This window comes from Providencia sp. PROV210, from assembly GCF_028479445.1.
GTDB lineage: Bacteria > Pseudomonadota > Gammaproteobacteria > Enterobacterales > Enterobacteriaceae > Providencia > Providencia rustigianii.
Genome location: NZ_JAMPNQ010000006.1, coordinates 230,686 through 320,062, shown reverse-complemented (window position 1 = coordinate 320,062; position 89,377 = coordinate 230,686). Strand labels below are relative to the sequence as shown.

The window sequence follows — 89,377 nt, the reverse complement described above, 5'->3', positions numbered from 1 at the left end:
GGCGAAAAGTAGGACGGGAAATCAGTAGCCGCGGGACGTATTGACAATCCCCTCTGGACTATCTCCTGCTTCAATCCGCTGAATATTGCTCGCAATCATATCCATGGCTTCATTCGGTAATGTAAATGCTGCCACATGTGGTGTAATCGCTATTCGTGGATGCGTCCAGAATGGATGCATTTGCGGCAATGGTTCAGTCGCGAAGACATCGAGCGATGCCCCTGCCACTTGCCCTTTATCTAATGCACTGAGCAAGTCTTGCTCAATTAAATGTGCGCCACGAGCGAGGTTGATAATATAAGCATTGGGTTGTAATTGACTAAAGAGTTGTTGATTAAGGATCCCAATAGTTTCTGGTGTACTTGGTAGCAAATTCACGATTACACGAGTTCCCGATAAAAAATCGGCTAACTGTTCTTGTCCATAATAACTTTTCACTTTAGGAATTTGTTTTTCTGAACGGCTCCACGTTCGGACTTGAAGACCAAAACTTGCCAAACGTTTAGCAACAGCTTGCCCTAATGCCCCGGCGCCCATCACTCCAACCACAAATTCTTCATGCTTGTAGGCAGGAAGTTGTTTCCATTGACGTTGAGATTGCAGTTGACGATATTCGTCCATACGACGGAAGTAATACAACACTTTTGCAGTCGCATACTCTTCCATCTGAATTGCCATACCCGTATCTTCTAAACGCATCAATGGTACACCCGCGGGTAACGTTCCTGGATTGTCGTGCTCTTGTTTTAAAATCGCATCCACCCCAGCGCCTAATGCAAAAATACCTTTCAGCTCTTTACGTCCCGCTAAGCACTCATAAGGCGGTAGCCATACCATGGCATAATCTGCCTGCTGGTTATCTCCCGGCTTCCATTGACGAATATTGGCTTGTGGTAATCTAGCACGCATGCCCTCAATCCACTGATTGGCATCAAAGAATGGATGGTAAAATAAAATATTCATGGCAACTCCTTATAGGTTTCTACCAGAGTGTGCGTAATGGTGTTTATTTTCAAGTCACTGCGAGCAAATTACGCCGATAATATGGGGATTTTGTTAAGGAGTTAACGAAAGCTAGATTAATTGCTTGCAGTTTAAATAAACAATTAAGTGTGAATTTTTATCCAAGATAATTCACTAAAGATTAGATAGTAATCAAATTGCTTTTTATTTAACTCATCAACAGAAAAAAGGTGAAAATAACTTAATAGGGAGTTGACGGAAGGCGCTCTTTTCCCTATAGTAGCGCCCCGTTGTAGGACAAGTTTTGTATCGCAAATTCTACGACAGATTTAGATAGAAAAAACGGTGAGGTGTCCGAGAGGCTGAAGGAGCACGCCTGGAAAGTGTGTATACGTGCGAACGTATCGAGGGTTCGAACCCCTCTCTCACCGCCATTTCTACTTTAGTTATTCTTTTTCAGCTAATTTCTTAGCACCTTTTTCATTATCAATCTTATCGATACCAATACCTTTTGCATGGTACTCTCGGCTAATTTCTTCCCATAACTCTGCGTTTTCTATTCCCGCAACCTTCGGGTCAAACACCGGATCGACACCCAATTTAGTTTGTCTTTCATAATCTCGTAGCGCCCTAAATGCAGGTTTAGACAAGAATACGATCGCAATTAAGTTTAAGTAACTCATACTTCCAAAACCAATATCCCCTAATCCCCACATGATACTGACCGACTGTACGCTGCCCATAAAAACGATTCCGAGGAACACGAATTTCAATATGAGCTTAAGCACTGGATATTTAAGCTTGCGATCAAGGTAAACAATGGTGGTCTCCGCAATATAGTAGTAAGCCATTAGTGTCGTGAACGCGAATAAGAACACAGCGATGGAAACAAAACCTGATCCTGCAGATGTAAAGACCGTGGATACCGCCATTTGTGTCCAGGCAGTTCCTGCTGCAACCCCCGGAATATACTCCACTAATGCCGTTGCCGAGCCATCAGGGAAAACGTTGTACATGTTGGTGACAAGGATCATCAATCCCGAAGCCGTACAAACAACAACTGTATCAATATAGATAGAGAATGCTTGGATTAGACCTTGTTTAACAGGATGGCTTACTTCTGCCGCTGCGGAGCTAAATGTGGCTTCCCCAGCACCTGCAACGTTAGAGAATACCGCACGGCGAACACCCCATGAAACTGCCGTACCTACGATCCCCCCAAATACCGCATCCATTCCCAACGCACTACGGAATATTAGGCTAAACATACCTGGGACGCTTTCCCAATGGCTACTCAGGATGATGACCATCATTACCAGATATGCCAATGCCATAATAGGTACAATTTTATCTGCTGCACTCGCAATACGTTTTACACCACCAAAAATCAGCCATGCCATTAATACTGTCACCAACGCACCCGTCGCCATTGGTGGAATATTAAATGCCGTTTGGAAAGAGTCAGCGATGGTATTTGCTTGGATCCCAGGAACTAATACGCCATAAGAAAGACAAATTACGGCAGCAACGAAAATTGCAAACGGTTTTAATTTCAAACCTTTCTCGATGTAGTACGGAGAGCCACCTCGATATTGACCATCAGATCGCTGCTTGTAGATTTGTGCCAGTGTGGATTCAACAAAGGCGCTCGCTCCCCCTAATAAGCCCATCACCACCATCCAGAATATCGCCCCTGGGCCACCTGCGGCAATCGCCGTCGCCACCCCAGCAATATTACCGACCCCAACACGGCCAGAAAGGGCTAGACAGAAGGCTTGGAATGACGAGATCCCCTCTTTTGAGGCTTTGTTTTCTTTCAGTAAACAGACCATTTTAACGATGTAACGGAACTGAACACCACGGGTTGCTAATGTGAAATAGAGACCAACACCCAGAGATAAAAATACGAGAGCATTACCCCAGATGTAACCAACGAGCGTGTTTACGATGGCTTCCATATGTACTCCTCGACGATTGTAATTGTATTTGTGTGTATGCAAGGTGTGAAACCTGAGAGACGATAACTCTCAGGTTTATGTTGTTTTAATGATTAATAAGCCAAATAACTTTAGTTTGGGTGTATTGCTCAAAAGCTTCTAAGCCATTGTCTTTTCCACCAAAACCTGATTGACGGAAACCACCAAATGGCGTCGTGATATTGCCTTCGCTAAATCCGTTCACAGAAACTGTTCCCGCATTAATACGACGAGCAATATTCATGACACGATGGATGTTTTGACTGTAAAACGAGGCAGCCAATCCATAGTGGGTATCATTCGCTAAAGTCACCGCTTCATCATCTGTTTTAAATGAAGTGACAGCTAAAATGGGACCAAAAACTTCATGTCGAAATAGAGACATTTCTGGCGTAACAGCATCAAAGATAGTGGGTTCGATATACCATCCTGAGCCAAGGTCACTGCGTACTTTTCCTCCTACAACCAGTTTTCCGCCCTCTTTAATTGTGGAATCTAAAAACGATTTCACTTTTTCAAAATGAGCCTGTTCAATCATCGGGCCGATAGACACCGCAGCATCCATCGGATTACCGACTTGCCATGAAGCAACCGCCTTGGTCAGTTTTTCTAACAACGGTTTCTTAATATTTTCATGAACAATTAAGCGAGAGCCGCAACTACAGTTTTCGCTCATGTTCCAGAACGCTGCGGCCATAATATGAGGAATGGCCGCATCAATATCCGCATCCTCAAAAACCACTTGAGGGCTTTTTCCTCCACATTCCAAAACAATCTCTTTTAAATTACTTTCCGCAGAGTATTTCAAAAATAGGCGCCCAACCTCGGTTGAACCGGTAAATGACACCATGTCTACGTCAGGATGACGACCAAGGGCTTCTCCCACTTTTTCCCCTAATCCACAAACCAAGCTAAGTGCCCCTTTGGGAATTCCGGCTTCATATGCCAACTCAACCAAGCGATAAGCACTCAGTGACGTTAATTCAGCAGGTTTAACAATGACCGAGTTACCCACCGCTAATGCAGGTGCCACTTTCCATGCAAACATTTGGGCAGGAAAATTCCATGGTAATACTGCGCCCACAACGCCAATCGGCTCATGGACAATCAATCCCATTTCTTGGTTACCTGTTGGGGCGATTTTACCGAACAGTTTGTCGATGGCTTCCGCATACCAATAAAAGGTTTCTATCGTGGCGGGTAAATCGGTATTGAGGCATTCTGTGATCGGTTTTCCTGCATCAACACAATCTAGCGCAGCCAACTCTTCACTATGTTTTTCAATTAACTGTGCCCAACGTAACATGACTTGCTTGCGTTCTTGGGGAGATAACCCACTCCAGCTTCCCTCTTGAAAGGTTGAGCGAGCTACATTGACAGCTGCATGCACATCTTGAGCACTACCATCTGCAATGTAGCCAATCAAACTATTATCAATCGGCGTATAATTCTTTAGTTTTGCAGTGTGATTTTGGTAATCTGCGATTAAGTTTCCTGCCCACAATTGGCTCTGTTTGGCACGTTCAAAAATTTGTTCTTTGGTGATTAGCATGGGAAATTCCTCTTCTATGGCTTAATCAGCGCAAGAAACTCATCACGCTCTTGCTGGCTGATATTTGACAGTGGAAGACGAACCGGTCCCACTTTGAAGGTTCCTTTTAGGCAACCTGCTTTTGCTTTTTGGTTGTAGTTTCCTGACTCCATTGAGTAAATTGCCGGATAAATTTCTTGCATAATCTGTTTAGCTTTTGCCCAATCACCTTTTTGAGAAGCATTGAAGATAGCGACTTGCTCCGCAGGAAAGACGTTCCCCGCGCCAGCGATCCAACTTTTGGAACCCCAGAAGAAGAAATCCACCGGTTGATCATCACAACCACAAATCACCTCAAAGTTTTTAAATGGCATTTGCAGTAGATGCAGCGCTCGGCTAAAACTGCCGCTACTCTCTTTAATGGCCACAATATTGTCGATTTCTGCCAGTTTTATCACGGTGTCAATTTCAATTTCGATACCTATGCGCGCAGGGAAGTTATACATAATGATGGGCAAAGAGGTTGATTTAGCGACTTTTTCATAGTGCGCATAAACCCCTTGCTGGTCAGGTAAGCTGTATGGAGGTGGAGATAACATCAATCCTTCATAGCCCAGCTCTTTCGCCTGAGCTGCACGTTTGATTGCTCCGTCGGTAGACAGGTCGTTGATCCCTGCAATGAGTGTTACACGCCCTTTGGCAATCTTACTTACCGTGGTTAACACAGTTTTACGCTCATCTTCATTCAGTGCGTAATATTCTCCCGTTGTGCCACACACCACTAATCCGGTCACACCACTGTCAATGAGCTTTTCGGTCAGTTCAGCTAACGCAGTCATATTTAATGATAAATCATCATGAAATGGGGTAACTAACGGAACGAGGATGCCATGAAAATTCATTGTAATTCTCCTAAAATTAAAGAAAGCGCTTAATCGAAAAAGGTGAGCAATCGATCGGGGTCGGTTGCCCATGGATCATGTTATTAACGATGTCTGCGGTGATCGCCGCGTGTGTGAGTCCTAAATGTTGATGCCCAAAAGCAAACACATAAGGACCCTTTTGGTCGATGACGGGTAAAGAATCAGAAATTGTAGGGCGAAAGCCCATCCACTCACTATTATGCTGGCTATCTAAAGACCGCTTCAGCATCGGGTTCGCAAGAGGTAAAAAATGTTGTGCTCGTTGCATATTTGGAGGACGCTTAAGCCCTGCATATTCAACTGTTCCTGCAAGACGTAATCCCCCATTCATTGGGGTCATAATAAACCGACGATCCATGCTTGAAACTGGAACAGATAAGCGCCCTTTTTCTTTCGGGAGCATTAAGTGATAACCACGTTCAGTCTCCAATGGCACATTGATGCGGCTGACCATTTTCACTAAAGATTTTGAGAATGCTCCCCCTGCAATCACCACTTTATCTGCAACGAATATTCCTTGTGAGGTAGTGACATACGCTTGGCTTGCTGATGAGGAATTAATCGCAGTAACTTCACACTCCGTTAATACTTTACCGCCGAGCTGAACAAATGTTCGCTCTAAGCGTTGATGAAGTTCAGCTAACTCAACAACATGTCCGGTATCGGGATAAAACAATCCTCCAAGTTGGTTTTCTGCCAGCTCTGGCTCTCGGGATAATAATTGAGATTGGTCAAGTAACTGGTTTTTCACGCCAAGGCGGTTTAGGTAATCACCATGCTGACGCAATTTTTCTAACGTTTTCGGTTTTTCTGCCACCAGCAAAGAGCCTTGAATCTTGATTAAATCCTGCAATTGCCACTGTTGGGAAAATTCTTGCCATGCCCCTAAAGATGCACCATTTAGCATGCTGAGTGCGCGATGAATATGCATAAACGGCTTATGCCGCATGTTCCCCAATAATTTCAGTAGCCATGGTGTTAATGGCAATATGTAGCGCCAATCAATGCGTAATGCGCCTAAAGGGTCAAGTAACATGCTGGGGATTGATTTTAAAACTGAAGGGTCTGCCACAGGAAAAACCTGTTCCGTCGCAATATGCCCCGCATTACCAAATGAAGCTCCCGAGCCAATTTGGTTTTTATCAAGCAATAAAACGTCGGTGCCACGCTGTTGTATGGATAACGCGATGGTTAATCCAACAATGCCACCGCCAACGACAATCACTGAATATTGGTTATTCATGTGCTCACCTCACTTCACAGTGATCCCAAAACGGAAAGGATCTTTATCGTCGATAAGTAAGGTATTTTCACCGCTGATATACGCGTTACCTCGGATAGTCGGAATGATGCCATTAGCATCTGCGACTTGGTAACTGGCTTGGAATTGGCTACCAATCACACTTGCTTGATGCCAGATTTTGCCTTCGGCTAATTTATTGTCAGCCGCCAGACACGCCAGTTTTGCACTGGTTCCCGTTCCACAAGGAGAGCGGTCGTAAGCCCCACCAGGGCATAAGACAAAACTTTGGCTATCCGCATCATCACACTGACCAAACAGCTCAATATGGTCAATTTCCTGATTTTCTTTACCAAAAATAGCTTGGTCAACAAGGGCTTGTTTGATTTTCAAACAGATCTCAGTCAACGCCTTGGCATTGCCATAATTAATAGCTAGCGGTGATTTTTCGATTAAGAAAAACCAGTTACCTCCCCAAGCAATATCTCCCGTCACTGTGCCCACATCAGGAACGTTAACTTGTACTGATTTTCGGTAGCGGTAAGAATAAACGTTCTGAATACTCACGCTGCCATCTTCATGTAACTTCGCGGTCACATCACCAACGGGAGTTTCAATTAAATGCTCTCCGTAGCTAATGCGTCCCATATGGTGTAAAGAGGCAACTAAGCCAATCGTGCCATGACCACACATTCCCAAATAACCTTCGTTATTGAAAAAAATAACGCCTGCCGCCGCTTTAGGATTCACCGGTTGACAGAGTAATGCGCCCACTAAAATATCGTTTCCTCTCGGTTCCAAAATGGTGGTGCAGCGCCATTGATCATACTTTGAGCGCAATATTTCAAGGCGTGAAGCCATGTCGGCATTCCCTAAATCTGGAAAACCAGCGGTCACTAAACGCGTGGGTTCACCCGCGGTATGAGAGTCTATTACATCGATTTTTTTATATTTACTCTGCATGGCGTCATCCTTATTAATATTATTTGTTAATAGAATGCTTGATTAATGTAAACAACTCTTGATATCTTTCGAATCAACCCATGCGTATTTCTGCACAATTTAAAAATATTTAAGATAACTATTAAAATTAGTTGAATGCACTGGAGCGCAACATGATTGATTTAAATAAACTGTTGTCGATTAGTCAGGAAAACATGCTTTTCCCTGTTGATAATATTAACAACTTGTTAAATTATCTTGGATTGGTTATGCCTTTAATTAATACGCTTCCAAATGTGACGTTCTTTGTTAAAGACCGAAACGCAAAATATCTTCTCGCCAATGAAAATTTGGCAAAACGTTGCAAGATAGCCACGGTAAATGGGGTCATTGGAAAAAGTGCAGAAGATATCTTTCATACCGATTTAGGACAGAGTTATAGTTCTCAAGACTATTTGGTCATGCAAAAAAAAATCAGTGTCATTAATAAATTAGAATTACATCTATATAAGGCTGGATTGCTAGGTTGGTGTCTGACCACTAAAGTACCTATCTTTAATACTCATAACCAAGTGATCGGTGTGGCTGGAATTTCGGTTGATTTGCAAGATGAAAAATCCGTTAGCCCAAAATTAAATAGCCAATTAAGTCGCGTTGAGCACTATATTAGTCAACATTTTGACACGGCTATAAAAATAACAACTCTGGCAGAGATTGCGGGGCTTTCTTTATCACAATTAAATCGTCAATTTAAAACAGTATTTCATATTACACCTCAGCAATATATTCAGAAAAAGCGTCTCGAACATGCCATCGAATTATTAGAAGAGGATTATTCCATTACGGATATTTCTATCAAATGTGCTTATGCAGATCACAGTGCGTTCTGCCGTAAATTTAAAGAACTGACCACGATGACCCCGAGCCAATTTAAACGAATGCGCTCAAATATAGATAAAAAAACGACCGAAATATTTGATACTGTCGACTGTATTTAAAGCCAAAAAACACTTTTCATTCTAAGCCACGAAAAGTGTTTCTTAGTTCTTATCGATGCGTTATTTTCATTGATACGAACTTTTAGTCTCCTCATCGCTCTAATAATCATTCTATTTCCTAAGTTTCTCAATATGATCATTGAGTAACTTAGGACAGGTCTTATTGTGGCAATATCACAATCGCGTATTGATATAGCATTAAACTGCACATTAATTGCAGTACATTTAAGGATGAGTTAATGACCATTTATGATCTGAAACCGAAATTTCAGGATCTGCTGCGCCCGATAGTTCGTAAGCTGTTTGATGCCGGAATCACTGCAAACCAAGTCACGTTAGCCGCATTAGGGCTCTCCATCATTGTGGGTGGGCTATTAACCCTCTTCCCTAATCCCTATCTGTTTATTTTATTACCGTTTGTGTTGTTTATTCGCATGGCGCTTAATGCCATTGATGGGATGCTTGCTCGTGAACACAATCAAAAAAGCCATCTCGGCGCAATGCTCAACGAACTTGGGGATGTTATCTCGGATGTCGCACTGTATTTACCCTTTGTGCTGATTTTCCCTCACGCATTCTGGTGGATTTTACTGATCCTCTTTTTATCTGTCCTGACCGAGTTTATTGGTGTTATTGCACAAGCTATCGGCGCTTCTCGCCGCTACGATGGTCCTATCGGTAAAAGTGACCGCGCTTTCATATTTGGTGCACTCGGATTATTTGTTACGATTTTCCCTCAGTTAATGGCTGCTAATTGGGTAAATTATCTTTTTGCCACTATTTCCCTCTTGTTGCTATATACCTGTTATAACCGTATTCGCCGTGCGCTTGCTGAGCTCAGCCCTGCATTGAAAAATAATTAAGGAACAATGATGAACGCTCAAACAGATTATTTGACACAACGTCCCGTCGTCGAATCGCAATTTACCACCAGTGACCATACTCCTCTGTTTTACCGTTACTGGCCTACAGAGCACACCACAGATAAAGCTGTGATCTTATTTCACCGTGGTCACGAACATTCAGGGCGAGTGGCACATTTAGTGGATGAGTTAAATCTTCCTGATTTTGCTATGTTTGCATGGGATGCCAGAGGTCATGGGCGAAATGAAGGGGCTCGAGGTTATAGTCCATCGATAGGCACATCAGTTCGTGATGTCGATGAATTTGTTCGTTATGTTTCCGATCAATATCACATCCCACTCGAAAATATTATTGTGATCGGACAAAGTGTAGGGGCGGTTTTAGTTTCTACTTGGGTTCATGATTACGCGCCTAAAATTCGCGGCATGGTACTTGCTTCTCCTGCTTTTAAAGTGAAACTGTATGTCCCATTTGCCCGTACTGGTCTGGGATTAATGCAAAAAATTCGCGGGCTGTTTTATGTCAACTCCTATGTAAAAGCCAAATTTTTGACTCACGATGAAAAGCGCATCGCCTCTTTCGATAATGACCCGCTAATCACGCGTCCAATTGCCGTTAATATCTTGCTTGAATTGTATACTACAGCGGAACGCGTGGTTGCTGATGCCGCTGCGATTACAGTCCCGACCCAGCTATTTATTTCAGGTAGTGACCATGTGGTGCATCACAAACCACAGCACCAATTCTATGAGCGGTTGAATACTCCTATTAAAGAAAAGCATATTTTACCGGGCTTTTATCACGATACTTTAGGGGAAAAAGATCGCCATATTCCCATTGAAAAAATTCACCAATTTATTGAAAAATTATTCGAGTTACCGCTCTACCAGCACGATTATCAATTTGAAGATACTTGGAGCACCAGTGCGGATGTTTTCCGGACACTCAATACACCGCTACCTGAATATTGCCCAAAAAATATCGTCTATAAAATTATGAGTAAATCAATGAGTACCCTTGGTAAAGCATCTGAAGGGGTACGAATTGGCTATGATAAAGGCTTCGATTCAGGCTCAACTCTCGATTATGTTTATCGCAATCAAGCTCAAGGTACCGGGCTATTTGGGCGAATTATTGATCGTCAATATCTCAATAGTATTGGCTGGCAAGGTATCCGCCAGCGCAAAGTGAATATTGAGAATATTATTCGCCAAGCTATCCGAGATTTGACGAATGATGGCAAACCCGTAAGGATCATGGACATTGCCGCAGGGCAAGGTCGCTATGTGTTTGATGCTATCAATGACTATGGCAAAGTAGACTCTGTTCTATTACGCGACTATAGCCCGGTCAACGTGGAACAAGGTCGTTTGCATATCAAAGAACGTTATTTAGAAAATAAAATACGCTTTGAGGAAGGTAATGCTTTTGATGCTGATGATTTAGCGGCTGTTTCCCCTGCGCCAACATTAGGTATTGTCAGTGGGCTGTATGAACTGTTTCCAAGTAACGAGCTGATTCGCGCATCGTTAAACGGCCTATCTCGTGCAATTCCATCCGGTGGATTACTAATTTATACCTGCCAGCCATGGCACCCTCAAGTCGAGATGATCGCTCGTGTATTACCAAGCCATCAAGGTGGACAAGCTTGGGTAATGCGTTGTCGTAGCCAAGGTGAAATGGATGCCTTAGTTGAAGAAGCTGGATTCGAAAAGCTTAACCAATCTATCGATAACTGGGGTATTTTTAGTGTTTCTATAGCTAGACGGCGCTAATCTATTTTTATTAATTAACTAGCAGGTTATGGGAATAACAACCAATAACCTGCGGTTTTTATTATCCCCATAGTCGATAATGCCATAACAATATTCCAAGGAAATAATCAAGATTATGACCGCCGTCCCCTCAAATATCGCCACGACTTCACGGCGCCAAATCTGGATTTATGGACTGCTATGGCTAGTATTTTTAGCCCCTTTTTTCTTTTTAACTTACGGGCAAGTTAATCACTACACAGCGACGTTACCAAACGTCCCCTCCTATGTTTTTAGCTGGGAGCAGCATATTCCCTTTATACCTTGGACGATCATCCCCTATTGGAGCATCGACCTATTCTATGGCATTTCTCTATTTATCTGTGTCACCCGCCAAGAACAGTGTATTCATGGACTACGGTTAGTTATGGCATCAGTCATTGCCTGTGTCGGTTTTTTACTGTTCCCATTAAAATTTAGCTTTCCTCGACCAGATTCACACGGTGCATTTGGCTGGATGTTCGACAGTTTAGAATTATTCGATTTACCCTATAACCAAGCGCCGTCTCTGCATATTATTTTGCTGTGGTTATTGTGGCTACGTTTTCGTGCTCATACCCCAAACCAATGGCGCTGGCTTTTAAATACTTGGTCAATCTTGATTTTAATCTCAGTGCTAACTACGTGGCAGCATCACTTTATTGATGTCGTCACTGGGTTTGCTGCTGGTGTGATGATCAGCTACCTGCTGCCAATCAATACCCGTTGGCAATGGCATTACACCGGAAGTCCTCGTAGCCTGAAAATTGCCAAAAACTATGGGTTAGGCGCTCTATTCTGTTTCGTGATTTCATTCTCTGTTCAGGGTTTCGCTTGGTGGCTATTGTGGCCAGCGGTCGCGTTAACCTTAGTGACATTGGGTTACTTAGGTGCTGGCGCTTCTGTCTTCCAAAAAACACCATCAGGTCATGTATCTCTTTCTGCTGCATGGGTATTACTGCCTTACCGGCTGATTGCTTGGGGAACCTATCATTACTATTCCAAGCATTGTCGACAACCCAGTACCATAAATGAGAAAGTCGTTCTGGGAGGACGCCCGCTGTATCCTTTGCAAACTCAAGCAGTTCTCGATATGACTTGCGAGTGGCCTCGCAACGTTTACAGTCAAAGGCAAGAATATGCTAGCCAGCCACAGATTGATTTGTTACCTCTAAGCCCCGAGGATATTGAACGCGCTGTACACACTATGGATAGGCTGGCACAACATGGTGCAGTTTATGTTCACTGTAAACTCGGCTATTCTCGTAGTACGACGGTGGTTGTGGCATGGCTAGTTCATCAAAAAATGGCAAAGACCCTTAATGAGGCAATTAGGCAAGTGGAGCAAGCAAGACCACAGGTTATTTTAAATTGTGCGACAATTGAGCAGTTAAATAACTGGTACCAGCAATTTCATATTTAAAGAGAACAATAATGAGCCATTTAATGGATAAAAATCGCGGTGAAGTGATTATTATTTTTACAGAAAGTTGGCGCTATCTAGTTATTGGCAGCTTACTGGCACTAATTGGACAATTTAGTTTATTTTTTGGCTTTAATGCCCAACGCTGGAGTTTATTTATTGGTACTGGGCTATTTACCATTAGTCAGTATTATATTTATCGTTTATGGCTTGATAACCATTTTTTTAAGCTTATTTATCGACAAGGTAATACAGATGCCTTTGATGATGCTTCTAAGGTTCTTCTCCCTAAAAAATCAAACCATAAAAGCATGGATGAACGCTGGATTGGCACTAGAAATTTATTTAATCGAGCCTGTTATTTAGTATTAACACTTTGGATCTGGTTGTTATTATCTATCGTTTTTAGTTAGTCTTATGATGATATTTAATCAGCCAGTAAACTCATTATTAATTATATATTATTATGTTTAACGTGATGTTTAAAATAGAAAGTTGACCGTTAATGATTTTTTAAAATACGTTTAATCAAATTAACCGTATAAAATAACGCCTTTTTACTTTTCCAACTGAAAACGTTATGATAATTGTGCTTTCATTGATAAATAACACATTTTTTTATTACGGTAGGCGTATCCTCATAGCCTCTATTTCGTTTATTTTTCACCCTGTTATTCTGGTAGGGTTTTAATGAGTACAAAACATATTAATAAATTGCGCCCTTTTAGCGCACTAATCGATTCCTGTTGGAAAGAAAAATACACATTTGCTCGCTTTATGAAGGATTTAATCGCGGGCATCACCGTAGGTATTATTGCTATACCATTAGCTATGGCACTGGCTATTGCTAGTGGTGTTCCACCTCAGTATGGCCTTTATACCGCAGCGATTGCGGGCATTGTCATTGCTATCTCCGGAGGCTCTCGTTATAGCGTTTCCGGTCCTACCGCTGCCTTTGTGGTGATCCTCTATCCCGTTTCACAACAGTTCGGGTTAAGTGGTTTATTAGTGGCAACCTTGATGTCAGGGATCATCCTACTTGCCATGGGATTTGCCCGCTTCGGAAAGTTCATTGAATATATTCCAGTTTCGGTCACTCTCGGTTTTACCTCGGGAATTGCAATCACTATTGCAACGATGCAGATCAAGGATTTCTTTGGGCTACAAATGCTCCATGTCCCTGAAAATTATGTTGATAAAGTGGTTGCTCTCGCAAATGCATTTCCTACGTTGAAATACAGCGATACCATTATTGGTTCAGCCACCTTATTAGTGTTGATTTTTTGGCCCAAATTAAAAGTACGTCTTCCAGGGCATCTACCCGCTATCATTGTGGGAACTTTAATCATGTGGGTCTTTACCCTATTTGATATCCATGTTGAAACAATTGGCTCTAAATTTAGCTATTTGTTGCCAGATGGAACTGAAGGCAGCGGTATTCCACCTATCCTCCCACAATTCGTTTTACCTTGGGAACTACCGGGAAGTGCGCCAATCAGTTGGGCAATGATCACGGCATTAATGCCAGCCGCACTGTCTATGGCCGTACTCGGTGCAATCGAGTCTCTACTGTGTGCCGTCGTTCTCGATAATATGACGGGTAAAAAGCATCATTCAAACAGCGAATTAATCGGGCAAGGTCTGGGGAATATTGCAGCACCATTTTTTGGCGGCATTACGGCAACCGCAGCAATTGCACGTTCCGCCGCAAACGTACGTGCAGGTGCAACCTCACCAATATCAGCCATCGTTCACTCCGTTCTAGTGCTGTTAACGCTGCTTATTCTAGCGCCATTGCTCTCTTATTTGCCTCTTGCCGCAATGTCTTCCTTACTGTTGATTGTGGCTTGGAACATGAGTGCAGCCGGAAAAGTATTTAGTTTGATCCGCAGAGCACCTAAAGATGACATTATTGTCTTGCTGTTATGTATGTCATTAACGGTTCTTTTCGATATGGTCATCGCGATTACTGTCGGTATTGTAATTGCATCATTACTGTTTATGCGTCGTATTGCTAACATGACGCGAGTGACACAGCTCTCTGAAACCAAGGAAGATAAAAGTCTGTTGGTCGTACGTGTGAATGGCCCCCTATTCTTTGCAGCTGCCGAGCGTATTTTTGATGAGCTACGCGTTAAGAGCCACGGCTATGACATTATCATTATGCAGTGGGATGCGGTGCCCGTATTCGATGCGGGGGGATTAGATGCATTCCAGAAATTTATCGATGCCGTACGCAAAGACACACATATTATCGTCTGTGACATTCCATTCCAGCCCTTGAAAACCTTAGCTAGGGCCAATGTCACTCCAATCGAAGGAGTACTTAGTTTCCAAAACTCACTAAAAAGTGCACTGGAAGAAGTGCAACAAATCGAAGACGCTAAAAGAGTCGCTCATCAATAACAAAAATGCCGCCACTGTTTACCAATGGCGGCACTCTTTAAATGATTATTCAGACAAAAAATTAATAACAGTACATCTCGTTGCCTTCTTTTTTACCCAACTCACAAGCCATAGCACGGAGTTTTGTTGCTTTTTGCTCATCATCTCTTACAGTGCCATTGTTTCCGTCATTGAACTGAAATGACGCTTGTCCTTCAGCAAAGCCGGCAAACGTCAGCGCATCCGCTTTAGCGAACCACTCTAACGCTTTTTTTTCATTCATTGGTACGCCATTTCCATCATAATAAATAATTCCTAACCATAATGGCGCCATAAACTGATCTTGACTATTCAAAGCACTCACTTCCTCAAGCAAAGCAATCGCTTTAGGGTAATCCACTGAACCTGACTCTGGTGTAATTAAGGCTTCAGCCAAACTCACTTTTCCTCTAACGCTTCCACCTTCAACTGCTTTAGTTGCATACTCTCGCGCTTTCACAAACTCTTCGGTAAACGCTCTATCACCACCAATAAAAATAATATCAGCGAGTAACGAATATGCATCTGCATTGCCTGCTTTCGCTGACTTCTCTGCCCATAATTGCGCATTTTTTTGGTTCTGTAAGACCCCAATTCCCGATAAATACATTCCTGCTAGCTCATACTGAGCTTTAGTATCGTTATTTTGAGCTGCGACTTTGGTTTGTTCGAATAATTTTTTATCTTCAGGAGTAATATCATATTGCGCGACAGCCTGTAGAGAAAAAATTAACCCTACCGCCCCTAAACAGAATTGGCGGCTAGCTTGCTTGATGAAAGATAAAGTTGGGTACATAAAGTGCCTTATTATTATTTATGAAATGACTTATTTTTGTTAGAAAATTAAAGTGCGGAGCCTTGCTTACCATGGTTCAGTAGATATTGATATAAACTGTTCATTCCTACCCAACGATTCTCACACCATTCTGGTGCCAATAATGTTGGTTTTCTTGCACTAGCGCTGATCCGGTGATAGACAATATCATCGGGAGTATGACGGATCATCTCCCCTGCGATGTGGGTATATTCATCCAAAGAGATTGTTTGTAATCGTCCCGCTCGCCAACTTTTTGCCATGACACTCCCCTCTACAATATGCAGAGGGTGAAGTTTGATACCATCTGTACCACATTCTAAAACCCGTTCTAAAGTCTGCATATTCATTGCCGCATCTTCTCCGGGGAGTCCACAAATTAAATGCGTACACACTTTCAGCCCCAAGGCTCGTGCTTTTTGTGTTGTCTGCTGGTACGCCTCAAAACCATGTCCGCGATTAATGCGATGCAGCGTTTTATCATGCGCTGTTTGTAATCCCAGTTCCAACCAGATTTCATAGCCTTGTTGGCGATAATGAGATAGCAATGAAAGAACAGATTCAGGAACACAGTCAGGACGAGTACCGACACATAAGCCAATAATATCTGCCTGTTGAAGAGCTTCCTCATATAACTGTTTGAGGAGATGAACTTCGGCATAAGTACTGGTATAAGCTTGAAAGTAAGCGAGATAGCGTTTGGCTCGCGAGATCCGAGTTACTTGCTGTTGAATTTGTTGGCTAATAGTTTGAGTAGCTTGATTTTCATCGCTAAAGGACGCCACATTGCAGAATGTACAGCCACCTCGCCCTAAGGTGCCATCGCGATTTGGGCAGCTAAAACCCCCATGCAGGGTCACTTTATGAATTTTTTCTCCATATCGGTGCTGAAGGTCAGCACCGAACATGGAAACAACTTCGTTTAGTTGCATCAGAAACCTGAATTAACAGCTAGTATCCAGCTCAGGGAAGCTTTTTACTAATTCATCAATCGCTTGAACTTGTTTCAAGAATGGCTCAAGTTTGTCCAATGGTAATGCTGAAGGGCCATCACAGCGCGCATTGTCAGGGTCTGGATGAGATTCTAAGAATAGGCCAGCTAAGCCAACTGCCATGCCCGCTCTTGCTAATTCAGCGACTTGGCCACGGCGACCGCCTGATGCTGCGCCAAATGGGTCGCGGCATTGCAGTGAATGGGTCACGTCAAAAATCACAGGGCAACCTTTTGACGCTTGCATCATCACATTAAAGCCCAGCATATCGACGACTAAATTGTCGTAACCGAAGTTCGCTCCACGGTCACACAGGATAATTTGGTCGTTACCGCCTTCAATGAATTTCTCAACGATATTGCCAATTTGTCCTGGGCTGATGAATTGCGGTTTTTTGATGTTAATGACGGCATCTGTCTTTGCCATCGCTGCAACTAAGTCGGTTTGACGCGCTAAAAATGCAGGCAATTGAATCACATCGACAACTTCTGCGGCAGGTTGAGCTTGCTCAGGAGTGTGCACATCCGTAATAATTTTCACACCAAACGTCTGTTTGATTTCTTGGAAAATTTTCAGACCTTCTTCTAGGCCGGGTCCACGGTAAGAGTGAATCGATGATCGGTTAGCTTTATCAAAAGACGCTTTAAAGACATACGGGATGCCTAATTTTTGTGTCACAGTGACATAGTGTTCACACACTTTCATCGCCATGTCACGAGATTCGAGAACGTTCATGCCACCAAACAGAACAAATGGCAGATCGTTTGCGACCTTAATATCACCGATACTGACTACTTTCTGTTGCATACTCTTACCTTTAATCTAAAGACAGATTCACTGTCTATACGTTAATTAATGCAATACGACCGGAAAATTATCCAGCGAATAAATTTGGATTTTAATCATTTCAGACACAGGGTCTTCAGGGCAATGTTCAACAAAGTAGTTGAGATCGCTTAATGCGACATGATTACAATCAAGATGCGCTAAAATTAGCCCACGGTCACGAATTTCGTAAGGATCTTCTGGATCGAGGATCAATAAAGTCTCGCAAACTTTCAATGCGAGCTCCATTTTCTTTTCTTCCATCAATGCGGCTTTTAACGTGTCGAAAATTTTTCGAATAATGATGCTATGCTCAGCAACATCAAGGTCACTATCAGTAAATTCAGCTGATGGGTCAATCGTTCCTTTTAACCACATATTCAAAGTATGCTGGGATAAGGTTTCACCACTGATTGGGTTAATAAACCATGATGAGCCATCTGATTTATGAGTGACCAACAATAATTGTGTTGGAAAAATAGCCGCGTTAATTTCAATATCTAATTGCTCAGCAATAAATAGGAATATCGCACCTAAAGAAACGGGCGTTCCCTGCTTAGAGCTTAATACTTTATCTAACCACAACATATCGGATAAGGCATAAATGCCACTTGCGGGACTAAAGCCCCACTCTCCGTAGAACAATTTAATCAGCTGTTCGATTTTTAATTGATTATCTTCATCCAAATCAATTAAAGCTCTCGCTTTTTCAACATAGTTATCTAACTGCTCTTGCAGCTGCTTTAGCGGAAAATCACTACGGATGATTTGAGAAACCATCATAATGCCTTCGCTTAACGGTAACTGATTAAATTCAATATCTGCTATTGTTTTCATGACAATTCCACTGCAATCGCCCGCTTAACCATTCCATTGACCAAGAGAAACTCTATCTTTCCCACCATAATCAAGACAGGTCTCAATGTTGGTGTACCCATTCTCACTAAACAGCTCACGAACTGCTAGACCTTGCTGCCAGCCATGTTCTAAAAGTAACCACCCTTGCTGTTTTAGATATCTTTTTGATTCAGCAATAATATGCGCCAAATCCGATAACCCATGCTCCTCCGCAATTAGCGCAGTTGCAGGCTCGAATCGCACATCACCTTGATTCAGATGAATATCACCCTCATCAATATAAGGCGGATTACTGACAATCATATCAAATAGTTCATTTGATAGTGAAGTAAACCAATCACTTTGTGAGAAGCGCACATTGAATATCGATAAACGTTGTTGATTTCGTTCAGCTAATACCACTGCTTCGGGATTAAAGTCGACCCCAATAACCGTGCTATTAGGTCGTTCAGAAGCGAGTGCTAACGCAATCGCCCCCGTCCCAGTTCCCAAATCAAGGATACGGCAATCCGTAGATGGAAGACGTATTAATGCCTGTTCTACTAAACACTCAGTATCAGGACGCGGGATCAAGGTTGCAGGGGAAACATACAGCGGTAGCGACCAAAACTCACGTTCACCAACAATATAAGCAATTGGCTCGCCAAATTCTCTGCGTTGCAGTAATTCTTCTAATTGCTGAAGCTCATGAGCCGAAAGCTCAGTTTCATCGAAAGCAAGAATGTAAGTACGGCTACGCCCTGTGGCATGCTGTAACAGAATTTGTGCATCCCGCTTAGCACTTTCGCTGGCAGACAGTCGTTTGACTGCCTGCTGTAGCCACTCGCTATAACGCATTAGTCCTGCTCAGAAAGTGCTGATAGTTGGTCTGCTTGGTATTCGTTAATGATCGGCTGAATCAATGTATCTAATTTACCTTCCATTACTTCATCCAAACGGTATAACGTTAAGTTAATACGATGATCCGTTACACGACCTTGAGGGAAATTATAAGTACGAATACGGTCAGAACGGTCGCCTGAACCTAATAAATTTCGACGTTCCGACGCTTCAGCTTCATGGCGCTTAGCCATTTCAGCTTGACGAATACGCGCGCCTAATACAGACATCGCCTTCGCTTTGTTTTTATGCTGTGAACGTTCGTCTTGGCACTCAACCACGATCCCCGTAGGAAGGTGGGTAATACGAATTGCAGAATCTGTGGTGTTAACGTGCTGACCACCAGCTCCCGATGAACGGAAGGTATCAATACGCAAATCCGCAGGACTAATTTCCGGTAATTCAGCTTCAGGTAATTCAGGTAAAACGGCTATCGTACACGCAGATGTGTGAATACGACCTTGAGATTCCGTTTCTGGGACACGTTGAACACGATGACCACCAGATTCGAATTTCAAACGACCATAGACACTGTCACCTGAAATTTTAGCGATAACTTCTTTATAGCCACCATGTTCACCATCACTGGTGCTCATTAATTCAACACGCCAACGGTTACTTTCCGCATAGCGGCTATACATACGGAATAAATCACCCGCAAAGATTGCCGCTTCGTCTCCACCCGCACCTGCGCGAATTTCCACAAAACAGTTATATTCATCATCAGGATCTTTAGGAAGTAACAGCAACTGTAATTGCTGTTCCAGCTCTTCATTGCGCTCTTTAGCATCTTTTAGCTCTTCTTGAGCCATTTCTTTCATTTCAGGATCGTCTAGCAGCATTTGAGCTGTTTCAATATCTTCCTGAACGGCTTGCCAAGCAGTAAAGCAGTTAGCAACATCTGTTAACTGAGCATATTCCTTTGATAAAGCACGAAAACGGTCTTGATCAGCAATCACACTTGCATCAGCAAGGTGCGCCTGAATTTCTTCGTAGCGTTCTTGTAATGCTTCTAGTTTTGCGACAATAGAAGGCTTCATTCGTTATATCAGACCTATGATTAAAAAGTGGTTATTGATGGTCCAGCCCTAAGCTGTCCCTAAGTAGATTTAATCGCTCAACATCACCATTACCCGCAGCTTGCTGCAAAGACTTGGTTGGAGCGTGGATCAGGCGGTTGGTTAACTGCTGTGATAGCTGCATAATCACTTGCTCAGGATCTGCACCTTGGCTAATTGCTGCTAACGCTTTTTCGGTCATACTTGCCCGAATCGCTTCCGCCTGTTCTCTATATTCACGAATTGTAGAGACTGCGGCTTGTGAGCGCAACCAATCCATAAAATGCCGACTTTCTTGCTCAACAATAAATTCCGCTTCAACTGCGGCCGCTTTACGCTGTGCAAGGTTCTGGGCAATGATAGATTCAAGATCATCAACAGTATAGAGATAAACATCTCTGAGTTTTTCTACATCCTGCTCGATATCACGGGGAACTGCAATATCAATCAATAACATAGGTTTACTACGACGTGCTTTCATCGCACGCTCAACCATTCCCTTACCAATTATCGGTAACGGACTGGCTGTCGAGCTAATGACAATATCGGCTTCCGATAAACGGCTGTCAATATCGGCTAATGAGATAACTTGCGCATTGACTTCCTTGGCAAGTAGCTCAGCTCGCTCAATGGTACGGTTTGCAATCATCATTTTTTGCACGCCATGCTCACGCAAATGGCGCGCGACTAATTCAATAGTCTCTCCTGCACCAACCAATAAAATATTCAAATGATTGAGTGATTCAAAAATCTGTCTAGCAAGGGTACATGCTGCAAATGCCACGGAAACTGCATTTGCACCAATATCCGTTTCAGTTCGAACGCGCTTAGCCACTGAAAATGACTTTTGAAACAAGCGTTCTAATTCGCTAGATAAGGCATGGGTATCTTGTGAAAGTGCGAATGCCTTTTTCACTTGCCCTAAGATTTGCGGTTCACCAAGTACCAATGAATCCAGCCCGCTCGCGACTCGCATCAAATGGCTGACGGCGCTAGCATCTTGATGCCAATACAAACTTGGCTGAAGGTCTTTGGCGGTGATCCCATGGAAATCACATAACCATTTGACTAATTGTTCTTGCGCCTTTTCTTGAGATTCAAGGCTCAAATACAATTCAGTTCGGTTACAGGTAGACAGCACAACGCCACCATTCACTTGAGGTTGTTTAAGAAGTTCCTCAAGTGCATGGTCTATTTTTTCAGGACCGAATGCGACCTGCTCACGCAAAGCCACCGGTGCTGTTTTATGGTTAATGCCTAAAGCTAATAAGGTCATTGTGCTTACGACTTGCTCACATTGCTCACATTGCTAATTTATTTGTCAGCATTATGCTAATTTAATAGCTCATTGCTGCAGTTTATATTCGTATATTGTAGATGATTAACGCTTCTGTTTCTACGGGTACTCAATGACGAACGCCCAGAAAGATGATTAACCCCAAAATTTGAACTAATTATCGGACGGTCTGTCTTAAATATCAATAAGATGCTTTAGAGATACATTTATTAAGCACAGAAAGCAAATCCATATTTTTCATGACATTATCATTGATAACTAAACCAGATTAGCGCAATATTCCTGAAATTTAGCTCATTCTAACGTTGTTATATAATGAAATCATATGGGTGTTTTCGATAGCTTCAATAGGCTGAGATGCCAAAAATAAGACTGATTCACTATTGGTAAAATCAAAAAGTGGTTAAAATCACAAACATGTTCATGATTTCATCTGCGATACAATCAACATTCACAACCTTTTGAGAATCGATATGCAATTTTCTTCTGCTCTGTCGTTTATTCGCCCAGCTAAAGGCTTTTTACGGTTAATTCCCCTCTCGGCCTTATTGCTGACCGCTTGCGTGACAACGTCACAAGATACCACAAAAGGCACGTCGTCATCTTTAGATGAACAGTGGCAAAAACATCAAGCTCAAGTTGCTGAATTACGGGATTATCAAACCCGCGGCTCCTTCGTCTATATTGGAGGACAAGGTACGGGAACTGAAACTAAGACATATGCAAAGTTTTTTTGGCAACAATATACCCCAGAAAAATATCGTTTACTGCTCACTAACCCTCTTGGTAGCCGTGAACTTGAGCTCAATGTGGAGCCAGATTTAGCAAAATTAGTGACCAAAGAAGGTCAAACTCACATGAGCGATGTGCCCAGTGAGCTAATTTACCAACTGACTGGAATGGATATTCCTATTGATGATTTGACCGCATGGTTAGTTGGCTCTCCAGGTCGGGCAACCGAGTATACCCTTGATAGTAATCACCTGTTAAAATCAGTGACATTTAGCGTGAATGGCGAGACATGGAATTTGGATTATCTGTCTTACGATACTAAAACCTCGCCAATGTTACCAAGCCAGATGGAATTGCACCAAAAAGATAAAATTATCAAATTGAAAATGGACAGTTGGACCCTGAAAAAATGACGTTAACTTGGCCTTCACCCGCAAAATTGAATCTTTTTTTATACATTACTGGTCAACGTGCCGATGGTTATCATGAGCTACAAACGTTATTTCAGTTTTTAGATTATGGGGATCAAATTACATTCACACCCCGTCAAGATGACCAGATTAATCTGCTTACAACAATGGCAGGAGTGGATGTAGACAAAAATTTGATTGTCCGTGCGGCAAAAAGCCTACAAGCTCATTGCCGTACGATACTCAATCATCCAGGTCCACTTGGCGCAGATATTTGTATCGATAAAGTATTGCCTATGGGGGGAGGAATTGGCGGCGGGTCGTCGAATGCAGCCACTACGCTAATTGCATTGAATGAGCATTGGGGAACTCAACTCTCTGATGACACTCTTGCTGAACTCGGTAAACATCTTGGAGCAGATGTCCCTGTGTTTGTTCGGGGTCATGCTGCGTTTGCAGAAGGGATTGGTGAAATATTAACCCCAGCGGAACCAAAAGAACGTTGGTACTTAGTCGCTCACCCCGGAATTGAAATCTCAACACCGATGATCTTCACAGATCCAGAATTAAATAGAAATTCTCCAAAACGCTCCCTAGCCGCATTATTACTGGCTCCGTACGCTAATGACTGTGAACCAATCGCAAGAAAACGTTTTCGTGAGGTTGAACAGCTAGTTTCTTGGCTGTTAGAATATGCTCCGTCTCGCCTGACAGGAACAGGTGCTTGTGTTTTTTCTGAGTTTGAAACACAAGCAGATGCCTTGAAGGTGTTAAATAAAGCCCCATCGTGGGTGCAAGGGTTCATCGCTCAAGGAGCGAATGTTTCTCCGCTGCACAAGTTCCGCGCTGGGATAACCCGTGTATTGCACCAATAAGCGGTGGTTTATCCATCATTGCTGTTGGTCAACAATATCTCTCTGGACGCAAGCCTGAGGTTTTTCTCGTGCCCGATATGAAGCTTTTTGCTGGTAACGCTACACCGGAACTAGCACAACGTGTTGCTAACCGCCTTTACACTAATCTTGGAGACGCGGCTGTTGGTCGTTTTAGCGACGGCGAAGTCAGTGTTCAAATTAATGAAAATGTTCGCGGTGGTGATATTTTTATCATCCAGTCAACTTGCGCACCTACCAATGATAACCTGATGGAATTGGTTGTTATGGTCGATGCCTTACGCCGTGCATCTGCTGGTCGTATTACCGCTGTTATCCCTTACTTCGGTTATGCTAGACAGGATCGTCGCGTACGTTCTGCCCGTGTACCAATCACCGCTAAAGTTGTTGCCGATTTTCTGTCCAGTGTGGGCGTTGACCGTGTTCTTACTGTTGACTTACACGCAGAGCAGATCCAGGGCTTCTTTGATGTTCCTGTTGATAACGTATTTGGTAGCCCAATCCTTCTGGAAGATATGTTGCAGAAGAATTTAGAAAACCCAATCGTTGTATCTCCAGACATCGGCGGCGTGGTACGTGCTAGAGCAATCGCTAAACTGCTGAATGACACTGATATGGCAATTATTGATAAGCGTCGCCCTCGCGCAAACGTTTCTCAAGTTATGCACATCATTGGTGATGTTTCTGGTCGCGACTGCATCTTAGTTGACGATATGATTGATACGGGTGGCACACTGTGTAAAGCAGCTGAAGCGCTGAAAGAGCGTGGTGCTAAACGCGTATTTGCATACGCAACTCACCCAATCTTCTCAGGCAATGCTGTAGACAACATCAAAAATTCAGTCATTGATGAAGTTATTGTTTGTGACACAATTCCTCTTTCTCCTGAAATCAAGGCGCTGAACAAAGTTCGCACCCTGACCCTTTCAGGCATGCTGGCCGAAGCTATTCGCCGTATCAGCAATGAAGAGTCTATTTCAGCGATGTTCGAACACTAATTTGCTAAGCGGGGTCTGATGACCCCGTTTTAACATTTTCAGGTGTTGTTCCCGCGTCACATAGCAAGATAGTAGTATATAGCGCCCCTACCGTTGTTCATCAACCGTAGGGGCTTTATTTTGTGCAGGCAAAAAATAAGAGTGAAATTCATCAATGACCAATTTCACTCTTATTTAGATTCGATAAGCTTAACTGACTATTTCTTCAGCTACCGTTATGGGTAACGATGATTATCATTACGTGGATGATGTAGTCGTTTCAGTAGACAGTAACGGTCTTCTACTTTTTCTCGACCACTCATTCTTGCACCCACCAACCAAACTAAAGCGCCAATGAAAATACCAAATAATGTGCCATTGACGATGATATCGGGTAGTCCTAATTCAACAACATGAGAAAATAGGTTTAAACCTATGCTGCCTATCATCCCTACCATACCCAAAACCATTAACCCATTACCGACCAAGTTAACCATTTTCCGTTTCATATCTACCTCCATTATCAGTACACTGATAAGCAAGCATTAAAAAAATTTCGGTAAAACTTTGTATTTATGTAAAGAGTATAGCTCATTAAGTAAATTTATTTGCGATAAGCCTCACATGTACAAAAGAACTTCATAAAATCTACTCATAATGTGCTCTTTATCAATTAATAATATTTCTGAATAGTTCACTTGTTAATAATTTCCATAGAAACCTTATTGATGACAACTTTGTACATCCACCGCCTCACGAGGTAAACTATTCAATAATTTCTATAAATTGACAGTGAAAAAGTCGCCGTGAGTAAAATAAAATTAATCGTTGGACTAGCCAATCCGGGTGCTGAATATGCACAAACTCGCCACAATGCTGGTGCATGGTATGTGGACTTACTGGCTAGACGTCATAATCAGTCGTTAAAAGAAGAATCTAAATTTTTTGGATATACCGCGCGTATTAATATTGGCGGTGATGATATTCGCCTGTTAGTACCAACCACATTTATGAACCTCAGTGGGAAATCTGTGGCGGCGGTAGCTAATTTTTACCGTATCAACCTTGATGAGATATTAGTTGCCCACGATGAGCTCGATTTACCTCCGGGGGTAGCAAAAATGAAACTCGGTGGCAGTAATGGCGGACATAACGGTCTGAAAGATATTCAAAGTAAATTTGCAAATAATCCAAACTTCTACCGTTTACGCATTGGTATTGGTCATCCGGGTGACAAAAATAAGGTTGTCGGCTTTGTTTTGGGTAAACCGCCGATGTCTGAACAAAAACTCATTGATGATGCCATCGATGAGGCATTACGCTGCACTGAGATTCTGTTATCCGATGGAATGGATAAGGCAATTAACCGCTTACATGGCTTTAAAGCCACAGCCTAAGAGTTGATTTCATCTAACACGAGTTTTTGTGTATAATCAGCGCCAATTTTCTAAACATCAGGGGCAGCACTCGCCTGCTCCTTGCTATTTAAGGTGAGAAACATATGGGTTTTAAATGCGGTATCGTTGGTCTGCCTAACGTGGGTAAATCCACTCTATTTAATGCATTGACCAAAGCCGGCATCGAAGCAGCCAACTTCCCTTTCTGTACGATTGAACCAAACACGGGTGTTGTGCCAATGCCAGACCCACGTCTTGATCAATTAGCTGAAATTGTGAAGCCTCAACGCATTCTACCAACCACGATGGAATTTGTTGACATCGCGGGTCTAGTTAAGGGCGCATCTAAAGGTGAAGGTCTTGGTAACCAATTCCTAACTAACATTCGTGAAACTGAAGCGATTGGTCATGTTGTTCGTTGTTTTGAAGATGACAATATCATTCACGTTGCAGGTCAAGTTGACCCTGCTTCAGATATCGAAGTTATTAATACTGAACTGGCATTGTCAGACTTAGATACTTGTGAGCGCGCTATTCACCGTGTACAAAAACGTGCCAAAGGCGGTGATAAAGATGCGAAAGCAGAATTAGAAGCGCTGGAAAAATGCTTACCGCACTTAGAACAAGCTGGTATGTTACGTTCATTAGATTTAACTGCGGAAGATAAAGCTGCTATCCGTTATTTAAGCTTCTTAACCCTGAAGCCAACAATGTACATTGCTAACGTCAGTGAAGATGGCTTCGAAAATAACCCTTACTTAGATAAAGTTCATGAAATTGCGAAAGCGGAAGGTTCAGTAGTTGTTCCTGTTTGCGCTGCAATTGAATCCGATATCGCAGAGTTAGATGACGAAGAACGCGATGAGTTTATGGCTGATTTAGGTATTGAAGAGCCAGGTCTGAACCGTGTGATCCGCGCAGGCTACGAATTATTAAACCTGCAAACTTACTTCACCGCTGGCGTGAAAGAAGTCCGTGCATGGACCATCCCTGTTGGTGCAACTGCTCCACAAGCCGCGGGTAAAATCCACACTGACTTCGAAAAAGGCTTTATCCGTGCGCAAACTATCGCATTTGAAGATTTTATCAAATACCGTGGTGAGCAAGGCGCAAAAGAAGCCGGTAAGATGCGGGCAGAAGGTAAAGAGTATATTGTTAAAGACGGTGATGTGCTGAACTTCTTGTTTAACGTTTAATTAATAATTTATTCCATTTTTATCAATTGAAAAACCTAAAGTACTTCATGCTTTAGGTTTTTTTCATCGTTCAATCACATGAACCGCAGTCCTAGAAAGCCTCATCCAGACTTAAACACCTATCACCTACTCCATTCTTATGTGCCACAATATCCGCCATAATCGCTAACGCAATTTCTGGTGGGGTTTTACTGCCAATAGGAATACCAATCGGGGCATGTATCTGCTCTAACATCTCAATCGTTAAACCACCTGAATTTAATAAACGCTCTCTGCGCTTGGCGCTTGTTCGAGTTGAGCCCATGGCACCAATATAAAATGCTGAAGTATTAACCGCTTCCATCAGCGTTAAGTCATCTATACGGGGATCATGAGTTAACGACACAATTGCTGTATTCGATGTGCTTGGATTTTCTTCTAAGAAACGCGCAGGAAATATCTTTTTAATCTCAATTTGTTCTGCAATTTGCCCGGCAAAACGAGATAGCTCATCCTCTCTATGCTCACAAATAATCACTTCAAAACCAAGGGCTAAGGCAAAATTTGCACAATAAACACCCACGTTAGAGATGCCTGCAATAATTAATTTAGGCGGAGCAGTAATATAAAACTGAATATCATTTCCATTGCGTTCAATATGAGTTGGGTGCTGAGAATCTTGAACTGTAATAATTTCGCTCACATTAGGTAAGGTTAGCTTTTTAATAATAGCGGAGTAACCAAGAAGTGCAGTTTGAATTTGAATTAGGTATTGATAAGAAAATTTATTTTGTGGTAAATACTCAATAAGTACATCTAAGCTACCATCACACGGTAAATTGACTTTGGCTTCTACACCACCTTGCCCATAACGAACAACTTGACTATTTTTTAAATACTGACCTTGTTGAATTCGTTGAATAAAATCTTCTTCAATACATCCACCAGAGAGGGAGCCTACATATATTCCATCTCCCTTAGCAACCAATAATGAACCTGGACTTCGCGGAGATGAACCATAGGTGCTCAACACCGTACATAACCAAACAGGTTCTTCCCTTACCCATTGAATTGCTTGAGCAATAACGGAAACATCTTCACGCAGCATATTGAATTCCTATTGATTTTTATTCGGGAGATAATCAATATCTTTAATGACATTTTCATCATTTATCTGCATTTCATAAACAAATTGATGTTGTAATATTGATTTTGCACCATCATCCCCCGATAAGTGCATTAAATTCTGTCTATATTTTGCCGATATTCCTACCGGATGTCCTGGAATCCCGTTATATACTGGGCGTACCAATGAATATTTGTTTAATTTACGCTCAACCTGAATAAATATTTCACGGTCAATATATGGCATATCCGCTAAGTGAATTAACCATCCATCCCAATTTGGTGTATTTTTAACACCTAACGCTATGGATTTTCCTAATCCATCACTATTTAGCAAGGAATGTGGGATATTAAATTGTAAACAATTATTAATAACACCCTCATTATCAGAACGCGTTATTACGTGGATAGGAAATCCACTACCCATTGAATTTAAAAGTGTTTTTTTAAAAACTGTTTGTTGCTCAAGGATATAATTTAATTTACTTCCACAACCACCAGTATTTTGAAAACGTTCACTTTTTCCAGCCGCTAATATTAATATGCCTATATTCATGATTTACATTATACATAATTGTACTTATTGTTTATATTATAAATAATAAGTACAGAATTACTATGGCAACTTTTGCTGCATTAATTCAGTCAATTCCAATCATATTTAGATGATAATTTTTTGATATATAAAAATTTATATTACGACACGAAGCAATGAAATAAAAAATAATAATGTGAAGCAATGAAAAATAAGTGTAAGGGTTTATTATGAGCAATAATCATGTCGGACTATCCCGCAGACACTTTATAAAATGTGCTGTCGTTGCTGGGATCTCTTGTTATATCGCCCCTTTATATAGCCGAGCTTTTGATGTGCTATTTGAGGAGAAAATTCTACAAGCCCCAGACTGGAATCCTGTCGATAAAAAAATTAAATTTCGCATGGATGGCTATGCAAAAGTACAAGGTGAAAAAGTCTTTGCTAGAGATATTCGAGCGCGCGACATTCCCCATTGGCCCAAACAACAAGGGCATGCTTTTCTACTACGAGTAACCCAAGCAGATAAAATTTATGAAGGTTTTAACCTCGATTTACTCAATAACGGGTTAATGCCTGACCGTATTGTCACTGCAAGTGATTTAGAAAAAGATGGCGTCGCATTTCCTGAATTCTACGGCGATGACCTACTACTTCCGACTGGAAAAACCCCTGCATATTTAGGCCAAGCCGTTGCTTTGCTTGTTTACCATGACTTTGCCAAATTTAGCTTTGCAAAAGAAACACTCAAATTTCGTGATGACGTGATCCAATACGGCGCATATACAGGTCCATTGGAACGTGACCCATGGGGCAGCTATCGAGGGGTTCGTATCGGTGGTGAAACGCCATTTTCTCCCGATGTTTATTCCAGCCTGAAAGATATGCCGATCTCCCCGATTGGAATGAAAAAGCACTTACCTATTTGGCCAGAAGGTCGTGAAGGTGGAAAGCTCGACGAGGAAGGCATGTATTATGCGGATGAGCTTGCCAAACTATTGGAAAAACCGCCCGAAGATTGGCTAATTATCAAACGTAAATATGCCTCACAATCTATCGATACCTCTGCATTAGAACCGGATAATGCCAATGGTTGGTACGATGCTAAAACACAATCATTTCATTTGGTTATCCCTACCCAGTCACCACAGGAAGTTGCAGGTTCACTCCCTGAAATGCTGGCGAAAAGCAAATTCCCTATCAAGCAAATTTTCTTACACCCTTGCTTTACTGTAGGTTATGGATCAAAAGACCATACCCCATTCCCGTATTATGGTGCGATGGCAACGTTATATGGTGATGGTGTACCGATCCGTTTAGCCAATGACCGTTATGAACAGTTTCAATCCACCATCAAACGCCATGCGTTCGACATGGATTACACTCTCGCAGTTAATAAGAAAACCCATAAAATTGAAGCACTTTCAGCTTCATTTATTGGTGATGGTGGTGGTCGATGTAACTTTACCCCTTCGGTTGTCATGGTAGGCGCGACCGGCGCTCAAGCTATCTATTATATTCCTCGAAGTGACCTATCTGCGGTCGGTATTGCATCGCGAGCTGTGGATGCAGGCTCCGCTCGTGGCTATGGGACATTACAAGCCATGGCTGCTACAGATATGTTGATGGAAGAAGCAGCAAAACTGCTCAATGCCGATCCTATAGAATTTCGCTTGAAAAATATCATTAAATCGGGAATGAAAAATACCCAAGGAGCGATCCCTGGAGGTGCAATTCGTGCCGATGAAGTACTAATTCGCTGTGCTGACCATCCAATGTGGACAGAAAGAGCCTCACGAAAAGCCGATTTTGAAGCGAAGAATGCCGGTAAATTGTTTGGTACAGGAATTTCCTGTGTTCAGAAAGATTTTGGTACAGGTGCCGAATCCTCTTTTGCCCGCGTCGAGCTAACGTCTGAAGGAAAAATAGCGATTTACCATAGTGGGGCTGAAATTGGGACAGGAATGTCCACATCCCAAGCCGTCGTATGTGCTAAATGGTTAGGTAAACCCGCAGAAGAAGCCCATTTTTCTGTCATCGACTGGTCTGTATTGCCTATGGTATCCACAGGGAATCCATTTGCCATGTCACAAGATGAGCAAAATAAACTTTCGTTAGATCCACTTTGGACACCGAATTATTGCTCTCCTGCGAGTGCCAGTAACTCCGCTTATTACTTTACTCATAGTACGGAAGAAGCCGCTAGATTAATCTTTGAGTATGGGCTTTGGCCTGCGGCAATGTCTATTTGGCAAGAAGGTATTGGTGGTGGACAAGCGGCACCATTAGTCGTACGGCGTGAAGATGCTCGCTGGGTCGCTAATGGGCTTACCGCCGATGGCTTAGAAGTTCTCAGCTTGCAGCGTTTGATCGACCGTACCTTTGAAATGGGAGGCTTAACCGGTGCCGTTTGCCATGTGTTTAACCGTTGGGAATGGGCGGAAGCTGATTTCCATATAAACGATGAAACTCGTCGTCTCCCTATTGACGGACTATCACTACGTTTTGCCAATAAAGATTACCAAGTTTGGAAACGTCAAAAAGCCTACTATCCTGATACCCAAAGAAATAATGCTGGCGTAACTTATTACAGTGCTGTCGCCACCGTTTCAGAGCTTGCTATTGATAAAGCTACAGGTCATGTCGAGTTACTCGACCACCATAGCGTAGTGGAATGCGGTAACCTGATTGTTCCTCAGTTAGTTTCTGGACAAATTCAAGGTGGGCTTGCTATGGGAATCGGTCATGCGCTCCATGAATATTTACCTCTGTATGAAGATGGACCGGGCAATGGAACGTGGAACTTCAACCGTTACCACTTACCTCTGGCAAGTGAAGTCGCTGTTTGGAAACAAACCAGTGAAATCCTTCCGGGGTTATCCGAAACCGATCCACCGAAAGGGGTCGCTGAAGTCGTTATGATCCCCGTCGTTTCTTCCATCGTTAATGCGATAGCTGATGCAACAGGACACCATTTTTTAAGCCTACCTGTTCGCCCTAAAGACATTCTAGAGGTATTATCATGAGCCTAAATTTACTTCCACTTACCATCAACATTAACGGTCAGCAATATGGACCGATGGATGTGCCTGAAGGTCTCATGATGATCGACTTTCTTCACGAATATATCGATCTCACAGGCTCTCGACTTGGCTGTGGACAAGGAATTTGCCACGCATGCGTAGTGATTTTAGATAACCCATCGGGTACGAGTGAAGAAGTACGAACCTGCATCACAGGAGCGCACTTCTTCAACAATAAACGCATTCGTACTATCGAAGGGGCTGCCACTAAAGAAGAAAATGGTGAAGTTAAACTATCCCCTGTACAGCAAGCATTTATCGACAATTTTAGTTTCCAATGCGGTTACTGCACCCCCGGTTTTGTCAACGCAGCAACAATTTTTGTTGAAGAATTACAACGTAATCCAATTGCAGAAGCTGACTTGGAAGATGCGATTAAAGAAGCCCTGAATAACCACATTTGTCGTTGCACAGGTTATGTTCGCTATTATGAAGCAGTGCGTGATGTCGTGATGAGTACTCCAGGGCTGATCAAGGAGACGATAAAATGATTAAGCGCATTATTTTATGGTTAATAGCAATAGCTATCGTCGTCTGGGCGGTTCTCTATTGGTATGAAAGTCGCAAACCCGACGGTCCAGTACAAAAAGTCACAGCAAGTGCAGAAGAAATCGAACGTGGTCGCTACCTCACTCTTGCTAGTGATTGTGCAGCATGCCACACCAGTGCTAATGGTGCACCGCTAGCGGGAGGTTTTCCACTTGATACGCCATTTGGTACCATTTATAGCAGTAACTTAACCCCCTCTGCTGATTATGGTATCGGTCGATGGACTAAAGAAGAGTTCCACAAAGCGTTAACTGAAGGGATTTCGCCGCCGAGTAAAAATCTTTACCCTGCGATGCCATATACATCATACAAAGGAATGACGCGTAGCGATTCTGATGCCATCTATAGTTATTTAATGAGCCGCCCTGCGGTAGATGTCGCTCCACCAGAAAATTCTCTTCCATTCCCACTAAATCAGCGTATGGCAATGATTGGTTGGAATCTTTTATTTTTCAATGATAAACCGCTACCTAATAGCTCTCAAGGTAGCTCACCTGAATGGGTGCGAGGTAAATACTTGGTTAATGTGTTAGAGCACTGTGCTGAGTGCCATACACCAAGAGGGATATTTGGGGAGATGGAGTTAGATAAGTACATGAAAGGTGGCTCATTAGGTCGTTTTACTGCCCCTGATATTACACCTGAAGCCCTTGCTGCACGCGGTTGGAACAAGGAAGACCTGCAACAGTTTTTTATGACGGGACTGGCGCCTCAAGGTTCAGCTTACAGTGATATGCATCCAGTTATTTATCTCAGCTCTCAACATTTAACACCGGAAGATAATAAAGCCATTGCAACCTATCTGATGGGGGACAATCCACCAGCCACATTACCACTCGAAATGGGGGAAGGTAATCCACAAGGAAAGCAAGTTTACCTCGAAACCTGTTCCGGATGTCACTATTATGATGGTAGTGGAAAACCGAATGTGTCTGTAGCAATGAAAGGTAATTCCACATTACGTGATGTGGATAGTACCAACCTCATTAATGCGATTCTAGATGGTTTACCAGAACAACCGTTCCCAAATAACCAAAATATGCAAAGCATGCCGGGATTTGCGGACAAACTCGATGATCAGCAAATTGCGAATTTGGTGAACTTCCTTCGAGTCCAATGGGGAGGGCAACCAGCAGATGTCACCCCAGAACAAATTAAAGCACTACGTCAATAAATAGCGATTAGTTACATAAAGGCTTACTGGAACCCAGTAAGCCTTTTTATTTAGCACTCTCTGCATTTACCCTGTACTGAGTATATTTATTTTTTACTTTTTATCTGTGGATTTAAAAACCAGTGAATCACTGGGTTGGTCGACAGTAGAAGCGCTAAAATAATCGTAATCAGTGTTAATGCTATTAATATCGAAAGCCCAGTTTCAATATTTAAAGCCCCTACTCCCGTTAACAATAAAAAACAAATAATAGGATGTATTAAATACACACCTAGCGCATTATTCGCTATTTTTACAAAGCGCACCGTGGATAATGCAAAACAAATAGCCACAATCGCAATCAACACCCCGACTAAAAACGAAAATATCTGCATAAAAAATGCACAGATTAAGAGTCTATGACCGAATACCTGCATCAATAAACTTTCAATTTCAGATTGAAAATAAAAATAAAACCCAACCAATATGATCATCAAAGGGGCAACAAAAAAAGTATGCCGACGGAGCCATTCTAATTTTTTATCATCGCAAAAGTAGGCCACGACAAAGAATGGAAAATACTGCAAGATTGCAGCAAAACTGGTTCTTTCCAAAAGGGAATGAACTGCCCAAAAGGCAATAAAAAGGCTAAGCAGTAACGTAATAAATAACCCTATTCCTTTACTTTTTATTCCGAGAGGCAACAATAAAAAAAACGCTTGCCATATTGGCACAGCCAAGAAAAACCAAACCCCATTTTGAGGAAATAATAAATATTTCTCAATGCTTAATGTCCCCGTGTAATACAAAGGAATAGCATCAAGCGTCTGGAATGTGACATAAATTATCAATGGTGGAATTAAGTGGGTATGCCAATCCTGCCATGAAATTCCTTTGCTGGTATATGCCGCAATAAATACAAACATAGGAATAAGCACTAAATCAAATAGGTTAATTAATATTGAATAATCAACTTTCACAACAGGATTGGAGGCTAGGTAAAAATTAAAGACAATTAATGAGCTTAGGATTAATTTCAATGTCTGCCAATTGGGTAATTTATTCGCTTTTTCTAGCATTGTGAGAGTCTCATCCCTCATATTGATATCTTCTGTATTAAAATGAAATTCAATGAATGACTGAAACCATTCATATTCACTTCACTAACGAAAAATAGCGTGTGCAAATAGCTCTGGAGGCGACTCACTCCAAGAGCCATTATATTTGATAGGAAAATCTATAAAGGTAATGCGTACGTAACTTTAACAGTCTCCATTGGCACTTCCGTTTTAATGCTCTGTACACTACCAATCTGGGTCAAATAATCTGCATGAAAACGGCGGTAAGACGCCATATCTTCAGTAACAATACGGATCAATGCATCACATTCACCCGCCATTAAATGACATTCCACTACTTCAGGCATCTTTTGAATGTCCGCAACAAATTGATTAATTGTCTGCGCGTCTTGAGCTTTAAACCAGATGCGGGCAAATAAAGATAAACCCGCACCAATTTTAGTTCCGTCTAAGACCGCAACATAACGCTTAATAACGCCGGCATCTTCCAGTAGTTTTACACGCCTTAAACAAGGTGATGGTGATAAACCGACCTCTTTTGCCAACTCAACATTTTGAATCTTACCGTCGCGCTGTAGCACTTGAAGAATATGCTTATCAATAGCATCTAATTTGATGGATGATGAACTATGATGTTCTAGTTCATTTTTGTCCGAATTGTTCAACCCTACGCCCTTTGGCATGCCAACCTCTTTTGCTTTTATTTTTTGATATTAAATGTCAAACACACGTTATTAGCAAGCAACAAAACAACCAAATTTCAACAAAAAATAGCTATAATGACCAGCATCAATTTCCGGTATGAAATAACAATAAATAGAGGTGTTTGATGGAGCTACAAACGTTATTACTGTTTAGCGCAACGGTGATCCCTCTGGTTTGTACACCTGGACCGGATATTTTATTTATCTCTTCACAGGGGCTTTCAGGTGGTATGTCCGCCGCTTGGAAAGCTAATTTGGGCATTATCCTCGGTTACATGACACATGCTATTCTTGCTGCACTTGGGTTAGCTGCAATTGTTGCCACATCCCCACTAATATTTAACACCATAAAATGGGTTGGTGTCGCCTATGTCGCTTATTTAGCAGTAAAAATGCTTCTCTCTGCGATTCATGCCAGAGAATTTCAGGTGCGACCCATATCGACCCAAGCGGTGATTGGCAAAGCATTCCTAACTAGCTTTCTTAACCCCAAAGGACTATTAGTCTATTTTGCTATATTGCCCAATTTTATCCATGTCTCCGAGAGTGTTGCAATACAATCTTTAATATTATCAGCGACATTTATTAGTTCGTGCATTGTTATTTATGGTGTTATCGGCATGTTGTTCGCTTCCATGCATAATAAACGCAAATATAGTGATAAGAATCGCCGTATCACCGAAGGTGTAGCAGGAGGCATGTTAACTTTCGCTGCCATTGGGCTGGCAAGTAGTTAGCAAGGGATACATTCTATCCAAAGTAATTGGCTATCGAAGCTACAGGGGGTTAACTCCCCTGTTCTAATATCTGGAAGCCACCAGCCGCCATCCCCCTCAGACATTCGCTCACAGTTACCGCCAGACACTAGCCACTCTCCTGATAATACATACACTAATCCAGCTTGATGTGCGGGGAGTTGCTGCTGAGAGTCAATGAGATAACTTCTCACATTCCAACGATCTGAACGGTAGATAAAATTCATTAATCGTATTGGCTGTTGTAATTCTACATTGACATACAGTTCAGCAGGACATCGAATAGACTCACCAACTTGATGAAAATATTCGTCAATCCGGTGGTTATCATGTATTCGTAGCGTTTGGTTATCCAACAGGATTGTAAGCCTTTCCCCTTCAGGGTACTGCTTTAGAAAACTTGATTGTTCAATCTTCGCAATACTGGCACGTAGCGAGTAATCAGATGCAACGGGCCAGCAAAAGACTTCTTGGCTAGTGCCACAGTTATCATTCCACTCAAACACGGGTAAGTCAGTTGTACTAAAGCATTTAATTTTCATATGACCACCTCAGTTTCCCTTACGTATCTTTAACTAGATTCGCAAAGTTCTTTTTTTAAGGCAATGAAATCACCGCGATAATGTGACTGCTCACCCTCTCTGTTTTACGCTTATTTATCCTCGATCAATGTGTGGCATAAATCCCCTAAAACTTTCATTGACTGTTCCAAACGATCATTCCATGCAAACGAAGCATTTAAACGAAATGCATGGTTAAACTGGTCGCTGGTTGAAAACATGCTGCCCGGCGCAATACCAATTCCTTTTTTTAACGCTAATTGATATAAACGAATTGCATTAAAGGGCGGCTCTAACTCAAGCCATAAGAAATATCCCCCCTTCGGGGTATTCACTTTCACGGATGATGGCAAATATTTGGCGATAGCATTCAACATGAGGTGCTGACGTTGTTCCATCGTCTGACGCAGTTTTCTCAAATGGGTATCATAGCCACCTTGGGATAAATATTCCGCAATGGCTAACTGTGTCGGTACACTTGCCGAAACTGTACTCATCATCTGCAAATGCTGAATTTTTGAAGCATGATGCCCCGCAGCAACCCAACCAACCCGATATCCCGGCGCTAAGCATTTTGAAAATGACGAACAGTGGAAAAAATTACCTTGAGTATCAAGAGATTTTGCAGGAATTGGCTGCTTATTACCAAAATAGAGTTCCCCATACACATCATCTTCAATAAGTGAGATTCGATGTTTATTCAGGATCTCAACCAACCGTTTTTTATTGGCTTGTGGCATCGTGCCACCTAATGGATTTTGGTAATGGGTCATCAACCAACATGCTTTGATTGGGTATTTATCCGCAATATCCTCGAGAGCATCAAGATCAATACCAAAGAGAGGGTCTGTTTTAATCGCGATCGCCTTTAATTTTAAACGTTCAATCGCTTGCAACGAGCCATAAAAAGCGGGTGATTCAATGACCACCCAATCCCCCGGCTGTGTAACGGCTTGTAAGCTTAAAACTAATGATTCCATCGCACCCGCAGTAATAACAATTTCATCAGGGGCGACATGGATCCCTTGAGTCGCATAGCGTTGAGCAATATTACGGCGTAATTGTTCATTTCCCGGTGGTAAATTGGCAGTGGTATTAAATTTCGATAGACGACGAGCAACAGAAGCCAGTGATTTAGCCAATTTGGGTTCATCAAGTAAGGCTGGGTCAGGAAACGCAGAACCAAATGGAATAATATCAGGATCCTTACAGGCTTGCAGGACACCAAAAATGGAGGCATTAATCTCAACATTTTCATTAAGATGTAGCCCTTTCCCTCCTTTCGCTGCGGCAAATGTATTGTTGCGATTTGCAACGTAGTAGCCCGATTGTGGTCGAGCCGCAACCCAACCTTGGCTTTCAAGCAATTGGTAAGCCTGTACTACTGTCATCAGACTTAAACCGGATTGTTTCACGCTTTCTCTAAGTGAAGGTAATCTGTCACCAACTTGCCAGATATTATCTTCTATTTGTTGACGAATTTGTGCCGCTAACTGTTCATATCTCGTCATTCCCGCCTCACTGTTATAGGTGTTTTCCTAAAAATTGTTACTATTATAGTTTAACGTCTCATGTTCTACTTATCCACCACATTCACCTGACTTTTTTAACTATAAGCACAAAACATTTCTAGCTGGATTTATGAGTGTTAACAATCCAACGAAAACAATTATTTATTGCTAAGGATTTCGTCAAATTGCTTCGCAATGGCTTTAAATGTCGCGTGTCGTAATCATTTCCATTCAGGGGTCAATATGTTTGGACTAACTGCGCTGGAACTTGCCCGTATACAATTCGCATTTACGGTCTCGTTCCATATTATTTTTCCAGCTATTACTATCGGGTTAGCGAGTTTTCTCGCCGTGCTTGAAGGTTTATGGCTAAAAACTCGAAATCCTGACTACATAAAACTATTCCATTTCTGGTCAAAAATTTTTGCAGTCAATTTCGGGATGGGGGTAGTTTCTGGATTGGTGATGGCGTACCAATTTGGGACTAACTGGAGTTTCTTTTCTGACTTTGCAGGCAGTGTCACTGGACCGTTGCTCACTTATGAAGTTCTCACCGCATTCTTCTTAGAAGCAGGATTTCTTGGTGTCATGTTATTCGGCATGAACCGAGTGGGCGAAAAGCTACATTACTTTGCGACTTGCATGGTGGCACTCGGAACCATTATATCCACCTTCTGGATCCTCGCTTCTAACAGCTTTATGCAAACCCCTCAAGGATTTGAAATCGTTGATAACCGAATTGTGCCTGTCGACTGGCTAGCCGTAATTTTCAATCCTTCATTCCCCTATCGCTTACTGCATATGACAACGGCAGCCTTCCTTGCCGCAGCATTTTTTATTGGCGCATCCGCGGCATGGCATCTGCTCAAAGGTAATAAATCCTCTGCCATGAAGAAAATGTTCTCCATGTCATTGTGGTTGATCTTAGTGCTAGCACCAGTTCAAGCATTTATCGGTGATGCTCATGGTTTAAATACATTGAAATATCAACCTGTTAAGGTAGCTGCGATGGAAGGCCACTGGGAAAATAAACCCGGTGAAGCAACTCCGCTGATCCTCTTTGGTATTCCTAATATGGACAAAGAGAAAACAGAATATGCCGTTGAAATCCCTTATCTGGCAAGCCTGATTTTAACCCATAGTATTGATAAACAAGTTCCTGCTTTAAAAGAGTTTCCACCTGAGGATAGACCCAACGTATTTATGGTGTTCTGGTCATTCCGTGTGATGGTTGGATTTGGCTTACTCATGATCGCTGCTGGTGTCTGGGGATTATGGTTACGTTCACGTAAAAGACTCTATGAGTCCAAAACATTCTTACGCTTTATGTTTGTCATGGCGCCATCGGGACTCATTGCGATTCTTGCTGGTTGGTTTACAACCGAGATTGGTCGCCAGCCATGGGTTGTTTATGGCTTACAACGTACAGCTGATGCTGTGAGTGCTCACGGAGAGGTGCATATGAGTATTAGCTTACTCGCGTTCTTTGCCGTATATGGCAGCGTATTTGGGATTGGCTATATGTACATGATGAAATTAATTCGTAAAGGCATCACCGAGGAGACAGCTCATGGGCATTGATTTACCTCTCATTTGGTTTGTCATTATTGTTTTTAGTATGTTGATGTATATCGTCATGGACGGTTTCGATTTAGGCATCGGTATCCTTTATCCAGCCTTAAAAGATAGTCAAGACCGTGACTTAATGATGAACAGCGTCGCTCCTGTTTGGGACGGTAATGAAACATGGCTAGTACTAGGCGGTGCTGCATTATTCGGGGCATTTCCTTTAGTCTATGCCATCGTATTGGATGCTCTATCGATTCCACTAACCTTTATGTTATTGGCCTTGATTTTTCGTGGTGTCGCCTTTGAGTTCCGTTTCCGTGCTGATGAATCTCATCGTCGCCATTGGGATCATGCATTTATTTGGGGCTCAATTTTTGCCACATTCATTCAAGGCGTTGTTGTCGGTGCATTTATTCAAGGCTTCCACGTTGAAAATCGCGTCTATATGGGCGGGTATTTCGATTGGTTCTCCCCTTTCCCTCTATTTTGTGGATTTGGGCTAGTCGTCGCTTATGCCTTACTCGCCTGTGGCTGGCTGATTATGAAAACTGAGGGGCATTTACGCAAAACAATGTACCGTATTTTGCGTCCATTAACCCTATTAATGTTAGCGGTGATCGGCGTAATCAGTGTGTGGACACCAATACAAAGTGAAGCCATTTATCAACGCTGGTTTACCTTGCCAAACTTGTTTTTCTTTCTCCCCGTTCCACTACTTGTAATAGGTTGTGTCTGGTTAATCATCAAGAGTGTGAAGCGTCAACAACACGATAGCATTCCATTCTTATCAGCATTAGCTCTGATTTTCCTTGGCTTCACTGGATTAGGTATTAGCATCTGGCCAAATTTAATTCCACCAGCCATCAATTTCCGAGATGCCGCTGGCCCACCAGAAAGCTTAGGCTTCATGTTGGTCGGCGCGTTATTTATTATCCCTGTTATTTTGGTTTATACCTATTGGAGTTACTATGTCTTCAGAGGAAAAATTACCCCTGAACAAGGCTACCACTGATCATTTAGTGAGTTCACCTTGGTGGAAGAAAATGGGTTGGATGGCAATAATCTGGTTAGGAAGTGTATTAGCGCTATTTGCGTTCTCTTCCTTGTTTAAATTGCTGATGACCGCAGCGGGAATGAAAGTAAAATAGTGATTTTCCCCCAATGCCGCATAATATTCTGTTATGCGGCATTTTGTTTTTCACGACCTATTTCACTGTATTATTTGAATGGTTTTCTTATTCTTACTCGTGATATGATAATGATAATAATTAACATATAATAAAATTATCATTAAGAAAGGAGACGGTTCGTGGCTAGTACACCAACAGTTGAAAAAAACATCTACCGCCCAGCACCACCGCAACTCATTCAAGTTAAATCCATCACTGATATCAGTCCATCAATTCGCCGCATTACATTTACGGGCGAAAGACTGACTGATTATCCTGATAACTGCGAAGGTGGGCATCTCAAGATTTTCATTGCGCCAGACTATGCTAGCCAACCAGCACTTCCCGTCTTGACCGATAACGGACGCAGTTGGCCAGAAGATAAACCTCGCCCATTTGTACGGACTTATTCTGTACGTGCCATTCGCCCTAAATTAAGTGAAATCGATATTGAATTTGCGATGCATGAAGGCGTGACAGGTCCAGCATACCTCTTTGCTCGTGATGCCAAGCCGGGTAATTGGCTCGGTATCACAAACCCAGGAGGTCCGGATCCACTGCTTCCGGTTCGCTCTCACTATTTTATGGCGGGAGACTCTAGTTCATTGCCAGCCATTGCCGCGCTGTTAGAAAAGATGCCAGAAAATGCTCAGGGTCGTGTTGTTCTACGCTTAGAACATCAAGCTGATCTTCGCGAACTTTCCAAACCTGCGGGAATGGAGATTGAGTGGGTCGTTGGCGATATTAGTCAAACATCCGCATTGATTAATACATTCAAATCATGGGATATCCCTACAAGTGATGTCGGTTTTTGGATTGCTGGCGAAGACCAAATTATTCGCGAATTACGTCGTTTTGTGCGTCGAGAGAAAGGCTTTAGTCGTGAGGATATTTACGCAATTCCTTACTGGAGGTATGGCTATGATGAAGAAGGCTACCATCATGAACGCCATGCGGTCATGGATAACCCAGACGATTAATCGATAAAAATACTGCCCCGATGATCGGGGCAGATAAAAAGGTTAATCATTGTACGCAAGTAGCGCTTTATGACACAGTTCAGATCTCACACAATCGTCAATCGTAAAATTCACCATAGATACCAAGCTATCACTATTAAAACGCTGTAATGCATCCGCCAATCCTGATGGAACACCGCTCGGTAAATCACACTGAGTAATATCCCCATTGACGATGACTGTCACGTTCTCCCCTAAACGAGTTAAGAACATTTTCATTTGTGTGACTGTCACATTTTGTGCCTCATCGAGGATCACGATTGCATTTTCAAACGTACGACCTCGCATATACGCAAATGGCGCAATTTCCACTTTCGCAATTTCAGGTCGCAAACAATACTGTAAAAATGATGCTCCCAATCTTTTCATAAGAACGTCATAAACAGGTCTAAAATATGGCGCAAACTTTTCAGACATATCTCCAGGTAAAAAACCCAGGTCTTCCTCTGCTTGCAATACAGGGCGAGTTACAATGATTTTACTGATCTCTTTATTGATTAAAGCATCTGCAGCTAATGCGGTACTAATGTAAGTTTTACCGCATCCTGCTTCACCATTAGCAAAAATGAGCTGCTTATGCTTGATGGAGTTGATGTAGAGCTTTTGGGCTTCATTACGTGGAGTGATTGGAGTTTCATCGCGACGTTCTTTCGCCATACCAATAGGCTCAATGCCGGTATATTCGGCAAAGGAGGTTACATTATTCATATCATACCTCCCTGAACGATCCTTGCGAGATGTGCGTTTCATTTCCCGACGTGTTTTTGTTGCAGCTTTCTGTCTACTCATAGTATTAACCCTTCCAGGTATCAGTGATGTCAATTCAAATGACGAACTATTCAAAACAGAGAGGAGCTCCCTTCAAGCTCTTATGTGACATAGGTGAACATTTCAGATATAAAAAAACCGGTTAGCAATCTCACCATGCTAATTTCATGGTGGATCGATAACCGGTCTTGAATTTTTGTAAACAAACACTTTGTTGTCATTAGTTTCTCCTATACAGGCGATACTCGTAAACTAAAGAATCTGTATGACAATATTATGACAATCTGCAAATTTTTATTTGACTAGAATATCATCAACCTACAACATTTCCTTTCTATAAATATAGCTCTAGTTTTTTTTAAATTACAACATTAAATTAACAGAAACTGTGCATTTTTACGTAAAGGTCAGATAATCTGTAGGAAATATCATAAAAAGCCACAAAAACCAATGCGTTGTCAATCTTTGTGGCAATATCTAAATTAGATCGGTTTACAATTGCCCGCTAATTGATACCCTTTAGTTTGTGCCTCAGCTTCAGTAGAAAACATTTCTGCATTTTTATCTGCCGTGGTTTTAAAACCTGAACAGTGCGCCAAATGATATTTTTTAGTATTACGATTTCCTTTCACTTGTTGAACAGTATTATTCGCTGGCGTACTCTGCTCTACCGATTTTACGGGTTTGGCTGATTGCCCCGTTAAACCTTCTGCACCATTTTTATGTCCTAAGTCCCAACTTTTTTCTCCTGTCACAAACGGGTTATTATGCCCCATCACTTTTGCAATGCGCTGGTCGCGTTGTTTTTCCCATTCATTCACAGGATATTGTTTATCCCATGCCATAAACAATTGCTGCTGTTGGCGAGACATAGATAAGTTATAGCGATCATGCATATAGAAATAAACACGAGCAACTTGCCCTTTAACTTCATCACGAGGTTCAAAGACGCGTTGTTTAAAATCAATACGGCTACGACACATTCCATATGAATATGGCGTATTCTCAGGAAGCTTTCCGAAACTCCAATTACTACGATCACCATTCACTTCACCAATCGAAGGCGCTAAATTGTGCATATCGGCCTCCATACGAGCAAATACAGGATCTGAAGAAACACAGTTTTTACGCCCGCCATTTTGCCAACATTGACGCTGATGGCCAAAAACCCATGCTGGAACAATATGTTCCCACTCAATACGTTCCGCACGATTTTGTTGTTTACGAACTTGGTAGCCACAGGATGCTAAATCAACTTGTCCACCACTTTTACCAACCCACTCCCACTGACAACCACAATAGAGTGTTCCCTCTCCTTGATGATTTTGGTCGATATAAACTTGGTTTTTACTCAATGATTTTGCTTCAGGAAATGAGCTAGGTGCTGCATAGACTGAATGGCTAATGAAGGAAAAAATAAGAATTAATGCAAGATGTAAATACTTATAGATTGAATATTGTTTCAAAATAACACCACTGATGAGAAAAAGTCGATAAATTAAATACAACGAGTAAGTTATTCATTCAAAAATAGATGAACACAATATGAATACACTCTAGTTGGATGAAATATAAGTCTTTTTAATATCAATTGGTACTTTATTTTAAGGGATAAAAATCAATATCAGAATTTAGGTAAAAAATAATAAAAACTAACTTACTCGAATATCTATCAATAAAAGTTAGCCCAATCTCTAAATCACGGGTTAACTTTTATTGATCATTTTATGAATATGAAGGCGGTATGTTGATATCAAACACTGGGTTTCTTGCGATATAGCCATAATCCGGGAAGAGAGATACCGATAGAAAGTGCTCCTACAATAAAAGATGCCTTTAAAAAGTAGGTAACAAGCGTTTCCATTAGCTCAGGGGTATAACCGTACTGGGATATTTTCACAACGGAGATCATCGCGATATAGGCACTGATACCGGGAAACATGGGGATCACTGCAGCAACAGTAAAGACTTTAGGATGCGCTAGCCACCAGCGAGACCATTGAATTCCAATCATTCCGATTAAGGTGGCAGCTAAAAAACTTGCCCACTCAATTTGTAATCCGAATGACATTAAAATCATCCGCGATCCATACCCAATTGCGCCTAATAATCCGCAATATTTTAGTGCTCTCACCGGAACATTGAATACCATCGCAAAACCAATGGCAGGGATCGCCGCGAGCAACATCTTCCAGATTAATTCCAATAAAAACATTAGGCCCACTCCCTCAAATTCCAGATAGTCATGGCTAGAACGACGCCAATACAGGTCGCTAGCGTCAACAAGCTTGCCATCACCCAACGAGCAATCCCCGTATTAACATGCCCCTTAAACATATCTGCTACTGCATTTATCAAAGGAAAACCAGGAACCAGCAACAATACACTCGCAGCCATCGAAATAGTCTCAGTGACTTCAAAATAAGGAATTTTTAGTAATAAACCCGATACCGAAGTCGCAACAAATGCGGTAATACAAAAATTGATCAGTGGATTTATTTGATTTGATGTCAAAACCTGACGAATAAACATCGCGCAACCACTCGCTAAAAACGTGATAAACGCGCTTTCTAGTCCACCGCCATTTAACGAACTAAAGCAAGCGCAAGATAACGCTACCATTAAAACCATGAGCCAACGTGGATAACGTAGCGGCTTGATACTATTTAATTTTTTACGTAATTGTTGGCGATCAAGTAAATGATGCTCTACGAGAATGACAGCATGCTGAACCTCTGTCACCACATGCATATTAATCCCGCGGTCAATAATGCGGCGAGTTGATGTTAGGCATCGACCATCCACGATAGTCGTTAACACGAGGGAATTCGATGAAATTGCACTGTCCACCTGATTTGCCCCTAGTGCAATACCTAATCGAGTCGTTAATTGTTCGACAAGCATACTTTCCGCACCATGCTGTAGCAGCAATAAACCACATTCAATACATAATTTGGTGATTTCCCTTTGCACATCAACACTTTTATCTTCTATATGCTGATCAACAACGCTATCCTTCATTGGATCCCCCGAGGCTTTGTTAAAATTCAGATATTGATTTAGACATGATAATATTCATATATATCATAGAGGAAAATAATACGAAGAATTATGACCTCTTTCAGGTAAATTAACGCTACTATTTCATTTTTCGTTAGGATAATTATTTTATGAGTCACCCCATTCCCGCAAAAACCCCAAAAGGTCAACGTCGCCATCAAGCACTCATTGCTGCTGCCGCTGAAGTTTTTCTGCAATATGGGTTTGAAGGAACAACGCTTGATATGATTATTGAGCGCGCGGGAGGTTCTCGCTCTACCTTGTATAAGAGCTTTGGGGATAAAGAGGGTTTATTTTCAGCCGTTGTCGCCTATATGATTGATGACATATTTACGGAACCAGACAGTAAAGAACCACCATTACAAACAATTGAAGCTGTATTATCATTTTATGGCTCGCGCTTTCTACGAAATGTGGTTAAGCCACAATCGATAGGGCTATATCGATTAATCCTCGGCGAATATAACCGCTTCCCTGAAATTAGCCAGTTATTTTTTGAACAGGGCCCCGTTCAAAGTTACCAAAGGCTTACTCAAAAGCTTGCACAACTTCCTAATGTAAATGTGGATGAAAAACTGTTACTGAGTATCTCATCCCGCTATTTGGAAATGCTAAAAGCAGATGTATTCATTAAAACTTTTTGTGTGAAAAATTTTAAGCCCAACGATGATTTTATCAACCAACAAATTGGTCTTTCGGTCGATATCATTGCCAGCTATATCCGTAAAATTAGTGCCACATAAATTTTATTAATTTAATACAGAAACTGCTCGTTTTTGTGCTAATAATGCATTCTCTTCTAGATAAACCTCGGGCCCATAAAGCGATGAAATTACAGGTACCATTTTTTCCATTTCCAGTTTATCGCTACCATCCGACTGCAGCGTGATAACCATGGCTTGACAATATTTCACCATTCCCTCTCGAGCATCTTTCAGCCAACGACGAACCGTTTTCATACATTCCATATCTTCCGCTGTTGGCTTGCCTTTAGGCTTCATCGGTGGATAAATCAAAGAAAATGACTCTTTTTTGGCAAGCAATAATTCTAGCTCAGCTAACCATTGCTGCGTTTCCCCCATTGACGATGGAAATGTATTCATTGAGCATACTGGCCAATCTTGAATATTTATAATCGTATTATTTGTCATCACTATTCCATTCAATATTAAAAGTGTACTAGAATGTACACTTTATACATTCCAAACGTCAATAATGATTCTCATTTATAATTTGCAATTTATGCTATTTCTAATTTTGACTATCAATATGGGGTGAGTTTGATAAAGATTAAATCAGCCCAAAATATTAATCGGCTGATGATGCCTTTTTTAAGTCACAATGCTATGCTGATTCAAATATGTCTTTCGAAAGTGAATATATTATGAAAAAAATCCTTCCAATAGCATTCGGGCTATTTGCCGCGTTATCCGTCTCTCATGCAAGTGCAGGAAATGTGTGTGATAAGTATTTCAAAGAGATGAATGCTCTCGTCAAACAAGCTGAAGAGCAATATAAGAATGAACCAAATGCGGGAGAGCAAATTTCATTAATGAAATCACAGTTAGAGGAAGCTAAAAAAGCATTAGCAACCTACCCTGAAGAATCACAAGAGCAAGCTTGTAGTCAAGCATTAACCGCTATTGAGCAAGCCAAAGAAGCCGTAAATAACCAATAATACCCTTCAAATATAAAAAGACCTGAATCATCAGGTCTTTTTATTTGTTATCCAACTATCTGACAACTAATACCGATATTTTGGCATAAGATACAATTCCCGAAGCGTTCGATCCGAGTAAATGTGTTGAAAAACTTGGGTTACGGGACCCAATAACAATTAAATCCGCATGAATATTTTCAGCTTCAGCTAAAACTTTATCCCTTGGTGAACCAAACTCTACCTTATAAGAGATTTTATCTGCGGGGTAATCGTATTTTTTAGCCAGTGAATCGATCAATTCTTTTAACTGTTCTTCCGAACGCTCAAGGGCTTTTTTTGTAAAGGATGCTAGTAAATCATAATGATAACTGTAACTCATTGAGAATCTAGAGACATCTGGAACTGAGTGGAATAAATGAATATTTGCATTATCCATTTTTGCCAAGTGGATAGCATGTTTTAGTGCATTATCCGTTAATGTATCTTCTGAAATATCTACAGGAACCAAAATAGTTTTGTACATATAAGCCCCTCTCAAGTATGTATCTCTCACTTATTTTTCTAGAAATCCAAGTGTATGAGATAACTGTTTAATGGTTATTTTCATCAATAAAAGTATAGTCTGAATAAAATAAAAATGTCGTGAGCTTCTCGTCTAATCAATAAAAAATCACGTCAATCCACTCGATTAATTATCTTCTAGATGCCATTTATGTAGTACACGATGGATAAATGGAGTCACAATTAAACCAACACTGATAATAAATACACTCTGTAAAAATAAACCGTAAATTGCGATAAAAAACCGTCCAGTCTGAGTAATTGGTGCAGGCTCAATAGGCTGACCACTCAGCATAGAAAGTGCATTCAGCATAGACTCCATCAGTGAGTGCCCTTCTATAAAATAAAAACCAATAATTCCCGGAAGTAGACCAATAAAAAAAACCAATATCGCTAAAAAATAAAAACGTAGTACCCTAAAAATAAAGTGTTCTACACGTAATAATTCCTTAGTGAATTTTTCCATAAATAACCCAATCTTCCCCAACTAATCTACATAAAATATCCTCGGGTAAGATAACTGGAATACTTTATATTAAACTGAAAAATATCAAAAAAAGAACCTATACCAATCATGGTATAGGTTCTTAATATTAATTTATTAACGTACTACGAGTACTGATGTTTCTGCGTAGCGAACAATACCGGCAGCAGTTGAGCCTAATAGATGAGTCGTAATATTTGGACGACGAGATCCAATCACAATAATATCGGCATTGATATCTTTTGCCGTATTAATCACTTCATCGCGAGGAGAACCAAACGTTATTGTATAGCTCACATCTGCCTGAGGAAGATCAATTGAATCCATCAGCATTTTCATATCTTCTTCTGCTTTCACCGTTGCTCGATCTTTGATTTCCATATAACCCAAAGCGTAAGCATTAATGATCGCTGAAGAGATAGGAAGCACGTGGATCAAATGAATTTTTGCACCTGACTGTTTGGCCAAATTAACTGCATGATGCACGGCTTTACTGGTTAATTCTTCTTCTGTTAGATCTATAGGGACCAAAATCGTTTTATACATAACCCCTCCTGATAAGTGTTCAAATGAATATTAACTAGAAAATTATAGTCCAAATGCGGTAAATGTCTCTTAACTCAAAAGATAAATGAGATCTGTAGCTATAAATTCACAATAATTTTTTTATAGCTATATTTTCCCCTCGAAAAAACACCCAAGAATGTAAAATATTTTTAGCTATCGTTATAATAAAATTAAGATAAAAAGCCAAAAGTAAAGCCTATTTTCTTGTTTTTATTATTTATTTTAACTAATTTTTACGGTTTTAAGGGGCAATTAATATTACAAAAAAAGGGGTTGATTTCTTAAATGAGAATGGTTATCTTTTATCTCGTGAATAGTTGAGTAAATTACTCAACTTTATCACAAACGACATTGCTCACATTGCTTCCAGTTTAGCAGGCCAATTCATTTGAGTTGGCCTTTTTTTATTACATATCATTGATAGTTAATCAAAAAATAAACAATTAGTTTTTACGAATCGCGCTACTAAAACTCCAATTTTTTAGATGACCAACATAAGTAAGACGCTCTGTAGGGACAAATGTAGGAACATCCCCCGAGCGCATATGCAGAATATCTGCGGGTGTAATCCATGATGAGTTACCTTCAAACAACGGCACTCCTGCATATTTGTAAGCATCTAGGACAAACTGCGAACAAAAGAAACCGTTCGCTTGTTCAATATCATCACCTAGTTGAACTGTAGCGAGAGTTCTTAAACAAAAATTCCGAATTGTTTGTCCTACTAAGGGTAATTCACACACCCGTTTAGTGAGCATCCAAGGAGCAATCATGACAATCCCTTTCATGTTGTACTTACCGCCATCATTCTGTTCAGAAAATTCACGTAACTTTTCTGCATGAAATGATGTCAGGTGATTATGCCGTAATACCACCATATTGTTAGAGTCATTGATAGCTTGATCTAGACGAATAATTCTAACGCCACTTCCTACTGATTCTGCAACTTGACCAAAACCGAGATAAATAGAAGCGTGACTCACTCCGCTCACGCTAAATAAACGGATCCCCCACGAGTTCATTCCTGTTGCCGATGACAATAAAATATCTCCAGGCAACATATCGGCAACCGTTAATGGCTCGACAGAATCTTTAATCGGAATTGTATTGGCTTGTTGTATTGTAAATTTTAACTGATTCGATTGTTCATCCGTTTTAAATTGTGTAGAACAACCATTGATAAAAATAAAACTAACAATCAATATCCAGCGAAATAATTTCATTTATGCCAATCCATTTTATGGTTATTTTTATAGGCGATTTTATCGTCTGAGGATGATTGTCTCATGAATTTATTTTCAATCAATACATCAATTTTAGTGAAAGATCACACTTCAATCACAACTAACCCTCATATTGAAAATCTCTTAGTATAAATTCGTAATATGAAATTAAAGAAAAACATTTAATAACGCCTTCCGATAAGATAGTTTTAAAAGTCTGATTAAAATTATTTTATTGACCATTATTTATGGTGGTCAGTATAGTAATAAAAATAACAAAATAGGACATAACATGATGAAAACCATCGGACTTATTGGTGGAATGAGCTGGGAATCAACCCTACTTTATTACCAACAAATTAATGAAGGCATTAAACAACATTTAGGTGGATTACATTCTGCAAAAATTGCTTTATATAGCGTTGATTTTGCAGAAATAGAACATTTCCAATCCCATGGTCAATGGGACTTAGCCGCAGAACATTTAGCCAATGCAGGCCTTCGACTACAAGCAGCAGGTGCTGATTTTTTAGTATTATGCACAAATACAATGCATAAAGTTGCACCACAAATTGAAGATATCTCTAAACTTCCGTTATTACATATTGCAGATGCCACAGGTGAATGCATTTCCAATACAGGTATTAAAACTATCGGGCTCTTAGGAACCGCATTCACTATGGAGCAAGCGTTTTATAAAAATAGGCTGAGTGATAAATTCGGATTAAATGTGATAATACCCAATGATGCTGACCGTAAGGTTGTTCATGACATTATTTATAATGAATTATGCGTGGGTAAAATAAAGGAATCATCAAAAGCAGAATATCAACGTATTATGCGTCAATTAGTCAAACAAGGTGCAGAAGGAATTATTCTAGGTTGTACTGAAATTACGCTATTGGTCGGTCAAGAAGATACTTCTGTTCCTGTTTTCGATACAACCGCTATACATGCCCAAAAAGCGGTAGAATTTGCTTTACAGAATTAAAATGTCATTTCCAACAATACGATTATTTTACCTCATCGTCCTATAACAACAAAATATGACCCGTTACTAGGACGATGATTATAATAGCGATAATCAGTTCTTTTACTGAGTTTGAGCTTCTATTAAAACATTGAGAACAAGAATAGCTCTGCAAACACACCACTATAGATGAAGTATTCTACTGGGGTGACCACCATGCTGATGGTTCCCATCATTCCATGTGCAAGTATGTCCATCGGGTTAAACATTGCCATTGTAATTTCTCCTTTTTAGATAAAATTACCCTGAATTCTAGTCGATGTGTATCAGATAAATATCAATCTCATCTACTTCGCACCATTCTCCCTACATTCCAACTTTTTTGCGAATCTGTATCAAAAATCCTCATCCATCTGGTATCATGTGCCTCTAAAAATTTCTTCTCCATACTTGAGCTTTGGTTTTACGCTAGGTAAAACATTTCGCGACAATAAAGAACAACACAGAATGACTACCAATAAAGAACAATACAACTTTAATAAACTCCAAAAACGCATTCGCCGTGATGTAGGGCAAGCCATTGCCGATTTCAATATGATTGAAGATGGCGACCGTATTATGGTGTGTCTCTCTGGCGGGAAAGACAGCTACACTCTGTTAGCAATACTGCAAAGCTTACAAAAAAGTGCGCCAATCTCATTCTCACTAGTTGCCGTAAATCTAGATCAAAAACAACCCGGTTTCCCTGAACATATTTTGCCAGCCTATTTAGATGAATTGGGTGTTGAATACAAAATCGTCGAAGAAAATACCTACGGTATTGTTAAAGAAAAAATTCCAGAGGGGAAAACGACCTGCTCCTTATGCTCTCGTCTGCGTCGTGGAATTTTATATCGCACTGCCACTGAATTAGGTGCAACCAAAATTGCACTTGGTCACCACCGCGATGATATTTTACAGACTCTATTTTTAAACATGTTCTACGGCGGTAAATTAAAAGGTATGCCACCAAAATTGATGAGTGACGATGGCAAACATATTGTGATCCGTCCTCTCGCTTATTGCCGTGAAAAAGATATTGAACGTTTTGCTGAAGCTAAAGGGTTTCCAATTATTCCATGTAACCTGTGTGGTTCTCAGCCAAACTTACAACGCCAAGTCATCAAAGAGATGCTGCGTGACTGGGATAAACGTTATCCAGGGCGTATTGAAACTATGTTCAGTGCAACCCAAAATGTGGTTTCCTCCCATCTCTGTGATACCACGCTATTTGATTTTAAAAATATTTCTCATGGCGATGCGGTTATTAATGGTGGAGATATGGCATTTGACCGTGAAGAGTTGCCATCTCAGCCAATGATAGATGAAGATGACCAACCTGACTTTAGTGCTGACCGTTTAGATGTGATTGAAATAAAATAAATTTAGCTAAATTTTAATGGATTGCCTCAATTTGGGGCAATTCCTAGATTTTAGGCAAAAAAAAGCCGATGTAAAAGACATCGGCATTACAGTGGTCAATTATTCTGTATAAGAACTCAATATGAGAAAAACTACAATTATGGAGCACAACGTTCATCGCTCAACGTTGCATTCACCTGCGGAAGTAATATTGCCTTAAAACCTTATCCACTTTATTGATTTATCTCAAACTAGTTCCCATTACCAAGAATAATTCACTACTGTTATAGCCAGCGACTTCTTTTTAACCACCAAAAGACGGTTGCAATTAAGCAGGCAAGCAATACGCAAAAAGCACTAAACGCAAATCTGAATTCTCCCCCAGGGATCCCACCAAGGTTCACACCAAATAACCCAGTCAAGAACGTCGTTGGTAAAAAAATCATTGCCATTAATGACATCGTATAAATACGACGATTCATCATCTCGGTCATCATATTGGTGATTTCGTCAGACATAATGGCAGTTCGAGCAATAAAACCATCGAGATCTTCAATACAGCGTCCTAATCTGTCAGCAATTTCCTGTAACCGGCGCCTATCTGCATCTTCCAACCATAAAAACTTTTCAGCCGTTAAGCGAGAAAACATATCTCGTTGAGGTGCCATATAACGGCGAATAACAATGATTTGCTTACGAAGCAATCCCAATTCACCACGTTCGGGGATTTCACCGCGTAAAATATCATCTTCCATCTCAATAAGGCGTTCATGGAGTAAATCCGTGAAGTCACTAATTTCATCCGTGATAGCATCGGTGACGTCAGCAAGCCAATCACCCGTGCTCTGGGCGCCAACACCATCGTGTAAATCCTCAATCACTGAGTCTAGTGATTTAACCTTACGATGGCGAGTAGAAACAATCATCCGGCTATTCATGAAGATACGAAAAGCCACTAGCTGTTCAGGACGCTGCCCTACCGTATTATTTAATGTTTGTAAGGTCAGTAAAACACCGTCACCAACACGTACCATGCGTAAGCGGCTCGATTTTCCAGTCAACGCCGACTTTACTTGGTCACTAAATAAATCCGACTGTTGGATCCAATTGAATGACTCTTTATTTTTATAGTCATAATGGAACCAAAATGGGGATTGTTGAGTTGCAGTTGCATTTACATCAATCGGTAAAAAACCGCCTTTTCCATTCAATTGAAAGGCATGTACTGGACTAGAGTCTTGAAATTGGGATCCATAGATTGACGCCATGCAATATCTCCTTGCATTGGAAATACGTTATTTTTAGTAGATTAACGGAGATATTGCAATAAATTCTAAGAATATCTTAGGGATGGGACTAACAGAAAAACTTATATTAAATTCGAAAAAAGATAGAGCAATAATATATGCGATTTAGATAGATTGATGAAATATCGCCATTTTTGCAAAAGAGATCTCACTCCATTGACACAAATTAGCAATAAAACAATAATTATTTTTCCTATTATTAACCCGTAGTGTTTATTCCTTTTTGGTCCTCCTTCTTACTCTCCAGTGGAAGGAGTTTTTTTTATCTATCTTATTGAAAATACCTCATTTAGCCAGCACACATGCACTGGCCAAATTCGTCTACTAGTGCTTGATAATATAAAAACTATGGCTATAAGCTACATCTTCTGGGTTTTCGATTGGATAACCTTTTAGCCAAGGCTTAATTAAGCGCGCATTGGTATATTGATAAATTGGGGCAATTGGCGCTTCTTTCGCTATAACAGCTTCCGCCTGATTATAATATCCATTACGTACTCCATCATTCGTTTCAATACTCGCAGAGCTCATCAACGCATCATAATTCGGGTTGTTAAACTTAGGAATATTGCCACTATGCTGGGAGGTTAATAAGGATAAAAATGTAGAAGGCTCATTAAAATCCCCTATCCAAGATGCGCGGATCACATCAAAATTGCCCGTATTTCGGCTATCGATGTAAGTTTTCCATTCTTGATTAACCAATTTTACCTGAACACCCAATTTTTTCTTCCACATAGATGCAATCGCTATCGCTATCTTTTGGTGATTTTCTGAACTGTTATATAACAATGTCAGTTCCAGTGGATTATTTTCCCCATATCCGGCTTGCTTTAATAATGTTTTCGCATGCTGGTCGAGTTCTTTTTGCGAATGAGTCTGGTAGAAACCTTTTTGTGGTTTAAAACCGGCAGTAACATCTGGAGTGAAATAATTTGCTGGTTTCTCTCCCGTTCCTAATACCTTGCTGGCAATCAGTTGGCGATCAATTGCCATTGATAATGCTTGACGAACACGTACATCATTTGTCGGTGCCCGTTGGGTATTAAAAGCATAATAATAAGTTCCTAACTGATCAGGTGTAAAAACCTCATTAGGAATATCTTTCAATAACTTTTTATAACGCTGCTTAGGGAATGATTCCGTAATATCCAAATCACCCGCTAAATAACGATTAGTTGCATGGGACTCTTGGTTAATCGGCACAAAAGTCACTTTGGTGATCACTGTATTTTTATTGTCCCAATAGTGGGTATTTGGCGTTAATACAATTTTTTCATTAACAACGCGGTCATTGAGTTCAAATGCACCATTACCGATTAAATTACCCACTTTAATCCAATCTGCACCAAATTTTTCAACCGTATCACGGTGTACGGGAAATAGACTAAAATTCGCTGTTAATGATGGGAAATAGGGAACAGGTTTATTTAATACCACTTTTAATGTGTGATTATCTAGCGCTTCTACACCTAATTGCTCTGGAGGCAATTTCCCATCAATAATATCTTGTGCGTTATTGATTCCAGACAGTGCTGCAAACCATGCAAAAGGCGATGTGTTTGTTGGAGTAACCAGACGGCGCCAACTATAAACAAAGTCCTCCGCCGTCACAGGCTCCCCATTAGACCAAGCCGCATCAGGTCGCAATTTAAAAATCCATGTAAGGTTATCCTCAGTATGCCAACTCAAAGCCACACCCGGAATAGATTGCCCATGGTTATCTTGATTCACTAATCCTTCGAATAAATCACGCATCACTTGCGCTTCAGTGAGACCAACAGATTTAATCGGATCCAAAGAAGCTGGTTCATCTTTCAAATGACGGACAACTTCTTGATTTTCAGCTAATACAGTTCCGGCAGGGATAACAGCACTCATTGCTGGAGTAGTCAGAAAAAAGGATGAAAGTAATACAGCTAAAGAGGTACGTGAACATTTATGCATATTATTATTCTATCTACTATTAGGCAAAAAATAGGTAGCAAAGCTTTAAGGATTACATTAAAACTTGCTCAGTCGACATTTGATAAGCTAAAAATATGAGTCATTATGTGCCAATAAGTCACTGATTTGGCTATCCATCAATATTCAGCCTGTTAGGCATCATATAACAAGTAAAACTCGGCACAAAGCGCTCTTTTTATTATCTTGAATATGGTATTTTAAGATAATCCATAATAAAAAACAGAAGCGCTTGATAGGGCTTATCAGTTGTATACTGGATGAATCGCTTAACTAGCGTTAACATCGTAAAAATTAAAGCGTAATTTGGTCAATAATAGATGTAAAAACAAAAAGTTAAGGTCATCAATTAGGTCATTCTTTGAATTTAAAGCTCAATATCCTAACTTGAGATCCTTCAACTCAATTTATAAACGGGAGAAAAACTCATGTCGCAGACAGTTACACTAAAAGGTAATAGCATTTCATTAGGTGGCACGTTCTTACAAGCTGGAGCACAAGCAAAGCCTTTTACTCTGGTCACTAAAGACTTAAGCGAAGCAACCTTAGATACTTACCAAGGTAAACGCAAAATTCTGAATATCTTCCCAAGTGTTGATACCGGTGTTTGCGCTGCTTCTGTTCGTAAATTCAATCAATTAGCTAGTGGGTTAGACAACACTGTCGTTCTGTGTATTTCTGCAGATCTACCTTTTGCTCAAGCACGTTTTTGTGGCGCAGAAGGATTAGATAACGTGGTCACATTATCAGCTTTTCGTAGTAATTTCGCACAAGACTATGGAGTTGAAATGACGACGGGCCCACTGCAAGGTCTGACTGCACGTTCAGTCGTGGTATTAGATGAAAACAATAACGTTATTTATAGCCAATTAGTGCCTGAAATTACTGAAGAGCCTGATTACGATAACGCATTAAGTAGCCTAAAATAATGTTAGTTTAGGCTTGTACATAGCAGCCTCTAATTGGCTGCTATGCTTTTCAGTATCCATCTACTTTAATCAACGTGAGCCCAATATAGCGGTTTATGATTTTTAGCATTGACCACATTTGCAAATATCACATTGTCTTTCATCATACTGATGAGTGTATGAGATAACGTGCTGAGTATTCTTTGTGCCTGCTCTTGAGTTACAGGGCAACAGGAAGTCAGAACATCGATAATTAAATCTCTCGATTTATCACCATTTTTAACTAACGCCTCCCAAGTAAAACGATTTTTTTTGGCTAGATAATTAGCCGCTGCTTTATTCATTAAATAAAGTTCAGCTGCTGAAGTTGCCGATTCAAACATATCACTTTGATAATGACATTTAGACATATATTCACGAAGCTTAAAATTAACAACAAAATTAATAGTGAATTGTTCCATTGCAACTCCTTGAAGGTCTATAACCAACGTTGCGATAAGAATAATCAATGCACAACATAAGCATTTTTCTTATTGTTTACTTTACTCATTAAAGCCTTTGTCTATCTTTATATAGCAGAAACGATGGCCTAATCGCAATGATCAGATCACCGTTTCACAATGAAAAAAGTGTAAATTTAGTTACATCGAGTTAGCTCACAAATAATTTTTTATAAAATAAATTATTTGTGAGCTATTTTATTTGAATTTTTTAAATAATAAAAAATAGATAGTCTTAATCTGGGAAGTATCTTATATCAAGGTGTGTATCATTATTTTTCTGGATAAATTTAAGGGTCGTCTCACCACCCGCAAAATTTTGCTCAATATTTAATTGTTTATCCCCACTCCAGCGATAATGAATCGATGAGCAGTTATCATCCGTACAATTCACGTCCACATCTTTATTTGATATCAGTTTCTTCGCCAAATATTTTCTATCATCGCCAAGTAAATCACGATACTCTTGGTAAGCATTTAATAAAGCCATGTTTGGAAAATAGCATTGGATTAATGCGCCATTTTCATACATCTCATCCGTTGTTTGCTCCACCACTTTACATCGCTTATCCAGCTCACTGTTTTCACTTTGAGCTAAACAACTCGCACTCATGCTGATTAATAATCCAAATAAACTGACTGCTAAATAATTTTTCATCGCGTTAGTCTTGCTCTTTTTTAGTATTCAACCCATATTCTCGCAATTTATTCGCGATTGCAGTATGAGAAATATCTAAACGTTTGGCTAGTTTTCGGGTACTCGGATAATCACGATATAATCTAGCTAATACAGATGCTTCATAGCGCTTTGTAATTTCATCAAGAGAACCATTTAAAGTATCCAAAGCGATTGCTGGGGTATTTGCAACATCAGGTAATTGAATATCTTCAATATCTAAAACATTGCCATTAAATTGTGTTAACGCTTGGTAGAGCGTATTTCTTAATTGCCTTACATTTCCTGGCCAATAATATGAGCTTAAATATTCAATTAACGATGGCGAAATTTTGGGCTCATCAATATTCAATTCTTTGGAGAAATTAGAGACAAAGACTTTAGTTAACGGTTTTATATCTTCGGTACGTTCTCTTAATGGAGGGATAGTCAACGTTAAAACATTGAGGCGATAATAGAGGTCTTCACGAAATTTTTTCTGTTCAACTAACTCTGGTAAATTTTTCTGTGTGGCACAAATAACCCTTACATTCACTTTAACTTCATGCTCTTCACCAACACGTCTGAAAGTACCATCATTGAGAAATCGCAGTAATTTGATTTGCATTTGCGGGGTCATTTCTGCAATTTCATCGAGTAAAACCGTTCCACCATTCGCTTGCTCAAAAAAACCTTTTTTTCCTTCTAGTGCATTAGGGTATGCCCCTGCCGCATAACCAAATAATTCGCTTTCAACAACATCATCTGGCATTGAGGCGCAGTTTAAGCCAAGGAAAGGCGCATTACCGCGATTACTGTGTAGATGACACGCTTTTGCGAGAATATCTTTACCCGTTCCCGTTTCACCCACAAGTAATAATGGCTCATCAAGCATAGCCACTCGTTTCGCACGCTCGACCACTTGAACCATGGCAGAACTCACCGCCACAATCTGGCTAAAGCCACTGTCATTATTATCGGCAACAACTTGTTTGCGATGATTATCGAGAAGAACTGATGATTTCAATAAGATAACCGCACCAGTGCAATGCAATTTGCCATCTTCATCTGACAAAATAATAGGTGTCACCTGCATCAAGTAATCATTACCCTTAACCGAAACTCTCTCGGTGTATGGCTCTGGAGACTCTTTTTCAAACCAGCGATGTAAACCATGGTTTGCAATTAATTGAGAGAATGACTTTTGCTTAATTTTAACTTCATCAAGACCAAAAAGCTGTAAGCTCATTGGGTTAACTAATTCAATATTGAATTTATTATCAATCGATAATACGGCTTCAGGGAATGAATTAAGTAATGCCCATACTGCCTTATGCTCACGCTCCGATGGCATAAAATAGATTCGACGAACATCAATTACCCCATTAATGCGACGAATTTCCGCCATTAACGTGCTAAAAACTTGAAAATCGACTGGTGTAAAATTGAGATAAATTCTACGTTGAGCTGAAATTTCAATACCTTTTAGATCAATATTTTGCAGAACTAACAGGTCAAGTAATTCACGCGTTAGACCGATACGGTCTTGGCAAGTCACTTCGAGGCGCATGGGTAAACCTTTAATGGGAAAAGAAGGAATGCTGATATTTTAGCTTCAAACAGGGGAGTAATACAGTATTTGTGTCACATATTGTTGACACTTATCAGATTTATAATGAAATTATAAAGATAATAGCGTTAAATTAGTTTTTTTGTTGTTTAAATCAGCAATAGAATGGCGGTATTATCTACGATGGCAGGATGAGTTACACTGTCAACTCATCCTGCCAGTTAATTTTACAGCTTAAACATTATCTTTTTTACTTGGAATCGCATTTTTCAGTTGCCCAATTAATTGGCGACGAAAATCGCCAAGTCTAGGCTTATCTTCAATCCATGGTAATGGGCGACATAATTCCATCGCTTTGATGCCTAAACGCGCAGTTAACAGTCCGGCTCCAATGCCTTGGGCTGCTCGGGTAGATAGACGAGCTGTAATGTCCTGCGAAAGCCAGTCCATACCCACTTCACGAATTAATTCAGATGCTCCAGCAAATGCGATGTTAATCAATACCATTCTAAATAAACGAATACGGCTGTAGTAGCCAAGTTCAATGCCATAAATCGCTGCGATACGGTTAATTAAACGAATGTTTCGCCATGCAATAAATGCCATATCGACAATGGCTAATGGGCTGACCGCAATCATCAAAGCCGACTCAGCTGATGAGCGACTGATCTCTTTTCGAGCCTGCTCATCCAAAATAGGCTGAACTAATTTACTGTATAATTCAACAACCTCACGGTCATTATGGGAGTCATGTACCGTAGCCTGCCAGCTTTGTATTGCCGGATGTTGCATTGGCAATGCTGATTGTTTGGCTAGCTTTTCGCAGAATGCTTTTCCCTGCCCCATACCATGGCTATGAAGTAAGTCGCGAGCAAAATCACGCTCTTGCGCCCTTTCTCTTAAACGGTATAAACGACGCCATTCCCCCACAATAGAGCCTACACCTGCAACCACTATCAATCCCCCAGCGGCGGCAGTACCTAGAGCGGTCCAATCTTGAGTAATCCAAGATTGATGAATCCAAATTCCTAATTGAGCAACCACGCTAACAGCAAAAATTCCGGCAGCAGCTCCGACAAGTTTACGCCAAAAACTGCGTTTTGGTTTAAGGGCCTCGTTAATCAGACTTTCAACTTCACCGTCTTGATTATCCTGCTCTTCACTGATATCTACTGGCACAAATTTTTCAAATGCTTGTTCGTCAAAAACCTTTGCTTGTTTCAGATTGTCAAGTTGCACATCGTTCTGTTTATCCGAAAAATCAACACGTTGTTTCAGAGGTTCACTCATTTCAGTTTGTCTCCTAACAGAAATTCAAGTGCACTATCCATTCGAATATGCGGTAATGGCTGGTCTAATGGCGTCGGACGCGGTCTAAAGTTTTCAAACTGGAATCCTTGATGTTGCCAAAATTGTTCATTCGGTAAACGCTTTGGTACATCACCCGGATAGAATGTCATCGGCTGGCCATCACTTAGACGCGCACCTTTTAGCGCAGGTAACTTTTCACCTTTATAATCTACCAGCCCGCTTTCTGTGGCTTGAATAGATGCTAAGCCTACACAGTCCATACTGATCCCTTCAAATGCCGCATTTTGCCATGCTTCTTGCACCAATTGTTGTAACAGTGAAACGAGGTTCGCATGTTGATCCGGTGTAACATGGTCAGACTTACTGGCAGCAAAGAGCAGTTTATCAATACATGGAGAAAACATGCGACGCAGCAAAGTACGCTTTCCATAATGAAAACTGCGCATCAATTGGGTTAATGCCATCCTCATGTCGTTAAAGGCGTCAGGACCGCTATTTAGTGGTTGCAGACAGTCAACCAACACGATTTGACGGTCAAAACGTTGGAAATGATCTTTATAGAATCCTTTAACCACGTGATCACAATAATATTGATAGCGACGTTTCAAAGCCCCAATATTGCTGTTTTTATCCGCCTGAGCTAACTGTTTTTCACCATATTTTTCAATATTTGTCCATGGAAAAAATTGTAATGCAGGAGCACCCGCTAACTCCCCAGGTAAAACGAAGCGTCCCGGTTGAATAAAATGTTGCCCCTGCTGCTTACATTCCAATAAATAAGCAGTATAAGCATTTGAAATATCAGCAAGTAAACTTTCATCAACCGGCGCCAGCGGATCACATTTTTCACACAGTTGTAGCCATTCATTGGCTAAGGCTGCACGCTTTCCTTTGAGTAACACTTTCATTTGACTGGACCACGTCAAATAATTTAAGTCCAGCATTGGTAAATCAAGAAGCCACTCGCCAGGGTAATCCACAATTTCTAAGTATAAGGATGAGTTATCGACAAAATGTCTGACAAAAGAGTCATCCGAACGGTAATGAATCTTTAAGCGAATTTCACTAACCCCACGAGTTGGCACTGGCCATTGTGGTGGATCACCATAGAGCGACGCGATACCTTCATCATAAGCAAAGCGTGGGATCGAGAAATCCCGTTGAGGGATCCGTTTCACGCCTAAAATACGTTTGTCTCTAACCGCTGAAAAGAGCGGGAGTCTAGCACCAGTCGTGGAGTTTAAAAGCTGATTAACGAGAGAAGTGATAAATGCCGTTTTACCACTACGGCTTAACCCTGTGACCGCAAGTCTTACATGGCGATCGACACTACGATTCACCAAATCGGTTAATTCATTTTGTAGCCGTTTCATAGTTCTCCTACTTAATCTCTCTCCCAATAAAACACAAAGGGAATACAGTGGTTAAACTCTATTCCCATTCATGTGATGGTGCAAATCAGTTATAGGTTACGAAATTTACTATTAATAGTATAGGTATCCGAAGTGACATAACGCTCAATTTGACGAAGTTTGAGCTCTCCAGCCTGGAGTTGTGCATCTATTTGATTTAAAAGCGTCACCACTTCTGGACCAATATTTTGCTCCGTCGCGTAGTCACTGGGAGCTGACTCGATAAAGAAACACATCACTACATAAACAATTAGCGTTAAGCCAAAACTCATAAACAAGGCAAGTACAGCCAATGCTCTGACCAAGGCAACCGGTAACTCTAGATATTGTGCGAGACCAGAACAAACCCCACCAAGAACTCGTTTATCCGTTAAGCGATATAATTTACGGTTGCGTAAGTTAGTCATTATTTTTGCCTCCAATTAGGGTGCTCAGCATCTAAAATTTCTTCAAGCACTTTAATTCGTTGCTGCATACGAGATGACTGCTCTGCCAGTTGCATTAAACGTTGTACTTCATTGTCAGTAAGTTGAATTCCCTGCCCACTATTCTTTTTACTGTAATGTAGCCACAGCCAAATTGGCAGAATGAAAATGACAAAAATGATTAATACGAGAGACAGAAAAACATAGCCCATCACATTTCCTTATTTATGGTTATTCAAACTTTTGCACTGGCGCAATGATAACACTGCGCCTTGTGCGTTTGATATCACTGAAATATTATTCGTCTTTGTTAATTTTAGCTTTAAGTGCCGCTAACTGTGCACTAATTTCATCATCTGCTTTTAATTCTGCAAATTGTTGTTCAAGAGAGCGCTGTTTACCTATTCCGTAGCTTTGCGCTTCACCTTCCATATGGTCAATACGGCGTTCAAACTGTTCAAAACGCGCCATCGCTTCATCTAATTTGCCACTATCTAACTGGCGACGAACATTTCGGCTAGATTGTGCGGCTTCCAAACGGACAGTCATTGATTGCTGTTTAGCTCGAGTTTCTTGCAGTTTATTTTCTAACTCTGTGATTTCACCTTTTAAGCGAGTCAACGTTTCATCCACGATGATCAACTCATGTTTTAAGGTATCCACTAAGGTCAGTACTTTTTGTTTTTCAATTAACGCTGCACGAGCTAAGTCTTCTTTATCCTTGATAAGTGCCAACTCTGCTTTTTCTTGCCATTCTGCAACTTGTTTTTCGCCCATTTCAACACGACGCTCTAAACTTTTCTTCTCAGCTAAAGTACGTGCAGAAGTGGAACGAATTTCAACTAGCATGTCTTCCATTTCCTGAATCATCAGGCGGATCATTTTTTGTGGATCTTCCGCTTTATCCAGCAGTGAAGCAACATTAGCGTTAATGATGTCGGCAAAACGTGAAAAAATACCCATAATTTATATCCTCTTGATGGATGTTATCTTTCATTACACTCGAAATATTGCAAACACCGTGCCAATTTTTAAATTATTATTTAATTCATTGATAATAAATGAAAATTAAATTAATTATCCATTATTGACTATTTAGCCTATATTTATGAGAGAGTAAAATAAACCAACAATTGGTAAAAATAACCATGAAACAAACCAATAATACTATCCTCGGTGTTTCCAGTAATTTTCTCGATGTCTTAGAACGGGCATCTGAACTCGCGAAACTCAGCAAGCCTATTTTAGTGATTGGTGAACGAGGGACGGGTAAAGAGCTTATTGCGGATCGCTTGCACTACTTATCTCCCCGTTGGCAAGAACCTTTTATCTCCTTAAATTGCAGCGGGCTCAATGAAAATTTATTAGATTCTGAATTGTTTGGGCATGAAGCAGGCTCTTTTACAGGTGCACAAAAACGTCATCAGGGGCGTTTTGAGCGGGCAGATAAAGGAACATTATTTCTTGATGAACTGGCCACAGCACCGATGTCTGTTCAAGAAAAATTGCTAAGAGTCATTGAGTATGGAGAGTTAGAACGAGTGGGAGGAAGCCAGTCCTTACGGGTTGACGTACGTTTAGTTTGTGCAACGAATGCTAATTTACCGGAGCTCGCTCGTGAAGGTCGCTTTCGTGCTGATTTGCTCGATAGACTCGCATTTGAGGTCATTCGTATGCCCCCATTGCGTGAACGAATATCAGATATTTTACTCTTAGCAGAACACTTTGCTATTGGTATGGTTGGTGAGCTTAAACGATCTTACTTCAGTGGATTTACCGAAAGAGCCCAACAAGAACTCATTCAATATCCTTGGCCAGGAAATATTCGTGAGCTTAAGAATGTCGTGGAGCGTTCCGTATATCGTCATGGGGATAGTGACGACCCTGTTGATGAGATTATCTTTAACCCTTTTGGTGAAAAACTGGCTGAACTGGGTGACACAATTATTTCACCATTAGCCGTGATAGATTCGCCACATTCCTCGTCACCTGCATTTCCATTTGATTTACGCCAATGGCAGTTGCAATCAGAAAAACATTATGTTGAAGATGCGTTAAAACAATCTCACTTTAATCAACGTAAGGCTGCACAATCTTTATGCCTCAGCTATGACCAATTAAGAGGGCTGATTAAAAAACATCAAATTAGTATGGATAATTGATACAGTCCTTGGTCACTGCCTTAGTGGCACAAAGATGTTATGAGGGCAAAAAAAAAGCCAGCACCCGAGCTGGCTATCTAAATAAAACACTGGAAGCAATGTGAGCAATGTCATACCTTGTCTGCAAAAGCTTAACCACTTAGGAGACTGAGTTAATGATAATAGTTATTAGTATCATTTGTAAAGTGTTTTAATGCGATTATTTCTCATTAAGCTGGAAATATTTATAATCATAGTAATTACAGTAAGTTAATTTGTTGTTGATTCTTATTTGTATTTAATTGCGCTCTATTTTTATGCTCTTCAAGCATAAAATATACCCCTGAATTTTGCTTATACCCTGTTACCCTATTTTTACGCTACAATAAGGCAATTCCGGTCAACAATATTAGCTCTATGCGCCTATTAATCCTTTGGTTTTTACTTACTGTTTCTCTTTCAGCTACGACGGAAGAAACAGACATAAGCTATAAAGACACCATTGCCAATGATGTCCCAGCCGATATTCGCCAAAAAGGCTTTATCTACTGTGTGAATGGTATTGTCACCACATTCAACCCGCAACTAGCGAGTAGTGGCTTGATCATTGATCCTTTAGGCGCACAACTGTATGACCGTTTACTTGATGTAGACCCTTTCACTTATCGTTTAATCCCCGAACTGGCCGCTCGCTGGGAAGTCTTAGATAACGGAGCTACTTATCGGTTATATCTAAGAAAAGATGTTCAATTTCAAACTACACCGTGGTTTACCCCTACCCGAAATATGAATGCGGATGACGTCGTGTTTAGCTTTTCCCGCATGTTCGAAACCAGTAACCCTTACCACTATATTAATGGTGGGCGCTACCCGTATTTTGATAGCTTGCAGTTCGCCAGCAGTGTTGAAAGTATCAAAAAACTGAATAACTATACCGTTGAATTTCGGTTAAAATCTCCTGATGCTTCTTTTTTATGGCATTTAGCCACCCACTATGCCCCTATCCTTTCTGCTGAATATGCAGATAATCTTTCTGCTGAGAATCACCAAGAAATGATTGACTGGCGACCTGTTGGTACTGGTCCTTTTTACTTTGATGATTATCAATCTGGCCAGTTTGTAAGATTACTGCGTAATAAACAGTACTGGAGAGGCGAACCTCGTATGGAAGAGGTGGTCGTTGATATGGGTGCTGGAGGTACCGGGCGTATTTCGAAATTGCTAACTGGAGAGTGTGACGTACTAGCCTATCCCGCCGCTAGCCAACTTAAAGTGCTACGTGATGACCCACGCTTGCGGATTTCCATGCGCTCCGGAATGAATATTGCTTATTTAGCATTCAATACCAGCAAACCTCCACTTGACCAACTTAAAGTTCGTCAAGCTATCTCTTATGCAATAAATAATGAGCGTTTGATGCAATCCATTTACTATGGGACAGCGGAAACGGCTTCGTCCATTTTACCTCGAGCATCTTGGGCTTTTGATAACCAAACGAAAGTAACGGACTATAATCCGGAACTATCCAAAAAAATGCTGCAAGAAATGGGCTTAGAAAAACTTCAACTGGATTTATGGGTTCCTGTTGCCTCACAGTCTTATAACCCCAGCCCATTGAAAATGGCTGAGCTAATTCAAGCAGATTTAGCACAAGTGGGTATCGTGATGAATATCCGATCCGTTGAAGGTCGTTTCCAAGAAAATCAGTTAATGGATCGCTCTCATGATATGACACTGGCTGGCTGGACAACTGACAGTAACGATCCAGACAGTTTTTTCCGTCCATTATTAAGCTGTGCAGCGATCAGCTCACAAACCAACTTAAGTCACTGGTGTAATCCACTATTCGATGAGGTCTTGCATAAAGCACTCCTAACTCAGCAACTCTCAGATCGCATTGATTATTACCATCAGGCACAGCAAATACTGGGGCAAGACTTACCTATTTTACCCCTCGCCTATTCTTTACGCTTACAAGCTTATCGTTATGATATGAAGGGATTAGTCATCAGTGCCTTTGGGAATACATCCTTTGCTGGCGTATACCGTGAAATGCAAGAATCGGCTAAACTGCCTCCTAAGAAACAGGAGCAGCAACCATGATTATTTATTCGCTAAGGCGCATACTGTTACTATTAGTCACCGTTTTCTTTTTGTCCTTGGTCAGCTTCAGCTTAAGCTACTTCACGCCTAACGCCCCATTAAGTGGTGCATCACTTATCGATGCCTACATTTTTTATTTTGATGGGCTGTTGCGTTTCGATTTTGGGGTTTCTAGTATTAATGGCGAGCCCATTACAGAGCAGCTTAAAGACACTTTTCCCGCCACTATGGAGCTATGCATTTTAGCATTTATGTTTGCTCTATTTATTGGTATTCCGTTGGGGATGATTGCCTCATTTTGGCGCAATAAACCAGTTGATATAGCTATCAGTACCTTTGCTTTACTGGGTTTTTCAGTCCCTGTTTTCGTTCTAGCGTTAGTGCTTACCCTATTTTTCTCACTACATTTAGGCTGGCTACCTGTTTCTGGACGTATCGACCTACTCTACAACTTAAAATCTGTTACTGGTTTTGCTTTAATTGATGCTTGGCTTTCTGACTCACCATATCGTAAAGATATGATGATAAACGTGTTAGAACACATGATTTTACCTGTTTTAACCCTCGCCCTTGCACCTACCACTGAAGTGATCCGATTAGTACGTATTAGCACTGATGAAGTCGCTAGCAGTAACTATGTAAAAGCCGCAGCAACACGAGGGCTTTCACGGTTTAAAATCATTCGTCGGCATATTTTCCATAACGCGATCCCACCCATTATCCCAAAGTTAGGCTTACAATTTTCCACCATGTTAACTTTAACCATGGTGACAGAATTAGTCTTTAATTGGCCGGGATTAGGTCGTTGGTTAGTTACTGCTATCCGTCAGGGAGATTACTCCGCAATTTCTGCGGGGGTCATGTTGATTGGAGCCTTAGTGATCACCGTCAACGTGCTGTCTGATATTTTAGGTGCCATGATGGATCCGTTAAAACATAAGGATTGGTATGTCCTCAGATAATTTTTATCGTGAACAAAAAATGCCATCTCCTACGCGGGTGGTATGGAATATTTTTTCTTCTGATGTTTTGGCGATGATCGGTTTTTTTGGAGTGTTGCTACTCGTTATCCTATGCTTCATAGGCCCTTATTTGGCACCCTATGCTCTCGACCAGCAATTTTTAGGCTACCAAGTTACACCTCCATCATGGTCACATTATGGTGAGGTTGCCTTTTTCTTTGGAACTGATGACCTCGGGCGAGATATCCTTAGTCGACTATTAATCGGAACAAAATCAACGTTTGGCTCCGCCTTGCTCATTACTTTTATTGCCACAATAATTGGATTAATTTTAGGTTGTCTGGCGGGAATGACCCGAGGTCTGAAGTCAGCGATATTTAACCATGTTCTCGATACGCTGTTATCAATTCCATCCCTTTTACTTGCTATTATCGTAGTCGCATTTATGGGTGCTAGCCTCACCAACGCCATGCTTGCTATTTGTCTCGCCCTAATCCCCAGAATGGTGAGGACAATTTATGTGGCCGTTCACGATGAGCTAGATAAAGAATATATTGTTGCAGCTCGCTTGGATGGCGCATCGAATATTTTTATTTTGTGGTACACGGTACTACCCAACATTACCCCTATTTTAGTCACTGAATTAACTCGTGCATTATCCATTGCTATCTTGGATATCGCCGCTCTCGGTTTTCTGGATTTAGGTGCTCAGTTGCCGTCCTCTGAATGGGGAGCCATGCTAGGTGATACTTTAGAATTAATTTATGTCGCGCCATGGACCGTGATTTTACCCGGAGTGGCTATTATGAGCAGTGTATTGTTCGTCAACCTTTTAGGTGATGGATTACATCGAGCTATCAATGCGGGAGTTGAATAATGCCACTGTTAGACATCCGCAATTTAACGATTGAATTTATGACGGCAAACGGTCCTGTAAAAGCCGTTGACCGTGTTTCTATGACGCTATCTGAAGGGGAAGTCCGTGGTTTAGTGGGCGAATCAGGCTCAGGTAAGAGCCTTATAGCAAAAGCAATCTGTGGGATCACAAAAGACAACATCCGCGTCACCGCAGATCGTTTTCGTTTTCAAGATATTGACCTACTAAAGTTAAGTCCACGTAAGCGACGCCGCTTAATAGGTCACAATATTTCAATGATTTTCCAAGAACCACAATCGTGCCTAGACCCTGCGGCTGATATAGGAAAACAACTCATTCAGTCCATTCCTGGCTGGACTTATAAAGGTCGTTGGTGGCAGCGATTCAATTGGCGAAAGCGTCGTGCCATAGAACTGCTGCACCGTGTTGGTATTAAAGATCATAAAGATATTATGCGTAGTTATCCTTATGAGCTCACTGATGGCGAATGCCAGAAAGTTATGATCGCTATCGCTATTGCCAATCAACCGCGCCTATTGATTGCCGATGAGCCAACCAATGCGATGGAATCCACCACTCAAGCTCAAATTTTTCGTTTATTGGATAAACTCAATCAAAACAATAAAATGAGTATTTTGCTGATTAGCCATGATATGGAAATGATGTCCAAATTAGTTGACCGAATTAATGTACTGTACTGCGGGCAAACCGTAGAAAGTGCAACACCGGAAGATATATTACAACGTCCTCGACATCCTTATACACAAGCTTTAATCCGAGCAATACCTGATTTTGAAAGTCCTATCCCTCATAAAGGTCGCCTGAATACCCTTCCTGGTGCTATTCCATCACTAGAACATTTACCGATTGGTTGTCGCTTAGGCCCACGTTGCCCTTATGCACAACGTACCTGTATTGATGCGCCACCATTACGCAGTATTAAAGGACACTTAGTGGCTTGCCATTATCCTCTCAATACGGAGGAACTGCCTTGATGGAAACGTTACTTGAGGTTCGTAACCTAATGAAAACATTTCGTTTTCGTGAAGGATTATTCCACCGCCATGAATTACAAGCGGTTAAACCTGTTAGCTTTAATCTACAAGCAGGACAGACGTTAGCAATTATTGGCGCAAATGGCTCAGGAAAATCGACTCTTGCACGCATGTTATCCGGTGTCACAGAGCCATCTGGCGGCGAAATTTTAATTCGTGGCCAACGGCTGAGTTTTGGTGACTATGGCTATCGTAGCCAACGGATTCGAATGATTTTTCAGGATCCAAGCACCTCACTAAATCCCCGTCAGCGAGTAGGACAAACCCTTGAACTGCCATTAAAATTGAATACTAATTTGACAGGGATTGAGCGAGAGCGGCGGATCATACAGACATTACGTCAAGTGGGATTACTCGCCGATCATGCTGAATACTACCCTCATATGCTGGCTTCAGGTCAGAAACAACGTGTTGCACTTGCTCGAGCGTTAATCTTACAGCCAGAAATTATCATCGCTGATGAAGCCTTAGCTTCCTTAGATATGTCAATGCGCTCCCAAATTATTAACCTCATGCTCGACTTACAAGCAAAGCAAGATATTGCTTATATTTATGTCACTCAGCACTTAGGCATGATGAAACATATTAGCGATAAAGTCTTAGTCATGGATAAGGGTGAAGTGGTTGAGCGAGGGAATACAGCAGAAGTGCTGGCGGCACCATTACATGATGTCACTCGCCGCCTTATTGAAAGCCACTTTGGGGAGCCTTTATCTATTGATGCATGGCGGCAAGATTTATAATTTTTTTGCTAACTCACCGTAGAGGTTTAGGCATACCACCTAAACCGTCTATTTATCGAGCAATAGATACGCAACTTTTGATATGTTTTAAATGGACGACTATCGTAAAAGTCACAATCACTAACAGTGACCAAGCACCCCACTTTCCAGCGTGCACCATTGACCAAGCACCAATTTGATTGGGATATTGCCATACCCCAAAAAAAGTCCCAAAATTTTCTGCGAGCCAAATAAAAAATCCAATTAACATAAATGCGCACAATAATGGCATTTTTCGCTCTTTATCTAATGGGGTATAAAACACCACAGTACGGGCATATAACCCCAAAATAAATGCCGTTAAATACCATCGATAATCATCAATATAATGGTGGCTAAAGAAGTTTACATAGATGGCTAATGCCACTAATGTCGCCATCCAATAAGGTGGATAATGCTCGATTCGTACTTTAAAAAAACGCCATGACTGAATGATATAGCTCCCAACAGCGGCATACATAAATCCGGTAAACAGGGGAACACCCCATAATTTAGTGTATGCCTCATCAGGATATTGCCATGAACCAATGGTGGCCGATGTTTTAAATAGTTCCATCATAAAACCGACCAGATGGAATATACAAATGGCCTTGAGCTCATCCCACGTTTCCAATTTACTCCAGACCAATAAAGCCTGAAATGATACTGCAAATATTAGCAATACATCATAACGTGGGATACCTACAATACCCTTAGCAGGGACGAGAAATAAGGCTAAGAAAAAGAACCCTGCAAACAAGCATGAACGTGCATTAATAATACCAAAAAACCAAAACTCCAAAATAAAACGTTTTATCCCAGTGCTATTGCTCGGCTTATGTGCCATTAGGATCTCATCAAGTTTTCCTAATAAATTTATTTTTTGGCAGAGAATGCTCATTCTAGTCGCTCAGTTTTGGGATCGAAAGTTTTGAGCTTATTAGCTCAATATAAGTCGCAAATTCTAGCAAATTAAAACGATAAACCAATCGGGTAACAATCTTATTTTCAGGCTCTTTATATTCATATAGATAAAAATTCTTTTTTCTACACTTTCTTCGTTAGTTTTATGAATTTTAAAATGATTTTAGATATTGAGATCAATGCCGCATCCTTTAGCAATTCAAATTTTGAATCTGGTGTATACTTAATTAAACAGTAAATAATCACTCTATGACTTAGGAGTTTTATGATGAAATTGTATTACGCTCCCGGTGCTTGCTCCCTTTCTCCACATATTATTTTGCGTGAAACTGGATTAGATTTCAGTATTGTCCGCGTTAACATTAAAGAGAAAACTACCGAGACTGGTGAAAACTTCTTAGCAATAAACCCTAAAGGTCAGGTACCAACGCTTGTTTTAGACGATGGAGAGCAATTAACCGAAGGTGCTGTGATCGTGCAATATATCGCAGATCAAAATCCAAACAGAAACCTTATTGCACTCCCTGGCTCTATGAAGCGTTATCACCAGTTAGAAGCCCTCAACTTTATTTCAACCGAATTGCATAAGAACTTCACACCGTTATTTGCACCGGGTACACCAGAAGAGTACAAAGAAACCGTTCGTGCAATGTTACTTAAAAAATTCCAATACGTTGATAGTATTCTAAAAAATCAACCTTACTTTGTGAATAAAAGTGATTTTTGTGTAGCGGATGCCTACTTATTTACTGTCACAAATTGGGCTAATTTTGTTGGTCTGGATTTAAGTTCATTAACTCACCTGAAAGACTATTGTGAGAAAATTGCTAAGCGCCCGAAAGTACAAGAAGCGTTAGCCGCTGAAGGGTTATTGAAGAATTAATCAAATTGAGTTAATTGAAAAACAGCGCGCATTTATCAGGCGCTGTTTTCTTTAGAAAGGGCGTAAATTAATCTAGCTGAGTTGTACAGAACTTATGTTCTGGATTAACCATTTTATCTTGTGCGGCCACTAACTGTAATTCATACTCACCCATCTCTTTGGTTTTCAGCATTACCTCATACACTGCAGCTGCCACATGCTCTAGACCTTTATCTAGCGGCTCACCTTTCAAGATATTAACTAACATCAGGCCACTGGTTAAATCACCGACGCCAACAGGTTGTTTTTCGCCAAAATCCACCAGCGGACGACTGACATGCCAACTGTGTTTTGCCGTCACTAAAATCATTTCGAAACGATCTGCTCGGTAGCCAGCACGGCTTAAATGTTTTACTAATACAGTCTTTGGACCTTGATGGCAAAGTTTACGTGCAGCTTGTACCGCTTGCTCAACAGTCGTAATTTTTTCACCGGATAACGTCTCTAATTCTAATAAATTCGGTGCAATAACATCACTCGCAGCAAGCGCTTGTTGGCATAAAAACTCCGCAACTCCGGGCGCAACGATACATCCTTTTTCAGGATGTCCCATCACAGGGTCGCAAAAATAAATTGCTTTGGGGTTTGCAGACTTAACACTCTGCACAATGGATAGAATATTCTTTCCCTGCTCCGCTGAGCCAATGTAACCGCTTAAAACAGCATCACAAATTTCTAATTTATGGATTTTGGCTAGACCCGCTACAATATCGGTAAGATGTTGAGCAGGAAAGACGGTTCCAGTCCATTGAGGATATTGTGTATGGTTAGAGAACTGCACTGTATTAAGTGGCCACACATCTACGCCCATCCGGCACATAGGAAATGCGGCGGCACTGTTTCCTGCATGGCCGAAAACAACATGGGATTGTATTGATAATACGCTTTTCATTGGAAACCCAGAGAATTGTTATGTCGAATGAAGAGAAATCAGTGATTAGCCATTTGTTATTATAAATAGCCCAGAATATTTCTGGGCTTGATATGACAAAGGTTAGTCAGAGCTATTTCCAGTTGATTAAGCAGTCATTTTTCTTACCGCGGCGGATAAGCGTAAAACGACCAAATAAACGGTCCGCATCAGTAAACACATACATTGGTTCCGTTTGTTTTTGACCGTTAATTGATACTGCGTTCGAGCTGATTGCAGTTCTTGCTTGACCGCGAGAAGGTGCCAATTCTGAATCCACTAAAGCTTGCTGAAGGTCAGCGCCTACTTCTAATGTGATATTTGGCATACCATCCTGAGCTAATTGCTCTAAGTCAGCTTCTGTTAAATCAGAAACTGCACCTGAGAATAAACTCTCTGTAATACGTTTTGCTGCCGCTAATCCCGCTTCACCGTGAACCAATTTGGTCACTTGCTCTGCTAATACATACTGAGCTCGTGGCGCTTTACCACTATTTTTATCTTCTTCTTCCAGTGCGTTAATTTCGCTTAATTCCATGAAAGTAAAGAATTTTAGGAAACGATAAACATCCGCATCAGCTGTATTGATCCAGAATTGGTAGAATTTATATTGGCTGGTTTTCTTTGGATCCAACCAAACAGCACCACCCTCTGTCTTACCAAATTTAGTTCCATCCGCTTTCGTGATCAGTGGAACAGTCAAACCGAAGACTTGGTTTTGATGTAAGCGACGAGTTAAATCGATACCAGAAGTAATATTACCCCATTGGTCTGAACCACCAATTTGTAATTCAACTCCCATCTCTTTATTCATGTTCGCAAAGTCATAACCTTGTAATAAGTTATAAGCAAATTCAGTGAAAGAGATACCGACATCATCACGATTCAAGCGCTGTTTAACAGACTCACGGTTGATCATTTGGTTCACAGAGAAGTGTTTACCAATGTCACGTAAGAATGTCAGAACGTCCATTTTACCAAACCAATCGTAGTTGTTAGCTAGGCGTGCGCTATTATCGCCACAATCAAAGCTTAGGAATGGCGAAACTTGGTTACGGATTTTTTCTACCCACTCTTGAACGGTTTCTGCGGTGTTCAATTTACGTTCAGTAGCTTTAAAACTCGGATCGCCAATCAGGCCCGTTGCGCCACCTACCAACGCCACAGGCTTATGCCCGGCTAGTTGGAATCGTTTTAAACACAGCAAAGGAACCAGATGTCCCAAGTGCAAGCTATCTGCGGTAGGGTCGAAGCCACAATAGAGAGAGATAGGGCCTTGCGCCAGTCTCTCTGCTAACGCATCCTCATCCGTTACCTGGGCAACGAGGCCCCGCTCTTGCAATTGTTTAATCAGGTTATTGCTAGACATCAATGACTCCATCGGTTGAATTTTGTCTATCTGTTTTAGTATAAAAAACTGGCGGAGCTAGGCTCTGCTCAAAAGTCCGTCAGTGTTATTTGTCAATTTTCTTAAGTGCGGCTATAGCATAAAGCGCATATCAATTAAGTGCCAGCTAAAAAACTATTTATTAGGGAGCCAATCTGTCAATAACCCAAGCATCCCCTTCCCTTTGGTATAAAAAGCGGTCATGTAAGCGATGAGCGCCACCTTGCCAAAATTCGACACTGTTAAACACGACCCGATAGCCCCCCCAAAAACTCGGTAATGGCACTTCACCATTTTGGAATTTTTGTTTTAATTCAAGAAACTTCCCTTCAAGTATCCCGCGGGCGGATATTCTTGATGATTGCTGTGATGCCCAAGCTGCAATCTGGCTATCTTTAGGGCGACTATGGAAGTACTTCAAAACTTCGATTGGGCTTAAACGCTCAGCAACCCCCGTAAAATGAACTTGTCGTTCTAATTGGTACCATGGAAAGTGCAAACTGATTTTATTATTATGTTCTAAATGTTGTGCTTTGCGACTTCCCAGATTGGTATAAAACACCAACCCCTTCTCATCAAAATGCTTTAATAGGACGATCCGTTGATAAGGTTGCCCTGTTTCATCAACCGTTGCTACACACATGGCAGTTGGATCGCTTAAACGTGCTTCACAAGCCTGTTTTAACCAACGTTCAAATAATGAAATTGGGTCTGTGGTTAAATCTTTACGTCTTAAACCGCCTTTTGTGTATTCACGACGAACTGCGGCAAGATCTACTTCATCGAGCTCATTCATTCTTCTATCCTTTAAAACGGTTGTTTTTATCAATATTAGTTGGATAAATTGCACCAAGTACCGTATCTCGATTAGCCCCTGTAACTGAAGCTAGATTTCCCGGTAATCCGGCGATTGTACGGGCGGCTAACCATGCAAAAGCCAACGCTTCCATATCATCACCACTAAGCCCAAATTTATCACTCGCAGCGACTTCAATACCGGGAAGTAGTGCCGCTAAACGCGACATTAAAAATTTATTTAGAGCACCTCCACCACAAACAATTAAGCGCTCGCAACCGCCACATAGAGTGACTTGATCGGCGATAGATGCAGCAGTTAACTCACAGAGAGTTGCTTGAATATCTTGAGGTGCCAAGAGAGGATAATGTGCTAAGTGCTGTTCTAGCCACTGCATATTGAAATATTCACGCCCCGTACTTTTCGGCGCTGCTCGTTTAAAATAATGGTCATTAAGCATGTCATTTAATAATGCTTGATTTACCTTTCCGCTTTCAGCCCATTCGCCATCTTTGTCATAAGCTTGCTGTTGATTACGCCATACCCAAGTATCCATTAGCATATTGCCTGGACCAGTATCATATCCTTTGATATGGGCGCCAGGAAATAATGTTGTAATGTTGGCAATTCCACCAATATTGAGCACAATTCGTTTTTCAGTTGGATGCCCAAGTACAGCAAGATGAAAAGCAGGAACAAGCGGAGCACCTTGCCCACCATATGCCATATCTCTACGACGAAAATCCCCGACAGTGGTGATCCCCGTCAGTGCGGCAATCCGATTATTATCCCCAATTTGCATCGTAAATGGTGTATCGCTATCGGGTTCATGCCATACCGTTTGCCCGTGGCAACCTATGGCTATAATATCCTCAGGAGACAACCCTGTTTGTTCGAGTAACTGATTAATAGCGTCAGCATATAAAGTGCCAAGTTCTCGGTCAATCTGCCCAATTTCAGATAGTGTCGTTTCTTGTCCCTGACAGATGTTTAAAATTCTTTTTTTCAACTCAATGGGAAATGAAGCATTTAGACTAGACTGCTCTGCAACAAATTTATCATTAATAGCAGCCAAGACAACATCAACTCCGTCTAAACTGGTTCCTGACATAACACCGATGTAGCGACCCGATTTAATCATCTTATTATCCCTTCAGAGATCCCGTTTTGAGTGAAGTAAGCCATGAAAGATTGTGCTTTGATAACGCTATTTGTCAACTGATCGATTCAGTTTCTCGTACCGCTTCGCAGGTTTAATAAATAATTGATAAATTAAATCACCGTATTGAACAAAATAACAACAGTTCATCGTTTTTCTATCCCCCTAATTTTAATTTGATTTATAATGGTTCAATCTATAATTATCTGCTAAACCTAAAGATAGTAGTTATTGGTTGCTGTTAACTATAGATATTGATAATCCTAATTTAGCAATTGTCTAGAAGTGATATTCAAAAAATGCACTGTTGCTATGAGTATTTGACAAAGAATGCCTTTAATTAGGGTTTTAGAATAAATTTGAGAAATTTCACCTAGTGTTTACAAACTATTTAATTCAGAATTAGTAGTCTAAATCTCGGTGTCTAATACAATTTTTTGATGTTGTTGTGCTTATGGTGAAAACAAATATACGATGCTATGTTAGTGCCACAGACAGCAAATCTCATAGGAGTCATTATGCTTAAGAAAGTTTTTGTAGGTGTTGTTGCAGTTGCTATGTTATCAGGCTGTGTCAATACCAGTACGCTTTCTGGTGATACTATTTCAGCTCAGGATGCGAAACAGGTTCAGACTGTCACTTATGGTACAATTCTCAATGCTCGCCCTGTTACTATTCAAGCAGGCGAAGATGCTAATGTCATTGGAGCTATTGGTGGTGCTGTACTCGGTGGTTTATTAGGTAATACTGTTGGCGGTGGTACAGGTAAAAGTTTAGCAACAGCGGCTGGTGCAATTGCAGGTGGTTTAGCTGGTCAGCAAGCTCAAGGGGCTTTAAATAAAAGCCAAGGCGTACAGTTAGAGATTCGTTTAGACAGTGGTAAAAATATTGTTGTCGTTCAGAAACAAGACCCTAACGCTTTCCGCGTCGGTCAGCGTGTAATGATTGCAAACAGCGGTAACTCTGTCACTGTATCCCCTCGCTAATCTAACGATTATATATGTTCACCGACCTCATTGTCGGTGAACATTATTTTTATAATCTACACAACCAAACTCAAATTAATTAATTTTTAAATCATTTTAATAAAATCAATTAAACATCGAGATTAATATCAAAAATATATTTTTATGTATACCTGTACAGCAATAAATTTTGTGATATCTGATTTTAATCATATATTTTCCCAGTGTGACTATGTGAATAATAAAATAAAAATCATCTTCATTTTACAAATCGCATGGATAAAAACGAACTGAACCAATAGATATGTACACATATGAAAACAGTACCATGATAAAGAAATAATTTTATTTTAAATAATTATCGTAAATCACAATAAAATATATCATTCAGATTAAGTTCCATTTACTTTTAAGAATCACTCTGTAGTCTCAGAATGTTTTTCTCCAACCTTAATAGAAGCAGGGATAATTGACTGAGCTCATCATGACTAATATTGCTTAAAATTTCAGTACGCGTATTATTAATCACTTGATCGACCGTTTTGATAAAAGGCTCTGATTCCTCTGTCAGTTTAATTCTTTTCGCTCTCCTATCATTGGCACAAATATGACGTGAAATTAAGCGTTTTTCTTCGAGTTGGTCTAGGGTTCTAACCAAAGATGGCTGCTCGATACCAATAGCTTTTGCCAACTGAATTTGCGATTGCTCCGGTGGTAGCTGACTAATATTATGCAACGTTACCCAGTGAGTTTGCGTTAATTTAAGCGGCTTTAGACGATGATCAATTAATGCCCGCCACATACGAACTACACGAGATAATTCAGTTCCGATTTGAGATTCCAATTTACCCTCCTTTATATAATTATAATGACTAAAAAATATACCAAACACATATTATTTTTTAAATTATATATTAATTTCCTTTTATATTGACAACATTTTATTGACCATTTACCTATCAAATACCTATATATAGTGATAATCAATGACTTATTTGGTGACATCAAACTTGATTATTAATCATATTTTTATAAAAAAACAATTCAATTTCTTAATAAGATAATCTATCAATTATCTTATTAATAAGAATAGCCTTACTCTGCTTTCAAATCTATCTATTTTAACCCTTATAGTAATTACAACTAACAATAAAAAAAGCAATGGCAAATAAATTGTTTAAAAACAAAAGAATATAGTTATTCTTAAAGTTATGTTTTTTACAAGGGGTTCAGAATAATACCATCACTAATTTTTATAAATAAAATTTAATTGAAAGATAACTTACGAAATAAGTTTAATCTAATATAATTTAATATGAATCTTTTCAACAATCGATTGATTGAATTATTAATATTAAAGCATATAGATAAAAATAATTACATACCGTAATAAATTAGAAAAGTGACTGTTGCAGATCAATTATTTCTTCTTGTATCACTTTTTTACTATTTGCTCTTAGTAACCGTTGACGGCATAAACGAACCACATGACGTTTTTGAGCATTAGTCAATTGTAACCATCCAAATCTTTCATCCCGAGTCCTATAGCAACCTCGGCAATAACCCTGCTCATTGGTTTGACATATCCCGCGACAAGGGCTAGGAATCTCAAAAAATTCAAGTTGTTCTGCCATAGTTAATCCCTCCCCGCAATCAAAGTCATAAATATATGATATACTCCCAAAAAATGAATATAACCATTAATTGAATAAAAAATAAACTGTAATCGCTGTATTTAGCAATATACCCACGTTATATTAATAGATAAATCGATTCGGCATTATGATGTGAAAATTTATAGGGAGAATTTTATGCGCTTACTTCATACCATGTTACGTGTGACTGATATGCAACGTTCCATTGATTTTTATACCGACGTTTTGGGTATGCGTCTATTACGTACGAGTGAAAATCCTGAATATAAATACTCTCTCGCTTTTGTGGGTTATAGCGATGAAAGCGAAGGTGCAGTGATTGAACTAACTTATAACTGGGGTGTTACTGAATACGAAATGGGTAATGCTTATGGGCATATTGCACTCGGTGTAGACGATGTTGCAAAGACCTGTAATGATATTCGCCAAGCTGGTGGAAAAATTACTCGAGAAGCAGGCCCAGTAAAAGGTGGCTCTACTGTGATTGCCTTTGTGGAAGACCCTGATGGGTATAAAATTGAATTAATTGAAAATAAAAGTGCAAGTAAAGGGTTAGGTCACTAATCAACTCAATTGTTTAAAATTTAGGTGGCTTTCATGTCCACCTAAATTTTCTATTGTATTTAGCGACAAAAATATATTCCCTTTGGCATAATAAAAGCCAACCAGAAACCGTAAACTGAAAGTCAAATGTCTGAAAAAAATAATCCTAACTCACTGGTAAATCGCTTCCGAGGTTACTACCCTGTCGTTATTGATGTTGAAACTGGTGGCTTTAATCCTAAAACGGACGGTCTATTAGAAATAGCGGCAATTACTTTGAAAATGGATAATGAAGGTTGGTTATCTATTGATGAGACTTTACATTTTCATGTGGAGCCTTTTGAGGGCGCTAACCTAGAGCCTGCAGCGCTTGCATTCACGGGTATTGACCCAACAAATCCATTACGCGGTGCAGTCAGTGAATATGATGCTTTGCATGCCATATTTAAAACGATCCGCAAAGGGATGAAAAATACTGACTGTAATCGAGCCATAATGGTGGCCCATAACGCTAATTTTGACCATAGCTTTGTGATGAATGCAGCAGAGCGTTCTGGCTTAAAACGTAATCCTTTCCACCCTTTTGCCACTTTCGATACAGCCGCATTAAGTGGCTTAGTTTTTGGGCAAACTATTTTGGCTAAAGCCTGTGTTACCGCAGGAATTCCTTTTGATGGAAAACAAGCTCATGGCGCATTATATGATACCAATCGAACTGCGCTCCTGTTCTGCGAACTCGTGAATAAATGGAAGAAGCTCGGTGGTTGGCCCCTCCCCGCAGAATCCGAATAGTGTAAGTAACTACATAAAAAAACCGTATTAGACTTTAAAATACTAATACGGTTTTTATTACTTGATGTAACTTTAACAAATTACAACAGCAGTAAACTATTCAGAGACCGCGTCATCCGCCGAACGATATTTATCCGCAGTTTCCTTAATTAGCGTTTGTAACTCGCCACGCTGGAACATCTCAACAATAATATCGCATCCACCAACTAATTCACCATCGACCCATAGTTGTGGGAATGTTGGCCAGTTGGCGTATTTTGGTAATTCTGCACGGATATCTGGATTCTGTAAAATATCAACGTAAGCAAAACGCTCACCACAAGAAGATAGAGCTTGCACTGCTTGAGCAGAAAAGCCACAGCTTGGCAGCTTTGGCGAGCCTTTCATATATAATAAAATTGGATTTTCTTTAACTTGGCGCTCAATTTTTTCAATTGTTGTCATTTCTAATTCCTAAAGCATGGGTGCTGATTTTGTAGTCAATTAGCAGTATTACCCGCCTCTTTATATACCGAACTCATCAACTGGAATGACTTCTCGGCACTGTTAAAACATCGTAAACAGCTCAGTGATAGTTTCATACAATATGCCAGTTTTGTAAGGTGATTACTATAGCACTCCTACTTGCTTCACTCAAAAGGTGAAAAGCTGCGTACATTGGTTCTATTTTACAAATGTCTATTTTACTGCGCTGTTTTTACAGTGTAATTATGGTTGTTGTTTGTTAATATATTAGCAAATTAATAACACTGAATGCTTTTCCATACTCAATAAAAGCTAAAAGTGGAGAGGTTGCCGAGGTAAAACTTGAATATACCCAACAAAAACTTAGTCATTAATAGCATCATGGGATAGGCTTTTTATTATTAAAAGTTGTATCCTATGATGATAATTAAATGATATATCAAACAGCATAATACGACGTTAACGTTTTAGCTGTAATAATAGAAGTAAGAACAATTTCAGCTCATTTTACGAGCAAACACCCTAAATATTGAATAAAAGCAATCAAGGAGTACGCAATGTCTTTTGAATTACCAGCTCTACCGTATGCTAAAGATGCTTTAGAACCTCATATCTCTGCAGAGACCTTAGAATATCATTACGGTAAACACCATAATACTTATGTTGTTAACCTGAACAACCTAATCAAAGGGACTAAATTTGAAGGTTTGTCTTTAGAAGAAATCATTAAAACTTCTGAGGCTGGTGTATTCAATAACGCCGCTCAAGTTTGGAACCACACTTTTTATTGGCACTGCTTAGCCCCTAATGCAGGTGGCGAACCTACTGGCAAAGTTGCAGAAGCTATCAATAAAGCATTCGGTTCTTTTGCTCAGTTCAAAGAGCAATTCACAGATGCTGCTATTAAAAATTTTGGCGCAGGTTGGACTTGGTTAGTTAAAAAAGCTGATGGTAGTCTAGCTATCGTTAATACATCTAACGCAGCAACACCAATTTCTGGTGATGATAAACCTATTTTGACTGTTGATATCTGGGAACATGCTTACTATATCGACTACCGTAACGCACGTCCAAAATACTTAGAAAACTTCTGGGCGCTGGTTAACTGGAAATTTGTTGAAGAAAATCTGGCTTAATTGTAGTTCAGATCTAAAATGATTAAGGGCGAGTATCATACTCGCCCTTAATTGTTTTTCACCTTCAATGGTGGTGAAAAAAGAAATCAAAAAATATGTACGGCAAAAAGAATAATTACAACTAAAGAGCCCATTGCCGCCATTAATCCATATTTAAAATCTGTATCCATGAGTTCCTCTCATTTAAAGTAAAGAAGTTGAAGTAATATTAACCATGCCAATACAACGGTTAATTTAGTATACATCCACAAAAATGCAAAACCAGTGCTTATGTCACATGTTATAACATCAATTATTTCTTTCGTTTTTGCGCTAGATCAGACAAAATCGATAACAAATCGCTAAATTATTGCTTGTAAAGGGTCAATGCATCAATATGCAGGTAATTATTTAACTAGAATTCTTTTAGAGACCAAGTCTGGTCAGGAGTTTTTTCTTCCCATGGCAACGATTAAAGATGTGGCGAAGCGTGCTGGCGTCTCCACCACAACCGTCTCCCATGTTATCAACAAGACGCGTTTTGTCGCTGATGATACAAAGACAGCCGTTTGGGCTGCCATCAAAGAGCTTAATTATTCACCAAGTGCGGTTGCCCGTAGTTTAAAAGTCAACCATACAAAGTCTATTGGCTTACTGGCAACATCAAGTGAAGCGCCCTATTTTGCTGAAGTTATTGAGTCGGTAGAAAATAGTTGCTATGAAAAAGGCTATACCCTAATTTTATGTAACTCCCATAGTAACTTAGGTAAACAAAAAGCCTATCTGCAAATGTTAGCGCAAAAGCGTGTTGATGGCTTATTGGTGATGTGTTCCGAATACCCTGACACTCTTATCAGTATGCTGGAAGACTATCGCAATATCCCCATGGTCGTAATGGATTGGGGTACATCTCGAGGCGACTTTACAGATAGTATTATTGATAACTCTTTCCATGGTGGTTATCTTGCTGGGCGTTACTTAATTGATCGAGGTCATCGTGACATTGGAGTGATCCCTGGCTCCCTTGAAAGAAACACAGGTATAGGGCGGCTTACTGGCTTTAAAAAGGCCATGGAAGAAGCCAAGGTTACCCTAAGAGATGAATGGATCGTTCAAGGGGATTTCGAACCAGAATCCGGCTATAAAGCCATGATGCAAATTTTAAGTAATAAGCATCGCCCTACTGCCGTCTTCTGTGGTGGGGATATTATGGCGATGGGAGCCATCTGCGCTGCTGATGAAATGGGCTTGCGCGTCCCACAAGATATTTCCATTATTGGTTATGATAATGTGCGTAATGCTCGTTATTTTACCCCTGCATTGACTACCATCCATCAACCTAAAGAACGTTTAGGTCAGATGGCATTTACGATGTTGCTCGACCGTATTGTTAATAAACGCGAAGATGCACAGACGATTGAAGTTCATCCTCGCTTAGTTGAGCGTCGCTCTGTCGCGGATGGTCCATTTATTGATTATCGTCGATAAGGATGCCTTATTCAGGACGATAACCATTCAGCGTTGAGGGTTTCACTATCGCCAAGATAATCCAGTAACCAACTCAACGCTGGAGAAGGATTATTCTCTACCCAAGTTAAACAACAAGGGCTCGATGGAAATGGTTGTGATAGCTTTAACTCCACCAACTTCCCTTGTTCACATAATGGTGCTGCACGGTGTTCCGGTACCATTCCAACGCAAAGACCATTCATCAAACAAGTTAATCCACTCTCCCAGTATGGCACCACTAAGCGTCGCTGGTTATCCAGTGCCCATGTATCTCTTTTAGGTAAACTGCGTGATGTATCCTCTAAACATAAGCTAGGATATTGACGCATTTGGTCATCAGAAAGCTTGTTTTCAATTTGAGCTAACGGATGATCAGGACTAGCAACACAGCGCCAAGACATAAATCCCATATCACGAAAACTGTAACGCTCACCAATTGGAGACGCGCGTGTAGCACCGATAGCCACATCTACACGCCCATCAGCTAAGGCATCCCATACCCCATTAAAAACCTCAGGGTGAATAAATAATTCGATGTCAGGAAAATGTCGATAAAAATCCAAGATCAATTGCTCTGTTCGCTGTGGTTTAACAATACAATCCACAGCAATACTAAATTGCCCACGCCAGCCATTTGCCACTTGCTGACACATATGGCGGGTATCAGTCATTTTTTTGATAACTGATCGTCCTTCCTTGATAAAAATAACACCCGCTTCAGTGAGCACAACATCACGATGGCGTCGTTCAAATAGAGGTACAGCAAGCCATTCCTCAATTTGCTTTACAGTATAACTGATTGCAGAAGGCACACGATGCAGCTCTTCGGCGGCACCGCTAAAACTTCCCGTTCGAGCAACAGCATCAATTACTTCAAGTGCATGCGCTGACCACATACGCGTTCCTTTCAAAATATTTGATAACAGAGTCCAAATATTACCGTTTCACAATGTAAAAAAACAGCCTATACAATAAGATAATCGTTAACATTATTTCAAATATTAATTAAGTAAAATACTATGACCAATACTGCGACAAAAAACTCTTCCGGTTTTCTGATTTACCTTGCAGGGTTAAGCATGCTAGGTTTTTTGGCCATCGATATGTATCTGCCAGCCTTTGGTGCTATGCAAACCTCCCTGAATACAACTGAAGGTGCTATCAGCGCTTCACTCAGTATTTTTTTAGCTGGTTTTGCTTTTGCTCAACTACTGTGGGGGCCCCTTTCAGATAAATTAGGTCGTAAGCCAATTCTGATCGCTGGATTATCACTATTTATTATTAGTTGCCTCGGAATGTTGTGGGTTACAGATGCAACTCAATTGTTAATACTGCGCTTTTTACAGGCTGTCGGTGTATGTTCGGCTGCAGTACTCTGGCAAGCATTAGTTATTGATCGCTATGATGAAGCAGATACTCAAAAAGTCTTTGCTTCAATTATGCCTCTTGTTGCTCTGTCTCCGGCTTTAGCGCCACTATTGGGTGCTTGGGTATTAGAGCATAAAGATTGGGAGTTTATTTTTGTTGTTCTTATGATGGTTGGCGTTCTGTTGCTTCTGCCGACTTTATTTTTAAAGAAAATCACGCCAAAAACAGTTTTAGAAGAAAAATCTCCATCAGATAAAATTTCTTTTTCAAAATTAATGAGTTCCCGTATCTTTAGTGGAAACGTGCTGATTTATGCTTCTTGTAGCGCAGGTTTTTTTGCATGGTTAACTGGCTCACCATTTATCTTACGTGATATGGGCTTTAACCCTGCTGACATCGGCTTAAGCTACATCCCGCAAACTCTGGCATTTATTGTCGGTGGATACGGCTGCCGCTTTGTTTTGATAAAAGTGCGAGCTGAGCTGTTATTCCCATTATTATTAATTGGTTATGCTATTAGTATGTCCATACTGTTTATCATGGCACTGTATAGCCAACCAACATTAACCTTAATTCTAATTCCATTCTGCTTTATGGCAGCGATGAATGGAGCCTCCTATCCCATTGCGGTTTCGAAAGCACTGAATGCATTCCCAACAGCCAGTGGCAAAGCGGCCGCTTTACAGAATGCACTGCAACTCGGTTTGTGCTTCTTAGCTAGCTTGCTTGTCTCTGCTCTTGCTTTCAACCCATTACTCGCAACAACTGGCGTTATGGCGTTTACTATTATTCCGATGATTATTGGTTATTGGATGCAACGTTGTGCCGTAAAGTCGAATAATGAGGTAAAGCGTGCTGAGTACCAACATAATTCCTAATTATTTCAACTAGCCACGACTTAGCCACATCACACTTCAATAAGCGATGTGGCTTTTTTATCTTCAATTAGTTACGAATAATTTATAGGGTTAATTTTATATTCAAAACAGGCTATCATAAAATCATTCAATGATGAGTTTTTGAGAGCCATGCTAAAACAGTATTACCCACCAGATGAATTAAAAGAGTTTGTGAGCTCAATTTTAATCATCAAGAAGTTCACATCTCCTATTAAAATATTTCCAGGCACTGGTGCGGAAATATGGATTTCTTCGACCAATATCAGCATGTCCACTGACGCCCATACATCTATAAATCCATATCAACTCATCATTCCAAGAATTAATATTTTTACTGCAATTCCTAACAATGCCACGGTTATGGTCTTACGTATTCGTCATGATGCATTACGCTTTTTACTTCCTCTACGAACCTTAAACTTTACAGATACTCCTATGCCACTGAGCCATATTTGGAACGATAATTGGTTTAAATCATTGGCTAACTCTTCCTTTAAAGAATTACACGATTATTTCTACGCAAATAAAGCGACAAAGAAAACTCACTTTATTGATCAGGTTCTCAATACGCTATACCGTAATCCAGAGAAAAAATAACGGAAATAGCAAATGACACTGGCTATAGTGCTCGTTTGATACAAAAAGAGTTTCTAAAAGAATTTGGTATCACACCAAAACGTTACCAGATCAATTGCCGTCTTGAACATGTATTAAAAACCATGGTAAAAGAACAAGATACCTATCGCTGGTTTGAAACAGGCTATTATGATCAATCCCACTTTTATCGCGATTTTAAACGATACTTTACTATGACGCCGACGGCGTTTTTGAAATCAAACTATTCGCTTTTTTACAATACAAAAACAAAGTCTCCATTAAGATAGTTCTTAATACAAAAGGAGAACGGTATGAGTATTGTTGTATATGCCCAAATTACTACAGAAAAAACAGATGGGTATCTGACTAAAAAGATCGTTCGGGATATAGCGAAGCATAGCCGTCGGGAAAAAGGATGTTTGCAATATGACCTTATGGCAAAAGAAAATGGCTATATTGTTTTTGAAGAGTGGGAAAGCCGGCAAGACTTAGAAATGTACCAAAACAGCGTTCACTTTAAACGACTCGTCGATGCAATTGAACGCGACAACGCAATATTTTCTGTTAATTTCAGTGAGAAATTATAGCTCACCACTTTCAATAATTGATGATTTATAGGCTATGGCTTAAACTTAAGCTATAGCCTCACCAATGACTGAAATCCTAAATCACTATTCCTGTTGAGCCGATAGTTCCTGTGTTTGTTCTTGTTGCAACAATTTATCTTGTTCTTTTTGATGTAATACACGCTCTACCGTATCAACGATCGCCTGAGTTTGTGGGTCAATCTCAATATTGACTTTATCACCCAAACGCTTTTTACCTAATGTTGTTCTTGCTAATGTCTCAGGGATCAAATGAACACAAAAACGGTTATTAATCACGTCACCTACCGTTAAACTAATCCCATCGATTGCCACAAAGCCTTTGTGCAAAATATATTTCATGAGGGACTTATCATAGATAGATAGCCAAATTTGATGGTTATCTTCAGAGGTGAAAATCTTACTGATTTCTGCGGTGGTGACAATATGCCCAGAAACAACATGCCCACCTATTTCATCACCATATTTAGCAGCGCGCTCAATATTAACAACATCCCCTTCCTTTAACTCACCTAAATTGGTTAGGCGTAATGTTTCTTTGATTAAATCAAAGCTAACTTTTTCACCTTCAATTTTAGTGACAGTTAAACAACAACCGTTATGAGCCACCGAAGCGCCTGTTTCTAAACCGACTAATAATTCAGGCGTGAATTTCATAACATGAGTGCGAAAGTTTGCTCTTTCTGTGACTTCAATAATTGGGGCGGTACCCTGAACAATGCCTGTAAACATAATAACTCTCAGTGCAGTGGATTTATGGACTCAGTTTACCTAAGAATTTTCAGAGATCTATCTTATTTGAGTGGTACTATTTATGCTGTATATACAAAACAATTAAACAATCTGTACACGAATGTGCTGTTTTATTCTTATTGGCAAGAACTTTATTGGATTGATTACCTAAAAGAGATAGAATAAGAGGTTAGCATTAACTATCTGATTTTTAGTCAAACATAAGTTTTATTCCTCCTTTTTGTTTCATCATTCATTTTATTGTAAAGGTGTATGCGTGCAGAAATACATTACAGAAGCGCGTAGCTTATTAGCTCTCGGAATTCCTATCTTTTTTGCCCAATTTTCACAAACCGCAATGGGTTTTGTGGACACAATTATGGCAGGAAGTGTTAGTGAAATAGAGATGTCTGCTGTAGCGGTTGGTTTTTCTATTTGGTTGCCTGCAATATTGCTTGGGCAAGGGATTTTAATGGCCTTAACCCCAATCATTGCTCAAATGAATGGTTCTGGTCGCAGAAATTTAATTGGAGACCAAGTTCAACAAGGTCTTTGGCTCGCATTTATTTTAAGCATCGGAATCATGCTATTACTTTATAATAGCAAGCTGATCATCGGTAATATGCAGCATATTGATGCAGAATTAGCAGAAAAATCAGTACGCTTTCTTCACGCGATTATGTGGGGCGCTCCCGGTTATCTTTTCTATCAGGTTTATCGTAGCCAATGTGAAGGATTGTCTAAAACTAAACCGGGAATGGTCATTGGTTTCTTGGGGTTGATGGTCAATATTCCTGTTAACTATATCTTTATCTATGGCCATTTTGGTGCCCCTGCATTGGGTGGCGTAGGCTGTGGTGTTGCTACAGCTACCGTCTATTGGGCAATGTGCATAATGATGAGATGGTATGTGAAAAGAGCGCATAATCAACGTGATATCCGCCCAACACAGACATTTTCATCACCAAATCCAAATATTTTAAAGCGGATTATTGTCCTCGGAACCCCAATTGGTTTAGCACTCTTTTTTGAAGTTACCCTATTTGCCGTGGTTGCGCTATTAGTCGCCCCACTAGGTGTGGTTGCTGTTGCAGGGCATCAGGTTGCATTAAACTTTAGCTCTGTGATGTTTATGTTCCCACTTTCTTTAGGGATCGCAGCGACTATACGTGTGGGTTATAACTTAGGTCGCC

91 protein-coding genes and 1 tRNA gene (1 of these 92 cut by a window edge) are annotated in these 89,377 nt (G+C 40.5%); 42 read left to right on the top strand and 50 right to left on the bottom strand.

The features are described 5' to 3' along the window. Positions 1-21 precede the first annotated feature (21 nt). Entirely contained in the window at positions 22-963 is a 942-nt protein-coding gene (gene ghrA / locus PR761_RS06865) for a glyoxylate/hydroxypyruvate reductase GhrA (RefSeq protein WP_154611056.1), read from the bottom strand. 344 nt (positions 964-1,307) lie between these two features. Here ghrA and PR761_RS06860 point away from each other — a divergent pair. After that, positions 1,308-1,397: transfer RNA gene (locus PR761_RS06860), tRNA-Ser, on the top strand. A gap of 12 nt (positions 1,398-1,409) precedes the next feature. Here the strand turns inward: PR761_RS06860 and PR761_RS06855 are convergent. From PR761_RS06855 to PR761_RS06835, 5 genes are all read right to left on the bottom strand, one after another. Next, positions 1,410-2,921, bottom strand: coding sequence for an alanine/glycine:cation symporter family protein (locus tag PR761_RS06855; protein WP_115164269.1), 1,512 nt, complete (start codon positions 2,919-2,921; stop codon positions 1,410-1,412). Between the two features lie 85 nt (positions 2,922-3,006). Next, positions 3,007-4,491: an aldehyde dehydrogenase gene (locus PR761_RS06850; RefSeq protein ID WP_154611055.1), complete on the bottom strand. Its 1,485-nt coding sequence runs from the start codon at positions 4,489-4,491 to the stop codon at positions 3,007-3,009. 14 nt (positions 4,492-4,505) lie between these two features. Continuing rightward, positions 4,506-5,372, bottom strand: coding sequence for a 4-hydroxy-tetrahydrodipicolinate synthase (gene dapA / locus PR761_RS06845; RefSeq protein WP_006813166.1), 867 nt, complete (start codon positions 5,370-5,372; stop codon positions 4,506-4,508). A gap of 16 nt (positions 5,373-5,388) precedes the next feature. Next, a complete protein-coding gene (locus PR761_RS06840) occupies positions 5,389-6,636 on the bottom strand; it encodes an NAD(P)/FAD-dependent oxidoreductase (RefSeq protein WP_006813167.1) in 1,248 nt (415 codons plus the stop codon). A 9-nt stretch (positions 6,637-6,645) separates the two neighbouring features. Continuing rightward, positions 6,646-7,596, bottom strand: coding sequence for a 4-hydroxyproline epimerase (locus PR761_RS06835; RefSeq protein ID WP_154611054.1), 951 nt, complete (start codon positions 7,594-7,596; stop codon positions 6,646-6,648). A gap of 152 nt (positions 7,597-7,748) precedes the next feature. Here PR761_RS06835 and PR761_RS06830 point away from each other — a divergent pair, with 152 nt between their 5' ends. From PR761_RS06830 to dauA, 6 genes are all read left to right on the top strand, one after another. After that, entirely contained in the window at positions 7,749-8,573 is an 825-nt protein-coding gene (locus PR761_RS06830; RefSeq protein WP_006813169.1) for a helix-turn-helix domain-containing protein, read from the top strand. Between the two features lie 239 nt (positions 8,574-8,812). Then, positions 8,813-9,436, top strand: a complete 624-nt coding sequence (locus PR761_RS06825; RefSeq protein WP_006813170.1) for a CDP-alcohol phosphatidyltransferase family protein — start codon at positions 8,813-8,815, stop codon at positions 9,434-9,436. A 9-nt stretch (positions 9,437-9,445) separates the two neighbouring features. Then, positions 9,446-11,212, top strand: coding sequence for a bifunctional alpha/beta hydrolase/class I SAM-dependent methyltransferase (locus tag PR761_RS06820; protein WP_039854112.1), 1,767 nt, complete (start codon positions 9,446-9,448; stop codon positions 11,210-11,212). A gap of 115 nt (positions 11,213-11,327) precedes the next feature. Beyond that, positions 11,328-12,653 (top strand): phosphatase PAP2/dual specificity phosphatase family protein, encoded by a 1,326-nt coding sequence (locus PR761_RS06815; protein WP_154611053.1) that lies wholly within the window; start codon positions 11,328-11,330, stop codon positions 12,651-12,653. A gap of 23 nt (positions 12,654-12,676) precedes the next feature. Continuing rightward, entirely contained in the window at positions 12,677-13,066 is a 390-nt protein-coding gene (locus tag PR761_RS06810) for a hypothetical protein (protein ID WP_230083593.1), read from the top strand. A gap of 277 nt (positions 13,067-13,343) precedes the next feature. Continuing rightward, the gene (dauA, locus tag PR761_RS06805) at positions 13,344-15,059 is read left to right on the top strand and encodes a C4-dicarboxylic acid transporter DauA (RefSeq protein WP_006813175.1); all 1,716 of its coding nucleotides are present in this window, start codon (positions 13,344-13,346) and stop codon (positions 15,057-15,059) included. A gap of 61 nt (positions 15,060-15,120) precedes the next feature. Here the strand turns inward: dauA and PR761_RS06800 are convergent, their stop codons facing one another. From PR761_RS06800 to hemA, 7 genes are read right to left on the bottom strand one after another with little or no spacing between them, the layout of a single operon-like run. Beyond that, positions 15,121-15,873 (bottom strand): tetratricopeptide repeat protein, encoded by a 753-nt coding sequence (locus tag PR761_RS06800; protein WP_112836672.1) that lies wholly within the window; start codon positions 15,871-15,873, stop codon positions 15,121-15,123. Positions 15,874-15,920: 47 nt separating this feature from the next. Continuing rightward, a complete protein-coding gene (locus PR761_RS06795) occupies positions 15,921-16,823 on the bottom strand; it encodes a TIGR01212 family radical SAM protein (RefSeq protein ID WP_006813177.1) in 903 nt (300 codons plus the stop codon). A gap of 12 nt (positions 16,824-16,835) precedes the next feature. Beyond that, entirely contained in the window at positions 16,836-17,690 is an 855-nt protein-coding gene (kdsA, locus tag PR761_RS06790) for a 3-deoxy-8-phosphooctulonate synthase (protein WP_006813178.1), read from the bottom strand. A 45-nt stretch (positions 17,691-17,735) separates the two neighbouring features. After that, positions 17,736-18,545: an invasion regulator SirB1 gene (gene sirB1, locus PR761_RS06785; RefSeq protein WP_006813179.1), complete on the bottom strand. Its 810-nt coding sequence runs from the start codon at positions 18,543-18,545 to the stop codon at positions 17,736-17,738. Between the two features lie 24 nt (positions 18,546-18,569). After that, positions 18,570-19,403, bottom strand: a complete 834-nt coding sequence (gene prmC / locus PR761_RS06780; protein ID WP_006813180.1) for a peptide chain release factor N(5)-glutamine methyltransferase — start codon at positions 19,401-19,403, stop codon at positions 18,570-18,572. Continuing rightward, on the bottom strand, positions 19,403-20,485 hold the full coding sequence (prfA, locus tag PR761_RS06775; protein ID WP_126460070.1) for a peptide chain release factor 1: 1,083 nt from the start codon (positions 20,483-20,485) through the stop codon (positions 19,403-19,405). Before prfA ends, prmC begins: the two co-directional genes overlap by 1 nt. A gap of 31 nt (positions 20,486-20,516) precedes the next feature. Beyond that, positions 20,517-21,779, bottom strand: coding sequence for a glutamyl-tRNA reductase (gene hemA / locus PR761_RS06770; RefSeq protein ID WP_006813182.1), 1,263 nt, complete (start codon positions 21,777-21,779; stop codon positions 20,517-20,519). A 494-nt stretch (positions 21,780-22,273) separates the two neighbouring features. On the opposite strand from hemA, the gene lolB reads away from it, so the two are divergent. The 3 genes from lolB to prs all read left to right on the top strand — a co-directional run bounded on the left by lolB (position 22,274) and on the right by prs (position 24,833). After that, positions 22,274-22,945, top strand: coding sequence for a lipoprotein insertase outer membrane protein LolB (lolB, locus tag PR761_RS06765; RefSeq protein WP_112836666.1), 672 nt, complete (start codon positions 22,274-22,276; stop codon positions 22,943-22,945). Continuing rightward, entirely contained in the window at positions 22,942-23,817 is an 876-nt protein-coding gene (gene ispE / locus PR761_RS06760) for a 4-(cytidine 5'-diphospho)-2-C-methyl-D-erythritol kinase (RefSeq protein WP_112836664.1), read from the top strand. Before lolB ends, ispE begins: the two co-directional genes overlap by 4 nt. Before the next feature lie 68 nt (positions 23,818-23,885). Continuing rightward, on the top strand, positions 23,886-24,833 hold the full coding sequence (gene prs / locus PR761_RS06755; protein WP_039854115.1) for a ribose-phosphate diphosphokinase: 948 nt from the start codon (positions 23,886-23,888) through the stop codon (positions 24,831-24,833). Between the two features lie 215 nt (positions 24,834-25,048). Here the strand turns inward: prs and PR761_RS06750 are convergent, their stop codons facing one another. Next, on the bottom strand, positions 25,049-25,321 hold the full coding sequence (locus tag PR761_RS06750; protein WP_039854118.1) for a DUF2583 family protein: 273 nt from the start codon (positions 25,319-25,321) through the stop codon (positions 25,049-25,051). A 297-nt stretch (positions 25,322-25,618) separates the two neighbouring features. Here PR761_RS06750 and pth point away from each other — a divergent pair, with 297 nt between their 5' ends. Together pth and ychF are read left to right on the top strand one after the other, a co-directional pair. Next, entirely contained in the window at positions 25,619-26,209 is a 591-nt protein-coding gene (pth, locus tag PR761_RS06745) for an aminoacyl-tRNA hydrolase (protein WP_006813187.1), read from the top strand. A gap of 104 nt (positions 26,210-26,313) precedes the next feature. After that, positions 26,314-27,405, top strand: a complete 1,092-nt coding sequence (ychF, locus tag PR761_RS06740) for a redox-regulated ATPase YchF (protein WP_006813188.1) — start codon at positions 26,314-26,316, stop codon at positions 27,403-27,405. Between the two features lie 91 nt (positions 27,406-27,496). On the opposite strand, the gene PR761_RS06735 is transcribed toward ychF, so the two are convergent. Together PR761_RS06735 and PR761_RS06730 are read right to left on the bottom strand one after the other, a co-directional pair. Beyond that, positions 27,497-28,492 carry an XdhC family protein gene (locus tag PR761_RS06735; protein ID WP_006813189.1) on the bottom strand — a complete coding sequence of 332 codons (996 nt, stop codon included), beginning with the start codon at positions 28,490-28,492 and terminating at the stop codon, positions 27,497-27,499. Positions 28,493-28,501: 9 nt separating this feature from the next. Next, complete coding sequence (locus PR761_RS06730) at positions 28,502-29,065, bottom strand: nucleotidyltransferase family protein (protein ID WP_006813190.1); 564 nt, start codon at positions 29,063-29,065, stop codon at positions 28,502-28,504. Between the two features lie 209 nt (positions 29,066-29,274). On the opposite strand from PR761_RS06730, the gene PR761_RS06725 reads away from it, so the two are divergent. The 3 genes from PR761_RS06725 to PR761_RS06715 are packed head-to-tail and all read left to right on the top strand — an operon-like array spanning position 29,275 to position 33,850. After that, on the top strand, positions 29,275-32,070 hold the full coding sequence (locus tag PR761_RS06725; protein ID WP_006813191.1) for a xanthine dehydrogenase family protein molybdopterin-binding subunit: 2,796 nt from the start codon (positions 29,275-29,277) through the stop codon (positions 32,068-32,070). Further along, positions 32,067-32,618, top strand: a complete 552-nt coding sequence (locus PR761_RS06720; protein WP_006813192.1) for a (2Fe-2S)-binding protein — start codon at positions 32,067-32,069, stop codon at positions 32,616-32,618. Before PR761_RS06725 ends, PR761_RS06720 begins: the two co-directional genes overlap by 4 nt. Then, complete coding sequence (locus PR761_RS06715) at positions 32,615-33,850, top strand: c-type cytochrome (protein WP_154611051.1); 1,236 nt, start codon at positions 32,615-32,617, stop codon at positions 33,848-33,850. The genes PR761_RS06720 and PR761_RS06715 overlap by 4 nt, the downstream gene beginning before the upstream one ends. A gap of 86 nt (positions 33,851-33,936) precedes the next feature. Here PR761_RS06715 and PR761_RS06710 read toward each other — a convergent pair whose 3' ends face one another. Both PR761_RS06710 and PR761_RS06705 read right to left on the bottom strand, forming a co-directional pair. Next, complete coding sequence (locus tag PR761_RS06710) at positions 33,937-34,809, bottom strand: hypothetical protein (RefSeq protein ID WP_248696620.1); 873 nt, start codon at positions 34,807-34,809, stop codon at positions 33,937-33,939. A 257-nt stretch (positions 34,810-35,066) separates the two neighbouring features. Further along, entirely contained in the window at positions 35,067-35,591 is a 525-nt protein-coding gene (locus PR761_RS06705) for an Lrp/AsnC family transcriptional regulator (RefSeq protein WP_006813195.1), read from the bottom strand. A 146-nt stretch (positions 35,592-35,737) separates the two neighbouring features. On the opposite strand from PR761_RS06705, the gene PR761_RS06700 reads away from it, so the two are divergent. After that, the gene (locus PR761_RS06700) at positions 35,738-36,349 is read left to right on the top strand and encodes a LysE family translocator (RefSeq protein ID WP_006813196.1); all 612 of its coding nucleotides are present in this window, start codon (positions 35,738-35,740) and stop codon (positions 36,347-36,349) included. Here PR761_RS06700 and PR761_RS06695 read toward each other — a convergent pair. Both PR761_RS06695 and PR761_RS06690 read right to left on the bottom strand, forming a co-directional pair. Next, positions 36,346-36,909, bottom strand: coding sequence for a HutD/Ves family protein (locus tag PR761_RS06695; RefSeq protein ID WP_006813197.1), 564 nt, complete (start codon positions 36,907-36,909; stop codon positions 36,346-36,348). The genes PR761_RS06700 and PR761_RS06695 overlap by 4 nt on opposite strands. 110 nt (positions 36,910-37,019) lie before the next feature. Further along, entirely contained in the window at positions 37,020-38,438 is a 1,419-nt protein-coding gene (locus tag PR761_RS06690) for an aminotransferase-like domain-containing protein (protein ID WP_006813198.1), read from the bottom strand. A gap of 243 nt (positions 38,439-38,681) precedes the next feature. On the opposite strand from PR761_RS06690, the gene PR761_RS06685 reads away from it, so the two are divergent. The 4 genes from PR761_RS06685 (at position 38,682) to PR761_RS06670 (ending at position 42,156) form a co-directional block, all read left to right on the top strand. Continuing rightward, positions 38,682-40,019 carry a cytochrome ubiquinol oxidase subunit I gene (locus PR761_RS06685; RefSeq protein ID WP_154611050.1) on the top strand — a complete coding sequence of 446 codons (1,338 nt, stop codon included), beginning with the start codon at positions 38,682-38,684 and terminating at the stop codon, positions 40,017-40,019. Beyond that, positions 40,009-41,019: a cytochrome d ubiquinol oxidase subunit II gene (gene cydB, locus PR761_RS06680; protein WP_154611049.1), complete on the top strand. Its 1,011-nt coding sequence runs from the start codon at positions 40,009-40,011 to the stop codon at positions 41,017-41,019. The genes PR761_RS06685 and cydB overlap by 11 nt, the downstream gene beginning before the upstream one ends. Before the next feature lie 31 nt (positions 41,020-41,050). Then, a complete protein-coding gene (locus PR761_RS17145; protein WP_377093570.1) occupies positions 41,051-41,155 on the top strand; it encodes a DUF2474 domain-containing protein in 105 nt (34 codons plus the stop codon). 161 nt (positions 41,156-41,316) lie between these two features. Then, the gene (locus tag PR761_RS06670; RefSeq protein ID WP_006813203.1) at positions 41,317-42,156 is read left to right on the top strand and encodes a siderophore-interacting protein; all 840 of its coding nucleotides are present in this window, start codon (positions 41,317-41,319) and stop codon (positions 42,154-42,156) included. A 42-nt stretch (positions 42,157-42,198) separates the two neighbouring features. Here the strand turns inward: PR761_RS06670 and phoH are convergent, their stop codons facing one another. The 4 genes from phoH to PR761_RS06650 all read right to left on the bottom strand — a co-directional run bounded on the left by phoH (position 42,199) and on the right by PR761_RS06650 (position 45,984). Further along, positions 42,199-42,984 (bottom strand): phosphate starvation-inducible protein PhoH, encoded by a 786-nt coding sequence (gene phoH / locus PR761_RS06665; protein WP_006813204.1) that lies wholly within the window; start codon positions 42,982-42,984, stop codon positions 42,199-42,201. 461 nt (positions 42,985-43,445) lie between these two features. Continuing rightward, entirely contained in the window at positions 43,446-44,429 is a 984-nt protein-coding gene (locus PR761_RS06660) for an endonuclease (RefSeq protein WP_039854124.1), read from the bottom strand. A gap of 287 nt (positions 44,430-44,716) precedes the next feature. Continuing rightward, entirely contained in the window at positions 44,717-45,178 is a 462-nt protein-coding gene (locus PR761_RS06655) for a threonine/serine exporter (protein WP_006813207.1), read from the bottom strand. Next, complete coding sequence (locus PR761_RS06650) at positions 45,178-45,984, bottom strand: threonine/serine ThrE exporter family protein (RefSeq protein ID WP_006813208.1); 807 nt, start codon at positions 45,982-45,984, stop codon at positions 45,178-45,180. Before PR761_RS06650 ends, PR761_RS06655 begins: the two co-directional genes overlap by 1 nt. A 149-nt stretch (positions 45,985-46,133) precedes the next feature. Here PR761_RS06650 and PR761_RS06645 point away from each other — a divergent pair, with 149 nt between their 5' ends. After that, the gene (locus PR761_RS06645; RefSeq protein WP_006813209.1) at positions 46,134-46,766 is read left to right on the top strand and encodes a TetR/AcrR family transcriptional regulator; all 633 of its coding nucleotides are present in this window, start codon (positions 46,134-46,136) and stop codon (positions 46,764-46,766) included. Between the two features lie 6 nt (positions 46,767-46,772). Here PR761_RS06645 and PR761_RS06640 read toward each other — a convergent pair whose 3' ends face one another. Further along, positions 46,773-47,174, bottom strand: coding sequence for a hypothetical protein (locus PR761_RS06640; protein ID WP_039854128.1), 402 nt, complete (start codon positions 47,172-47,174; stop codon positions 46,773-46,775). 233 nt (positions 47,175-47,407) lie between these two features. Here PR761_RS06640 and PR761_RS06635 point away from each other — a divergent pair, with 233 nt between their 5' ends. Next, complete coding sequence (locus tag PR761_RS06635; RefSeq protein WP_039854130.1) at positions 47,408-47,701, top strand: DUF5339 domain-containing protein; 294 nt, start codon at positions 47,408-47,410, stop codon at positions 47,699-47,701. Between the two features lie 55 nt (positions 47,702-47,756). Here PR761_RS06635 and PR761_RS06630 read toward each other — a convergent pair whose 3' ends face one another. From PR761_RS06630 to PR761_RS06615, 4 genes are all read right to left on the bottom strand, one after another. After that, positions 47,757-48,206 (bottom strand): universal stress protein, encoded by a 450-nt coding sequence (locus tag PR761_RS06630; protein WP_006813212.1) that lies wholly within the window; start codon positions 48,204-48,206, stop codon positions 47,757-47,759. 165 nt (positions 48,207-48,371) lie between these two features. Then, a complete protein-coding gene (locus tag PR761_RS06625) occupies positions 48,372-48,710 on the bottom strand; it encodes a hypothetical protein (protein ID WP_006813213.1) in 339 nt (112 codons plus the stop codon). A 135-nt stretch (positions 48,711-48,845) separates the two neighbouring features. Continuing rightward, the gene (locus PR761_RS06620; protein ID WP_006813214.1) at positions 48,846-49,274 is read right to left on the bottom strand and encodes a universal stress protein; all 429 of its coding nucleotides are present in this window, start codon (positions 49,272-49,274) and stop codon (positions 48,846-48,848) included. Positions 49,275-49,738: 464 nt separating this feature from the next. Further along, a complete protein-coding gene (locus PR761_RS06615; protein ID WP_006813215.1) occupies positions 49,739-50,518 on the bottom strand; it encodes a YaeF family permuted papain-like enzyme in 780 nt (259 codons plus the stop codon). Positions 50,519-50,813: 295 nt separating this feature from the next. On the opposite strand from PR761_RS06615, the gene PR761_RS06610 reads away from it, so the two are divergent. Then, positions 50,814-51,509 (top strand): aspartate/glutamate racemase family protein, encoded by a 696-nt coding sequence (locus tag PR761_RS06610; RefSeq protein ID WP_039854404.1) that lies wholly within the window; start codon positions 50,814-50,816, stop codon positions 51,507-51,509. 122 nt (positions 51,510-51,631) lie between these two features. Here the strand turns inward: PR761_RS06610 and PR761_RS06605 are convergent, their stop codons facing one another. Further along, entirely contained in the window at positions 51,632-51,757 is a 126-nt protein-coding gene (locus PR761_RS06605; protein WP_255312655.1) for a hypothetical protein, read from the bottom strand. 181 nt (positions 51,758-51,938) lie between these two features. On the opposite strand from PR761_RS06605, the gene ttcA reads away from it, so the two are divergent. Then, complete coding sequence (gene ttcA, locus PR761_RS06600) at positions 51,939-52,910, top strand: tRNA 2-thiocytidine(32) synthetase TtcA (protein ID WP_255312724.1); 972 nt, start codon at positions 51,939-51,941, stop codon at positions 52,908-52,910. Between the two features lie 263 nt (positions 52,911-53,173). Here the strand turns inward: ttcA and zntB are convergent, their stop codons facing one another. Together zntB and PR761_RS06590 are read right to left on the bottom strand one after the other, a co-directional pair. Then, the gene (gene zntB, locus PR761_RS06595) at positions 53,174-54,157 is read right to left on the bottom strand and encodes a zinc transporter ZntB (RefSeq protein ID WP_006813219.1); all 984 of its coding nucleotides are present in this window, start codon (positions 54,155-54,157) and stop codon (positions 53,174-53,176) included. Positions 54,158-54,520: 363 nt separating this feature from the next. Beyond that, positions 54,521-56,143, bottom strand: coding sequence for a peptide ABC transporter substrate-binding protein (locus tag PR761_RS06590; protein WP_115164255.1), 1,623 nt, complete (start codon positions 56,141-56,143; stop codon positions 54,521-54,523). Between the two features lie 446 nt (positions 56,144-56,589). Here PR761_RS06590 and tpx point away from each other — a divergent pair, with 446 nt between their 5' ends. Then, positions 56,590-57,090 carry a thiol peroxidase gene (gene tpx / locus PR761_RS06585; protein WP_006813221.1) on the top strand — a complete coding sequence of 167 codons (501 nt, stop codon included), beginning with the start codon at positions 56,590-56,592 and terminating at the stop codon, positions 57,088-57,090. 65 nt (positions 57,091-57,155) lie between these two features. Here the strand turns inward: tpx and PR761_RS06580 are convergent, their stop codons facing one another. The 8 genes from PR761_RS06580 to pspA form a co-directional block, all read right to left on the bottom strand. Next, positions 57,156-57,530 carry a hypothetical protein gene (locus PR761_RS06580; RefSeq protein WP_039854137.1) on the bottom strand — a complete coding sequence of 125 codons (375 nt, stop codon included), beginning with the start codon at positions 57,528-57,530 and terminating at the stop codon, positions 57,156-57,158. A gap of 274 nt (positions 57,531-57,804) precedes the next feature. Continuing rightward, entirely contained in the window at positions 57,805-58,227 is a 423-nt protein-coding gene (locus PR761_RS06575; protein ID WP_006813223.1) for a hypothetical protein, read from the bottom strand. A 4-nt stretch (positions 58,228-58,231) separates the two neighbouring features. After that, positions 58,232-59,794 (bottom strand): transcriptional regulator TyrR, encoded by a 1,563-nt coding sequence (gene tyrR, locus PR761_RS06570; protein ID WP_006813224.1) that lies wholly within the window; start codon positions 59,792-59,794, stop codon positions 58,232-58,234. A 234-nt stretch (positions 59,795-60,028) separates the two neighbouring features. Beyond that, positions 60,029-61,084, bottom strand: a complete 1,056-nt coding sequence (locus PR761_RS06565) for a YcjF family protein (RefSeq protein WP_006813225.1) — start codon at positions 61,082-61,084, stop codon at positions 60,029-60,031. Beyond that, positions 61,081-62,478, bottom strand: a complete 1,398-nt coding sequence (locus tag PR761_RS06560; RefSeq protein ID WP_006813226.1) for a YcjX family protein — start codon at positions 62,476-62,478, stop codon at positions 61,081-61,083. Before PR761_RS06560 ends, PR761_RS06565 begins: the two co-directional genes overlap by 4 nt. Before the next feature lie 89 nt (positions 62,479-62,567). Next, a complete protein-coding gene (locus PR761_RS06555) occupies positions 62,568-62,924 on the bottom strand; it encodes a PspC domain-containing protein (RefSeq protein ID WP_006813227.1) in 357 nt (118 codons plus the stop codon). Further along, a complete protein-coding gene (gene pspB, locus PR761_RS06550; RefSeq protein ID WP_006813228.1) occupies positions 62,924-63,154 on the bottom strand; it encodes an envelope stress response membrane protein PspB in 231 nt (76 codons plus the stop codon). The genes PR761_RS06555 and pspB overlap by 1 nt, the downstream gene beginning before the upstream one ends. An 85-nt stretch (positions 63,155-63,239) precedes the next feature. Beyond that, the gene (gene pspA / locus PR761_RS06545; RefSeq protein ID WP_006813229.1) at positions 63,240-63,905 is read right to left on the bottom strand and encodes a phage shock protein PspA; all 666 of its coding nucleotides are present in this window, start codon (positions 63,903-63,905) and stop codon (positions 63,240-63,242) included. Between the two features lie 185 nt (positions 63,906-64,090). Between pspA and pspF the strand changes: the two genes are divergently transcribed. From pspF to sapF, 6 genes are all read left to right on the top strand, one after another. Continuing rightward, on the top strand, positions 64,091-65,104 hold the full coding sequence (gene pspF / locus PR761_RS06540; protein WP_112836647.1) for a phage shock protein operon transcriptional activator: 1,014 nt from the start codon (positions 64,091-64,093) through the stop codon (positions 65,102-65,104). Between the two features lie 396 nt (positions 65,105-65,500). Then, positions 65,501-67,186, top strand: coding sequence for an ABC transporter substrate-binding protein SapA (gene sapA / locus PR761_RS06535; RefSeq protein WP_006813232.1), 1,686 nt, complete (start codon positions 65,501-65,503; stop codon positions 67,184-67,186). Beyond that, positions 67,183-68,148, top strand: a complete 966-nt coding sequence (gene sapB, locus PR761_RS06530; RefSeq protein ID WP_006813233.1) for a putrescine export ABC transporter permease SapB — start codon at positions 67,183-67,185, stop codon at positions 68,146-68,148. Before sapA ends, sapB begins: the two co-directional genes overlap by 4 nt. Further along, positions 68,135-69,025: a putrescine export ABC transporter permease SapC gene (gene sapC / locus PR761_RS06525; RefSeq protein ID WP_006813234.1), complete on the top strand. Its 891-nt coding sequence runs from the start codon at positions 68,135-68,137 to the stop codon at positions 69,023-69,025. Before sapB ends, sapC begins: the two co-directional genes overlap by 14 nt. Continuing rightward, a complete protein-coding gene (gene sapD, locus PR761_RS06520) occupies positions 69,025-70,020 on the top strand; it encodes a putrescine export ABC transporter ATP-binding protein SapD (RefSeq protein WP_126460008.1) in 996 nt (331 codons plus the stop codon). The genes sapC and sapD overlap by 1 nt, the downstream gene beginning before the upstream one ends. Then, a complete protein-coding gene (gene sapF, locus PR761_RS06515) occupies positions 70,020-70,823 on the top strand; it encodes a putrescine export ABC transporter ATP-binding protein SapF (RefSeq protein ID WP_006813236.1) in 804 nt (267 codons plus the stop codon). Before sapD ends, sapF begins: the two co-directional genes overlap by 1 nt. Before the next feature lie 52 nt (positions 70,824-70,875). Here the strand turns inward: sapF and PR761_RS06510 are convergent, their stop codons facing one another. Beyond that, positions 70,876-71,742, bottom strand: coding sequence for a DUF817 domain-containing protein (locus PR761_RS06510; RefSeq protein ID WP_006813237.1), 867 nt, complete (start codon positions 71,740-71,742; stop codon positions 70,876-70,878). Positions 71,743-72,033: 291 nt separating this feature from the next. On the opposite strand from PR761_RS06510, the gene gstA reads away from it, so the two are divergent. Continuing rightward, on the top strand, positions 72,034-72,648 hold the full coding sequence (gene gstA / locus PR761_RS06505; RefSeq protein ID WP_039854139.1) for a glutathione transferase GstA: 615 nt from the start codon (positions 72,034-72,036) through the stop codon (positions 72,646-72,648). Positions 72,649-72,715: 67 nt separating this feature from the next. On the opposite strand, the gene pdxY is transcribed toward gstA, so the two are convergent. From pdxY to anmK, 4 genes are all read right to left on the bottom strand, one after another. Then, complete coding sequence (pdxY, locus tag PR761_RS06500) at positions 72,716-73,579, bottom strand: pyridoxal kinase PdxY (protein WP_154611048.1); 864 nt, start codon at positions 73,577-73,579, stop codon at positions 72,716-72,718. Positions 73,580-73,691: 112 nt separating this feature from the next. Then, positions 73,692-74,966 carry a tyrosine--tRNA ligase gene (gene tyrS, locus PR761_RS06495; protein ID WP_039854143.1) on the bottom strand — a complete coding sequence of 425 codons (1,275 nt, stop codon included), beginning with the start codon at positions 74,964-74,966 and terminating at the stop codon, positions 73,692-73,694. 160 nt (positions 74,967-75,126) lie between these two features. Then, positions 75,127-75,780 (bottom strand): pyridoxamine 5'-phosphate oxidase, encoded by a 654-nt coding sequence (gene pdxH / locus PR761_RS06490; RefSeq protein ID WP_006813241.1) that lies wholly within the window; start codon positions 75,778-75,780, stop codon positions 75,127-75,129. Positions 75,781-75,784: 4 nt separating this feature from the next. Next, complete coding sequence (gene anmK, locus PR761_RS06485; RefSeq protein WP_006813242.1) at positions 75,785-76,921, bottom strand: anhydro-N-acetylmuramic acid kinase; 1,137 nt, start codon at positions 76,919-76,921, stop codon at positions 75,785-75,787. 536 nt (positions 76,922-77,457) lie between these two features. Between anmK and PR761_RS06480 the strand changes: the two genes are divergently transcribed. Then, positions 77,458-77,925: a glycine zipper 2TM domain-containing protein gene (locus PR761_RS06480; protein ID WP_039854148.1), complete on the top strand. Its 468-nt coding sequence runs from the start codon at positions 77,458-77,460 to the stop codon at positions 77,923-77,925. A gap of 388 nt (positions 77,926-78,313) precedes the next feature. Here PR761_RS06480 and slyA read toward each other — a convergent pair whose 3' ends face one another. Together slyA and PR761_RS06470 are read right to left on the bottom strand one after the other, a co-directional pair. Further along, positions 78,314-78,748: a transcriptional regulator SlyA gene (slyA, locus tag PR761_RS06475; RefSeq protein ID WP_039854149.1), complete on the bottom strand. Its 435-nt coding sequence runs from the start codon at positions 78,746-78,748 to the stop codon at positions 78,314-78,316. A gap of 550 nt (positions 78,749-79,298) precedes the next feature. Then, positions 79,299-79,538, bottom strand: coding sequence for a DUF1289 domain-containing protein (locus tag PR761_RS06470; protein ID WP_039854151.1), 240 nt, complete (start codon positions 79,536-79,538; stop codon positions 79,299-79,301). 177 nt (positions 79,539-79,715) lie between these two features. Between PR761_RS06470 and gloA the strand changes: the two genes are divergently transcribed. Together gloA and rnt are read left to right on the top strand one after the other, a co-directional pair. Further along, on the top strand, positions 79,716-80,123 hold the full coding sequence (gene gloA, locus PR761_RS06465) for a lactoylglutathione lyase (RefSeq protein WP_039854154.1): 408 nt from the start codon (positions 79,716-79,718) through the stop codon (positions 80,121-80,123). Positions 80,124-80,249: 126 nt separating this feature from the next. Further along, the gene (gene rnt / locus PR761_RS06460) at positions 80,250-80,894 is read left to right on the top strand and encodes a ribonuclease T (RefSeq protein WP_006813247.1); all 645 of its coding nucleotides are present in this window, start codon (positions 80,250-80,252) and stop codon (positions 80,892-80,894) included. Between the two features lie 96 nt (positions 80,895-80,990). Here rnt and PR761_RS06455 read toward each other — a convergent pair whose 3' ends face one another. Then, positions 80,991-81,338 (bottom strand): Grx4 family monothiol glutaredoxin, encoded by a 348-nt coding sequence (locus PR761_RS06455; RefSeq protein ID WP_006813248.1) that lies wholly within the window; start codon positions 81,336-81,338, stop codon positions 80,991-80,993. Positions 81,339-81,916: 578 nt separating this feature from the next. Here PR761_RS06455 and sodB point away from each other — a divergent pair. Together sodB and purR are read left to right on the top strand one after the other, a co-directional pair. Further along, positions 81,917-82,495 (top strand): superoxide dismutase [Fe], encoded by a 579-nt coding sequence (gene sodB, locus PR761_RS06450; RefSeq protein WP_006813249.1) that lies wholly within the window; start codon positions 81,917-81,919, stop codon positions 82,493-82,495. Between the two features lie 441 nt (positions 82,496-82,936). Continuing rightward, on the top strand, positions 82,937-83,962 hold the full coding sequence (gene purR / locus PR761_RS06445) for an HTH-type transcriptional repressor PurR (RefSeq protein WP_039854157.1): 1,026 nt from the start codon (positions 82,937-82,939) through the stop codon (positions 83,960-83,962). Positions 83,963-83,973: 11 nt separating this feature from the next. On the opposite strand, the gene punR is transcribed toward purR, so the two are convergent. After that, positions 83,974-84,879 (bottom strand): DNA-binding transcriptional activator PunR, encoded by a 906-nt coding sequence (gene punR, locus PR761_RS06440; RefSeq protein WP_006813251.1) that lies wholly within the window; start codon positions 84,877-84,879, stop codon positions 83,974-83,976. Positions 84,880-85,002: 123 nt separating this feature from the next. Here punR and punC point away from each other — a divergent pair, with 123 nt between their 5' ends. From punC to PR761_RS06420, 4 genes are all read left to right on the top strand, one after another. After that, positions 85,003-86,229 (top strand): purine nucleoside transporter PunC, encoded by a 1,227-nt coding sequence (gene punC, locus PR761_RS06435; RefSeq protein WP_006813252.1) that lies wholly within the window; start codon positions 85,003-85,005, stop codon positions 86,227-86,229. 150 nt (positions 86,230-86,379) lie between these two features. Then, positions 86,380-86,847 carry a hypothetical protein gene (locus PR761_RS06430; protein WP_230083592.1) on the top strand — a complete coding sequence of 156 codons (468 nt, stop codon included), beginning with the start codon at positions 86,380-86,382 and terminating at the stop codon, positions 86,845-86,847. 35 nt (positions 86,848-86,882) lie between these two features. After that, a complete protein-coding gene (locus PR761_RS06425) occupies positions 86,883-87,134 on the top strand; it encodes a helix-turn-helix domain-containing protein (protein ID WP_230083591.1) in 252 nt (83 codons plus the stop codon). Between the two features lie 24 nt (positions 87,135-87,158). Then, positions 87,159-87,434: a putative quinol monooxygenase gene (locus tag PR761_RS06420; protein WP_006813254.1), complete on the top strand. Its 276-nt coding sequence runs from the start codon at positions 87,159-87,161 to the stop codon at positions 87,432-87,434. 84 nt (positions 87,435-87,518) lie between these two features. Here the strand turns inward: PR761_RS06420 and PR761_RS06415 are convergent, their stop codons facing one another. Then, entirely contained in the window at positions 87,519-88,184 is a 666-nt protein-coding gene (locus PR761_RS06415; RefSeq protein WP_112836635.1) for a riboflavin synthase subunit alpha, read from the bottom strand. 277 nt (positions 88,185-88,461) lie between these two features. Between PR761_RS06415 and PR761_RS06410 the strand changes: the two genes are divergently transcribed. Further along, positions 88,462-89,377 carry the 5' portion of an MATE family efflux transporter gene (locus PR761_RS06410; protein WP_006813257.1) on the top strand. The gene runs 458 nt beyond the window's last position, so only the first 916 of its 1,374 coding nucleotides appear in the window; the start codon lies at positions 88,462-88,464; its stop codon lies beyond the right edge, outside the window.

Bases quoted from the DNA above. Each gene is read 5' to 3' on its own strand.
- ghrA (WP_154611056.1), bottom strand. From the start codon at position 963: ATGAATATTTTATTTTACCATCCATTCTTTGATGCCAATCAGTGGATT.
- PR761_RS06855 (WP_115164269.1), bottom strand. From the start codon at position 2,921: ATGGAAGCCATCGTAAACACGCTCGTTGGTTACATCTGGGGTAATGCT.
- PR761_RS06850 (WP_154611055.1), bottom strand. From the start codon at position 4,491: ATGCTAATCACCAAAGAACAAATTTTTGAACGTGCCAAACAGAGCCAA.
- dapA (WP_006813166.1), bottom strand. From the start codon at position 5,372: ATGAATTTTCATGGCATCCTCGTTCCGTTAGTTACCCCATTTCATGAT.
- PR761_RS06840 (WP_006813167.1), bottom strand. From the start codon at position 6,636: ATGAATAACCAATATTCAGTGATTGTCGTTGGCGGTGGCATTGTTGGA.
- PR761_RS06835 (WP_154611054.1), bottom strand. From the start codon at position 7,596: ATGCAGAGTAAATATAAAAAAATCGATGTAATAGACTCTCATACCGCG.
- PR761_RS06830 (WP_006813169.1), top strand. From the start codon at position 7,749: ATGATTGATTTAAATAAACTGTTGTCGATTAGTCAGGAAAACATGCTT.
- PR761_RS06825 (WP_006813170.1), top strand. From the start codon at position 8,813: ATGACCATTTATGATCTGAAACCGAAATTTCAGGATCTGCTGCGCCCG.
- PR761_RS06820 (WP_039854112.1), top strand. From the start codon at position 9,446: ATGAACGCTCAAACAGATTATTTGACACAACGTCCCGTCGTCGAATCG.
- PR761_RS06815 (WP_154611053.1), top strand. From the start codon at position 11,328: ATGACCGCCGTCCCCTCAAATATCGCCACGACTTCACGGCGCCAAATC.
- PR761_RS06810 (WP_230083593.1), top strand. From the start codon at position 12,677: ATGGATAAAAATCGCGGTGAAGTGATTATTATTTTTACAGAAAGTTGG.
- dauA (WP_006813175.1), top strand. From the start codon at position 13,344: ATGAGTACAAAACATATTAATAAATTGCGCCCTTTTAGCGCACTAATC.
- PR761_RS06800 (WP_112836672.1), bottom strand. From the start codon at position 15,873: ATGTACCCAACTTTATCTTTCATCAAGCAAGCTAGCCGCCAATTCTGT.
- PR761_RS06795 (WP_006813177.1), bottom strand. From the start codon at position 16,823: ATGCAACTAAACGAAGTTGTTTCCATGTTCGGTGCTGACCTTCAGCAC.
- kdsA (WP_006813178.1), bottom strand. From the start codon at position 17,690: ATGCAACAGAAAGTAGTCAGTATCGGTGATATTAAGGTCGCAAACGAT.
- sirB1 (WP_006813179.1), bottom strand. From the start codon at position 18,545: ATGAAAACAATAGCAGATATTGAATTTAATCAGTTACCGTTAAGCGAA.
- prmC (WP_006813180.1), bottom strand. From the start codon at position 19,403: ATGCGTTATAGCGAGTGGCTACAGCAGGCAGTCAAACGACTGTCTGCC.
- prfA (WP_126460070.1), bottom strand. From the start codon at position 20,485: ATGAAGCCTTCTATTGTCGCAAAACTAGAAGCATTACAAGAACGCTAC.
- hemA (WP_006813182.1), bottom strand. From the start codon at position 21,779: ATGACCTTATTAGCTTTAGGCATTAACCATAAAACAGCACCGGTGGCT.
- lolB (WP_112836666.1), top strand. From the start codon at position 22,274: ATGCAATTTTCTTCTGCTCTGTCGTTTATTCGCCCAGCTAAAGGCTTT.
- ispE (WP_112836664.1), top strand. From the start codon at position 22,942: ATGACGTTAACTTGGCCTTCACCCGCAAAATTGAATCTTTTTTTATAC.
- PR761_RS06750 (WP_039854118.1), bottom strand. From the start codon at position 25,321: ATGAAACGGAAAATGGTTAACTTGGTCGGTAATGGGTTAATGGTTTTG.
- ychF (WP_006813188.1), top strand. From the start codon at position 26,314: ATGGGTTTTAAATGCGGTATCGTTGGTCTGCCTAACGTGGGTAAATCC.
- PR761_RS06735 (WP_006813189.1), bottom strand. From the start codon at position 28,492: ATGCTGCGTGAAGATGTTTCCGTTATTGCTCAAGCAATTCAATGGGTA.
- PR761_RS06730 (WP_006813190.1), bottom strand. From the start codon at position 29,065: ATGAATATAGGCATATTAATATTAGCGGCTGGAAAAAGTGAACGTTTT.
- PR761_RS06725 (WP_006813191.1), top strand. From the start codon at position 29,275: ATGAGCAATAATCATGTCGGACTATCCCGCAGACACTTTATAAAATGT.
- PR761_RS06720 (WP_006813192.1), top strand. From the start codon at position 32,067: ATGAGCCTAAATTTACTTCCACTTACCATCAACATTAACGGTCAGCAA.
- PR761_RS06715 (WP_154611051.1), top strand. From the start codon at position 32,615: ATGATTAAGCGCATTATTTTATGGTTAATAGCAATAGCTATCGTCGTC.
- PR761_RS06705 (WP_006813195.1), bottom strand. From the start codon at position 35,591: ATGCCAAAGGGCGTAGGGTTGAACAATTCGGACAAAAATGAACTAGAA.
- PR761_RS06700 (WP_006813196.1), top strand. From the start codon at position 35,738: ATGGAGCTACAAACGTTATTACTGTTTAGCGCAACGGTGATCCCTCTG.
- PR761_RS06695 (WP_006813197.1), bottom strand. From the start codon at position 36,909: ATGAAAATTAAATGCTTTAGTACAACTGACTTACCCGTGTTTGAGTGG.
- PR761_RS06690 (WP_006813198.1), bottom strand. From the start codon at position 38,438: ATGACGAGATATGAACAGTTAGCGGCACAAATTCGTCAACAAATAGAA.
- PR761_RS06685 (WP_154611050.1), top strand. From the start codon at position 38,682: ATGTTTGGACTAACTGCGCTGGAACTTGCCCGTATACAATTCGCATTT.
- cydB (WP_154611049.1), top strand. From the start codon at position 40,009: ATGGGCATTGATTTACCTCTCATTTGGTTTGTCATTATTGTTTTTAGT.
- PR761_RS17145 (WP_377093570.1), top strand. From the start codon at position 41,051: ATGGGTTGGATGGCAATAATCTGGTTAGGAAGTGTATTAGCGCTATTT.
- phoH (WP_006813204.1), bottom strand. From the start codon at position 42,984: ATGAGTAGACAGAAAGCTGCAACAAAAACACGTCGGGAAATGAAACGC.
- PR761_RS06655 (WP_006813207.1), bottom strand. From the start codon at position 45,178: ATGTTTTTATTGGAATTAATCTGGAAGATGTTGCTCGCGGCGATCCCT.
- PR761_RS06650 (WP_006813208.1), bottom strand. From the start codon at position 45,984: ATGAAGGATAGCGTTGTTGATCAGCATATAGAAGATAAAAGTGTTGAT.
- PR761_RS06645 (WP_006813209.1), top strand. From the start codon at position 46,134: ATGAGTCACCCCATTCCCGCAAAAACCCCAAAAGGTCAACGTCGCCAT.
- PR761_RS06640 (WP_039854128.1), bottom strand. From the start codon at position 47,174: ATGACAAATAATACGATTATAAATATTCAAGATTGGCCAGTATGCTCA.
- PR761_RS06635 (WP_039854130.1), top strand. From the start codon at position 47,408: ATGAAAAAAATCCTTCCAATAGCATTCGGGCTATTTGCCGCGTTATCC.
- PR761_RS06630 (WP_006813212.1), bottom strand. From the start codon at position 48,206: ATGTACAAAACTATTTTGGTTCCTGTAGATATTTCAGAAGATACATTA.
- PR761_RS06625 (WP_006813213.1), bottom strand. From the start codon at position 48,710: ATGGAAAAATTCACTAAGGAATTATTACGTGTAGAACACTTTATTTTT.
- PR761_RS06620 (WP_006813214.1), bottom strand. From the start codon at position 49,274: ATGTATAAAACGATTTTGGTCCCTATAGATCTAACAGAAGAAGAATTA.
- PR761_RS06615 (WP_006813215.1), bottom strand. From the start codon at position 50,518: ATGAAATTATTTCGCTGGATATTGATTGTTAGTTTTATTTTTATCAAT.
- PR761_RS06610 (WP_039854404.1), top strand. From the start codon at position 50,814: ATGAAAACCATCGGACTTATTGGTGGAATGAGCTGGGAATCAACCCTA.
- PR761_RS06605 (WP_255312655.1), bottom strand. From the start codon at position 51,757: ATGTTTAACCCGATGGACATACTTGCACATGGAATGATGGGAACCATC.
- zntB (WP_006813219.1), bottom strand. From the start codon at position 54,157: ATGGCGTCAATCTATGGATCCCAATTTCAAGACTCTAGTCCAGTACAT.
- PR761_RS06590 (WP_115164255.1), bottom strand. From the start codon at position 56,143: ATGCATAAATGTTCACGTACCTCTTTAGCTGTATTACTTTCATCCTTT.
- tpx (WP_006813221.1), top strand. From the start codon at position 56,590: ATGTCGCAGACAGTTACACTAAAAGGTAATAGCATTTCATTAGGTGGC.
- PR761_RS06580 (WP_039854137.1), bottom strand. From the start codon at position 57,530: ATGGAACAATTCACTATTAATTTTGTTGTTAATTTTAAGCTTCGTGAA.
- PR761_RS06575 (WP_006813223.1), bottom strand. From the start codon at position 58,227: ATGAAAAATTATTTAGCAGTCAGTTTATTTGGATTATTAATCAGCATG.
- tyrR (WP_006813224.1), bottom strand. From the start codon at position 59,794: ATGCGCCTCGAAGTGACTTGCCAAGACCGTATCGGTCTAACGCGTGAA.
- PR761_RS06565 (WP_006813225.1), bottom strand. From the start codon at position 61,084: ATGAGTGAACCTCTGAAACAACGTGTTGATTTTTCGGATAAACAGAAC.
- PR761_RS06560 (WP_006813226.1), bottom strand. From the start codon at position 62,478: ATGAAACGGCTACAAAATGAATTAACCGATTTGGTGAATCGTAGTGTC.
- PR761_RS06555 (WP_006813227.1), bottom strand. From the start codon at position 62,924: ATGACTAACTTACGCAACCGTAAATTATATCGCTTAACGGATAAACGA.
- pspB (WP_006813228.1), bottom strand. From the start codon at position 63,154: ATGGGCTATGTTTTTCTGTCTCTCGTATTAATCATTTTTGTCATTTTC.
- pspA (WP_006813229.1), bottom strand. From the start codon at position 63,905: ATGGGTATTTTTTCACGTTTTGCCGACATCATTAACGCTAATGTTGCT.
- pspF (WP_112836647.1), top strand. From the start codon at position 64,091: ATGAAACAAACCAATAATACTATCCTCGGTGTTTCCAGTAATTTTCTC.
- sapA (WP_006813232.1), top strand. From the start codon at position 65,501: ATGCGCCTATTAATCCTTTGGTTTTTACTTACTGTTTCTCTTTCAGCT.
- sapB (WP_006813233.1), top strand. From the start codon at position 67,183: ATGATTATTTATTCGCTAAGGCGCATACTGTTACTATTAGTCACCGTT.
- sapC (WP_006813234.1), top strand. From the start codon at position 68,135: ATGTCCTCAGATAATTTTTATCGTGAACAAAAAATGCCATCTCCTACG.
- sapD (WP_126460008.1), top strand. From the start codon at position 69,025: ATGCCACTGTTAGACATCCGCAATTTAACGATTGAATTTATGACGGCA.
- sapF (WP_006813236.1), top strand. From the start codon at position 70,020: ATGGAAACGTTACTTGAGGTTCGTAACCTAATGAAAACATTTCGTTTT.
- PR761_RS06510 (WP_006813237.1), bottom strand. From the start codon at position 71,742: ATGAGCATTCTCTGCCAAAAAATAAATTTATTAGGAAAACTTGATGAG.
- gstA (WP_039854139.1), top strand. From the start codon at position 72,034: ATGAAATTGTATTACGCTCCCGGTGCTTGCTCCCTTTCTCCACATATT.
- pdxY (WP_154611048.1), bottom strand. From the start codon at position 73,579: ATGAAAAGCGTATTATCAATACAATCCCATGTTGTTTTCGGCCATGCA.
- tyrS (WP_039854143.1), bottom strand. From the start codon at position 74,966: ATGTCTAGCAATAACCTGATTAAACAATTGCAAGAGCGGGGCCTCGTT.
- pdxH (WP_006813241.1), bottom strand. From the start codon at position 75,780: ATGAATGAGCTCGATGAAGTAGATCTTGCCGCAGTTCGTCGTGAATAC.
- anmK (WP_006813242.1), bottom strand. From the start codon at position 76,921: ATGATTAAATCGGGTCGCTACATCGGTGTTATGTCAGGAACCAGTTTA.
- PR761_RS06480 (WP_039854148.1), top strand. From the start codon at position 77,458: ATGCTTAAGAAAGTTTTTGTAGGTGTTGTTGCAGTTGCTATGTTATCA.
- PR761_RS06470 (WP_039854151.1), bottom strand. From the start codon at position 79,538: ATGGCAGAACAACTTGAATTTTTTGAGATTCCTAGCCCTTGTCGCGGG.
- gloA (WP_039854154.1), top strand. From the start codon at position 79,716: ATGCGCTTACTTCATACCATGTTACGTGTGACTGATATGCAACGTTCC.
- rnt (WP_006813247.1), top strand. From the start codon at position 80,250: ATGTCTGAAAAAAATAATCCTAACTCACTGGTAAATCGCTTCCGAGGT.
- PR761_RS06455 (WP_006813248.1), bottom strand. From the start codon at position 81,338: ATGACAACAATTGAAAAAATTGAGCGCCAAGTTAAAGAAAATCCAATT.
- sodB (WP_006813249.1), top strand. From the start codon at position 81,917: ATGTCTTTTGAATTACCAGCTCTACCGTATGCTAAAGATGCTTTAGAA.
- purR (WP_039854157.1), top strand. From the start codon at position 82,937: ATGGCAACGATTAAAGATGTGGCGAAGCGTGCTGGCGTCTCCACCACA.
- punR (WP_006813251.1), bottom strand. From the start codon at position 84,879: ATGTGGTCAGCGCATGCACTTGAAGTAATTGATGCTGTTGCTCGAACG.
- punC (WP_006813252.1), top strand. From the start codon at position 85,003: ATGACCAATACTGCGACAAAAAACTCTTCCGGTTTTCTGATTTACCTT.
- PR761_RS06430 (WP_230083592.1), top strand. From the start codon at position 86,380: ATGCTAAAACAGTATTACCCACCAGATGAATTAAAAGAGTTTGTGAGC.
- PR761_RS06420 (WP_006813254.1), top strand. From the start codon at position 87,159: ATGAGTATTGTTGTATATGCCCAAATTACTACAGAAAAAACAGATGGG.
- PR761_RS06415 (WP_112836635.1), bottom strand. From the start codon at position 88,184: ATGTTTACAGGCATTGTTCAGGGTACCGCCCCAATTATTGAAGTCACA.